This window comes from Aquitalea sp. FG25 (genome assembly GCF_057809375.1).
This window is the reverse complement of sequence record NZ_JBMDJV010000001.1, coordinates 1-115,343: the sequence shown is the minus strand read 5'-3', so window position 1 is coordinate 115,343 and position 115,343 is coordinate 1. Positions and strand designations below refer to the sequence as shown.

98 protein-coding genes, 1 tRNA gene and 2 pseudogenes (1 of these 101 running past the window's edge) are annotated in these 115,343 nt (G+C 59.8%); 43 read left to right on the top strand and 58 right to left on the bottom strand.

Annotation, left to right across the window (positions count from 1 at the left end):
* Positions 1-373: the 5' portion of a riboflavin synthase subunit alpha gene (locus ACODR9_RS00505; protein WP_488807044.1), read on the bottom strand. Its footprint begins 248 nt before the window's first position; only the first 373 of its 621 coding nucleotides appear in the window; the start codon lies at positions 371-373; its stop codon lies off the left edge, out of view.
* 244 nt (positions 374-617) lie between these two features.
* Between ACODR9_RS00505 and ACODR9_RS00500 the strand changes: the two genes are divergently transcribed.
* The 3 genes from ACODR9_RS00500 to ACODR9_RS00490 all read left to right on the top strand — a co-directional run bounded on the left by ACODR9_RS00500 (position 618) and on the right by ACODR9_RS00490 (position 3,819).
* Positions 618-2,228: a peptide chain release factor 3 gene (locus ACODR9_RS00500; protein WP_488807043.1), complete on the top strand. Its 1,611-nt coding sequence runs from the start codon at positions 618-620 to the stop codon at positions 2,226-2,228.
* A 13-nt stretch (positions 2,229-2,241) separates the two neighbouring features.
* The gene (locus ACODR9_RS00495) at positions 2,242-3,099 is read left to right on the top strand and encodes a mechanosensitive ion channel domain-containing protein (protein WP_488807042.1); all 858 of its coding nucleotides are present in this window, start codon (positions 2,242-2,244) and stop codon (positions 3,097-3,099) included.
* A gap of 75 nt (positions 3,100-3,174) precedes the next feature.
* Positions 3,175-3,819 (top strand): TetR/AcrR family transcriptional regulator, encoded by a 645-nt coding sequence (locus tag ACODR9_RS00490; RefSeq protein ID WP_488807041.1) that lies wholly within the window; start codon positions 3,175-3,177, stop codon positions 3,817-3,819.
* A 74-nt stretch (positions 3,820-3,893) separates the two neighbouring features.
* Here the strand turns inward: ACODR9_RS00490 and ACODR9_RS00485 are convergent, their stop codons facing one another.
* The 8 genes from ACODR9_RS00485 to ACODR9_RS00450 form a co-directional block, all read right to left on the bottom strand.
* Positions 3,894-5,045, bottom strand: a complete 1,152-nt coding sequence (locus ACODR9_RS00485; RefSeq protein WP_488807040.1) for an ABC transporter permease — start codon at positions 5,043-5,045, stop codon at positions 3,894-3,896.
* Positions 5,042-6,196, bottom strand: coding sequence for an ABC transporter permease (locus tag ACODR9_RS00480; RefSeq protein ID WP_488807039.1), 1,155 nt, complete (start codon positions 6,194-6,196; stop codon positions 5,042-5,044). Before ACODR9_RS00480 ends, ACODR9_RS00485 begins: the two co-directional genes overlap by 4 nt.
* Positions 6,193-8,130: an ATP-binding cassette domain-containing protein gene (locus ACODR9_RS00475; RefSeq protein WP_488807038.1), complete on the bottom strand. Its 1,938-nt coding sequence runs from the start codon at positions 8,128-8,130 to the stop codon at positions 6,193-6,195. The genes ACODR9_RS00480 and ACODR9_RS00475 overlap by 4 nt, the downstream gene beginning before the upstream one ends.
* Before the next feature lie 2 nt (positions 8,131-8,132).
* The gene (locus ACODR9_RS00470; protein ID WP_488807037.1) at positions 8,133-9,044 is read right to left on the bottom strand and encodes an HlyD family secretion protein; all 912 of its coding nucleotides are present in this window, start codon (positions 9,042-9,044) and stop codon (positions 8,133-8,135) included.
* A gap of 1 nt (position 9,045) precedes the next feature.
* Positions 9,046-10,368 carry a TolC family protein gene (locus ACODR9_RS00465; protein WP_488807036.1) on the bottom strand — a complete coding sequence of 441 codons (1,323 nt, stop codon included), beginning with the start codon at positions 10,366-10,368 and terminating at the stop codon, positions 9,046-9,048.
* A gap of 163 nt (positions 10,369-10,531) precedes the next feature.
* The gene (locus ACODR9_RS00460) at positions 10,532-12,136 is read right to left on the bottom strand and encodes a GMC family oxidoreductase (RefSeq protein ID WP_488807035.1); all 1,605 of its coding nucleotides are present in this window, start codon (positions 12,134-12,136) and stop codon (positions 10,532-10,534) included.
* A complete protein-coding gene (locus ACODR9_RS00455) occupies positions 12,133-12,657 on the bottom strand; it encodes a hypothetical protein (RefSeq protein ID WP_488807034.1) in 525 nt (174 codons plus the stop codon). Before ACODR9_RS00455 ends, ACODR9_RS00460 begins: the two co-directional genes overlap by 4 nt.
* A 1-nt stretch (position 12,658) precedes the next feature.
* Positions 12,659-14,089: a coniferyl aldehyde dehydrogenase gene (locus ACODR9_RS00450; RefSeq protein ID WP_488807033.1), complete on the bottom strand. Its 1,431-nt coding sequence runs from the start codon at positions 14,087-14,089 to the stop codon at positions 12,659-12,661.
* A 106-nt stretch (positions 14,090-14,195) separates the two neighbouring features.
* Between ACODR9_RS00450 and ACODR9_RS00445 the strand changes: the two genes are divergently transcribed.
* Positions 14,196-15,401, top strand: coding sequence for a vWA domain-containing protein (locus ACODR9_RS00445; RefSeq protein ID WP_488807032.1), 1,206 nt, complete (start codon positions 14,196-14,198; stop codon positions 15,399-15,401).
* Here the strand turns inward: ACODR9_RS00445 and ACODR9_RS00440 are convergent.
* Positions 15,398-18,277, bottom strand: a complete 2,880-nt coding sequence (locus ACODR9_RS00440; protein ID WP_488807031.1) for a PAS domain S-box protein — start codon at positions 18,275-18,277, stop codon at positions 15,398-15,400. The two genes, ACODR9_RS00445 and ACODR9_RS00440, sit on opposite strands and share 4 nt — an antisense overlap.
* Positions 18,278-18,484: 207 nt before the next feature.
* Here ACODR9_RS00440 and ACODR9_RS00435 point away from each other — a divergent pair, with 207 nt between their 5' ends.
* Positions 18,485-18,631: a hypothetical protein gene (locus ACODR9_RS00435; RefSeq protein ID WP_488807030.1), complete on the top strand. Its 147-nt coding sequence runs from the start codon at positions 18,485-18,487 to the stop codon at positions 18,629-18,631.
* 85 nt (positions 18,632-18,716) lie between these two features.
* Here the strand turns inward: ACODR9_RS00435 and ACODR9_RS00430 are convergent, their stop codons facing one another.
* The gene (locus ACODR9_RS00430) at positions 18,717-21,953 is read right to left on the bottom strand and encodes a DNA translocase FtsK (RefSeq protein ID WP_488807029.1); all 3,237 of its coding nucleotides are present in this window, start codon (positions 21,951-21,953) and stop codon (positions 18,717-18,719) included.
* Positions 21,954-22,153: 200 nt separating this feature from the next.
* Positions 22,154-24,748, bottom strand: a complete 2,595-nt coding sequence (acnB, locus tag ACODR9_RS00425) for a bifunctional aconitate hydratase 2/2-methylisocitrate dehydratase (protein WP_488807028.1) — start codon at positions 24,746-24,748, stop codon at positions 22,154-22,156.
* Positions 24,749-24,928: 180 nt separating this feature from the next.
* Here acnB and gcvA point away from each other — a divergent pair, with 180 nt between their 5' ends.
* Positions 24,929-25,873, top strand: coding sequence for a transcriptional regulator GcvA (gene gcvA / locus ACODR9_RS00420; protein ID WP_488807027.1), 945 nt, complete (start codon positions 24,929-24,931; stop codon positions 25,871-25,873).
* A 28-nt stretch (positions 25,874-25,901) separates the two neighbouring features.
* On the opposite strand, the gene ACODR9_RS00415 is transcribed toward gcvA, so the two are convergent.
* Complete coding sequence (locus ACODR9_RS00415; protein ID WP_488807026.1) at positions 25,902-26,618, bottom strand: substrate-binding periplasmic protein; 717 nt, start codon at positions 26,616-26,618, stop codon at positions 25,902-25,904.
* Between the two features lie 194 nt (positions 26,619-26,812).
* Here ACODR9_RS00415 and ACODR9_RS00410 point away from each other — a divergent pair, with 194 nt between their 5' ends.
* Together ACODR9_RS00410 and ACODR9_RS00405 are read left to right on the top strand one after the other, a co-directional pair.
* Entirely contained in the window at positions 26,813-27,817 is a 1,005-nt protein-coding gene (locus ACODR9_RS00410) for a class 1 fructose-bisphosphatase (protein ID WP_488807025.1), read from the top strand.
* A gap of 107 nt (positions 27,818-27,924) precedes the next feature.
* Positions 27,925-28,722, top strand: a complete 798-nt coding sequence (locus ACODR9_RS00405) for a response regulator (RefSeq protein WP_488807024.1) — start codon at positions 27,925-27,927, stop codon at positions 28,720-28,722.
* Between the two features lies 1 nt (position 28,723).
* On the opposite strand, the gene ACODR9_RS00400 is transcribed toward ACODR9_RS00405, so the two are convergent.
* The gene (locus ACODR9_RS00400; RefSeq protein WP_488807023.1) at positions 28,724-29,554 is read right to left on the bottom strand and encodes a hypothetical protein; all 831 of its coding nucleotides are present in this window, start codon (positions 29,552-29,554) and stop codon (positions 28,724-28,726) included.
* 100 nt (positions 29,555-29,654) lie between these two features.
* On the bottom strand, positions 29,655-30,089 hold the full coding sequence (locus ACODR9_RS00395; protein ID WP_488807022.1) for a GNAT family N-acetyltransferase: 435 nt from the start codon (positions 30,087-30,089) through the stop codon (positions 29,655-29,657).
* A 119-nt stretch (positions 30,090-30,208) separates the two neighbouring features.
* Between ACODR9_RS00395 and ACODR9_RS00390 the strand changes: the two genes are divergently transcribed.
* Complete coding sequence (locus ACODR9_RS00390; protein WP_488807021.1) at positions 30,209-30,847, top strand: LysE family translocator; 639 nt, start codon at positions 30,209-30,211, stop codon at positions 30,845-30,847.
* A gap of 51 nt (positions 30,848-30,898) precedes the next feature.
* Here ACODR9_RS00390 and ACODR9_RS00385 read toward each other — a convergent pair whose 3' ends face one another.
* The 15 genes and pseudogenes from ACODR9_RS00385 to ssuE form a co-directional block, all read right to left on the bottom strand.
* Entirely contained in the window at positions 30,899-31,552 is a 654-nt protein-coding gene (locus ACODR9_RS00385) for an aminotransferase class V-fold PLP-dependent enzyme (RefSeq protein WP_488807020.1), read from the bottom strand.
* A gap of 64 nt (positions 31,553-31,616) precedes the next feature.
* A pseudogene (locus ACODR9_RS00380) lies at positions 31,617-32,708 on the bottom strand (aminotransferase class V-fold PLP-dependent enzyme); the annotation flags it as partial.
* Entirely contained in the window at positions 32,683-33,615 is a 933-nt protein-coding gene (locus ACODR9_RS00375; RefSeq protein WP_045844953.1) for a family 2A encapsulin nanocompartment shell protein, read from the bottom strand. The gene ACODR9_RS00375 and the pseudogene ACODR9_RS00380, both read right to left, overlap by 26 nt.
* A 271-nt stretch (positions 33,616-33,886) precedes the next feature.
* Positions 33,887-34,831, bottom strand: a complete 945-nt coding sequence (epsC, locus tag ACODR9_RS00370) for a serine O-acetyltransferase EpsC (RefSeq protein ID WP_488807019.1) — start codon at positions 34,829-34,831, stop codon at positions 33,887-33,889.
* A 41-nt stretch (positions 34,832-34,872) separates the two neighbouring features.
* On the bottom strand, positions 34,873-35,400 hold the full coding sequence (locus tag ACODR9_RS00365) for a rhodanese-like domain-containing protein (protein WP_488807018.1): 528 nt from the start codon (positions 35,398-35,400) through the stop codon (positions 34,873-34,875).
* Between the two features lie 270 nt (positions 35,401-35,670).
* The gene (locus ACODR9_RS00360; protein WP_488807017.1) at positions 35,671-36,459 is read right to left on the bottom strand and encodes a MetQ/NlpA family ABC transporter substrate-binding protein; all 789 of its coding nucleotides are present in this window, start codon (positions 36,457-36,459) and stop codon (positions 35,671-35,673) included.
* 104 nt (positions 36,460-36,563) lie between these two features.
* Complete coding sequence (locus ACODR9_RS00355; RefSeq protein ID WP_488807016.1) at positions 36,564-37,241, bottom strand: methionine ABC transporter permease; 678 nt, start codon at positions 37,239-37,241, stop codon at positions 36,564-36,566.
* A complete protein-coding gene (locus tag ACODR9_RS00350) occupies positions 37,238-37,468 on the bottom strand; it encodes an NIL domain-containing protein (RefSeq protein WP_374556928.1) in 231 nt (76 codons plus the stop codon). Before ACODR9_RS00350 ends, ACODR9_RS00355 begins: the two co-directional genes overlap by 4 nt.
* A 51-nt stretch (positions 37,469-37,519) precedes the next feature.
* Positions 37,520-38,251 (bottom strand): annotated as a pseudogene (locus ACODR9_RS00345) (methionine ABC transporter ATP-binding protein); the annotation flags it as partial.
* A gap of 221 nt (positions 38,252-38,472) precedes the next feature.
* Positions 38,473-38,691, bottom strand: coding sequence for a TOBE domain-containing protein (locus ACODR9_RS00340; RefSeq protein WP_045844948.1), 219 nt, complete (start codon positions 38,689-38,691; stop codon positions 38,473-38,475).
* A 23-nt stretch (positions 38,692-38,714) separates the two neighbouring features.
* Positions 38,715-39,506, bottom strand: coding sequence for an ATP-binding cassette domain-containing protein (locus tag ACODR9_RS00335; RefSeq protein WP_488807015.1), 792 nt, complete (start codon positions 39,504-39,506; stop codon positions 38,715-38,717).
* A gap of 10 nt (positions 39,507-39,516) precedes the next feature.
* The gene (gene ssuC, locus ACODR9_RS00330; RefSeq protein ID WP_488807014.1) at positions 39,517-40,308 is read right to left on the bottom strand and encodes an aliphatic sulfonate ABC transporter permease SsuC; all 792 of its coding nucleotides are present in this window, start codon (positions 40,306-40,308) and stop codon (positions 39,517-39,519) included.
* Between the two features lie 11 nt (positions 40,309-40,319).
* Positions 40,320-41,459, bottom strand: coding sequence for an FMNH2-dependent alkanesulfonate monooxygenase (gene ssuD / locus ACODR9_RS00325; protein ID WP_488807013.1), 1,140 nt, complete (start codon positions 41,457-41,459; stop codon positions 40,320-40,322).
* A 54-nt stretch (positions 41,460-41,513) separates the two neighbouring features.
* A complete protein-coding gene (locus tag ACODR9_RS00320) occupies positions 41,514-42,449 on the bottom strand; it encodes a sulfonate ABC transporter substrate-binding protein (protein WP_488807012.1) in 936 nt (311 codons plus the stop codon).
* 14 nt (positions 42,450-42,463) lie between these two features.
* On the bottom strand, positions 42,464-43,054 hold the full coding sequence (ssuE, locus tag ACODR9_RS00315) for an NADPH-dependent FMN reductase (protein ID WP_488807011.1): 591 nt from the start codon (positions 43,052-43,054) through the stop codon (positions 42,464-42,466).
* 195 nt (positions 43,055-43,249) lie between these two features.
* Here ssuE and ACODR9_RS00310 point away from each other — a divergent pair, with 195 nt between their 5' ends.
* Positions 43,250-44,026, top strand: coding sequence for a cysteine hydrolase family protein (locus ACODR9_RS00310; protein WP_488807010.1), 777 nt, complete (start codon positions 43,250-43,252; stop codon positions 44,024-44,026).
* 81 nt (positions 44,027-44,107) lie between these two features.
* Here ACODR9_RS00310 and ACODR9_RS00305 read toward each other — a convergent pair whose 3' ends face one another.
* Positions 44,108-45,505 carry an amino acid permease gene (locus ACODR9_RS00305; protein WP_488807009.1) on the bottom strand — a complete coding sequence of 466 codons (1,398 nt, stop codon included), beginning with the start codon at positions 45,503-45,505 and terminating at the stop codon, positions 44,108-44,110.
* A 566-nt stretch (positions 45,506-46,071) separates the two neighbouring features.
* Here ACODR9_RS00305 and ACODR9_RS00300 point away from each other — a divergent pair.
* The 3 genes from ACODR9_RS00300 (at position 46,072) to ACODR9_RS00290 (ending at position 50,667) form a co-directional block, all read left to right on the top strand.
* The gene (locus ACODR9_RS00300) at positions 46,072-47,853 is read left to right on the top strand and encodes a PAS domain S-box protein (RefSeq protein WP_488807008.1); all 1,782 of its coding nucleotides are present in this window, start codon (positions 46,072-46,074) and stop codon (positions 47,851-47,853) included.
* Between the two features lie 4 nt (positions 47,854-47,857).
* Entirely contained in the window at positions 47,858-50,296 is a 2,439-nt protein-coding gene (locus tag ACODR9_RS00295; RefSeq protein ID WP_488807007.1) for a two-component system response regulator, read from the top strand.
* A 173-nt stretch (positions 50,297-50,469) separates the two neighbouring features.
* Positions 50,470-50,667, top strand: coding sequence for a hypothetical protein (locus ACODR9_RS00290; protein WP_488807006.1), 198 nt, complete (start codon positions 50,470-50,472; stop codon positions 50,665-50,667).
* Positions 50,668-50,777: 110 nt separating this feature from the next.
* Here the strand turns inward: ACODR9_RS00290 and ACODR9_RS00285 are convergent, their stop codons facing one another.
* Positions 50,778-51,515 (bottom strand): siderophore-interacting protein, encoded by a 738-nt coding sequence (locus tag ACODR9_RS00285; protein ID WP_488807005.1) that lies wholly within the window; start codon positions 51,513-51,515, stop codon positions 50,778-50,780.
* Between the two features lie 33 nt (positions 51,516-51,548).
* Here ACODR9_RS00285 and ACODR9_RS00280 point away from each other — a divergent pair, with 33 nt between their 5' ends.
* Together ACODR9_RS00280 and ACODR9_RS00275 are read left to right on the top strand one after the other, a co-directional pair.
* Positions 51,549-52,025 carry a MarR family winged helix-turn-helix transcriptional regulator gene (locus tag ACODR9_RS00280; RefSeq protein ID WP_488807004.1) on the top strand — a complete coding sequence of 159 codons (477 nt, stop codon included), beginning with the start codon at positions 51,549-51,551 and terminating at the stop codon, positions 52,023-52,025.
* A 129-nt stretch (positions 52,026-52,154) separates the two neighbouring features.
* The gene (locus ACODR9_RS00275; protein WP_488807003.1) at positions 52,155-52,550 is read left to right on the top strand and encodes a VOC family protein; all 396 of its coding nucleotides are present in this window, start codon (positions 52,155-52,157) and stop codon (positions 52,548-52,550) included.
* 78 nt (positions 52,551-52,628) lie between these two features.
* Here ACODR9_RS00275 and ACODR9_RS00270 read toward each other — a convergent pair whose 3' ends face one another.
* Positions 52,629-54,566, bottom strand: coding sequence for a putative bifunctional diguanylate cyclase/phosphodiesterase (locus tag ACODR9_RS00270; protein WP_488807002.1), 1,938 nt, complete (start codon positions 54,564-54,566; stop codon positions 52,629-52,631).
* Positions 54,567-54,898: 332 nt separating this feature from the next.
* Positions 54,899-55,852, bottom strand: a complete 954-nt coding sequence (locus ACODR9_RS00265; RefSeq protein WP_488807001.1) for a LysR substrate-binding domain-containing protein — start codon at positions 55,850-55,852, stop codon at positions 54,899-54,901.
* Positions 55,853-55,997: 145 nt separating this feature from the next.
* Here ACODR9_RS00265 and ACODR9_RS00260 point away from each other — a divergent pair, with 145 nt between their 5' ends.
* From ACODR9_RS00260 to ACODR9_RS00250, 3 genes are all read left to right on the top strand, one after another.
* On the top strand, positions 55,998-58,295 hold the full coding sequence (locus ACODR9_RS00260) for an NADP-dependent malic enzyme (RefSeq protein ID WP_488807000.1): 2,298 nt from the start codon (positions 55,998-56,000) through the stop codon (positions 58,293-58,295).
* A 303-nt stretch (positions 58,296-58,598) separates the two neighbouring features.
* Positions 58,599-58,979, top strand: a complete 381-nt coding sequence (locus ACODR9_RS00255; protein WP_488806999.1) for a hypothetical protein — start codon at positions 58,599-58,601, stop codon at positions 58,977-58,979.
* 44 nt (positions 58,980-59,023) lie between these two features.
* A tRNA-Thr gene (locus ACODR9_RS00250) sits at positions 59,024-59,099 on the top strand.
* A 221-nt stretch (positions 59,100-59,320) separates the two neighbouring features.
* Here the strand turns inward: ACODR9_RS00250 and ACODR9_RS00245 are convergent.
* Together ACODR9_RS00245 and ACODR9_RS00240 are read right to left on the bottom strand one after the other, a co-directional pair.
* Positions 59,321-59,536, bottom strand: coding sequence for a tyrosine-type recombinase/integrase (locus ACODR9_RS00245; RefSeq protein ID WP_488807281.1), 216 nt, complete (start codon positions 59,534-59,536; stop codon positions 59,321-59,323).
* A 249-nt stretch (positions 59,537-59,785) separates the two neighbouring features.
* Positions 59,786-60,682, bottom strand: coding sequence for a LysR family transcriptional regulator (locus ACODR9_RS00240; protein ID WP_488806998.1), 897 nt, complete (start codon positions 60,680-60,682; stop codon positions 59,786-59,788).
* 231 nt (positions 60,683-60,913) lie between these two features.
* Between ACODR9_RS00240 and ACODR9_RS00235 the strand changes: the two genes are divergently transcribed.
* Positions 60,914-61,696: an SDR family oxidoreductase gene (locus ACODR9_RS00235; RefSeq protein ID WP_488806997.1), complete on the top strand. Its 783-nt coding sequence runs from the start codon at positions 60,914-60,916 to the stop codon at positions 61,694-61,696.
* A 260-nt stretch (positions 61,697-61,956) separates the two neighbouring features.
* On the opposite strand, the gene ACODR9_RS00230 is transcribed toward ACODR9_RS00235, so the two are convergent.
* Positions 61,957-62,976 (bottom strand): LysR family transcriptional regulator, encoded by a 1,020-nt coding sequence (locus tag ACODR9_RS00230; protein WP_488806995.1) that lies wholly within the window; start codon positions 62,974-62,976, stop codon positions 61,957-61,959.
* A gap of 122 nt (positions 62,977-63,098) precedes the next feature.
* Here ACODR9_RS00230 and ACODR9_RS00225 point away from each other — a divergent pair, with 122 nt between their 5' ends.
* The 6 genes from ACODR9_RS00225 to ACODR9_RS00200 all read left to right on the top strand — a co-directional run bounded on the left by ACODR9_RS00225 (position 63,099) and on the right by ACODR9_RS00200 (position 73,244).
* Entirely contained in the window at positions 63,099-64,331 is a 1,233-nt protein-coding gene (locus tag ACODR9_RS00225) for an MFS transporter (protein WP_488806994.1), read from the top strand.
* Positions 64,332-64,839: 508 nt separating this feature from the next.
* Positions 64,840-66,051: a GGDEF domain-containing protein gene (locus ACODR9_RS00220; protein WP_488806993.1), complete on the top strand. Its 1,212-nt coding sequence runs from the start codon at positions 64,840-64,842 to the stop codon at positions 66,049-66,051.
* A 237-nt stretch (positions 66,052-66,288) separates the two neighbouring features.
* Complete coding sequence (locus ACODR9_RS00215) at positions 66,289-69,390, top strand: response regulator (RefSeq protein ID WP_488806992.1); 3,102 nt, start codon at positions 66,289-66,291, stop codon at positions 69,388-69,390.
* Between the two features lie 13 nt (positions 69,391-69,403).
* Positions 69,404-70,528 carry an HD domain-containing phosphohydrolase gene (locus tag ACODR9_RS00210; RefSeq protein ID WP_488806991.1) on the top strand — a complete coding sequence of 375 codons (1,125 nt, stop codon included), beginning with the start codon at positions 69,404-69,406 and terminating at the stop codon, positions 70,526-70,528.
* A gap of 193 nt (positions 70,529-70,721) precedes the next feature.
* The gene (locus tag ACODR9_RS00205) at positions 70,722-71,150 is read left to right on the top strand and encodes a TOBE domain-containing protein (protein WP_488806990.1); all 429 of its coding nucleotides are present in this window, start codon (positions 70,722-70,724) and stop codon (positions 71,148-71,150) included.
* A gap of 357 nt (positions 71,151-71,507) precedes the next feature.
* Positions 71,508-73,244, top strand: a complete 1,737-nt coding sequence (locus tag ACODR9_RS00200) for a PHA/PHB synthase family protein (protein WP_488806989.1) — start codon at positions 71,508-71,510, stop codon at positions 73,242-73,244.
* Between the two features lie 60 nt (positions 73,245-73,304).
* On the opposite strand, the gene ACODR9_RS00195 is transcribed toward ACODR9_RS00200, so the two are convergent.
* Positions 73,305-73,760 (bottom strand): hypothetical protein, encoded by a 456-nt coding sequence (locus tag ACODR9_RS00195; RefSeq protein WP_488806988.1) that lies wholly within the window; start codon positions 73,758-73,760, stop codon positions 73,305-73,307.
* A gap of 134 nt (positions 73,761-73,894) precedes the next feature.
* On the opposite strand from ACODR9_RS00195, the gene ACODR9_RS00190 reads away from it, so the two are divergent.
* From ACODR9_RS00190 to ACODR9_RS00180, 3 genes are all read left to right on the top strand, one after another.
* Positions 73,895-74,176 carry a DUF3761 domain-containing protein gene (locus tag ACODR9_RS00190; RefSeq protein WP_488806987.1) on the top strand — a complete coding sequence of 94 codons (282 nt, stop codon included), beginning with the start codon at positions 73,895-73,897 and terminating at the stop codon, positions 74,174-74,176.
* 522 nt (positions 74,177-74,698) lie between these two features.
* Entirely contained in the window at positions 74,699-75,208 is a 510-nt protein-coding gene (locus tag ACODR9_RS00185) for a hypothetical protein (protein WP_488806986.1), read from the top strand.
* A gap of 408 nt (positions 75,209-75,616) precedes the next feature.
* Positions 75,617-77,011: a B12-binding domain-containing radical SAM protein gene (locus ACODR9_RS00180; protein WP_488806985.1), complete on the top strand. Its 1,395-nt coding sequence runs from the start codon at positions 75,617-75,619 to the stop codon at positions 77,009-77,011.
* A gap of 117 nt (positions 77,012-77,128) precedes the next feature.
* Here the strand turns inward: ACODR9_RS00180 and ACODR9_RS00175 are convergent, their stop codons facing one another.
* Positions 77,129-77,551, bottom strand: a complete 423-nt coding sequence (locus ACODR9_RS00175) for a hypothetical protein (RefSeq protein WP_488806984.1) — start codon at positions 77,549-77,551, stop codon at positions 77,129-77,131.
* Positions 77,552-78,125: 574 nt separating this feature from the next.
* Between ACODR9_RS00175 and ACODR9_RS00170 the strand changes: the two genes are divergently transcribed.
* Together ACODR9_RS00170 and ACODR9_RS00165 are read left to right on the top strand one after the other, a co-directional pair.
* Complete coding sequence (locus tag ACODR9_RS00170; RefSeq protein ID WP_488806983.1) at positions 78,126-80,234, top strand: TonB-dependent siderophore receptor; 2,109 nt, start codon at positions 78,126-78,128, stop codon at positions 80,232-80,234.
* Between the two features lie 31 nt (positions 80,235-80,265).
* Positions 80,266-81,360, top strand: coding sequence for a PepSY-associated TM helix domain-containing protein (locus tag ACODR9_RS00165; protein WP_488806982.1), 1,095 nt, complete (start codon positions 80,266-80,268; stop codon positions 81,358-81,360).
* 134 nt (positions 81,361-81,494) lie between these two features.
* Here ACODR9_RS00165 and ACODR9_RS00160 read toward each other — a convergent pair whose 3' ends face one another.
* From ACODR9_RS00160 to ACODR9_RS00135, 6 genes are all read right to left on the bottom strand, one after another.
* Complete coding sequence (locus ACODR9_RS00160) at positions 81,495-81,791, bottom strand: hypothetical protein (protein ID WP_488806980.1); 297 nt, start codon at positions 81,789-81,791, stop codon at positions 81,495-81,497.
* A 495-nt stretch (positions 81,792-82,286) separates the two neighbouring features.
* Entirely contained in the window at positions 82,287-82,922 is a 636-nt protein-coding gene (locus tag ACODR9_RS00155) for a peroxiredoxin (protein WP_488806979.1), read from the bottom strand.
* A 199-nt stretch (positions 82,923-83,121) separates the two neighbouring features.
* Positions 83,122-84,057 carry a TauD/TfdA dioxygenase family protein gene (locus tag ACODR9_RS00150; RefSeq protein ID WP_488806978.1) on the bottom strand — a complete coding sequence of 312 codons (936 nt, stop codon included), beginning with the start codon at positions 84,055-84,057 and terminating at the stop codon, positions 83,122-83,124.
* A gap of 154 nt (positions 84,058-84,211) precedes the next feature.
* Positions 84,212-85,141: an AEC family transporter gene (locus ACODR9_RS00145; RefSeq protein ID WP_488806977.1), complete on the bottom strand. Its 930-nt coding sequence runs from the start codon at positions 85,139-85,141 to the stop codon at positions 84,212-84,214.
* 136 nt (positions 85,142-85,277) lie between these two features.
* Complete coding sequence (locus ACODR9_RS00140) at positions 85,278-86,183, bottom strand: LysR substrate-binding domain-containing protein (RefSeq protein WP_488806976.1); 906 nt, start codon at positions 86,181-86,183, stop codon at positions 85,278-85,280.
* A gap of 414 nt (positions 86,184-86,597) precedes the next feature.
* Positions 86,598-87,713 (bottom strand): porin, encoded by a 1,116-nt coding sequence (locus ACODR9_RS00135; protein ID WP_488806975.1) that lies wholly within the window; start codon positions 87,711-87,713, stop codon positions 86,598-86,600.
* A 199-nt stretch (positions 87,714-87,912) separates the two neighbouring features.
* Between ACODR9_RS00135 and ACODR9_RS00130 the strand changes: the two genes are divergently transcribed.
* Positions 87,913-88,578 carry a TetR family transcriptional regulator gene (locus tag ACODR9_RS00130; protein ID WP_488806974.1) on the top strand — a complete coding sequence of 222 codons (666 nt, stop codon included), beginning with the start codon at positions 87,913-87,915 and terminating at the stop codon, positions 88,576-88,578.
* A 23-nt stretch (positions 88,579-88,601) separates the two neighbouring features.
* On the opposite strand, the gene ACODR9_RS00125 is transcribed toward ACODR9_RS00130, so the two are convergent.
* Positions 88,602-89,972, bottom strand: coding sequence for an MFS transporter (locus ACODR9_RS00125; protein WP_488806973.1), 1,371 nt, complete (start codon positions 89,970-89,972; stop codon positions 88,602-88,604).
* A gap of 248 nt (positions 89,973-90,220) precedes the next feature.
* Between ACODR9_RS00125 and ACODR9_RS00120 the strand changes: the two genes are divergently transcribed.
* The 6 genes from ACODR9_RS00120 (at position 90,221) to ACODR9_RS00095 (ending at position 96,585) form a co-directional block, all read left to right on the top strand.
* Positions 90,221-90,430: a hypothetical protein gene (locus tag ACODR9_RS00120; protein ID WP_488806972.1), complete on the top strand. Its 210-nt coding sequence runs from the start codon at positions 90,221-90,223 to the stop codon at positions 90,428-90,430.
* A gap of 262 nt (positions 90,431-90,692) precedes the next feature.
* Positions 90,693-91,532, top strand: a complete 840-nt coding sequence (locus ACODR9_RS00115) for a sugar phosphate isomerase/epimerase family protein (RefSeq protein ID WP_488806971.1) — start codon at positions 90,693-90,695, stop codon at positions 91,530-91,532.
* Between the two features lie 92 nt (positions 91,533-91,624).
* Positions 91,625-93,376, top strand: coding sequence for an FAD-dependent oxidoreductase (locus tag ACODR9_RS00110; protein WP_488806970.1), 1,752 nt, complete (start codon positions 91,625-91,627; stop codon positions 93,374-93,376).
* A gap of 12 nt (positions 93,377-93,388) precedes the next feature.
* A complete protein-coding gene (locus ACODR9_RS00105) occupies positions 93,389-94,204 on the top strand; it encodes a shikimate dehydrogenase family protein (RefSeq protein ID WP_488806969.1) in 816 nt (271 codons plus the stop codon).
* An 8-nt stretch (positions 94,205-94,212) separates the two neighbouring features.
* Complete coding sequence (locus ACODR9_RS00100) at positions 94,213-95,937, top strand: FAD-dependent oxidoreductase (RefSeq protein ID WP_488806968.1); 1,725 nt, start codon at positions 94,213-94,215, stop codon at positions 95,935-95,937.
* 21 nt (positions 95,938-95,958) lie between these two features.
* Complete coding sequence (locus tag ACODR9_RS00095) at positions 95,959-96,585, top strand: NIPSNAP family protein (RefSeq protein WP_488806967.1); 627 nt, start codon at positions 95,959-95,961, stop codon at positions 96,583-96,585.
* 284 nt (positions 96,586-96,869) lie between these two features.
* Here ACODR9_RS00095 and ACODR9_RS00090 read toward each other — a convergent pair whose 3' ends face one another.
* Positions 96,870-98,795: a bifunctional sugar phosphate isomerase/epimerase/4-hydroxyphenylpyruvate dioxygenase family protein gene (locus ACODR9_RS00090; RefSeq protein ID WP_488806966.1), complete on the bottom strand. Its 1,926-nt coding sequence runs from the start codon at positions 98,793-98,795 to the stop codon at positions 96,870-96,872.
* A 235-nt stretch (positions 98,796-99,030) separates the two neighbouring features.
* On the opposite strand from ACODR9_RS00090, the gene ACODR9_RS00085 reads away from it, so the two are divergent.
* From ACODR9_RS00085 to ACODR9_RS00075, 3 genes are all read left to right on the top strand, one after another.
* On the top strand, positions 99,031-99,894 hold the full coding sequence (locus ACODR9_RS00085) for a shikimate dehydrogenase (protein WP_488806965.1): 864 nt from the start codon (positions 99,031-99,033) through the stop codon (positions 99,892-99,894).
* Between the two features lie 62 nt (positions 99,895-99,956).
* Positions 99,957-100,802, top strand: a complete 846-nt coding sequence (locus ACODR9_RS00080) for a 4-hydroxyphenylpyruvate dioxygenase family protein (protein ID WP_488806964.1) — start codon at positions 99,957-99,959, stop codon at positions 100,800-100,802.
* A gap of 1 nt (position 100,803) precedes the next feature.
* Entirely contained in the window at positions 100,804-101,667 is an 864-nt protein-coding gene (locus tag ACODR9_RS00075; RefSeq protein WP_488806963.1) for a sugar phosphate isomerase/epimerase family protein, read from the top strand.
* Positions 101,668-101,774: 107 nt separating this feature from the next.
* Here ACODR9_RS00075 and ACODR9_RS00070 read toward each other — a convergent pair whose 3' ends face one another.
* Positions 101,775-102,692, bottom strand: coding sequence for a LysR family transcriptional regulator (locus ACODR9_RS00070; RefSeq protein ID WP_488806962.1), 918 nt, complete (start codon positions 102,690-102,692; stop codon positions 101,775-101,777).
* Positions 102,693-102,777: 85 nt separating this feature from the next.
* Here ACODR9_RS00070 and ACODR9_RS00065 point away from each other — a divergent pair, with 85 nt between their 5' ends.
* Both ACODR9_RS00065 and ACODR9_RS00060 read left to right on the top strand, forming a co-directional pair.
* Positions 102,778-103,128 (top strand): protocatechuate 4,5-dioxygenase subunit alpha, encoded by a 351-nt coding sequence (locus ACODR9_RS00065; protein WP_199101922.1) that lies wholly within the window; start codon positions 102,778-102,780, stop codon positions 103,126-103,128.
* Between the two features lie 2 nt (positions 103,129-103,130).
* On the top strand, positions 103,131-103,973 hold the full coding sequence (locus ACODR9_RS00060) for a class III extradiol dioxygenase family protein (RefSeq protein WP_488806961.1): 843 nt from the start codon (positions 103,131-103,133) through the stop codon (positions 103,971-103,973).
* Between the two features lie 218 nt (positions 103,974-104,191).
* Here ACODR9_RS00060 and ACODR9_RS00055 read toward each other — a convergent pair whose 3' ends face one another.
* From ACODR9_RS00055 to ACODR9_RS00010, 10 genes are all read right to left on the bottom strand, one after another.
* Positions 104,192-105,190: an aldo/keto reductase gene (locus tag ACODR9_RS00055; RefSeq protein ID WP_488806960.1), complete on the bottom strand. Its 999-nt coding sequence runs from the start codon at positions 105,188-105,190 to the stop codon at positions 104,192-104,194.
* A gap of 171 nt (positions 105,191-105,361) precedes the next feature.
* Entirely contained in the window at positions 105,362-106,309 is a 948-nt protein-coding gene (locus ACODR9_RS00050; RefSeq protein WP_488806959.1) for a Gfo/Idh/MocA family oxidoreductase, read from the bottom strand.
* 12 nt (positions 106,310-106,321) lie between these two features.
* Complete coding sequence (locus ACODR9_RS00045) at positions 106,322-107,203, bottom strand: class III extradiol dioxygenase subunit beta (RefSeq protein WP_488806958.1); 882 nt, start codon at positions 107,201-107,203, stop codon at positions 106,322-106,324.
* A 1-nt stretch (position 107,204) separates the two neighbouring features.
* Positions 107,205-107,648: a protocatechuate 4,5-dioxygenase subunit alpha gene (gene ligA / locus ACODR9_RS00040; protein ID WP_488806957.1), complete on the bottom strand. Its 444-nt coding sequence runs from the start codon at positions 107,646-107,648 to the stop codon at positions 107,205-107,207.
* 9 nt (positions 107,649-107,657) lie between these two features.
* Positions 107,658-108,590 (bottom strand): amidohydrolase family protein, encoded by a 933-nt coding sequence (locus ACODR9_RS00035; RefSeq protein ID WP_488806956.1) that lies wholly within the window; start codon positions 108,588-108,590, stop codon positions 107,658-107,660.
* 10 nt (positions 108,591-108,600) lie between these two features.
* A complete protein-coding gene (gene ligK, locus ACODR9_RS00030; RefSeq protein ID WP_488806955.1) occupies positions 108,601-109,284 on the bottom strand; it encodes a 4-carboxy-4-hydroxy-2-oxoadipate aldolase/oxaloacetate decarboxylase in 684 nt (227 codons plus the stop codon).
* Between the two features lie 42 nt (positions 109,285-109,326).
* On the bottom strand, positions 109,327-110,352 hold the full coding sequence (locus ACODR9_RS00025) for an amidohydrolase family protein (protein ID WP_488806954.1): 1,026 nt from the start codon (positions 110,350-110,352) through the stop codon (positions 109,327-109,329).
* Positions 110,349-111,455, bottom strand: coding sequence for a 4-oxalomesaconate tautomerase (locus ACODR9_RS00020; RefSeq protein WP_488806953.1), 1,107 nt, complete (start codon positions 111,453-111,455; stop codon positions 110,349-110,351). Before ACODR9_RS00020 ends, ACODR9_RS00025 begins: the two co-directional genes overlap by 4 nt.
* A 134-nt stretch (positions 111,456-111,589) precedes the next feature.
* On the bottom strand, positions 111,590-112,369 hold the full coding sequence (locus ACODR9_RS00015; RefSeq protein ID WP_488806952.1) for an IclR family transcriptional regulator: 780 nt from the start codon (positions 112,367-112,369) through the stop codon (positions 111,590-111,592).
* A gap of 93 nt (positions 112,370-112,462) precedes the next feature.
* The gene (locus ACODR9_RS00010; RefSeq protein ID WP_488806951.1) at positions 112,463-114,076 is read right to left on the bottom strand and encodes a methyl-accepting chemotaxis protein; all 1,614 of its coding nucleotides are present in this window, start codon (positions 114,074-114,076) and stop codon (positions 112,463-112,465) included.
* A 178-nt stretch (positions 114,077-114,254) separates the two neighbouring features.
* On the opposite strand from ACODR9_RS00010, the gene ACODR9_RS00005 reads away from it, so the two are divergent.
* A complete protein-coding gene (locus ACODR9_RS00005) occupies positions 114,255-114,920 on the top strand; it encodes an HAD family hydrolase (RefSeq protein WP_488806950.1) in 666 nt (221 codons plus the stop codon).
* The last annotated feature ends 423 nt before the right edge of the window (positions 114,921-115,343 follow it).

Here is a 115,343-nt window from a genome sequence, read left to right as displayed (position 1 = left end):
GGCTGAACCATACCATGCAGTTATTGGGCGTACGGATGACTTCTTCCACCCGCGCCAGGCACATGATGTGGCCGGACATGGCATGGCCGCCAATTTCGTCGCCAAACTTGGCCGCGCGTTCCACATTGACCCGGTCGCCCACTTGCAACGCGCCCAGATTGGTCAGGCGCAGGGTTTCGGCCATCAGGTCGAAAGCCACCAGATCGCCCTTCACCTCGGTTACGGTCAGGCAGCAGCCGTTATGCGCAATGGACGCACCCAGTTCGATACCGCCGGTCAGTGCCTGCGGCAGCCTTACTACATGACGACGAAAATCCTGCTTTTCCTCGATGGCCACCACCTCGGCCATGCCCTGCACGATACCGGTAAACATGCCTGCTCCTGTTCTGTCCTGCCCGCCAGCCAATAGCGGCGGCGAAACCCTGATGATAACCAAATCACGCCACGCTGCCGACCCGCTTTCCCGCCCCGGCCAGCCCCCTTAAACAGCAAGCGGCGCTATCTTGCTGATGTCAAAAAGAAAAACCAGCGCAAACTATTTGCAGCGCCCGAGGTTTTGTTGTGCGCGGCTATCCTGTAAAATCACCGCCTTTCCAAGTCAAGCCTGTTCCTACTCCATGTCCGCAGAATTGTCCCGCATTGCCGAGGAAGTGGCGCATCGCCGCACCTTCGCCATCATTTCCCACCCTGACGCCGGTAAAACCACGCTGACAGAAAAACTGTTGCTGTTTTCAGGTGCCATTCAGATGGCCGGTACGGTAAAAGGCAAGAAGGGCGGCAAGTTTGCCACCTCGGACTGGATGGAAATCGAAAAGCAGCGTGGTATTTCGGTGGCATCCTCGGTGATGCAGTTCGACTACCGCGACCATACCGTTAACTTGCTGGACACACCGGGCCACCAGGACTTCTCGGAAGATACCTACCGCGTGCTCACCGCCGTGGACAGCGCGCTGATGGTGATTGACGCCGCCAAGGGCGTGGAAGAGCAAACCATCAAGCTGCTGAATGTCTGCCGTCTGCGCAATACCCCCATCGTCACCTTCATGAACAAGTACGACCGTGAAGTGCGCGATTCGCTGGAATTGCTGGACGAAGTGGAAAACGTGCTGAAGATCCGCTGCGCGCCGATCACCTGGCCTATCGGCATGGGCAAGACCTTCCGTGGCGTGTACAGCCTGCTGAACGACGAAGTGATCCTGTTTGAAGCCGGTAGCGAAAAGCTGATCAGCGATATCGAAGTGATCAAGGGCATCGACAACCCGCGCCTGGACGAGCTGTTTCCGCTGGAAATGGACAATCTGCGCATGGAAATCGAACTGGTCAAAGGCGCTTCCAACGAATGGAATCTGGAAGAATTCCTGGCCGGTGAACTCACCCCGGTATTCTTCGGCTCGGCCATCAACAACTTTGGCGTGCGCGAAATTCTGGATGCGCTGATCAACTGGGCCCCGGCCCCGCAAGACCGTGACGCCACCGTGCGCATGGTCAGCCCCACCGAAGGCAAGTTCTCTGGCTTTGTGTTCAAGATCCAGGCCAATATGGACCCCAAGCACCGCGACCGCATTGCCTTCTTGCGCGTGTGTTCCGGCCAGTTTGAGCGTGGCATGAAGATGAAGCATCTGCGCCTGAACCGTGAAATATCGGCATCCAGCGTGGTGACCTTTATGTCGCACGACCGCGAAATCGTGGAAGAAGCCTTTGCCGGTGACATCATCGGCATTCCCAACCACGGCAATATCCAGATTGGCGACAGTTTTTCCTCGGGCGAAGAGCTGGCCTTTACCGGCATTCCCTTCTTTGCACCAGAGCTGTTCCGTTCGGTACGCATCAAGAACCCGCTGAAACTCAAGCAGCTGCAAAAGGGCCTGCAACAGCTGGGTGAAGAAGGCGCGGTACAAGTGTTCAAGCCACACAGCGGCGGCGACCTGATTCTGGGTGCCGTGGGCGTGCTGCAGTACGAAGTAGTGGCCAGCCGCCTGGCTGCCGAGTACAGCGTGGATGCCGTGTTTGAATCGGCCAGCATCTGGTCGGCGCGCTGGTTTACCTGCGATGACCGCAAAAAGCTGGATGAATTCATCAAGACCTTGCAGATGAATATTGCCACCGATGCGGGCGGCAACCTGGCTTACCTGGCCCCCAACCGCGTCAACCTGCAACTGACGCAGGAACGCTGGCCGGACATCGTGTTCCACGAAACCCGTGAACACGCCGTCAAGCTGAACGACTGAGCCGGATAACGCCATGTCAGACCTGATCCACCTGCTCTACCAGCTGCGCAGCGACTATGCGCACGAAATCGTGCGTTCGCTGGTGCTGGTGGCGGTGCTGGTGCTGATTCGCGTGGTGGTGGGCCGGATACTGGCCAGCAATGTCAGCGTGCCGGTAGAGGTACGCCGCCGCTGGTCGGTTTCCACCCGCAATTTCCTGTTTGTCACCGGTCTGGCCGGCATCGGCATGATCTGGGCCGAAGAACTGCAAACCATTGCCGTCTCCATGCTGGCCTTTGCCGCCGCACTGATTTTGGCCACCAAGGAGCTGATCCTGTGCGTATCGGGTTTTGTGGTGCGCCAGGCATCCAATAGCTACAGCCTGGGCGACCATATCGAAGTGGGCAATATCCGTGGCCGGGTGGTGGATATCGGCCTGCTGTCCACCACGGTGATGGAGATTGGCCCGCAGCACAATGCCCACCAGATGACCGGGCGCGCCCTCACCTTTCCCAACAGCTTGCTGCTGTCCAATGCGGTGATCCGGGAAAACTACATGGGGGACTATGTGATGCACATCATCAACCTCCCCGTGGCCTACGCCATCCCGCCGGCGCGGGCGCAGCGTCTGCTGCTGCAGGCGGCAGAAGAGCATTGCGCCATGCATGTGGAAGCGGCCCGCATTCACATGGTACATATGGCCAAGCACTATCTGGTGGACACACCATCGGTGGAACCACGCATCGGCATGCAGGCGGTGGACGAAAAGCGCTACCAATTGATTCTGCGCATTGCCATCCCGGCCAAGGAGCGGCAGCGCATCGAGCAGGCCATCATCTATCAGTTTCTGGCCACCTGTTATCCGGAGCCGCCAGCAGCAGACCCGGCCTGAGTTGCCCCAAATAATTAGAGCTTCAACTCCAAACAGCGGTTATAATCCGCGCTTGCCCCATTGCTTCGGTGCCTCATGAGCAAACCCCGCATCAAGACCTACGACCGCATCATTCTGGAAAGCCTGAAACTGTTCAACGAACAGGGCGAGCGCAATATCACCACCAACCACATTGCGGCGCATCTGGGCATCAGCCCGGGCAATCTGTACTACCACTTCCGCAACAAGGAAGAAATCGTCTACCAGATCTTCCTGATGTACCGCGATTTCATCAATGAACGTCTGGCGGTACCGGAAGCGCGCGACATGACGGTAGCCGACCTGGTCAACTACCTGGACACCGCCTTTCTGGCGATGTGGCAGTTTCGCTTCATGTTCTACGACCTGCCGGGCATGCTGGCACGCAGCCCGCAACTCCAGTCGGAATACCATCAGTTCGTCAACACCGAACTGAAAGGCATTCTGGGCGAGCACTTTCGCGAATTCATCCGCCTGGGCCTGCTGAAAATGGACGAAGAGGACATCGAGGCCGTCAGCATCAATATCTGGCTGGTGGTGAAGTTCTGGTTTGCCTTCGAGCAGACCTCCCGCCCCAAGTCGCCGATTACCGAGGCCTCCGGCCACCGTGGTGTGCGCCAGGTGATGGCGCTGCTCAAGCCTTATGTGCAGCCGGACTTCATGGCCGCCTTCCAGCAACTGCAGGCCCGCCACGCGGGCTGAATGCCAACGGGGTCAGACACAAGGCCGTTTCCGCATGGAAACGGCCTTGTTGCATCTCGCGCCGCCAGTCAGGCTTAATCAAACTGACGCCGAAACAGCAGCAAACCCGCCCCGAACACCAGCACACCAATGCCGCTCATACCCAGAATAGCTGGCTGCAAATCAGCCAGCCCCTGCCCCTTGAGCAAAATCCCGAAGGCAATATCCAGGTAGTAATGCAGCGGTGAGGCATACATCAGCCCGCGCAGCCACTGCGGCATGGCTTCGGGCGGGGTCCAGGCACCGGACAGAAACAACATCGGTGCCAGAATCAGGATGGACAACATGCCCGCCTGTGCCAGATTGCGCGCAATGGTGGCAGCAAACAGCCCCAATCCTGCCGTGGTGAATACATACAGGCCGGACAGGGCAAAAAACAGCAGCAGGCTGCCCTTTACCGGAATGGCAAATACCGGAATCAACACCAGAAACAGGCTGAGCGCCACGCCGCACAGGATCACCCCGGTCATCGACACCACTTTGGGAAACAGGATGCCAAACGGTGACAAAGGCGACACGATCAGTTGCTCCACCGTACCGCGCTCCTTCTCGCGCACCATGGCGGCAGCCGGCAGCAGCACGGCAAACACGGTGGCGATATTGAGCATTTCCGCTACCCCCATAAACCAGCTGTCTTCCTGATTGGGGTTGTACCAAACGCGAATGTCGTTTTGCACTTGCGGTAAGTCACGGGCCGTATTCGCCCCCATGCCCAGCCGCTGCATGGCCGACTCCAGCCCGTACTGGCTGACAATCTGCTGCGCGTGACTGGTGGCCAGAAAGCCCAGTACCGAGTTGGTGGTATCCACCTGCATGGCGATGCTAGTGGGCTGACCGGTGGCCAGCTGCTTGCCAAATTGCGGCGGCACCGACAACACCAGCATGGCGCGGCCCTGATCCAGCGCCGCCAGCGCGGCGGCATCCTGCCCCACTGCGCCATCCATGCGGAAGTAAGGCGACTGAAAGCGCGATAACAGTTCGCGCGATTGCGGGCTGTGGTCCATGTCCTGCACCAGCGTGGCCGCATGGTTGAGCGACAGCGACACCCCGGAGGCCGCCAGAAAAATATCGGCGCTAAAGGCATACACGATGAAGGCCAGCAATACCCGGTCGCGGCCCAGCTGCTTCAACTCTTTCACCAGCATGACGACAAAGCGCCGCCAGGCCAGTTGCCATTCTGCTTTCATGTGCTTGGCCTCTTGCTGAATAGTCGATAACCAATGGCAAACAGCAGGCAGGCATAAGCAGCCAGAATGGCCAGCGGTTGCCACAGCGACATCAAGCCCACGCCCTTGAGGAAACAGCCCACCACAATGTCGGTGTAATACATGGCGGGCATCAGTTGCGCCACCACGTGCGCCCCGGCCCCCAGCGACACAATGGGGATGATCAGCCCGGAATACAGCACCGCCGGAATCATGGTGACCACCATGGTGACAATCATCGCCGCCACCTGGGTGCGCACCAGCACCGACACCAACAAGCCGATGCCGGTGGTGCACAGCACATACACCAGCGTGGCAGGCAGGAAAAACAGCAGGCTGCCCTTGAACGGCACCTGATACAGCAGCACAGCCAGCAGCCACAGCAACAGGATGTTGACGCTGGAAATGGCCACATACGGCGCCAGCTTACCCACCAGAAACTCGCCACGACTGACATTGGAGGCGTAGATATTGAAGATGGAGCCATTCTCTTTTTCCCGCACCACCCCCAGTGCGGTAAGGAAGGGTGGCGACAGCATCAGGATGACCATGATCAGCTTGGGTGCCAGCGACCAGATACTGGACACGCTCTGGTTGTACAGATAGCGCGATTCCAGCGCGATGGGGGTCAGCTGTGCCAGCGCAGCTTGCTGTGATAATCCTGTCGCATGCGACACCGCCTGCGCCACCGCCGCCAGGCTGAAGGCGGCATTGATGGCGGTGACATAGCCCTTGGTGGTCATGGCGCGGCTGGGAAAGCTGCCGTCCACCAGGGTCTGGATGGCAGCCGGGCGGCCCTGTGCCAGCGTCTTGCCAAACTGCGGCGGAATCACCAGCACCACCCGCACCGCGCCAGAGCCTATCAGTGCACCGGCATCACGCTCATCACCGGCATAACCGCGAAACTGAAAATAGCGCGAGTCGATAAAACGGTAGGCATAGTCACGACTGGCAGCGCTGCGGTCGTGATCCACCACCGCAAACGGGATATTTTCCACATCCAGCGACAGGCCATAGCCGAACAGCAGCATCAACAGCGCTGGCACCACAAAGGCCAGTGAAAAAAATAGCCGGTCGCGCACGATTTCACGCCATTCCTTGCCAGCAATGGCCAACACACGCTGTAGATTCATGGCTTGCTCCCCGCCGCGCTCTTTTGTGCTTCCAGCTGGCTGACGCGCTGCACAAAGACATCCTCCATGGCGATGGGGCGCGCTTGCGGCGGCCGCTGCACACCCAGGCCGCGCAACACCTCCGCCAGTCGTGCAAGGTCTGGAGTCAGCACATGCAAAGCCGTGCCATAGGGCGATACATTGGCAAAGCCAGCCTCGCGTAGCGGCGCTACCAGCGCGGCGGCATTGTCGGCACGCACCTGATACACCTGCCCGGCCTCGGCCAGCACCTGTTGCTTCATCTGCTGCGGCGAGGCATCTGCCACCACCCGGCCCGCAAACATCAGCGCCAGATGGTCGCAATGCTCGGCCTCGCTCATATAGTGCGTGGTGACCAGCATGGCCACGCCATCCTGCCGCGACAGGCGGAACAGAATATCCCAGAAGGCGCGTCGGCCAATGGGATCAACGCCGCTGGTGGGCTCGTCCAGAAACAGCACCCGTGGCTGATGCACCAGCGCGCACCCCAGCGCCAGCCGCTGACGCAAGCCCATGGGCAGGGCGGCAGCCAGATCGTTTTCGTGACCATGCAGGCCGGCCATATCCAGAATCCATTGCAGGCGCACAGCGCGGGCTTTGCGGTCCAGGCCATAAATACCGGCATACAGGCGGATGTTTTCCACCACCGTCAAATCCAGATACAAGGAAAAAGCCTGCGACATATAGCCGATGCGCGACTTGATCAGCGCCCCGGCCTGCTTCATGTCCGCCCCAGCCACCCGGCCACTGCCGCTGGTGGGCGGCAGAATGCCGGTCAGCATCTTGATGGCCGTGGTTTTACCGGCACCATTGGCCCCCAACAGCCCAAAGATTTCACCCTGCCGCACCTGAAAGCTGACATCACCCACTGCGACAAAATCACCAAAGCGCTTGCCCAGCCCGCTGGCCTCTATCGCCAGCTCCTGCCCGGCTGGCGGCACCTGCTGCTGTGCACTCAGGGTTTGTGCGGCCGTGCCGCCACCCTGCTGGCCACCCAGCATGGCGACAAAGACATCTTCCAGCTCCGGCTCCAGCACATCCAGTTGCTGGCACTCCAGCCCATCCAGCAAGGCGGTCACCTGCTGCCGGGCGGCATTTGTGTCCGGTTCTGGTACAAACAGGCGAATATCCGGCCCCATGGCCTCGCACTGCGGCCAGGCGGCAGCCAGCCGCTGCATGGCGGTTAGCTGCGGCGCCACCCGGCATTGCACGATACTGCCCGGTGCTTGCTGCAGGATTTCCGCTGGCGTTCCCTCGGCCAGCTTGCGGCCCTGATGCAGCAGGCTCATGCGGTTGAAGCGGCTGGCCTCATCCATATAGGCGGTGGACACCAGCGCGGTCAGCCCCTGCCCGGCAATCAGTTCGGCCAGAATGGCCCAGAAGTCGCGGCGCGATACCGGATCCACCCCGGTGGTGGGTTCGTCCAGAATGATCAGCTGTGGCGCGTGAATCAGCGTACACACCAGGCCCAGCTTCTGTTTCATGCCGCCGGACAGTTGTTTCATCGGGCGCTGGCGAAACGCCGCCAGCCGGGTGATGGCCAGCAGTTGTTCCTTGCGCGCTGCGGCCACATCACGCGGCACCAGTCGCAGCCGGGCGAAGAAATCGACATTTTCCTCGATGGACAGATCGCCATACAGATTCTGCCCCAGGCCCTGCGGCATCAGGCCGATACGGTCCTTGATGGCTTCGGCACTGCGTTCGCTGTCCAGCAACTGGCCAAATACTTCCAGCGCGCCCTGCTCGTAGGACAACACCCCGGCCACCGCCTTCATCAGGCTGGATTTGCCAGCGCCATCCGGGCCGATCAGCCCGTACAGCTCGCCACGGCGCACCACCATGTCGAGGGTATCCACGGCAACATGGCCGGCATAGCGTTTGCCAAAACCGCTAGCCTTGATGAGGATGTCGTCCATGGCTACCAGCGCGGAGCCTGCCAGGCTACACCTGGCTTCCAGCGGATGACGGCATCGGCTGGCAAGCCGGGAGTGAGGCGCAAATCAGGGTTGCTGCTGAGTGTCAGCTTGACGGCATAGACCAGTTTTACCCGCTCGTCCGGGGTTTGCACTTCCTTGGGCGTAAATTCGGCGCGGGCGGCGATATGGCTGACCGTGGCGGCAAACGGATGCTGCGGGAAGGCATCGGTGCTGATTTGCGCCGGCAGGCCAAGGCGGATCTTGCCGATCTGGTTTTCGGGGACATACACCTTGAGATAGAGGTGGTTCAGATCAATGATTTCAACCACCGCACCGCCAGCGGCCAGCATTTCACCCGGTTCGCGCAGGCGATTGCTGACCATGCCGCCAGAAGGCGCTTTCAGTTGCAACTCCTGCAATACGGCACTGGCTTCGGCCACTGCAGCTTCGGCCTGATGGATTTGCTCTGCCGCCTGCAGGTTCTGGCTGCGGGCGCTCACTGCGGCCAATTGCATCTGCTCGGCATGCATGCGGTCTACCGAGCCGCGCGCCAGCAAATCGGCAAAGCGGGCTGCGTCCTTATCGGCCTGGTGCGCGGCGGCGGTAGCGCGCTGCTGCTGTGCCTGTGCCGCCGCCAATGCCGCACGGGCGGCGCGCAAACGGGCGCTGGCTTCATCCGAAGCCAGTGTGGCCAGCAACTGGCCACTGCTGACCATATCGCCCTCATGCACTTTTACCGTGTCCAGCCGCCCCGGGTACTTGGCCGCCACCAGCACGCTGTCACCTTCCAGCCGGCCATTGGCCTGAATCAACCCGTCCGGCAGGCCGCGATCCCGCGACTGCCAGATGCCATAGCCCAGTGCGGCACCCAATGCCAGCACCACGCCCACAATCAGTAGTTTGCCTTGTTTCATGTTACAGCTCACCGATGGCCCGCTGCAGACCGACCACCGCCAGCGCATGGTCGTAACGGGCATTAAAAAGATTACGCTGACCATCGGCGCGGCGTGCCTCTGCTGCCAGCACCTCGGTCTGATTGGCCAGGCCATTGCGATAGCGGTCGCGCTGAATGGCCAGGAATTCGTCAGCCGACAGCAAGGCCGCCTGTGCCACCTTGATGCGCTCAGCCGCCTCGATCTGCTGGCTGCTGGCACGCTCCACCTCCAGGGCAATCAGCGATTGCACCTCGCGCAGCTGGTCTTCAACCGCCATGGCCTGCTCGCTGGCGCTACCGGCACGGGCGCGAATCAGGCCGCTGTCGAATACCGTCCAACTAACCCCCAAGCCCACCGAGCCCACTCCCTTGTTCACCAGATAGGGATTGTTCAGATAGCTATAGCCGGCATACACTCCGACCTGGGGCTGGCTTTCTGCCCGCAGGCTACGCGCACTGGCCTGCAAGGATGCAGACCACTCGGCCAGACCGGCCAGCTCAGGTCGCTTCTGCAAGGCGCGGTTCTGCAGCTCGCTCAGGCTGCGCTTGTCTCCGGGCAGGCTGAGTTCATCCGGCTGGGCTGGCTGCCTGAAGTCACGCCCAAGCAGGCGGTTATAGGCGGATTGGCTGAGGCTTTCGGCCTGCCGGGCCGAAATTTGCTTTTGCTGCGCATCGGCAACCGCCAGTTCTGCCCCCAACACATCGCCACGCGCCACCACCCCCTTGCGGAAGAAATTGTTCACATCGCGCTGGTAGGACTGCAGGCTTTGCAGATACTGACCGGCCACACTGGCGGCATGGCGCGCGCGCAGCACATTGAAATAGGCTTCGGCCACTTGCAGGCGCAGCGTTTGCCTGGCCTGCTCCTCGGCATACTGGCTGGCGCTGGTGGCGGCGGCGGCGGCCTGCTGCATGGCGGCAAGCCGGCCTCCGGTATACAGCGGCAGGCTGAGACGGGCATTGGCGTAGCGCACATCCCGATTGCTCAGCGGCGCATCCACGGTAGCAGGCAGATGTGCGCCCAGCGCACCCAGCCCCTGGCTGAGCGGGCTGATATCCAGCCGCGCTGTCGGGGTGCTGTCCAGCTGGCTGACGCCGGCATCAACCGTAAGCGCCGGGCCGGCGGCGGCATGGCTGGCGGCCTCCTGCTGCCGCGCCCCTGCTACTTTGCGGGCTTCAGCGCGCAGGCTGTTGCTGGCCTGCTCCGCCTGCTGCCAGGCCTGCTGCAGTGATTCAGCCAATACCGGGTTGCCCAGGACGACAAGACCCAGCCACAAGGGGAAAAACTTGCCTGAAAATGCCATTGAAGTAATGAACACTCATTCATCAATAATGACTTCAGTATATTGCAACTGTACTGACTGTTGTTGCGCTTGGTCAGTCAAACCGCAGCAAAGTGGGATTTACAACAAGACAAAGCCCAAAAATGCCGGATATTCAGCATTTTCGGGCTTTTGCTCTAGCTTTTCATGTCTTCAATGCCTCGCGCAACTGGTGTGCCGCACGCAGGGCAAATGCATAGATGGATAGCTGCGGGTTGGCACCCACGCTGGTGGGAAACACCGAACCATCAATCACGCTAAGGTTGCGCAGCGTCCAGTGGCGGCCATACTCATCCACCACACCGTCTTCGGGACGGCTGCTCATGGCAGCACCGCCCATTACATGCGCGCTGACCAGCCGGGCCAGCAAGGGCTTGAGTGCCAGCTGGCCTATCAGCTCGCGGGCGGCCTTCCAGCTGGACTGCAATGGTGCCTGCTCATGAATTACCTGCACCTGACGCGCACCGGCGGCAAACTGCAGTTCGGCCATGGTCAGCCAGCTGCGCCGCACGCCATCCCACAGCACGTCATTCAGGGGGTAATCCAGCTCCGGCGAGCCATCGCTGCGCAAGCGCACCTGCCCGCCCTGGCTATCAGGATGAAAACCATCCCGCAGCAAGGCCAGTGTTACGTGCAGATTGGGCAGCTGCTGCATCAGCATAGCCATGTGCGGACCAAAACCAGGCAGTGTCACCCCCATCAGCAAAGGATGGACCGGCGGTACTTCCAGCTTGTAACCCAGCGGGCCATCCAGTGGCTGGGTATGCATGAAGTGGTCGGAATACACCGTCTGCGGCGCACCATTGTACGGCTCGATGCGCTGCGGCATGATGGCCCCACAAAGGCTGACCGGATGCAGAAAAGTACGCTTGCCCACATGCGCATCCCCCAGGCCGCTGCGCAGCAGGATGGCTGGCGTGCCTATTGCCCCGGCAGCCAGCACCACATGCCGGGCCTTGATCGTGAACTGGCGCGTGCTGGGGCTGTGATCATCCGCCTTCAGCAAGCTGCCAGCAGCCCCCTGCACCGACTTGCCATCCGCCGCCAGCAGCAAGCGCTCCACCCGCGCACGGGTCAACAAGCCAGCCTTATGTGCCAGCGCACCCGGAATGGTCGTGACCAACATGGACTGCTTGGCATTGGTGGCACACCCCATGCCGCAATACCCCAGATTCCAGCAGCCACGCACATTGCGCCGGATACGGCCATGCCTGAGCCCCAGCGCCTGGCAGCCTTGCTCCAACACGGTATTGTTGGGATTGGGATCTGTCAGCCAGTCGCTAATACCCAGCCGCTGTTCAGCCATGTCAAACCATGGTGCCATGCTCTGCTGGTCAAGGCCGTGCAGGCCATAACGCTCGCCCCACCAGGCCAGGGTATCTGGCGGGGTGCGAAAGGCGCTGGTCCAGTTGACGGTGGTGCTGCCGCCCACCGTGCGCCCCTGCAAAATCGTGATGGCCTTGTCTGCCGTCTTGCGACTGGCCGCTTCCTGGTACAGCTCCGGATAAGCCTTGGCTTCCAGCAGGCGGAAGTCTCGCGATGTGCGCAAAGCGCCTTCCTCCACCATCAGCACATCCAGCCCGGCGCTGGCCAGTACCTCCGCCGTCATGCCACCCCCGGCTCCGGTGCCAATGATGAGCACATCGCAGTGCATGTGCAGGTCTTGCTCCTGGGCGGCACCATCCCGCACGCGCCAGCCAGCAGCCACGCCCTGGGCAATCGGGTCTGGCAAGGTCATGTTCTGGCTCATGGCAGCAAGCTCATGATGTGTGGCGGTTGTTGATAGCCCAGCGCCCCCCAGCTGGCCGGGTTGCCAAACCAGGCTGCATTGATGAGCGCATGCAAGGCCTGATACGCCGAGCGCAGCAACAGCAAGGAACTGTTTTGCCAACGCTGCAGAAATCGGCTGAGTTCCCCCGCCTGCGCCATGGCCCATGGGCTGCGTACGCCAGCCAGCCACCAGCGTGCCCAGCGGTTGGCCAGCAAATCAAACAGCTGGCGCAACTCCTGCTGCACGGCTGGCATCAGCGCACCGATAGCGCGGTCCACCCCTTGCACCACTTCATCCAGTGGCAAGCCAGCAATACCCAGCATCACCGGCGCAATGCTGCGAATGATCTGCCCATCAGCCGCTTGCAGGAAACCCAGCCGCATGCCGGCTTCCGGCACGGGATAGTCATCCATAGGCGCTGCCAGCCAGGCTGCGGCCAGCAAGACCACACTGCCGGCCATGCCGGTCTTGATCAGTTGTCGTCGATTGATATTGATCATTTCACCCCCTCAGCATCAGTCGCAGCAGCCATTGCACTGCACGCCCATAAGGGGGGCGGGTCAGCCAGGTGCCAGCCCAGCGGCTTTGTGCAAATACCGGCTTGAGCTTGGAAAAAGTGAGAAAGCCTTCGTAGCCATGGTAATGGCCCATGCCCGAAGCCCCGACGCCGCCAAAGGGCATGGCATCCTGCACCACGTGCAATACGGTTTCGTTGATGCACACCCCGCCGGAGATGGTCTGCTGCAGTACCTTGTCGATGCGCACCGGGTCGCGGTCAAACAAATACAGCGCCAGTGGCCGTGGTCTGGCATTGATATGGGCAATAGCATCGTCGAAACGGTCGTAGTTGATTACCGGCAGGATGGGACCGAATATTTCCTCCTGCATCAGCGCGCAGTGCGGCGGGCAATCCAGTACCAGGGTCAGCGGGATCTTGCGCACGGCCTGCAAGTCCTCCCCAGCCGGATTAATCTGGCAGATTCTGGCACCGGCGGCAGCGGCCTCAGCCAGCCATTGCCGCAGACGTTGGTAATGGCGCGGGTGAATGATGCTGCTGTAGTCAGGGTTATGCGCCAGCGTGGGGTAGGCCCGGGTGGCGGCGGCGTCCAGCATGGCCAGCAGACGATCGCGATCCTTGGCATTGACCAGCACATAGTCCGGCGCCACGCAGGTCTGGCCTGCATTAAACATCTTGCCGGCCACAATGGATTCTGCGGCATAGGCAAAGTCCGCATCGCGCGCCACAATGGCCGGCGACTTGCCACCCAGCTCCAGCGTCACCGGCGTCAGATTGTCCGCAGCGGCGCGCATTACATGCCGCCCCACGGCGGTGGAGCCGGTAAACAGCAGGTGGTCGAATGGCAGACGGGTAAAGGCCTGCGACAGCTCAGGGCCGCCATTGAGCACACAAACCAAACCAGGCTCGAAATAGCGTGCCACCAGCTCGGCCAGCAGCTGGCCGGTAGCCGGGCTCAGTTCAGACATCTTGATCATCACCCGGTTGCCAGCTGCCAACGCACCAACCAGCGGCCCCAGCGCCAGAAACAGCGGGTAGTTCCACGGTACGACAATGCCCACCACGCCTAATGGTTGCGGCAACAGCCGATTGCGCGCGGGACGGAACCAAATGGAAACCGGCCGCCGCTGCGGCTGCATCCAGCCAGCCAGCTTGCGCCGCGCACGGCGTAGCTCCTCCAGGCTGGGAAACAACTCCCCCAACTGGGTTTCCACACTGCTGCGCTGGCCGAAATCGGCATTGACGGCGGCAATCAGCGCCGGACGATTTTGCTGGATCAGCTGTTCCAGTGCATCCAGCCAGCCCTGACGACGGGCCAGACCAGGAAAGCGCTCGCGCTCGGCAGCAGTACGCAGTGCTGCATAGCCCTGCTGTAAGTTTGCTTCGGTGTCAGGCATCATCGGCATGACATTCATTGTGCTATCCTCGTGTTGTTCCATCCGGCAAACGGTCGTTTAGAGCCACGACTCTAAAGCCAGAATAGCATCTGGATTTTTCCCTGTCACGCTGCACGAAGCCACCATGCTGATCGATTTCTTTTATACATTGCGCAACGCCGGCCTGCCGGTATCGCTCAAGGAATTTCTCACCCTGCTTGAAGCGCTGAAACAGCATGTCGCTTTTGGCAGCCTGGACGCCTTTTATTTCCTGGCACGCACCACGCTGATCAAGGACGAAAAGCACTACGACCGCTTTGATCAGGCATTCAGCCACTACTTCCGTGGCACCAGCTTGCAGCTGGACGATCTGCAAACTGCCATTCCGGAAGACTGGCTGCGCAAGCAAGTGGAAAAATTTCTCAGCCCAGAAGAACAGCAGCAACTGCAGGCCATGGGCTGGGACACGCTGATGGACACCCTGCGTCAGCGACTGGAGGAACAAAAAGAGCGGCATCAAGGCGGTAACAAGTGGATAGGCACCGGTGGCACCAGCCCGTTTGGTGCCTATGGCTACAACCCGGCGGGCATCCGCATCGGCCAGAATGAATCGCGCCATCGCCGTGCGGTAAAGGTGTGGGACAAACGGGAATTCCGCAATTTCGACAACGCGGCGGAACTGGGCAGCCGCAATATCAAGCTGGCCTTGCGCCGGCTGCGTGAATTCGCCCGCGAAGGGGCCGAGGAAGTACTGGACCTGGATGCCACCATTGCCGCCACCGCCCGCAATGCAGGTTTGCTGAAGCTGCAAATGGTGCGCGCGCTGCGCAATACGGTGAAGGTATTGGTGTTGTTTGACGTGGGCGGCTCAATGGACGACCACATCAAGGCCGTGGAAGAGCTGTTCTCTGCCGTGAAGAGCGAGTTCAAACACCTGGAATATTACTACTTCCACAACTGCGTCTACGAAACGGTCTGGAAGGATAACCGGCGTCGCCAGAGCAGCAGTCTGTCTACCTGGGACCTGATCCACACCTTTGGCAAAGACTACAAGCTGATTCTGGTTGGTGACGCCACCATGAGCCCATATGAAATCAGCTATCCGGGCGGCAGCGTGGAACACATGAATCCAGAGTCCGGCGAAGCATGGATGCAGCGCCTGCTGGCGCAGTTTCGCCATGCGGCATGGCTCAACCCGGTGGCGGAACAATACTGGGACTACACCCCATCCCTGCAGATGATGCGCACCCTGCTGCAGCAACGCATGTTTCCGTTGACGCTGGAGGGCGTAGACCGCGCCATGCGCAGCCTGAAACAGACTGCACCGGCAGTCAGCCAGCCCGCCGCCTAACCCCCTGGCGGCGCAATGGGCGGAAAATGCTGACCATTGCCATCAAAAGCCTTCACCTGATCGCGTCCGGCCAGCTTAGCCTCATACAAGGCCTGGTCGGCCAGCGCCAGCGCCACGGCGGCATCCTGCTGCTGGCGTGAAAAGCAACTCACACCAATGCTGGTGCGGATTTGCAGCGCCGCCTCGCCCACCTTGATTTCATGGCCGCGCACCGCCTCGCGCAGGCGTTCTGCCAGCGCCAGCGCCCCCGCCATGCCACTACCCGGCAGAATGACGGCAAATTCTTCTCCACCCAACCGGCCCAGCACATCCACCTTGCGCACTTCCTGCTGGCAGATGGCAGCAAATTCGTGCAGCACCTTGTCACCTACCGCATGCCCCCAGGTATCGTTGACCTGCTTGAAGTGATCGATATCCAGCATCAGCACCGCCACCGGATTGCTAAAGCGCATGAAGCGGGCAAATTCTTCACCCAGTTTTTCCATGAAGCTGCGCCGGTTGGCAATGCCGGTAAGCGCGTCGGTGGTGGCCAGCATGCGCAGGGCCTCTTCCTGCTTCTTGCGGTTGCTGATGTCACGGTATACCCACAACACACTGCGCAAGCGCCCCTCGATGAAAATGGGCACATGATCGCGCTCCAGGATCCGGCCATCAACCAGCTCCCATTCCTCTCCCAGCACCAGCTGGCGCGAGTGCTGCAACTCTTCCAGCCGCTGCATCAGCCGTTCCGGTTCGGTAAAGCAACTAGCCGCTGCGGCAGCCACATGCAAGCGACTGTCATTCTTGATCTGCTCCGGGCTGCGCTCAGGCATAAACATTTCGCAATACTGATGGTTAACCAGCACCACGGCACCATGCTGGTCCTCCAGCAGCATGGCACCATGGAAGTTCTCGATAATGGCCAGCAATTGGCGCTGCAAGGTGGAGAGCGCATCCTCGGCCTGTCGGCGCGCGGTAATGTCATGAATGATGGAAAACAGCAAGGTGCGGCCACCGGAATCCACCGGTGAGGAATGCACATCCACCGTGCGCAACTCGCCGCTGGCCAGCCGGTGGGTAAAGGTGAAATGGTTATGCGCCTGCAACAAGGCCACCCCCATGGTGCCGCGTATCCGCTCATCTTCCATCTGATTGATCAGGCTCAATGGCATGCCCACCAGCTCGGCACGGCGATAGCCATAAAAGCGCTCGGCAGACGAATTGGCATCCACAATCTGGCCACTGGCAGGGTCAATCAGAATCATCACTGCGCCATGGTTCTGGAACAGCATGCGAAAGTGGGCCTCGCTGTTTTCCAGCAGTTTCTGGGCCTGTTTATGGGTGGTGATGTCCTGCACGGTGCCGACAATACGGCAGACATTGCCGTTGCTATCCAGCTCGGTCGCGTGGCCCTTGTCCAGGATCCACATGATTTCGCCATTGCGCTTGAGCAGCCGGTATTCGATCCGGTACTGCTGCGCCTCGCGCTTGAGCAGCACACGGATATTGTGCCGCACGGTGGACCGATCATCCGGATGCACCAATGTCTGCCACTGCGCCGGATTATTGTGCAGGGTGTGATAGTCGTAACCCAGCATATTCACCAGCTGCTGGTTGAAATCCAGACGCCCCAGCGCCACGTGCCAGTCCCACAGGCCGATATTGGCACCGCGCATGGCCATGTCCAGCCGCTCCTGGCTTTCGCGCAGTGCCTCTTCGGTACGCTTACGCTGGGTGATTTCCGAGATCAGGCCATGCCAGCCCACTGACTGGTCGTCCTGCAACTCCGGCGTGGCCCGCCCCTCCACCCAGATCAGCCGTCCATCCGGCAGACAGATGCGAAACTCGCATATCCATGGCAAGTGATAGCGCAGCGCAGATTCGCCCTCTTCGCACACCCGCTGCAGATCATCCGGAAAAACCCGCTGTGCCACCAGTTCTGCGTTTTCCCGCGCCTGCTGGGGCGAGATGCCAAAAATATTGCGCACCCCTTCACTCACATAGACAAAGTGGCCTTTGCCGCGCGCATCGATGGTGTACTTGAACAGCATGCCGGGAATGTTGCTGGCAATCTTGGCCAGCCGGTCCTCACCCTCCACCTGCTTGCTGACATCAATCCAGTAGCCCTGCACCACGTCGCCGGGCAGCAGCTGCACATGCTCCTCCAGCCAGCACCAGCGCCCGCTACCATGCAAAAAACGATAACGCCGGGTAACAAAGCCCTCCCCCTGCAGCAGACGCCAACGGCCATCAACCAGGGCTGGCCTGTCGTCCGGATGCAGCCGCTGCTTCCACCACGCAGGATCCAGCAGGATATCCTCAGGAAAACAACCCAGGATGTCCGCCACGTTGGGGCTGACTTCAGCCACCACATCCGGGCGCTCCGGGTGGCAGGAAAAAGCCACCATCGGCCCGGAGGCAAACAATGCATGCTGGCGACTCATCAACTGCTGCATGCGTTTGAGTTCGGTAATGTCCTGCAAAACCAGCATGAAGCCGCCATCCACATCCGGGGTGGCAATGGTGGTTACCGACAGACGTACCGTATGCTCCCGTCCCTGCTTATCCAGCAATGGCCATTCGCGCTGCAGGCTGCGCCCAGCTTGGGCCTCTGCCGTAAATACCTCTGCGCTTGCAACACTACGCCCCAGCCGTAACGCCAGTTGGCGGCATTCCTGATCCAGCCGATCCGGAGCCAGCAGACAGCTTGGGCTTTGGCCACGCAACGCATCTGCCGGGTAGCCCAGCAGCTTTTCTGCCGCCGGATTGCACAAGGTGATGATGCCTGCGGCATCCAGCACCAGCAAAGCCGCATCTGCCGCGTTGAACATGGCTTGCAACACTATTGCCGACGATTGTGCTGCTGAGGTGGAATCAGCATGGAATGGCGCGGTCAAAACCTTCTCCAGCGCAATGCGTATTGGTTCATGCCTTACTTTATAGATGATGTTTGGATTGCTACCTGCATCACTATGAAATTACGCAGGTTTGCTTGAAAAAAACCACAATTGCCGCATATTTAACTTGAGCAATCAGCCAGTTGTGCCGACAATGAATTTAAGGTTCAACCAGTCAGAACCATACTTAGCCAAGGGAGATCAGCCATGGAAACCGTATTGATGATCGTACTGATCGCCGCCTTTGCCGTTGTGCTGGGCATGATGCTTGCCCCGCTGGAGAAAAAACGCGAGCTGATCCCCATCCGCATCCGTAACGACGAGCAGCCGCCGCGTCGCCAGCGTCGTTACTGAGATTGTCCATCACAGGAAAAGGCAGCCAAAGCTGCCTTTTTTGTTTTCCTCTGCCCTGCGCGGGCACACATCAGGCCTATATCGATCAGAACTCCCGCTGCGGCACCAGCACGGTGCGGTTGCCATTGCTTTCCATGGCACTGACAATGCCGGCGGCCTCCATCTGCTCAATCAGCCGCGCCGCCCGGTTATAGCCAATACGCAAATGACGCTGCACTGCGGAAATCGACGGCTTGCGGGTTTTCAACACAATTTCCACCGCTTCGTCGTAGAGCGGATCGCTCTCGGTTGCTGCCTGCGTCTTGGCGGTGGCTGCGGTCGACTCCTCGTCCGCTTCGCTCTCGCCGGTGAGCAAGCCTTCCACATAGTCAGGCTCACCCCATTGCTTAAGGAAATCCACCACCGCATGCACTTCGTCATCAGTGACAAAAGCGCCATGCACCCGTTGCGGATACCCGCTGCCAGGCGGCAGGAACAACATATCACCCTGACCCAGCAGGCTTTCCGCACCCATCTGGTCCAGAATGGTACGGCTGTCGATCTTGCTGGACACCTGGAAGGCAATCCGCGTTGGAATATTGGCCTTGATCAGGCCGGTAATCACATCCACTGACGGGCGCTGGGTGGCCAGAATCAAATGAATGCCCGCCGCACGGGCTTTCTGTGCCAGCCGGGCAATCAGTTCTTCAATCTTCTTGCCAGCCACCATCATCAGGTCGGCAAATTCATCCACTACCACCACGATGAAGGGCAGATTATTCAGCGGCTCCGGCGTTTCCGGCGTCAGGCTGAAGGGGTTGGTCAAACGCCGACCAGCCGCCTCGGCTTCGCGCACCTTGTCGTTGTAACCGGCCAGATTACGCACACCCAGTGCGCTCATCAGCCGGTAACGGCGTTCCATTTCGCCCACGCACCAGTTAAGCGCATTGGCAGCCAGTTTCATGTCGGTCACCACCGGGGCCAGCAAGTGCGGAATGTCGTTATATACCGACAACTCCAGCATCTTCGGGTCGATCATGATGAAGCGCACTTCGTCTGGCGTGGCCTTGTACAGCATGGACAGAATCATGGCGTTGACGCCCACTGACTTGCCCGAGCCGGTAGTACCTGCCACCAATAGGTGCGGGGCTTTGGCCAGATCGATAGCCACCGGCTGGCCGGTAATGTCCTTGCCCAGCGCCATCGTCAGACGCGAGGCTGGCTGCTGGAACACATCGGCAGAGAAGATTTCCGACAGGCGAATCATCTGGCGCTTGGCATTGGGCAGCTCCAGGCCCATGCAGGTCTTGCCGGGGATGGTTTCCACCACCCGGATGGAGGCCAGCCCCAGCGCCCGCGACAGGTCTTTCATCAGGTTGACCACCTGATTGCCACGCACGCCGACGGCCGGTTCCACTTCGTAGCGGGTAATCACCGGCCCGGCATAGGCATCCACCACGCTGACCTTGACCTTGAATTCGGCCAGCTTTTCTTCAATCAGAATGCCGCGCTCCAGCAATTCGTCTTCAGACACGATGGTGGTGGCCTCTTCGGCCGGTCGCAGCAAATCCAGTCCCGGCAAGCAGTCGTCGCCGTAGATCACCGGCAGCTTGGCCCGGTGCACGGCGGCAGGGGCTGGCAAGCTCCACGGCAGGGCGGCGTCTGGCGTCATACCCGGCGGCACCGCACTTACCGGGGCGGGTGGCGCGGAATCTGTCGCCTCGGTCTCCATTAGCACAGATTGCACGGTGGAGGCGCCGGGGGCTGCGGTATCTGCCAAGTCACCCGCTGCTTCCACGGCATCGGCTGCCAGGCTGGCAGAAGGCTGGGCATCATCCAGCAAATGCCAAACCAGCGGGCTATCGCTTGCAGCGGCGGCTTCGGCCTGTGGCTGTCGTTCTACAATTGTTGACCAGCGCAATACATCCTGCGCCTGCCCAGCCTGGGCCACCGGTGTTGCGGGCACTACCGGCGGCTGCACCTGCTGGTGCTGCGCTGGCCAGCGCCAGGGCTGACGTTCCTCTACGCTTGGCGTAAAGCTGTTTTCATCATCAGGAAGCGCCGCTGCAGGCTGCGCCTGCGGGCTGGCGACAACACTGTCAGGTACAGCCATGGGTTCTGCAGAGGCGTTCAGGTTTAGCGGCGCATCTTGCAGCACGGCCTGACTGTCAGCCCTTGCAAGCGGCGCAGCGGCAACCGTTTCAGCTACTGCAGGCTCGGCCTCTTCGTGGACTGTATGCACCAATTGGGCAAGTAATGGCTCATCCCCAGCGGCTTGATCGGCCACTTTCGGCACGTGGCCAGCGGTGGCTGGCACAGGCGCAACTACGCTGCCAATCGTGGTTGTGACCGGCCCTGCCGCCACAGGCAGGCCAGTTGTCGGCGCATCCGGGATGTCAGCCAGTGACAAGCCTGGTGCATGCACAGGGCTTGGCTGCGGGGCGGGCGCGACGGGTTTGGCTTGCGTCGCACGATTTTCCGGCGGACGGATCCAGCCTTCATAGGCCTTGCTGCGGGGTTGCTGTTCGTGACGAACAATGGCGGGCTCTTCCGGGGCCTGCTCACGACGCGGCGTCGGCGTCGCTGGCATGATCTTGAGGGGAGCCACGCGCACCGGCTGCAGAACCACAGCGGGTTTTTCGACCTGCACTTCGCTGCTGCGGCGCTTGCTATGCAAGGCATTAACCTGCGCGCGCACTTCGTGCGGGTCGATCAACGGCAGAGGTTTCTGTTCTGGCTGTCCGGCCTGTGGCTGACGCTGCGCCTGACGGCGGCGTGCACCGTGGTGCATATTGTCTTGCAACTCGTCCAGACCGATGACCGGCAAATTACCGGCAACCGGTGCGGCTGCCGATTTGGGCTGAGGCTTGCTTCTGCGGTAACTGCGTGCCAACTCCACATGCGGCAGATCTGCCGGCGGCGCAGTACGGGCGGCGGCTTGACGCTTGGCAGGTACTGCATCAGCCACAGCCGCGACAGCAGGCCCTGCCCTGTCGGTATGAAAGGGGGAGACCCCCGGCTGACGGGATTCGGCGCTTGCCGGGGCAGATACGACGGACGGCTGTACTTTATTTTCAGTCAGCGGGGCAGTCGGTTCAGGCGGGTTGCGTTCTTCATCCACATCGAAGCGAATGGCAACGGGTTCGCGCCGACGCTCACGAAAAGCTGCCGGAGTGACATCCAGCGCCTCGTCGTGGCCGGCACCCAGCATCTGGTCCAGCTTTTTCAGCAGGCGTACGCGCTGTTCCGGCAAGCCCTTGACCCAGGACTGCCCTCCTCCCAGCTTCCGCCAGGCCACACCACCAGCCACACCCAAACCAATCAGTGCAAACACAAACCACACGATCCGCAACCTCTTTCATCATTCAAACCGCTGCTTGCATCCGGTCGCTGGCCCACCAGCAAACCGACACAGCGCTACAGGACAACAAGACTGCCGATTGTACCTGTTTTTTGCTAGCAGACCGCACTAGCTGGCTGCAGCCAATTGCAGAAGACAAAAAACCCCGCACCAGGCGGGGTTCTTGTTGATCGCAGGTGAGATCAGTTCACGGCCACGGTAGCGGCAACGTCCTGATAGTCCTTGATCTGGTCGAAGTTCAGATACTGATAAACCTCAGCACTCTTCTCGTTGATGATACCGATATTGGCCTTGTACTCTTCCACGGTCGGAATCTTGCCCAGCTTGGAGCAGATGGCGGCCAGTTCGGCCGAGCCCAGGAACACATTGGTGTTCTTGCCCAGACGGTTGGGGAAGTTACGGGTGGACGTGGACATCACGGTGGCACCTTCACGCACCTGCGCCTGGTTACCCATGCACAGCGAGCAGCCCGGCATTTCGGTACGGGCACCGGCCATGCCGAACACGCCGTAGTGACCTTCGTCGGTCAGCTGTTGCGCATCCATCTTGGTCGGCGGAGCCAGCCACAGCTTGACCGGCAGGTCGCGCTTGCCTTCCAGCAGCTTCGACGCAGCACGGAAGTGACCGATGTTGGTCATGCAGGAACCGATGAACACTTCGTCAATCGGGGTACCGGCCACTTCGGACATGAACTTCACGTCGTCCGGGTCGTTCGGGCAGGCCACGATCGGCTCTTTCACGTCGGCCAGATCGATTTCGATCACGGCGGCGTACTCGGCGTCGGCATCACCCTTCAGCAGTTCGCCATTGGCAATCCACTCTTCCATCTTCTTGATGCGGCGTTCCAGCGTGCGCGGGTCGGCATAGCCATCGGCAATCATGGTCTTCATCAGGGTGATGTTGGAGCGCATGTATTCGGCGATCGGCTCTTTGTTCAGATGCACGGTGCAACCGGCAGCGGAACGTTCGGCAGAAGCGTCGGACAGCTCGAATGCCTGTTCAACCTTCAGGTTGGGCAGACCTTCGATTTCCAGTACGCGACCGGAGAAGATGTTCTTCTTGCCAGCCTTGGCCACGGTCAGCAAACCTTGCTTGATGGCGTACAGCGGGATGGCATTCACCAGGTCACGCAGGGTAACGCCCGGCTGCAGTTCGCCCTTGAAGCGCACCAGTACGGATTCCGGCATGTCCAGCGGCATCACGCCGGTAGCCGCAGCAAACGCCACCAGACCGGAACCGGCCGGGAAGGAAATGCCGATCGGGAAACGGGTGTGGGAGTCACCACCGGTACCAACGGTATCCGGCAGCAGCAGGCGGTTCAGCCAGCTGTGGATCACGCCATCGCCCGGACGCAGCGCAACACCGCCACGGGTGGAGATGAAGGCCGGCAGTTCCTTGTGCATTTTCACGTCCACCGGCTTCGGATAAGCGGCGGTGTGGCAGAAGGACTGCATCACCAGGTCGGCGGAGAAGCCCAGACAGGCCAGGTCTTTCAGCTCGTCGCGGGTCATCGGGCCGGTAGTGTCTTGCGAACCCACGGTGGTCATCTTCGGTTCGCAGTAGGTACCCGGACGCACGCCCTGGCCTTCCGGCAGACCACAGGCGCGGCCAACCATCTTCTGCGCCAGCGAGAAGCCCTTGCCGGAATTGACCGGATCTTTCGGCAGACGAAAGGCAGTGGATGCAGCCAGACCCAGCGCTTCGCGGGCCTTGGCAGTCAGACCACGGCCAATGATCAGGTTGATACGGCCGCCTGCGCGCACTTCGTCCAGCAGCACGTCGGACTTCAGCTGGAAGCTGGCAACGGTGGCACCGTTCTTTTCAATTTTGCCGTCGTACGGGTAGATGTCGATCACATCGCCCATTTCCAGCGCGGATACGTCCACTTCGATCGGCAGCGAGCCGGAGTCTTCCTGGGTATTAAAGAAGATAGGTGCAATCTTGCCGCCCAGGGTGACACCGCCAAAGCGCTTGTTCGGTACAAACGGGATGTCCTGACCGGTCGCCCATACCACGGAGTTGGTGGCGGATTTGCGGGAAGAACCAGTCCCCACCACGTCGCCCACGTAGGCAACCAGGTGGCCTTTTTTCTTCAGGTCTTCAATAAACTGCATCGGACCGCGCTTGCCATCTTCTTCCGGCACGAAGGCAGCACCCGGACGGGTGTTCTTCAGCATGGCCAGATAGTGCAGCGGGATGTCCGGGCGGCTCCAGGCGTCCGGTGCCGGCGACAGGTCGTCGGTATTGGTTTCGCCCGGCACCTTGAATACGGTAACGGTGATTTTCTTTTCCACTTCCGGACGGCTGGTGAACCATTCGGCATCGGCCCAGCTTTGCAGCACGCCCTTGGCGTTGGCGTTGCCGCCTTCGGCCAGTACTTGCACGTCGTGGAAGAAGTCGAATACCAGCAGGGTCTTTTTCAGACCTTCGGCGGCAATGCCACCCACTTCGGCATCAGCCAGCAGGTCGATCAGCGGCTTGACGTTGTAACCGCCCAGCATGGTGCCCAGCAGTTCGGTCGCCTTGGCACGGGAAACCAGCGGCGAAGCCACGCTGCCTTCGGCCACGGCGGCCAGGAAGGATGCCTTGACCTTGGCGGCATCATCCACGCCCGGCGGCACGCGGAAGGTGATCAGCTCGACCAGCAGATCTTCCTCGCCCTTGGGCGGGTTTTTCAGGAGTTCGACCAGTTGTTCGGTTTGCTTGGCGTTCAGCGGCAGGGGCGGAATGCCCAGTGCAGCGCGCTCTGCAACATGCTGACGGTAGGCTTCGAGCATAGCTTGGGACCTTTTTGCTTGGGTTGTTTGCAATGAGTCAGCCGCCAGCGGGGGATCAACTGGCGGCAACCGTCCGGGGAGATTTTGTTCTACCCCGTTTTGATTGCTGGAAGATTACGCTCTCTGTATGCCAGTTACAAACGAGTAATCGAAACATCGTCTGTGAGTTATACTCACACCATGAGTACTTACCCCCCTCTCAACGCGCTGCGGATATTTGAAGCCGCAGCAAGGCTGGAAAGCTTTTCCTCGGCAGCTGACGAGCTGTTCGTTACCCACGGTGCTGTGAGCAAGCAGATCAAGCAGCTGGAAGAATGGCTGGGCGTGCGCCTGTTCGAGCGCGCCGGCGGGCGCGTAAAGCTGACTGACACCGGCTGGCGCTACCTGATCCAAGTGCAGGACGGCCTGGACCTGATCGCCAATGCCACCTCGCAGTTGCTGCAACCGGACAATCAGCGCCGGCTCACCATCAACTCCACCCCCACCATGGCCATGCACTGGCTGATGCCCAGACTGCACGTATTCCGCGAAAGCTACCCGGATGTGGAGCTGCATCTGGTGACATCCGACCGCGACATCAGCCGACTGGACAGCCCGTTTGATATTGCCATCCGCCGTGGCCCTGGCGACTGGCCCGGCCATATCGCCAAGCCGTTTCTGGAAGAGTGCGAGCTGCCCTTGTGTTCGCCCGCACTGCTAAAACGCTTTCCGATTGAAAGCCCGGCCGACCTGGCCCAACACACCCTGCTATATGCCGATACCCGCCCCACCGCCTGGCAGCGCTGGCTTACCCTGGCAGGCGTACCGGAACTAAAACCAGCCTGCGGCTTGCACTTCGACCGTTTCTCGCTGGCCTTGCAAGCGGCAATGGATGGCCTGGGCGTGGCACTGGGCCCCCTGCCCATGGCGCAGTCACTGGTGGATTCCGGCCAACTGGTCGCACCGCTATCCAGCCCGGTGGTGCCGGTACGCGATTACTGCTGGATTGTGCCGCGCACCGCATCGGGCGATTCAACCGTGGCGTCATTCTGTCGCTGGCTAGAACAGGAAGCAGGCCAGATGCGGCCCTTCCCGGCTGCCGGGCTGAATGCCAACATGATTGCCCACGCCTTCCCGGCAGACTGACTCCACCTGCCGCACAGGCTGCCGCCCATCAGGGCAAAGGCGGCAGCCCGATTTCTCTCACGTCCATGGGCACAATCTCGTGCGGCAGCCATTTGTTGTAGATATGCCGAAACGTGCCATCTTTCTTGATTGCCGCCAGCCCCTCATACCAGCGGCGGATGATCTTGCCCGACGTGCCGCGCGAAAACGCCAGGTACAGCTCTAGCGATTCCAGCACCCGCACCACTTCCACAGCCTCAGCCGGCTGGTGGATATCCTTGAGCACAGCAGCGACAACAAAGCTGCCTTCCACCCACAAGTCATAGCGCCCGCCCAGCAATTTCTGTGCGCTGATCTGCGGGGTAGGTGCCAGATCAAGCTCGGTAAAACCAGCGGCCACCGCAGCATCAGCAAAGATACTGCCCCGGTAGGCGCCCACCGGTCGGTTATAAATGGCGCTACCCAGCGCCAGCAAACCAGCCGACTCGCCCTTGCGGCACAGCAGCACCGTTTGCGACACCGCAATCGGCCCCACCAGCGTCATCAGCTTTTCACGTGCCTCACTGCGCCCTACGGTAAACAGCATGACATTGGGCGTGCTTTCCAGCTCGCGATAGCCCCGCGCCCACGGCACCACCTCCACCGTACTATTGTCATGGATTCTGGCCTGGATTTCCCTTACCACTTCCACGGCCATGCCATCGGCCATGCCGCCACGCTGAAAAGTAATCGGCGGCCATTCTTCGGTATAAATGCTCAGTGCCATTGCAGCAGGCAACCATGACAAAAGAAGCAGCGCCAGAAATATCCGCATTACAAGGCTCTCGCTAGAATCACCGTTTATTGATAGCTGTTAGCACATGACGATGCAGGCATATTCGTTATAATGACCGCCTGACATTAGATTCGCTGTGCCAGAACCAGACACGTTTTGCACACCCACCGCACGCAAGGAATGACATGAGCCGCATCACCCTTTCCCGCTTTCTGATCGAACAACAGCGCAAGGCCGGCACCCTGCCCCCAGAGCTGCGCCTGTTGATCGAAACCGTTGGCCGCGCCTGCAAGGCCATCAGCTACTCCGTCAACAAGGGTGCGCTGGCCGGCATTCTGGGTGAAGCCGGTACCGGCAACATCCAGGGCGAGGCACAGAAGAAGCTGGATGTGATCGCCAACGATTTCCTGCTGGATGCCAATGAATGGGGTGGCAGCCTGGCCGCCATGGCGTCGGAAGAAATGGAACTGCCCTATCATATTCCGGGCGAGTACCCGAAGGGCGATTACCTGCTGATGTTCGACCCGCTGGACGGCTCGTCCAACATCGATGTCAATATTTCCGTTGGCACCATCTTCTCCATCCTGCGCTGCCCGGCAGGCATTGACCACCCCACCCAGGAAGCCTTCCTGCAGCCAGGCACCAAACAGGTTGCTGCCGGTTATACCGTATACGGCCCGCAAACCATGCTGGTGCTGACTTTCGGCAGTGGCGTGCACGGCTTCACACTGGACCGCGAACACGGCTCTTTTGTCCTGACACACTCAGACATGCAAGTGCCTGAAACCACCCAGGAATTTGCCATCAACATGTCCAATATGCGCCACTGGGAAGCCCCGGTAAAACGCTATGTCGACGAAATGCTGGCTGGCAAAACCGGCCCGCTGGGCAAGGACTACAATATGCGCTGGGTTGCCTCCATGGTGGCCGAAGTGCATCGCATCATCACCCGTGGCGGCATCTTCATGTATCCGAAAGATGCCCGCGATCCGGACAAGGCCGGCAAGCTGCGCATCATGTATGAAGGTAATCCGATGGCCTTCATCATCGAACAGGCTGGCGGCGCTGCCACCAATGGCTATCAGCGCATCATGGAAATCCAGCCGCAAGGCCTGCACGAGCGCATCGCCGTGTTCCTGGGTTCCAAGGAAGAAGTTGAGCGGATTACCCGCTACCATCAAGAACAGTAATCAACCCGACCCTGCCGCTTGCGGCGGGGTTTTTTCATTGGCAATACTGACAGTTGCGCCAAGCGGCCTATAGTGAATCAACGTTTATCAGATAACGGATACCACGCATGCTGTCTACCCAACACCTGATTGTCGCGCTGGCAGAAAGCTCATCGGTACAGGCGCAGATCATCCGCCATGCGCTGGCAGAACTTGGCATCACGCGCATGGAAGTATTCGAAACCGGCGAATCACTGCTGGAATACATTGGCAAATACAAGCCGGATGTGGTGATGAGTGCCTTTCACCTGCCGGACATGACTGCCGGGGAGTTGATTTTCCAGATGCGCGGCCACCCGGAATTGCGTGACCTGCCCTTCATCCTGATTTCCAGCGAAACCAACCCAGAGCTGATTGACCCCATGCGCCAGGCCGGGCTGATGGGCATTTTGCCCAAACCCTTCGACCTGCCCCAGCTGCGCAAGGTCATCAACGACACCATGGATTTCCTGGCCGTCAACCAGAACGATACCGACAGCGATATCGACTATGCCGACCTCAACATCCTGATCGTGGATGACAGCGTGATGGCACGCCGCCACATCCGCACCGTACTGGAAAGACTGGGCTTCGAGAAAATTACCGAATCCTGGAGTGGCAAGGATGCGGTGCCGCTGATCGACAGCACTCTGTTTGACCTGGTGCTGACCGATTACAACATGCCGCTGATGGACGGCTGCGAGCTGGCCAGCTATATCCGCACCAGCAGCATGCAGTGCTCGGTTCCCATCATCATGATTTCCAGCGAGGAAAACATGGAAAAACTGGCGGCCGCCGAAGCTGCCGGCGTATCGGCCATCATGGGCAAACCCATTGAAACCTCGGCGGTGCGCCAGATCCTGCGCACCCAGCTGGCACAGCGCTGAGTCAGCGCGGCATCACCCACACCAAGCGGGAGCCGCCTTGTGCATCGCTCACCGCCTGGCGTCGCCAGTAGCCCTGGCTGGCATACGCCGTATCCGAGCCTGCCACCCCAGCCATGCGGCAATAGCTGACCTCCTGAAAACCTGCCTGCAGCAGCTGGCTGCGCCCTTTCTTGCGCGACTTCACGCAACTGGGGTGGCTGGCCAGTGCGACCACATCCGCAGGTGCCGCCTGTTCCCAGCCACGCACCATTTCCAGCTTGGGTTGCGTCATGACAGCCAACCCACTCAATACCGTGCTCAACAACGCATGCCACTGTGGCTCCACCGAGGCCATCGGCGCGGCCAGTTCGCCGGGGTAATTCACCAGCAAGGCCAGGCTTTGCTCGGTGTCCGCCAGCCAGTCACAGCCAGCTGCCGAAAAATCAGCACCAACCAGTAACAGGGCAACAGCATTGCTGGCAGGCAGATGCATGACAAACGCACCGCCCTGCTCGCCCGCATGCAGATAAAAGGCATCGGCAGGCAGCGTGAGCCTCTCCGGCATATTGGCAGGCAGACGGGTATGCGCCAGCGCCTGCAACAGGCCATTTTCCAGCTGTGCCATCACCCGGCCATGGCGACAAAACTGGCCATAGGCATCGGCCAGACGCTGTTCGGTGGCAATCCGCGCGGTGGCAGCCGGATACACCAGGGCGGCGCGTTCCAGTTCGCGCGCCACCAGCGCCATGCCTTCCTGTTGAACGGCTTCGGCTTGCACTGCCTGAGTGTAGAGTTGCCCGACACGTCTGGCCCATGGCCGCGTGGCGGCATAACGTTGCACAGCGTAAAGCATTTCGATGACAGCCCCCGGACGAGAAAAAAGGGCCGCATTGTAAGCGCAAGCCGTGGCTTACCGCCAGCCTGAGCAGCAAGAACCACTTGCAGGCGGTGGCTCAGGCCTGGCTATTACCGCTGGAAATGAAGGAGTAGCGGCAGATATCCTCGCGCCGCTGCCAGCCTTGCCGGTCCCAGAAACTAAGCGCAGCAGTATTGCTGCGAAATACATCAAGATGGGTCTTGGCGATGCCCTGCCGGGCCAGTTCGGCAATGCAGCACTCCACCAGGCGACACGCCAGACCCTGGCGACGGTAGGCGGGCAACACCAAGAGATGCTGCAGATAACCACGCCGACCATCATGACCGGACATCACGCAGCCCACGATGCAGCCGTCTACCTCGGCGACAAAACTCAAACCCGGATTGCGCGCCAGATAACGCGCGGTGGCGTCTTCAGAATCAGCATCGCGGATGGAAATACCGGGGGTTTGCTGCATCAGCTGCAGCACTGTGGGGTAATCATCCAGCTGCATCAGACGAATGGAAGGCATGGCAACACTTTCATAAAGGGCAAGCGCATGATGTTATGCTGCCAATGACCGCCCGCAAAGTCCGGGCAGGCAGACAGCGGCGGCGCCCCCGCCCCCACCCTTAGCCCAGAGAGCCATTCATGAGTTCTTCAACTGCCTTCATTGCCATTGTGCTTGCCATCCTGCTGGGAGCCATCAGCCCCGGCCCCAGCTTTGTGGTGGTGGCCCGTACCGCCATCAGCCAGTCGCGCCGCCATGGCCTGGCCACTGCGCTGGGCATGGGCGCTGGCGGTGCTATTTTCAGCATACTGGCCTTGCTGGGCCTGTACTCCCTGCTGGCGGCAGTGGGCTGGCTGTATGGCGGCCTTAAACTGGCTGGCGGGCTATACCTGCTATGGCTGGCCCTGCGCATATGGCGTGGTGCCACAACACCCCTGACCGTTGATACCGCCCATACCAAACAGCATGGCCCGCTATTGCGTGCCTTCTGGCTGGGGCTGTCCACCCAATTGAGCAACCCCAAGACAGCCATTGTCTATGGCAGCATTTTTGCCGCCCTGCTGCCAAGGCAACCGGCAGCATGGTGCAGCCTGGCCTTGCCGCCCGCCGTGCTGCTGGTAGAGGCAGGCTGGTATGCATTAGTGGCCTTCGGCTTTTCCAGCAGCAAACCGCAAGCGGTCTATCTTCGCGCCAAACAGCATATCGACCGCCTGGCCGCATCCGCCATCGGCCTGCTGGGGCTACGCCTGATTCTGAGCGCACCGCGCGCCGGGCTGTAAAGCAGCAAGGGCCAATGCATGGCATTGGCCCTTGTCCCGCAACACCAAGCGCTAACGGCGTCGTGCCAGCCGCTGCACTACCGCCACCAGGGTATCGACTTCCTCGCAGGTGTTATAGAACGCCAGCGAAGGACGTACCGTGGCTTCCAGCCCGAAGCGCCGCAGAATCGGTTGGGCGCAGTGGTGGCCTGAGCGCACCGCAATACCTTCCTGATTCAGCGCCTTGCCCACTTCCTCGGTACGGTAGCCCGGCAGCACGAAGGACAGCACGCTGGCCTTGTTGGCTGCCGTGCCGACCAGGCGCAAACCCGGTACCGATTGCAGGCCGTGGGTGGCATACACCAGCAGGTCGTGCTCGTAATGGGCAATGGCTTCCAGCCCGATACGCTCGACATAGTCGATGGCTGCACCCAGACCCACCGCGTCCGCGATATTGCCGGTGCCTGCCTCGAACTTGTTGGGCGCTGGCTGATACAGCGTTTTTTCGAAGGTGACATCGGCAATCATATTGCCACCCCCTTGCCACGGCGGCATGCTGTCCAGCAATTCCCGCTTGCCATACACCACGCCGATGCCGGTGGGTGCAAACACCTTGTGTCCGGAGAACACAAAGAAGTCTGCATCCAGTGCCTGCACGTTCACCCGCATGTGCGATACCGACTGCGCCCCATCCACCAGCACCCGCGCTCCGGCGGCATGCGCCATGCGCCACAATTTCCTGTACCGGCGTCACCGTGCCCAGGGCATTGGAAACCTGGGTGATGGCCACCAGCCTGGTGCGGCTGTTCAGCAGCTTGCGGTACTCGTCCAGCAGGATCTGGCCGCTGTCATCCACCGGAATCACCCGGATTTTGGCCCCGCTAGCCGCTGCCAGCATTTGCCAGGGCACAATGTTGGCGTGGTGCTCCAGCTGCGACACCACGATTTCATCGCCCGCGCCGATGTTCTGCCGACCCCAGGTATTGGCCACCAGGTTGATGGCCTCAGTGGCACCGCGTACGAAAATCACCTGATCCGGGCTGGGAGAGCCGATGAAGCGCGCCACCTTGTTACGGGCCGCTTCATAGGCATCCGTCGCCCGCGCCGCCAGTTCATGCGCGGCACGGTGGATGTTGGAGTTTTCGTGCTGGTAGAAATAGGCCAGCCGGTCGATCACCGCTTGCGGCTTGTGCGTGGTGGCAGCGTTGTCCAGCCAGATCAAGGGCTTGCCATTGACCCGTTCGGCCAGAATGGGGAAGTCACGTCGCACGGCATTGACATCAAAGCCATGGCCGCGACTGGCCACCTTGCGGTCGAAATCCGGTGCCTTGCCATGCTGCGGCCACTCCTCGACAAAGTAATAGCCATGGCTATTGCCCTGTGCGGGTGTTGCCACCACCGGCTGGCGGCTGTCACCGGCCAGCAAGACGCGCAGCTCATCCGCACCGGGCAGGCCGAAGGACTGCGCCGTCACCCGGTCATCCACCGGCAAACTGCTGGACGATGCCGGGTATGCCGAGGACTCACCGATGAAGTAATACGGCGAGGACGGCACGGCGGAACCCGCAGCTGACGGGGCCGAAGGCTGGGCGGCAGCCAGTTGCGGAATGGCCGCACCATAGCCCTCAGGCACGGCATAGGCATGCGGGCCACCACGGCCAAAGCCATCCAGCGCAGCCGGTTCCGGCGTGTGCGCGGCGGCCGCTGCTGGCTGCGGCGACAACTGCGGACCGGCCACGTCCAGATTCAGCCCATTGGCCGCTGCTGGCGCACTGCCCGGTAGCTGTCCCGGCAAGGCGCTGAAGAAGGCATTGGCCAGACTCGCCAGCTGGGCGATGTCCGGTAAACCCTCCGGCTTACTTATAGGTATCTGGGTAGTCATGATATTTGCCAATCTCCACGTCTTCGAGCACGGCCAGCGCATCTTCGGTCAGCACGGCCAGCGAGCAATACAGCGAAATCAGGTAGGACGCGATGGCGTTGCGGTTGATCCCCATGAAACGCACCGACAGGCCCGGACTCTGCTCGCCAGCCACACCCGGCTGATACAGGCCGATCACGCCCTGGCGCTTTTCACCCACGCGCAGCAGCAGGATTTTGGTTTTGCCGTCTTCGTCGATAGGCAGCTTGTCCGACGGGATGATGGGCACACCGCGCCAGGTGATGAACTGCGAGCCGAACAGGCTGACGGTCGGCGGCGGTACGCCACGACGGGTGCATTCACGACCGAAGGCGGCAATAGCCAGCGGGTGGGCCAGGAAGAAGCCCGGTTCTTTCCATACCTTGGTCAGCAGCTCGTCCAGATCGTCCGGGGTGGGTGCGCCGGTCAGGGTGGAGATGCGCTGGGTATCGTCCACATTGGCCAGCAAGCCGTATTCCGGGTTGTTGATCAGCTCGGATTCCTGGCGTTCCTTGATGGTTTCAATGGTCAGGCGCAGCTGTTCCTTGATCTGGTCGTGCGGGCTGCTGTACAGGTCGGACACGCGGGTATGCACGTCCAGCACGGTGGTGACCGCATTGAGGAACAATTCGCGCGGCTGTTCTTCGTAATCGACAAAGGTTTGCGGCAGTTCGGATTCGTCGCGTTGCGAGCAGGCCACCTGCACTCCAGCCGCGTTTTTCACCCGGTTCAGCCGGAAAATGCCCGCTTCTACCGGCGACCATTGCAGCAGGTGCACCAGCCAGCGCGGGCTGATGGTGGACAACTGCGGTACGGTTTTGGTGGCATTGGCCAGCTGGCGCGCGGCGTTGTCGCCCAGTGCCTGTTTGACGTCCTGATGTTGAGACATGTCTGCTCCATAAGGGATGGTGGAAGAAACAAATTGCAGGCAACACAGCCCCCTTGCCGGCGGCCTGCAGGCAAAGCTCCGCCCTGCCCGCTGCCCATGCAGCGCGACGAGGTGGTCAATCAGTGATTGGTAGTGGTGAGGTTTAAGAGCGGCTAACAAATCGCGTAGCGTCCCTGGGGCAAGGCGGGCCGCCACAGACAGTACAAGTAGTACGGCAAGGCGGCGCAACGCAGCAGCAGGGGTTTTGTTAGCTGCTCATTTGTTAGTTTCTTTAGGGAGGGGCTGCTTGCAAGCTGGCCTGGGTGATCTGACTGCCCGGCGGCACGCTGCGGGTGAGCCAGACATTGCCGCCAATGCTGGAACCGCGCCCGATGGTGATGCGCCCCAGCACGGTGGCCCCGGCATAAATCACCACATCGTCCTCCACAATGGGGTGGCGCGGCTGGCCCTTGAGCAGGCTGCCATCCTCGCCCTGCTCGAAGCGTTTGGCCCCCAGGGTGACGGCCTGATATAGCCGCACGTTTGCACCGATAACGGCGGTTTCACCAATCACCACGCCGGTGCCGTGATCGATGAAGAAACCAGCACCGATCTGCGCACCGGGGTGGATGTCGATACCGGTTTCACCATGGGCGATTTCGGCGATGATGCGGGCAATCAAGGGCAAGCCAGCGCGATACAGCAGATGGGCCAGGCGGTGATGCAAAATGGCGTTGATACCCGGATAGCACAGCAGCACTTCATCCACACTGCGCGCTGCCGGGTCGCCTTGCCAGGCGGCGGTGATGTCTGCGTCCAGCAGGCGGCGCTGGTCAGGCAAGGCAGCAGCAAACTGCTGGACGATGGTCACCGCCTGCACCTCTCCATCATGTGGTGCAAGGCCATGCAGCCGCGCACCGTAGCGCAATTCCAGCTGCACTTGTTCCACCAGCGCATCCAGCGCCACCGCCAGGCTGTGACCGACGAAAAAGTCCTCGCTGCTATCACGCAGGCCCGGTGGCCCCAGGCGCATGGGAAACAGCGCAGCCGCCAAGGCAGCCACAATGTCACGCAAGGCGGTGCGGGACGGAAACTCGCGGGTGCTGAAATCCCGCAGTCGGCCCTGGCTTTGCCGCCAGTCAGCACGCGCCGCATGCAGGGCGCTGACTACGCTGTCCAGATGCCAGTCGTGCACCACTGGCTGGGCGGGATTAAAGGGACGGACCAGATCATTCATGGCGGTACTCGCTATAGCATGGTGCGCGGAGAAGGAAACAGTCAGTCCTGCTGCCAGGGTAGATTCCAGTAACGCCAGCCACCTACGTCACCACGCTGGTTCTGGCTGTCCAGATCGCCTTCGAAACCTTCCAGCACGTTGTACACCTGGGTGAAGCCAGCCTTGGCAGCCGCTTCGGCAGCGGCGGCGGAGCGTTTGCCACTGCGGCACAGCAGCACCACCACGCTGTCCTTGCCACCCGCCTTGCTTTCCAGCTCACGCAGAAAGCGCGGATTCTTGATCAGCGCGGTGCCAGTCTGCCAGGCCACATGCAGCGAGCCCGGCACCTGGCCGACAAATTTGCGCTCCTCGGCAGTACGCACATCAACCAGCGTGGCGACACCAGCTTCCACCAGCGACCAGGCCTCCAGCGGGTAAAGCGCCCCGGTATATGCCAGGCCGCTGTCCGCCGCCCGCAGGCGGGCAATCTCCAGCAATTCGGCACTGGCCGTTACGGCATCGGTGGCACTAAGTTGATGGCCGCTTGGGCCGGCCTGGGTGGTGCTGGTGGTGGAATGCAGTTGGCTCATGCTGGTCTCCTTGGCTGCTGCCGTGTCTGTTGCCAATGAATATACGCGGCGACAAGCTGGCGACTAAGCAAGGAAAACTGCAGTCTTTATGAAGAAAATTGATAACAACACTGCTCTTATGGAATTTTCTGGCATAACAAAACGAATCGTCGTTTTCAGCCCTGAGAGTGCTTACCAGAACAGCAGAAAATAGCCGGGAGGGGGTGGAAAATGCAAAACGGGATGGCCGTAGCCATCCCGTTTGGTGCCATCAGATATGGTAAATCAGGCTTAGAAAGCCGGAATCACCGCACCTTGGTACTTGGTTTCGATGAACTTCTTGGCTTCCGGGCTGTTCAGCGCAGCAGCCAGCTTCTTGATGGCGACGCTGTTCTTGTTGTCCGGGCGGGCAACCAGCAGGTTGGCATACGGCGAAGTGGTTTCGGTAAACAGCGCGTCACGCTTCGGGTTCAGCTTGGCTTCCAGCGCATAGTTGGCGTTGATCAGCGCCACATCCACCTGGTTCAGCACGCGCGGCAGGGTGGCGGCTTCCAGTTCCTTGATCTTGATGTTCTTCGGATTCGACACGATGTCCTTGGTGGTGGGGTAGATGTTCTTGCGGTCCTTCAGCTTGATCACACCACCCTGATCCAGCAGCAGCAGCGCACGACCGGCATTGGTCGGGTCGTTCGGAATAGCCACGGTAGCACCCTGCGGCAGATCAGCCACTTTCTTGTACTTGCTGGAGTAGGCAGCAAACGGCTCGATGTGTACCGGCTTGGACGCCACCACCAGATGGGTGCCACGGTCCTTGTTGAACTTGTCCAGATACGGAATGTGCTGGAAGAAGTTGGCATCCAGCTGCTTTTCTTCTACCTGGGTATTGGGCAGCACGTAGTCGTTGAATACCTTGATTTGCAGATCCACGCCTTGCTTGGCCAGGGTCGGCTTCAGGGCTTCCAGGATTTCAGCGTGCGGTACCGGCGAGGCAGCCACGGTCAGTTTTACATTTTCAGCATGTACGGCCAGGGCGGCCACGCTCAGGCTCAGGGCAGCAAACAGCTTGGAAACGCGTTTCATCGTTTTTATCTCCAGATCAATGGGCAAAGGGGGTCCAACCAGCCGGTGCATACCGGCTGGACAGGGATTCACAACAGGGAAATTAAGTCAGGCGCGGGGCTGAATCAGCCGAAGCGACAGCGGCGTACCAGCGCATCACCGGCGGATTGCAGCGCCTGCACCAGCACCAGCAGCAAGGCCACGGTGACAATCATCACCTCGGTCTGGAAGCGCTGATAACCGTAGCGGATGGCCAGATCGCCCAGGCCGCCGCCACCAATCACCCCGGACATGGCGGTGTAACCCACCAGCGCCACGGCGGTAACGGTAGCCGCGCCAATCAAACCGGGCATGGCTTCGGGCAGCAGCACCTTGAACACGATCTGCGGCAGCTTGGCCCCCATGGACTGGCTGGCTTCAATCACGCCACGGTCGATTTCGCGCAGCACGTTTTCCACCAGACGGCCAAAGAAGGGAATCGCCCCCACCACCAGCGGCACAATGGCACCGGCCACGCCGATGGAGGTGCCCACCAGCAACAGGGTGAGCGGAATCAGCACAATCAGCAAAATCACAAACGGCAGCGAGCGCAGCACATTCACCAGGAAAGACAGCACCGCGTACAGGCGCGGGCGGGCACGCAGCTGGCCCGGTGCGCTGATGTACAGCAGCACGCCCAGCGGCAGGCCGAACACGATGGTAAACAGCAGGGACACGCCCAGCATGGTCAGGGTATCCAGGGTGGCACCGCCGATTTCCGGCCAATCCACCGTCAACAACAGGCTTGGGTCGAATCCGCTCATGCCAGCACCTCGCAACGTACACCCTCGCGGGCAAAAATCTCCGGCAAGGCCGGCAGTTCCACATCAGACGCCACCACCCCCACCAGCAGCTGGCCGCAGGGTGTGTCACGGATTTCGCTCAAAGTGCCACTGAGCAGGTTGACGCGCAGGCCGGTTTCGCGGCCCACCTTGTCCAGCACCGGGCTGAGTGTGGGTTCACCCACAAAGGTGAGCTTGAGCAGCGGCACGCCAATGCGCGCACGCCAGGCATCGACACGCTCACCCTGACCAAAGCCGGTTTCCGCCAGCAGGCTACGGGTAACCGCATGCTGCGGCTGCAGGAACACATCCAGCACACTGCCCTTTTCCACCACCTTGCCGTGATCCATTACCGACACGTGGTCGCACAATTGGCGAATCACCCGCATATCGTGGGTAATCAGCACGATGGTGAGATTGAGCTGGCGGTTGATGTCGGCCAGCAGGGCCAAAATGGAATCGGTGGTTTCCGGGTCCAGTGCGGACGTTGCTTCGTCACACAGCAGCAGGTCCGGGTGATTGGCCAGCGCACGGGCAATGCCGACGCGCTGCTTTTGTCCGCCGGACAATTGCGACGGGCGCTTGTCCTTGTGATCGGCCAGGCCCACCAGTTGCAGCAACTCGTCCACGCGGGCGTCCATTTGCGCCGGGCTCAGGCTACCCGCCAGCTCCAACGGAAAGCGCACATTGCCGCCCACGGTGCGTGAGCGCAGCAGATTGAAATGCTGGAACACCATGCCGATGCGCTGACGGCGTTGCTGCAACGCGGCTTCCGGCAGGGCGGTGAGTTCCTGCTCGCCCAGTGTCACGGTGCCGCTATCCGGACGTTCCAACAGGTTGAGGCAACGAATCAGGGTGCTTTTGCCAGCGCCAGAGCGGCCGATGATGCCGTAGATTTCGCCGGCGGCTACTTGCAGGCTGACATCGTCCAGCGCGGCAATGCGGCGGCCTTCATGGCTGAAATGTTTGCTGAGATTGCGTACTTCTATCATACCGTCTGCGTTCTATCCCCTGCCCTGATCAGGCAGAAAGCGGGTGAAGGACGGGGGTGACCCGTCAGGAGTGGCAAGTCTAGCGGCTGTTTATGCAAACCAAAAATAATAAAAATTTTGTTGTATATCGTTTTGGAGAATATTGGATACAGAAGACTGCATGCAGCAGGCTCCCGCCACGCACCTGGACTACCGGCTTGCAACGGGACTCAACAGCCCACTCAGGCCAGGGTGGCGATGGACACTTCAGTGGATTTGACGAAGGCCACCACCGGCGAGCCCACCTTCAGCTGCAATTCACGCACCGAACGGGTGGTGATCACCGAGGTGACAATGCCAGAGGCGGTTTCCACGTCCACCTCGGACAATACCGGCCCTTCGATGATTTCCTTGATTACGCCCTTGAACTGGTTGCGGACATTAATGGATTGAATGCTCATGATCGGTTTCCTGTGTGTTGGTGTTACAAGGCCCAGTGCAACTGCGAAAAGTGCAGCGACGCGAGCGGTGTTTCATTGATTAATGGCGCATTGAAAGAAGGCCCTTGCAGCACCCGCTGCAGAATGTGCTGCTCCAGTGTCACAAAGCGGCTATCGGCCGGGTTGCGGCTGCGTGGCAGCTCAACCGGCAAATCCAGTGCTACCCGGCCCTCTTCCAACAGGACTACGCGGTCGGCCAGCGTTACCGCCTCGCTGACATCGTGCGTTACCAGCACCGTGGTGCAGCCATGCTGCTGCCACAGGCGTTCGATCAGACCCTGCATTTCCAGCCGGGTGAGTGCATCCAGCGCACCCAAGGGTTCGTCCAGCAACAGCAGCGAGGGCTGATGCACCAGCGCCCGCGCCAGTGCCACCCGCTGGCGCTGACCGCCGGACAAGCGCGCCGGCCATTCGTCGGCACGCTCGGCCAGCCCTACTTCGGCCAAAGCCTGTTCGGCTTCGCCACGACGACTGGCGGGCAAGCCCAGCGCCACATTGTCCAGCACGCTTTTCCACGGCAGCAGGCGCGCTTCCTGAAACATCACCCGCACGCTTTGCCCGGCAGGTTGTTGCAACAGGCCGCCATCAGGTTGATCCAGCCCGGCCAGCAGGCGCAGCAGGGTGCTTTTACCGCAACCGGAGCGGCCGACAATGGCCAGAAACTGACCCTGCGGAATGATCAGGTCCAGCTGATCCAGCACCAGGCGCTCGCCAAAGCGCCGGCTCAGGCCTTGCAGATGGATGGGGCTGACGGTATTGAGATCATCCAGTTTCATCATGCTCTCCTCAGGCGGCCTTGAAGTAGGAGGGATGCCAGCGCAGCCAGCGCCTTTCCAGTACGCGTGCGGCTACGTCCACCGCCTTGCCCAGCGCGGCATACAGCAGAATGGACAGCACCACGATGTCGGTTTGCAGGAATTCCCGCGCATTGGCCGCCAGATAGCCGATGCCGCTGGTGGCGGACAGGGTTTCCGCCACGATCAGGATGATCCAGGCAATGCCCAGTGCGTAGCGGATGCCCACCAGAATCGACGGCAGCGCCCCCGGCAGCACCACCTGACGGAACAAGGCCTTGCCACTGAGGCCATAGCTGCGCGCCATTTCCAGCAGTTGCGGGTCCAGCGAGCGGATGCCGTGATAGGTGTTGAGATACACCGGAAACAGCACGGCAAACGCCACCAGAAACACCTTGGCCGATTCATCAATGCCAAACCACAAAATCACCAGCGGCAGAATGGCCAGCGGCGGAATATTGCGCAGCATCTGCAAGGTGGTATCCAACAGCGTCTCGCCCAGCCGCGACACGCCAGTCAACAGGCCTAACAGCAGGCCAAGGCCGGCTCCGATGACAAAGCCCGCAGCCACTCGGGCAAAACTGACCGCCAGATGACGGAACAGATCGCCACTGCTGAGCAATTGCCAGAAGGCCACCAGCACTTCGGTGGGTGCGGGCAGAACCCGGTGGTTCAGCCAGCCAGCCACCGAGGCCAGCTGCCAGCACAGCAGCAACAGGATGGGCACCAGCCAGGGCAGCAGGCGTTGCCACAGGCCTTGTGCCAATGCAATAGAACGTGACATGGTCAGGCTCCTCAGGAAGCCGCCGCCAGGCGGGTTTCATTGGGCAACAGCTGATTGGCCATCACCTCACCGGCAGGCTGCTGGCCAAGACTGGCCTTGAGGCGATCCGGCAGATGCGGGAACAGCAGCTCGGCCACGCGGTAGGCTTCGTCCAGATGCGGGTAACCGGAGAACACGAAGGTTTCGATGCCCAGCTCGGCGTATTCCTGCATGCGCGCTGCCACGGTGGGGCCATCGCCCACCAGCGCCGTGCCTGCACCGCCGCGCACCAGACCGATGCCCGCCCACAGGTTGGGCGAGATTTCCAGCTTGTCACGGCTGCCGCCATGCAGCGCAGCCATGCGGCGCTGGCCTTCCGAGTCCGCCCGTGCCAGGGTTTTCTGTGCATTGGCGATGGTGGCGTCGTCCAGCCGGCTGATCAGCCGGTCGGCTGCGGCCCAGGCTTCTGCATTGGTTTCACGTACGATGATGTGCAGACGGATGCCAAAACGCACCGTACGGCCCAGTTTTGCTGCCCGCGCCCGTACATCGGCAATCTTTTTGGCCACTTCGACAGGCGGCTCGCCCCAGCTGAGGTAGACATCGACATGCTCGGCGGCCAGATCATGCGCAGCGTCCGATGACCCGCCGAAATACAGCGGCGGATACGGCTTGCTCACCGGCGGGTACAGCAACTGGGCGTCACTTACCTTGATGTGCTTGCCATCCAGATTCACCTTGTCACCGGCCAGCACACCCTTCCAGATATGCAGGAATTCACTGGCAGCTTCGTAGCGTTCGTCGTGGCTCAGCCAGCTGCCATCACCGGCCAGCTCCACCGGGTCGCCCCCGGCCACCACATTCACCAGCAGGCGGCCTTGCGACAGGCGGTCGAAACTGGAGGCCATGCGCGCCGCCACCGTGGGCGACATGATGCCGGGACGTACCGCCACCAGGAACTTCAGCTTTTTGGTGGCCGGAATCAGCGTGGCGGCAGTCACCCACGGGTCTTCGCACGAACGGCCGGTGGGAATCAGCGCGCCGTCAAAACCCAGGCTGTCTGCCGCGCGGGCAATCTGGGTGAGGTAGTCCAGGTCCACCGTGCGCGCCCCTTCCGGGCTGCCCAGATAACGTCCGTCACCATGAGTGGGGAAAAACCAGAAAATCTGCATGTCTGTATTCCTGTCTTGATTTTGTCTTGTTCTTGATTTGTTCTTGAGTCGCGCTCAGGGCTTCCACACCGCGTCCTGCACCTTGATGGCCTTGGGAATCAGGCCCAGCGCGTGGAAGGTGTCGGCCACCTGTTGTTGCTGCTGAATGGTTTTGGCGTTGACGTAGCTGACGCTGTAGTCCGGGTGGCGGCTGAGCATGGCGGCATAGGTGTCCGCCTCCAGCCCGGTGTAGCCGGACAGGGTTTTGGCCACGTGCTGCACATCACCACGCAGCTGCTTGTTGTTGTCGGTGAGGGCTTTGAAGACGATGGCAATCACCTTGGGATTGGCTTTGGCAAAATCGCGTGCCGCCAGATAAAAGGTGTTGTTGGCGCTCAGCCCCTTGCCGCTGGACAGCACCCGCACGCCACCGGCCCGACTGGCCGCAGCGTAGTACGGGTCCCAGATGCTCCAGGCATCCACGCTGCCACGCTCAAAGGCGGCACGTGCTTCGGACGGGGTCAGGTATACCGGGGTGATGTCGCTGTATTGCAGCCCGGCCTTCTTCAGCGCCGCCACGGTCAGATAGTGTGCGCTGGAGCCTTTGGTAAAGGCCACGCGCTTGCCCTTGAGGTCGGCCAGCTTTTTGATGGCAGAACCGGCTGGCACCAGGATGGCGGAGGATTCCGGCTTGGAAGGTTCCTGGCCGATGTAGACGATATTGGCCCCGGCAGCCTGGGCGAATACCGGCGGCGAATCGCCGGTCATGCCAATGCTGACACTGCCCGCATTCATGGCTTCCAGAATCGGCGGGCCAGCCTGGAACTCATACCATTTCACCGTCACGCCCAGCGGGGCCAGCTGCTTTTCCAGCGTGCCTTGCGCCTTGAGCGAAACCAGATTGATGGCGCTTTTCTGATAGCCCACGTTCAGGTCCAGCGCCTGGGCCGCCAACGACCAGCCAGCCAGCACCGCAAGGCCCAGTGTTTTTTTCAGGAGGGATGCAGTCATGATGGTGTCCGGTATTACAGGCTGATCAGCCGGGAGATAAAGTCGTTGGCATAACGCGGTGCATGCGGGGCTGGGGCATTCACCCCCAGCAGGGCAGCAAACTCATGCACGGCGGTTTGCAGGCGCTGTTCCAGTTCCTCGGCCAGTTCGGCCTCGCCATTGGCATTGGCGCCGATTTGCGACTCCACCGCATACACGCCCTGGTGGATGGCACTGGCCTTGAGCGCCGCCAGCACCGGCTTGATGGAGTAATCCACCGCCAGCAAATGGCCGGGGCTGCCGCCGCTGACCAGCGGCAACACTGGCTTGCCCGCCAGGCCGCCTTCGGGAATCAGATCCAGCAGCACCTTGAGCGCACCGGCATAGGCCGCCTTGTACACCGGCGTGGCGATGATCAGGCCGCTGGCCGCGCTGACCCGCTGCTGGAAGTCCTGGATTTGCGGATGGGAAAACTGGCCGTGCAATAGTGCATCGGCCGGAAAGTCGTGAATGCTGATGGTGTGCAGCTCGATATCCAGTGCGGCCAGCGCAACACGGCTGCGCTCGATCAGGCGGGCAGTGCGCGAGGTTTTGCTGGGGCTGCCGAGAATGGCAAGAACAGTCATGGGTGGGGGTTTCCGCAGTGCGTCATGGCAATGGACTGCACCTTAGCAGAGCCGCTTTATATCCATAAGCAAGAAAAACTGATCTTGTTATCAATAAAAATGCTTAGGATAAACCATGGCTCGAAATGCCGATCCGACTACCCAAATCACCCCGCTGCTTGCAAAATGGCGGCCTGTCATCTGGAAACCACCACCATGAGCCAGCATCTGCTGATCATTGATCCGCAAAACGACTTTTGCGACCACCCCACCGCCGCCCTGCCGGTAACCGGTGCCTGCCGCGATATGGAGCGGCTGGCCAAGCTGATTGAACAGCATGGCCCGGCCCTGGATGCCATCACCGTTACCCTGGACAGCCACCACCGCTATGACATTGCCCACCCGGCGTTCTGGTACGGCCCGGCGGGTGAACAGCCGCTGCTCTGCCCCATCACCCTGGCCGATGTGGATGCCGGGCGCTGGTTACCAGCCGATCCGGCCCTGTTGCCTGCGGTGCGTCATTACCTGCAACACTGCGCGCTGTTTGTCTGGCCGCCGCACTGCCTGGTGGGCAGCTGGGGCCACAATATTCACGACGGCCTCAACCAGGCACTACAGCAATGGGAATGCCAGCGCCTGCGCCCGGTGCAGTACCTGTTCAAGGGCCTGAACCCGCTGACCGAACATTTCTCCGCGTTCGAGGCCGACCTGCCGCTGGCGGATGACCCGACCACCTGCTTTAACCCGCCGCAGGTGGCTGCGCTGGTAGCGGCCCAGCGCGTCATCGTGGCGGGCGAAGCCCTGTCACACTGCGTGGCCAGTTCGGTACGCAGCCTGCTGCGCCATCTGGGGGCCGACTTTGCCCGCAAGCTGGTGCTGCTGGAAGACTGCAGCAGCCCGGTGCCAGGGTTTGAAGCACAGGCTGCAGACTTTGTCGCGCAAATCCGCCAACTGGGTGCGCAGATCCTCCCCAGCACGGCCCTGTTCGCCTAAGCCGTCAGGCAAACGAAAAGGGCGTGCCATCTGGCACGCCCTTTTTGCATTCCGGGGGCAAGCGCACCCCGGAAAAATCACTTAGTCACGCTCTACCGCAGCCAGTGCAGGCTGGTGGTGGCGACCCAGATTGAACATCTTGTACACCAGCGACACCGCAAGCAGCAGGCCACTGCCGACAAACAGCGATACGCGGGTATCCGGGTTTACCAGCATGCCAAACAGCACGCACACCAGGAAGGCAATGGTCAGCCAGTTGGTGAAGGGAAACAGGATGGACTTGAAAGGATGAGTGGCCATCTTGTCGCTATGCGCCAGACGGAAACGGGCCTGGCACACCAGCACCACAAACCAGGGCACCATGCCCGGCAGCACACTGGCGCTATACACATACACAAACACGCGTTCCGGATTCGGAATGATGTAGTTGAGTGCCGAACCCAGGCCGATGCAGGCAATGGTCACCCAGATGGCATTGACCGGCACGCCACCCTTGGACACCTTGGCCAGAAAGGACGGCAGTTGCTTGTTCTGCGCCAGGGTATACAGCATGCGGCCGCAGCTGTAGATGCCGCTATTGCAGCCGGACAGCGCTGCAGTCAGTACCACAAAGTTGATGACGCCAGCCGCTGCGGCAATGCCCACCTTGGCAAAGGTCAGCACAAAGGGGCTACCGCTGCTGCCAATCTGGTTCCACGGGTAAATGGCAACGATGACGAAGATGGCACCAACATAAAAAATCAGGATGCGCCAGATGATGTTGTTGATGGCACGCTTGAGGGTAACCTGCGGGTTCTTGGCTTCACCGGCGGTAATGCCCACCAGCTCTACACCCTGATAGGCCGCCACCACCAGGCACAGGGCAAACAAGAAGCCCTGCCAGCCACCGGCAAAGAAGCCGCTGTGCGCGGTAAGGTTGGCAAACCCGATGGCCGGCATATCGGCACCGCCCATCAGGATGAGCTTGAGGCCAACCAGAATCATCACCACGATGGTGGAAATCTTGATCAGGCCAAACCAGAACTCGAACTCGCCGTACAGGCGCACCGCCAGCAGGTTGGAGGCAGCCAGAATGGCGACAAAGGCAATGGCAGGCACCCACTGCGGCATGGTGGGAAACCAGTACTGCACATACACCCCGGCCGCAGTAATTTCGGAAATACCTACGGCAATCCACATCAGCCAGTAAGCCCAGGCTGTCAGGTAACCCCAGTAAGGGCTGAGGTATTTGTAAGCATAATGGGCAAAAGACCCTGCCACCGGTTCGGTATGCAGCATTTCACCCATGGTGCGCATGATGAAGAAAATAAAGACCCCGGCAATGGCATACGCCAGCAATACCGAAGGCCCCGTCCATTTCAGCGTGCTGGCCGAGCCCATGAACAGACCGACACCGATTGTCCCACCCAGGGCAATCAGCTCGATATGTCGTGCCTCAAGCCCGCGCTGCAGCTTTTTGTCACCTTGATTTTCTGACACGATTTATTTCCCGTTGGTTTCACATGTTTATAGCGACAGTCAAATACTGGCTCATATTCTGCCAAGGCCGGCATTGATCATCTTTGATCTGACTACGCATCCATGCTAACCACTTCACTGCAAGCACGCAATGAAATGCAGGTCATTGAAAACAATGGAAAACCACGCATTCGGAAACCCGAACGCACGCAATATTGATTATTCGAAAAACCGAATGATCCGGTATTTTATGCCTGCTTAAATAACAATTTTCATTCAAAAAAAGTCGCAAAAACATAAAAACAATTCACGCAACACCATACTCAATTCTTTTACTTTTATTTTGTTTTCCAATATCTGCACCACAACTGGCAATTGGTAAACCATACTTTCCCTGCCCGCTGCAACTGCCCGCAATCCTGGCGTCCACCCGCACCGATAGTCAGCTGATGTTGCTGGTTGGCAGGCTTTGCATCTTGTCCACCCGGTGAGATTGCGCAAACAGGCCAAGCAATACTTTCAATACGCATTTTCATTACCCATAATGGGTATTCAATCGCCCCCTCACCACAAGACGGTACAGGCGCATGGAAAAACTGCTCGCGGACCTGCTGCAAACCTCTCCCATCGGCATTGCCGTACTGGACAGCGAGCTGCGCTATGTCCACATCAACCATCAGTTGGCCAACTCCAACGGTTTGTCTCCTGAAGCGCACATCGGCCGCACACCGCGTGACGTGCTGCCAGAGGTCGGCCCCGGACTGGAAGCCATCATGCACAAGGTCATGGCCAGTGGCGTGGCCGAGTGCAATTTCGAGGCCAGCGCCGAGATTCCACCCGGGTCTGGCTGCATCACCTACTGGAATGCCAGCTACCACCCGCGCATTGACAAGCAGGGCCAGTCCTGCGGAATCATCGCCATGGTGGAGGATGTCTCGCTGAAAAAGCAGGCCGAACAAGCCATCCGCGCCAGCAGCGAACGCATACGCAAGGTGCTGGACGCCCTGTTTACCTTTGTCGGTGTGCTGGGTATCGACGGCACCTTGCTGGAAGCCAACCGCGCCCCGCTGGAACAGGCCGGGCTGGAACTGCCCCAGGTACAGGGCAAGCTGTTCTGGGAGTGCTATTGGTGGAACCACGACCCCGCCATTCAGCAGGCGCTGCAACAGGCCATCGCCAGTGCAGCCAGCGGCCAGACCGTGCGCTACGACGTGGTGGTACGCATGAAGAACGACAGCCGCATGACCATAGACTTCATGCTCAGGCCCTTGAGGGACGAAGATGGCCGCATCAGCAACCTGATTGCCTCCGGCATCGACATTACCGCGCGCAAGCAAAACGAACTGGCCTTGCAGATTAGCGAAACCTATTTCCGCGAAGTGGTGGAATCCACCCCGGACGGCCTGATGATGGTGGACCAGCATGGCGTCATCCGCCTGATCAACACCCGTATGGAGCAGCTGTTTGGCTACAGTCGGCGCGAGCTGGTGGGCGAAAAGCTGGATCATCTGCTGCCGGAAGGGTTTCGCAGCCAGCATGGCAGCTATGTCAGCGGCTTTTTCAGCCAGCCCGAAGCGCGTGGCATGGCCAATCGCAAGCCCTTGTTTGCCCAGCACCGCAATGGCACGCAGTTTCCCTGCGAAATCGGCCTCAACCCGCTGCATGTCGGTGGCGAGCTGCTTACCCTGGCCTGTATTTCCGATGTATCCGAGCGCTATTACGCCAAGCTGGACCTGGAAAAGGCCCTGCAAGAAAAAACCGTGCTGCTGGGTGAGGTACACCACCGGGTGAAGAACAATCTGCAGGTGATTTCCAGCCTGCTGAACCTGCAGGCCAGAACCGCCACGCCGGAAGTGAATAAGGCCTTGCTGGACAGCCAGAACCACGTCCGCTCGATGGCGCTGATCCACCAGCTGTTGTACGAGCGCAATGATTTCTCGCGCATTCCGATGTCGGTTTACATAGAAAGACTGACCCATCTGCTGCGCGATGTCAGCACCGGTTATGGCAATCACATTGTCTTCGGGTTTGAACGCAACGGGCCGGAAGCCTTTCTGGAGCTGCACAACAGCATTCCTTTCGGGCTGATCCTGAATGAAATCGTGGTCAATGCCTGCAAGCATGCGTTTGCACCAGGCCAGCCGGGCAAGGTGGAAATCCTGCTGCATTCAACCGAGCAGGTTCAACTGCAGATTCGCGACAACGGCAAGGGCTGCCCCGATGGCGTGCAGCTGGGCAGTACGACCACGCTGGGCTTCCAACTGCTGCCCATGCTGACCGAACAGCTCAGGGCGACGCTGACGCTGGACACGGCACCGGGCCAGGGCTGCTGCTTCACCCTGACCATTCCAGACCTTATCCGGGAGTAGATGCATGGCCAACCGCATCCAGATCGTCGAAGACGAGCGCATCGTGGCACTGGATCTGAAAATCGCGCTGCAAAGCCTGGGTTTCGACGTGGTGGCCAGTTGCGCAAGCGGCGAGGAAGCCATTGCCGCTGCCGGCAGCTTACGGCCAGATCTCATCCTGATGGACATCCACCTGGAAGGCGGCATGCCCGGCACCGAAGCCGCACTCATCATCCGCCAGACACTGGATATTCCGGTGGTGTACCTGACGGCCTTTGCCGAAGAAAACATCCTGCAACAGGCCGAGAAAAGCGCACCCTACGGCTATCTGCTCAAACCGTTTGAACTACGCGAACTGAACGCCACCATCCGCATGGCGCTAGCCTGCCGCACTGCCGAGCTGGAAGTCCACAAACAGCAAAAGCTGCTGATGCTGGCGGTGGAAACCGCCCAGCTGGGCATCTGGGAATGGGACCAGCAGCAATCTACATTTACCGGCCAGGGCTATTTCGGCAAGATCACCGGCCTGGACATGGCCCCGCGTCAGGAAACGGTTCCGCCCTTTCTGCGCCTGCTGGAACTGGCCGACCAGAGCCGGCTCAACCAGTTGCTGAAAGACCGTGGCCGGGTGGACATGATTACCACCATCACCCCGGACGATGGCGACGCGGTATGGGTGGAAATGTCGGTACAGGAATACGAACCGCAATGGCAGGAAAGCGCCAAGCAGATTGGCGTATTGCGTGACATCACCGAACGCATCAAGTCCGAACAATTGCTGCAGCAGGCTGGCGCGGTATTCCAGTCCACCGCCGAGGGCATTGTGGTGATAGACAGCGATAGGCTGGTGAAATCGGCCAACCCGGCTTTCCTGCGCATGACCGGCTACGCGCTGATGGAAATTCTGGGGCAGGATATCGACGATCTGCTGCACGTGAAAAAACACACGCCAGAGTTCTACAGCCAGCTCAACATGCTTGGCGATGTGGGCTGGCATGGCGAACTGATGTGCCAGCGCAAGAACGGCGAGCACTTTCCCGCCTGGGAGCACATCTGCCTGGTGTCCTACGACATGGACCTGCCGGCGCACTACATCATCGGCTGCACGGATGTCAGCTCCATCAAGAAAGCCGAAATCGAACTCAACCGCATGGCCTTTCATGACGCCCTCACCGACCTGGGCAACCGCTACCTGCTAAACGAGCAGCTGGCCATCGAACTAGAGCGCGCCGAAACCAGCGGCGGGCAGATGGGGCTGGTATTCATTGATCTGGACGGATTCAAACTGATCAACGACGGCATGGGCCATGCCATGGGCGACCAGTTTCTGAAGGTGGTGGCACAGCGCATCCGCGAAACCATCCGCCGCGCCGATATTCCAGTGCGCTTTGGCGGTGACGAATTTTTCATCATCTGCCCGCACAGTAACGAGCAGGACTGCACCACCATGGCCGACCGCCTGCTGGAAAAACTGGAACAGCCAATGCAGGCCGGCACGGAAAGCATTGTGGTGACCTGCAGCATCGGCATTGCCCTGTACCCGCAACATGGCACCAGCGCTGAAAAGCTGCTGAGTGCTGCCGACAGCGCCATGTACCAGGCCAAGCAGGCTGGCAAACGCCGCTATTGCACCTTCAACGAATCGATGGCTGAAAAAGTGCACGAGCGGCTGCGGCTGGAGCAAAGGCTGCGCCATGCAGTGAAAACCCGCAGCTTTACCCTGCACTACCAGCCGCTGATCCGGGTGGAGGACAACGTGCTGATTGGCTTTGAAGCCCTGCTACGCTGGCAGGACGAGGGGGTGAACATCCCGCCGGACGTGTTCATCCCGGTGGTCGAAGAGTGCGGATTGATTCAGGAGCTGGGCAGCTGGGTATTGCAGCAGGCCTGTATCGAGGCCAAACGCTGGAATGCTGATTACCACTACCCACTCAAGGTGGCGGTCAATGTGTCGGTCATGCAGTTTATCGAGCCGGATTTCCGCCAGCGTGTGGCTCGGGAGCTGAGCGACAGCGGTCTGGCCCCGCATCTGCTGGAGCTGGAAATCACCGAAAGCGTGCTGCAATCGCTGGAAAACAGCAAACGCATCCTGAAAGACCTCAAACAGATCGGCGTATCGGTCGCCATTGATGACTTTGGCACCGGCTATTCATCCATGGCCGTGCTGAAGGATCTGGCGGTGGACCGGCTGAAAATAGACCGCTCCTTTATCTGCAACACACCAGCACAAAGCCAGGACGCTGCCGTGTGCAAGGCCATCATCATGCTGGCCAAAAGCCTGATGCTGGGGATTACCGCCGAAGGAGTGGAGGAAATCACCCAGGTGGAATTTCTACGTGAAAACGGTTGCGACACCTTCCAGGGCTATTACTATTCACGCCCGCTGGATGCCCTCGCCATGGAGCAATACCTGCGTCACTACTTCAACAACGGCCCGGCGGCCACCGCCAGCACCCACCATTGAAGCAAGGGCTGGCGGCTTAACACACGCCCGCCCCAGGCCACGGCCATCCCAATCCCGCACGGCGGCAAGGTAAGTACCACGGCGGACCTCAGCCGATGTAAATCTGGGTAAAGCAACTCAAGCAGGCCGGGATTTCACCGATAGTTCTTATAAATGCAATAAGGAATCCAACCATGTTTCTGGGCGCAGTCGGTTCATTCATCAGCACCTCAGGTGGAGCCTTGCTCAAGGCGGGTTCATCCGTGGTAACCGAAGCCGCTTCCATTGTGGAAGCCCACCCGCTGCTGGCCGCTGCCGCCATCGGTGTCGGCATTTACGAATATGTCAGCAACCCCAGCCACCTGGGCAATTCGGTTGATACCACGGCCTGATACCGGCCCTGAAACCTGTTCCGCCCTGCCTCCATACCGGGGTGCTTTTGCTGCCAATCGCCAGGCGCCATAGCGGAAAGTCCATTTCCGGCAGGGTTTTGTCAGCCGCGCTAAGCCAGTCGTTCGTGAAAATCCGCCTCGCCCAGCCGCCAGTAGGCAGCCACCTTCACGCCTTCGCGCGGCAGCTGTTTTTCTTCCAGCAATACCGTGCGCGCCTGGCGCATCAAGCCCCCCTCGCCCGCGCACCAGGCAAAGCCATGGCCATCCGGCACTTGCCAGCTGTGCAACGCAGCCAGCAAGGCACCGCCATCGGTCAGTTGGGTGACCTCCCAGTGCGCCTGCAACGGCAGGTGCCAGCGCGCTGTGCTGTCGCCGCGCAGCAAAATCACCTCGACATGGGCACTGGGCGGTAGCTCGGCCAGACGGCGGCGAATGGCGGGCAAGGACGAGGCATCGCCCACCAGCAAATGCCAGTCCTGCTGCGCCGGGATAATCATCGAGCCCTTGGGCCCGGCAATGATGGCGCTCATGCCCTCCTCGGCCTGTTGCGCCCAAGTGGCCGCAGCGCCATGGCCGTGCAGGGCAAACTCCAGCGTCAGCTCGCCATCTTCCGCTGTTGCCGACAAGGGCGTGTAATCCCGCATCACGGTATTGCCCTGCTCATCCTGAAAAATAAATTTGATGTGGTCGTCAAAAGACTGTGACTGAAACCCTGCCAGGGCCTCTCCGGCAAAGGTAATGCGGGCAAAGCCGTCGTCGCTGCGCGCAACCTTGCGGACGGTGACATTGCGCTTGGCCAGCTCATATCTGACCCGTTCGATGCGGTGTTGCGGCAAAATGGTAGTCATGGCGACTCCAATTGATTGATAATATCACCTAATATGCAAAATAAAGTTGACCTTGTCAACAATGTTGACGACACCGCCGAGCAGATTTTCGAGGCCATCCACACCTTGATGCATCAATACCGCTCGCAGCAGTTTGCTGCGATCCGTGACGATGCACTGGGGTTGACCCATATGGAAGGCAAGGTGCTGGGCTATTTCTGCCGCTATCCGGGCAATACCCAGAGCGATCTCGCCCAGCACTCGGGGCGTGACAAAGCCCAGCTCACCCGGTTGATTGCCCGCCTGAAAGAAGCTGGCTTGCTGGAGGCCAAGGCCGACGAACGCGACCGCCGCAATATGCGGCTGTACCTGACTGCTGCCGGGCAAACACTGCACACCACCTTGCACCAGCACGGGCGTCAGTTGGCGGCACGTGCCATGCAGGGCGTCCCGACAGAACAGGCCGCCAGCCTGCTGCAAGCGCTGCTGCAAATCCGCCACAACCTGGAGCAGGAAGCAGGCAAATCCTGAACACCATGCAAACGGCCCCAAGGGGCCTGGTGTTGCGGCAGGCAGTCACCCGCTGGTCAGAAAGAAATTGCCCGTGCGACGGGAGAGCAAGGAAAATGAACAGCCAAGCCATCTATGGAGACATGTTGCATGATCAGCCATCTTGACCACCTGGTTCTGACCACCGCCCGCTTGGATGCCTGCCTGGCGTTTTATTGCGATGGCCTGGGCATGGCGCTGGAAAAATTCATTGGCGGCACCCCGCCGGTGGAGCGGCTGGCGCTGAAATTTGGCACCCAGAAAATCAATATCCACGTGCAAGGCAAGGAGTTCGAACCCAAAGCTGCCCTGCCCACCCCCGGCGCACTGGATCTGTGTTTCATCGCTGACATCCCGCTGGAGCAGGTAATCGCCCGCTTGCAAGAAAAACAACTGCTCATCATTGAAGGGCCGGTGGCGCGTACCGGTGCCAGCGGCAAAATCCGCTCCGTTTACCTGCGCGACCCGGACCAAAACCTGATCGAGATTTCCGAATACACGGCATGAACCGGCCATCAGCAGAATCACCTGCTGCAGCGCAGGATGACCGTGCTGTCAGCCTTCCGCATGCGTGCCGGCTAGCTTTTATTCAGGGGCAAGCGCTGGCGGCTGCGGCTTGCCAAAGTAGTAGCCCTGCAATTCGTTTACCCCCAGCGCCTGCATTTTTTCTGCCTGCTGCAGGGTTTCAATGCCTTCGGCAATAACCCTGATCTTCAGCCGCTGGGCAATAAACACCACGGCTTCGATGATGGCGATGTTTCTTTCATCAGCCGACTGAATAAAGGCCTTGTCGATCTTGATGGCGTCAATGGGCAGTTCGCTGATACGGGAGAACGATGAATAACCGGTACCGAAATCATCAATGTGGATTTCCGCCCCCAGCTGCTTGATGCGGAACAGCACCTGCTTGACCATTTCAATCTCGTTTTCGTGAAACACGCTTTCAGTCAGCTCGATAATCAGGTTGGCGGCACTAAAACCCTGGCTGGTAGCCCGTAATAGCTTGTCGACAAAATCATCCTGCAACAGCTGGTGCAGCGATACATTTACCGCCACTTTCACCGCCTCGTCATCGCCAGGAGGCAACAGGCTGGCTGCGGCAATGGCCTGCGCAATCACCCAGTCACCCAGCTCTACAATAGTGCCGCTTTCCTCGGCCACCGGGATGAACTCCACCGGGGAAACCAGCCCCAGCTCCGGATGCATCCAGCGCATCAGTACTTCAAAAGAGACTGGCCGGTGATCCCTAGCCGATACGATGGGCTGGGTGACAATGAACAGCTGCCGGTTGGCAATCGCCATGCGCAAGTCTTGCGTCAGGATTGACTTGCGCGTCAGCTGCGCCCGGATACCGGGATTGAAAAACACCACGCAGCCGGTACGTTTGGCTTCGCCAGCGGCAATGTCGGCGTACTGGAACAAGTTGTTGGGGTTATCGCAATCCTTTTCGGAAACCGCACCAATACTGGCATTGATGCAAACCATCTTGCCAGCAACTTCTAAGCGCTCATTGATTGCACTGCGGATCAGCTGACCCACTTCTCCCGGCGTCAGGGAATCCTCTCCCAGCTGCAACAGATAGAACACAAACTCGTCGCCACCCCAACGCCCCACCTGACAATCGACATTACTGAAGATGTCGTGGCTTAGCCGGGAGGCCAGCGCCTCCAGCCGCTGGGCCACCTGGCGCAGCACATCGTCGCCAGCCTCATGCCCCATGCCGTCGTTGATCTGCTTGAAACGATCCAGATTAACGAGAAAAACCGTGACATTGCCTGGCGTAATGCCGAAATACTTCACCAGATTGGACACGCCATGGCGGTTGAGCAGGCCGGTCAGCTCGTCGTGATAGGCCAGCCGCAGCAAATCCTTGCTTCTCTCGGCCACCCGTGTTTCCAGCGTATCGTTTTCGTATTGCAGCTTGGCCGCCAGCAAGGACACTTCATCCAGTAATTCCTTGTTGGACAAGGCCAGCCCCACGCTGCGGCGGATCAGCTTGTAATTGTTTTCGTGGCTGAACAGCATGACGCCGGAGAAAACAAACCCCAACGCCGCCAGGGCGATATAAGAAGGGATGCCGGTCAGGAGTAGCCGCACACAAACAGGCAGCAGCATCAGCAGGATATAGGCCTTGCCGGCAACTCTCAGGGAGGACAGGGTACCGGTGGCCCCGCCTGCCATCGAAGACAGGATGACGATAATGGCAAACTGCTGCCCCCCCTGATAATGGGCAATGCCCCACCAGCCCAGCCAGGCCCAGAGCCCACCGGCACTCAGCAAGCCCAGGCTCAGGTAGAACTTGTCGGCAATGAAAAAGGTTCTGGTGCGCCGGTAGCGCCGGGCCGCGTGCAGAAACTGCAGAAACCGCGCCAGCGTCAATGCCAGCGCGCCACCGGTCCACAACGGGACAAAACGGGATGCATCCTCAGACAGGATGTAGCTAATGATCAGCGTTGCCGCCAGATTAACCATCAAGCCCAGCGCGTAGTTCTTCAAGGACTCGCGCCATATTCTTTCCATCATTCCCTGCTGCATACACGGCCTTATGAATGGTAGTGCACTGTTTTTATTGTGGCCTTGAAATACCAGCACCCTGCCAGGCGGCCAGTCACAACCCACAGCAATACCGCCCCTCGCGCTGTAGGTTTATCTGCTGATTATAGGCATGAAGTCGCATGGGGCAGAACGGCGCTGCCCCACATTGACGCCACACGCCGCCAGCCCGCGCGATGCGGGCGGTTATATTCATCATCAGCCAGCTGTCCCGCGTGGCAGCCACCGCGTGATCCAGTGGTCCAGGCCACCGTGTGCCCCGGCAAGGGCATCCGTGTGCTTGACAAGACCATGCCGGGATTTCAGCCCTCCCGGCTAAGCTCCAGCAGGGCCTGGGCAAACCGGGCCAGCGGACGCGAATGGGTCGTGGCGCGGGTAAACATGGCAATGGGCGGCAACGTCCAGTCAAACGAATACGGCACGATGGCCAGCCCGGTTGTGCGCACCAGCTCTTCGGCAATATCTGCCGGCACAATGGAAACCGCCCGCTCGCTGGCCACAATCATCTCGCCAATCAGCTTGGAAGAATAACTCTCGACAATGGGCGCAGGCGGCGTAATGCCAGCCGCCAGAAAGATATCGGCCACCTGCTCCCGCATCGGCGTGTGGGGTGCGCCAAGAATCCAGTCCAGCGTCACCAGTTGCCCCCAATCCAGCCTTACCCGGCCCAGCTGCGCAGCCAAACGGCGGCTGGCAATCAGCCGTGGCTGCTGTCGGTACAGCAGGCTGAATTCCACACCACTCAAATCCACGGTGGATGAAGCCCGACCAATCACGATATCCAGAGTGTGATCCTGCAATTGCGGCAGCAGTTGATCGCTGGTGCCTTCGTGGATGGTAACGGTCAGCCCCTTGCTGTCCTCTGGCATGGCACGGCGGATGGCGGCCGACAGCAAGCGGCCAGAGATGAAGGGAATCACCCCCACGTGCAGGTGCGCATCAAAACCGGCCACCGTGCTTTCCATATCGCGCACCAAGTGGCCCAGATCGTGAATCATCGCCTGGGCACGGGCCAGCACCAGCTTACCCAGCGCAGTTGGGGCCATGCCGCGCACCGAGCGATCAAACAGCACCCCGCCAAACATACCTTCCAGTTCGGCCAGCGCACTGGTGATGGCGGGCTGGCTGCTGGCCATCTGTTCAGCTACCCGCGTTAGCGAGCCATGCTGCTGGATATTGAGCAGCAGGATCAAGTGGCGCATTTTCAGCCGCGCACTCAGGCGGCGCAACACCTCCTCGGCATTGATTGTGGTCATTCAGCCAGCTTCTCATAAGGTAAATGATATGGCTTGATAGTAATTCAAAATAAACAGCTTATGTTTACCGACTAGAATCACCTGCATCAACACAGGCAAGCCCGCACGGCACACCTGCCACCATAAACCACAGACAGAGAGCGACATGGACACCACCGATCGTCAGGCAGCACTGGATTACCACGAATTTCCCACCCCGGGCAAAATCGCCGTCAACGCCAGCAAGCCGCTGGTGACCCAGCGCGATCTGGCGCTGGCCTACACCCCCGGCGTGGCCGCTGCCTGCGAAGAAATCGTGGCCGACCCGCTCAATGCCAGCCGCTTTACCGCCCGCTCCAATCTGGTGGGCGTCATCACCAACGGCACCGCCGTGCTGGGCCTGGGCAATATCGGCGCACTGGCCTCCAAGCCGGTGATGGAAGGAAAGGCGGTACTGTTCAAGAAATTTGCCGGTGTTGATGTGTTCGACATCGAAATCAACGAAACCGACCCGGACAAGCTGGTGGACATTATTGCCAGCCTGGAATCCACCTTTGGCGGCATCAATCTGGAAGACATCAAGGCCCCGGAATGCTTTGAAGTGGAACGCAAGCTGCGCGAACGGATGAAGATTCCCGTCTTCCATGACGACCAGCACGGCACCGCCATTACTGTGGCCGCCGCCTTCATCAACGGCCTCAAGGTGGTGGGCAAGGATATCCGCCAGGTGAAGGTTGTCACCTCTGGTGCCGGTGCCGCCGCCCTCACCTGCCTGGACCTGATGGTGCACCTGGGCCTGCCACTGGAAAACGTCTGGGTCACCGATATCGAAGGCGTGGTCTACCAGGGCCGCACCGTACTGATGGACCCGGCCAAGGCCCGCTTTGCCCAGCCCACCGACGCCCGCACCCTGCACGAAGTGATTGACGGTGCCGACGTATTCCTCGGCCTGTCCGCTGGTGGCGTACTCAAGGGCGAGATGGTGGCGCAGATGGCCGCCCGCCCGCTGATTCTGGCACTGGCCAACCCGGCCCCGGAAATCCTGCCGGAAGTGGCGCATGCGGTACGCGACGACGTAGTAATGGCCACGGGCCGCTCCGACTACCCCAACCAGGTCAACAACGTCCTGTGCTTCCCCTATATCTTCCGTGGCGCGCTGGATGTGGGTGCCACCACCATCACCCGCGAAATGGAAGTGGCAGCGGTGTACGCCATTGCCGGCCTGGCTGAAGAAGAGCAGAACGAAGTGGTGGCCGCCGCCTATGGCAGTTACGACCTGTCCTTCGGCCCGCAATACCTGATTCCCAAACCGTTTGACCCGCGCCTGATCGTGCGCATTGCCCCGGCGGTAGCCAAGGCAGCCATGGACAGCGGCGTCGCCACCCGGCCAATTGCCAACCTGGACGCCTACACCGAACAGCTGCAGCAATTTGTTTACCACTCCGGCAGCTTCATGAAACCGCTGTTTGCCGCCGCCAAGAAACAGGTACGCGATGGCGGTAAAACCCGCATCGTATTTACCGAAGGCGAAGACGAGCGCGTGCTGCGCGCGGTACAGGTGATCGTGGATGAAAAACTGGCACGGCCGATTCTGGTAGGCCGCCCGGAAGTGCTGCTGGCGCGCATCGAAAAATTTGGCCTGCGCCTGCGCTTGGGCGAGGACGTGGAAGTCACCAACCCGGAATACGACGAACGCTTCCACCAGTACTGGACCAGCTACTGGGAGCTGATGTGCCGCAGCGGCGTTACCAAGGAAATGGCGCGCGTGGAAATGCGCCGCCGCCTCACGCTGATTGGCGCCATGATGGTGCGCCTGGGCGACGCCGACGGCATGATCTGCGGCACCGTGGGCAGCTATCACGACCACCTGCGCTATATCGACCAGGTGATCGGTAAAAAGACCGGCTCGGACACCTACGCCGCCATGAACATCCTGCTACTGGACAAGCAGACCGTGGCGCTGGTGGATACCCACGTCAACGACAATCCCACTGCCGAGCAGATTGCCGAATTCACCATCGCCGCCGCCGAGGAAATGACGCTGCTGCACATGAAGCCCAAGGCGGCCCTGCTGTCGCGCTCCAACTTCGGCTCTGGCAGCTCCGCCTCCGGCAGCAAAATGCGCCAGGCCCTGGAACTGATCCGCCAACGCGCACCAGGATTGGAAGTGGACGGCGAAATGCACGGCGACTGCGCGCTGGACGAAGCCCTGCGCATGGATATCCTGCCGATGTCGCGCCTGAAAGGTGCGGCCAATCTGCTGGTCTGCCCCAATGTTGACGCCGGCAATATCGCCTACAACCTGCTGAAAACCGCCGCTGGCAGCAATGTCGCCGTCGGCCCCTTCCTGCTAGGCGTTAACGCACCAATCAACATCCTCACCTCCAGCTCCACCGTGCGCCGCATCATTAATATGGCAGCACTCACCGTGATGGAAGCCAATCGCCAGACCGAACAGGACTAAACCACACCCGGCGGCATCCTCAGCCTTGCACGCCAGCAGGCAAGCCGGGCCACGCCATCAACATCAGCGTGGCCCGCCTGCTACCAACCGGCCGAAGCAGGACATATCTGCAACACCACCCCTCCCTGCCTCAACACCCCGCAGTAGCAAGGCCGCGCTGCAATACCAAGCCATCAGGGTAGGGCCTCCCCCGCAGCAGGACAAGTCACAGCGACATCCACCAACCCTGACCATGCTAGTATTAGCCTCTTGTATCCACGACCCTCAAGCCAAATGGCAAACCATAAGGGCCCCGACTTCACCATGAACCACTTTATTATTGGCCGCGCCCTGCTACTGGGCGCTCTGCTGCTGGGCGGCATCGCCCATGCCGAAACCGAAGACATTCCGCTGCCTGGCGATGTGCAAAACACCCCGCTCAAGAGCGCCAAAAAACCAGCGCATCACAGCAGCACCACAGCCAGCCAGGGCGCACGCAAACACGCCAGCAAGCCAGGCCGCCAGCATCACGCAAGCACCCGCCATGGCAAACACCACGGCAAGAAAGCCATCGCCCGCAAACCTGGCAAACATTCCCCGGCAGCCAGCAATAAAGCATCTGCCAAAAAATCCATTTCACATAAATCAAGTAAAAACAACAAGCTAAAGAAAAAGGCCGGCAAAAAGCACAAGAAATTACACTAAGACGCTTGCCAAGCACCCGGCGAAACGCTATATTGCAGCCCTTCGCCGGTGTAGCTCAGTTGGTAGAGCACCTGACTTGTAATCAGGGGGTCGCGAGTTCGATTCCTGCCGCCGGCACCAGAATTTTGCAGTTAGATCAAGGGGTTAGACGCCACAATCGTCTAACCCCTTTTTCTTTCCACCTCCAGCGTGGGGGATTTTGTACCGCAAATCCTCCCCGCATACTCCGCCAGATGCTCCCTTGATAAGTGAGCATACCGCCTCAGCATCTGCGGTGACTCCCACCCTCCCAGCTCCAGCAAAACATGCATCGGTGTTCCAGCCTGTGCCATCCAGCTTGCCTAGGTATGCCGCAGATCGTACCAGCGAAAATTCTCAATACCCGCCTTAACCAGTGCCGCGCGCCACGCCTTGGTGTTGGTCTGCTCGATAGGCTGACCCCGGTACGTGAACACATGCGTGTGATGCTTGCCAATCTGTGACCTGATCGCTTCGACTGCAGCATCATTCAGCGGAATGGCATGATCATTGCCCTTCTTGAAATCCTCCCCGTCGATGTTCAGCAGTCACGGTCCCAATCGATCTGCGACCACTGCAAACCAGTCACACTCGATTTACGTAGCCCAGGGTGTAGGCTGAACCGGACCGTTACCACCCTAAGACAGTCCACCAGAAGGTGGACCTTCAAATGCGGAGCAGACGAACGGTTGGTTTCGACCCGATCAATGAAGTGGCTGCCAGGAAGTCTCAACTTCTGGGTTGTCTGCCCCCCCCTTCGACCCTAGCCGCGTTGCAGTAGCAAGCCCCTAGCGCTCGGAGGGGGTGAGGCGCTGAGCCAGGGCCATTGAGAAGAAGTCGGTCACCTGCCTTACGCGCGCCGGGATGAATTTTCGGTTCGGCCAGATCAAACTCACGTCCCGGCTTTCACCAATGAACGCGTCGAGCACGGTCACGATCTGCGCGTTGCGAAGGTCACCCTCAAGGCTTGCTCGATAGAACATGCCAATACCCAGGCCCGCCTGTACCGCGTAAAGGATGGTCTCGATGGTGTTCGACGACAAGTTTCCGCTGACCCGTACCGAGTACTTGCCCTGAGGTCCCTCAAAGGCCCAGTCGTTCATGCCATTGAAGATGAGGCAGTTGTGCTGTTTCAGGTCTTCGGGCGTCAGCGGTATCCCATGCCTTTCCAAATAATCGCGCGCGCCAACGCATACCAACGAGGTGTTGATCACGCGCTTGACCACTGCATCGGGGCTGTAGACGGGGCTGATGCGGATGGCCAGGTCGATACCTTCGGCCAGCAGATCTTGCACGTGATCGGACAGCTGGATGTCCAGTGTCAGCTTGGGGTGACGTGCCATCAACTCTGGGACGAGCGGCAGTACATGCATCCGTCCAAAGGTCGACGCAGCTGCGATCCTGACGCGCCCAGAGATCTCTTGCGTGCTGCTCGCAATTTCACCAGTCACCTGAGCCATCTCCTCGAGCAGAGGCTTCATGCGCTTGTAGTACTGGTGTCCAACATCGGTCACCGTGACGACACGTGTGCTGCGTTGAAGCAGTTGGACTCCTAGCCGCCGCTCCAGGGCGCTTACCGACTTGCTGACGCTGGACTGTGACTCCCCTAGGCGTCGGGCCGCAGCAGAGAAGCCCTCTGTCTCGACCACAGCGAAGAAGGCGGTCAGCTCCTGAAATTGATCCATCGACGTGCCCTCAATACGAATTGGCGATAGTGACTGCTCGGACGGCGTATCTGGCCGTTGATTAATTCCATTTTGGAATTAGTGATATTAAAATACAAGATATTATCAACGATGTGAGATCAATCTAGGATGACTTCCATGCCTCTGGACCAGCCCTACCAAATTGGCCACGCAGCGAAGCAAGAAGACCGACGTCTTCACCACCCCGATTAACTCACTGGAGCGAGCACCATGACCGCCAGCAACGTAGCACAACAACAAACCATCACTCCTTCGACACCAGACCAATCCCTTTTCAACAAGACGGTCGTGGTGGTCGGGGGCAAGACAGGTATCGGCCTGGGCGTAGCCCAGGCGGCACACGCTGCGGGCGCTAAGGTAATCGTCGCCAGCCGTCGTCATTCGACTGCCGAGGAGCGGCCCGATTTGGCCGAGTACATCCAGGTCAGCCTGGACATGCGTGATGAATCGTCCGTTCGTGCAGCGTTCGACCACATCGGCGCGGTTGATCACCTCGTGGTCACCGCAGCGCCCGACCTGGGCAGCTGGGGTGGTTTGATGGATGAGGACATGCATGGCGTACGCAGCTACCTGGAAGGCAAGTTTCTGGGCAGCTGGGCCTGCGCACGCCACGCGGCTCCGCACCTCCAGACGGGCGGCTCGATCGTCTTTCTGACGGGGGGGATGGCCACAAGACCCAAGATCGGCTTTGCAGCCGTGACCTCGGCGTTTGCTGCGGTGGAAGCCTTGTCGGGCTCGTTGGCATTAGAGCTTGCACCGACCCGCGTGAATGTCATCCGTCCTGGATTCATCAACACGGACATGTGGAGCTTTCTGCCTGCAGAGCACCGCGACAGCCTGCGCCAAAAGGTGGCGGAGACATTTCCTGCCAGGCGTGCCGGACAGGTTGCCGACATCGGCCATGCGGCGGTATTTCTGATGACCAATCCCTACGTGACCGGCACCGTGCTTGAAGTTTCCGGTGGCGAGAACCTGGTTCCCAGCGTCTCCTAAATACCCGCCGTGAGCAAAACATGCTGCATCCACTCATCCCGCCAAGGCTAGTGCCGATGCTCATCAGAAGGCCGGTCGTCACTTCCTCACCCAAGCACCACTCCGGGTCGGGAGGGTGAGATAGGCAGGTACGAAGCGGCCGTTCAACTCATTTCCTATCCGAGCGGCCGCTAATTGTCATCTTGCAGACCGTGGCAGCCGACCAGTTGCATGGCTGCTGTAGCCAACTCCCAGCCACCTGAAGAGAATAGGACTGATCGCTAGTCAGTTGTGCGATTGCGCGTATCAGATAGCGCAATATCAATCTCATTACTCTGCATTCCGAAGATTGCAGGTGCCTCAGCACGGATGATGTCGATGAAACGTCGCAGCCGTGCCGGGTAAAAACGGGCATAGGGGTAGACCAGGCTGACCGGCAGCGCTGCTGCCTGCCACTTGGGTGCCAGCTGTATCAGCTGCCCTTGCGCCAGATATGCCTCCATCACCCAACGCGAACCTATGCCCACCCCTACGCCTTGCAGTGCGGCACTGCGCAAGGCATACAGGCTGTCGGTGCTGAAACGCGGCCTGATCTGGAATTGCTTGCTCTTCCCCGTCTCACAGTGGGTCAATACCACGTCATTACGGTAAAAAGTTCGCAGTGCAAGCCAGGGAAGCTCCGCCAGCTCAGATACATCTTGTGGAATGGACTGGCCATTGAGTAGCAAGGGTGAGGCCACCACAATACGTGGTACCTGTGCCAGCGGAATGGCAACCAGGCCTGGGTCTGTCACCTCACCCACCTGAATTGCACAGTCGATACCGGCCGCGATGTAATCCTGGATGGCACGGTCATCATGCAACAGCCACTCCACCGCCATGCCCGCATGTTGTTGCAGATAGCGGGATAGTGGACCGATCAGCCTTTCCTGCCCAAAAGCATGCGGCACAATCACGCGCAGCACCCCCTCCGGCTCTTCCCGTGCGCCCTTGAGTTCCGACTCAAAGCGGGCCCAGCCTGCCAGCAGCGCCTTGGCACCTTCATAACAACGTTCACCGTCCTGGGTTAAACGCATGGTATGGGTGGTTCGCTGGAGCAGCCTCAAGCCCAATGTCCGCTCCAGCATTTGCAGCCGGCGGCTGACGGTAGGCTGGGTTGTGCCCAGTTGCACTGCTGCAGCAGACAGGCTGCCAGCCTCGACAATCCGGAGAAAGGTCAGCATCAATTCAATACGCTCGCCCGTACCTGCTTGCAAAGGCAGGGCAGTACGCAAGGCGTGGTTCGGTTTCTCATCATCCATTGCCAATGCCTCAACACTTGTCATACATATAATGTATAACAAATCTTCCAAATGCGCGCCTACACATGCACTCCACGTACATTCATGATGTGGCCGTCATCTCCACATTAACGAGGCCGCATATGCCATCGACCAAACTCTTTCCCGATTCCACGGTAGCCATGCCAGCCCCGGCTAGCGCACCATCCCTGTCAGGCTTCCGGGTACTGCTGATGGCAGCAGGTGCCGGGCTGTCCGTTGCCTCCCTGTATTACAGCCAGCCCATGCTGGGCGTGCTGGCAGGCGATATCGGCACATCCGGCCAGGCTGCCGGCATGGTGCCCACCCTGACACAACTGGGATACGCACTGGGCATTCTGCTGTTGGCACCACTGGGCGACAGGCATGACAGACGCAGCATCATGCTGGTGAAGGCTGCCTTGCTGGTACTCGCTTTGCTGCTGGCCGGGCTGTCACCTTCGTTGACAGTCCTGCTACCCGCATCACTGTTGATTGGCGTGAGTGCCACGCTGGCGCAAGATATTGTGCCGGCAGCGGCCACCCTGGCACCGGAGGCCCAGCGCGGCAAAGTGGTGGGCACCGTGATGACCGGCTTGTTAACCGGCATCCTGCTGTCGCGGGTGGTCAGCGGCGTGGTCGCTGAACAGTATGGCTGGCGTGCCATGTTTTTCATTGCCGCAGGCAGCATCCTGCTGACCGGGCTGGCAATCCGCCGCTTTCTGCCACGTTTTCAGCCCAGTACCGTTTTGCCATACCATGCCCTGCTGGGGTCTTTGCTTACCTTATGGCGTAATCACACGGACTTGCGCCGTGCCGCCATCGCGCAAGGCTTGCTGTCCGTGGGTTTCAGTGCATTCTGGTCCACGCTGGCCATCATGTTGCACAACAGCCCCTTCCACATGGGTAGCGCTGCCGCCGGCGCATTTGGTCTAGCCGGTGCTGCTGGGGCACTGGCCGCACCGCTGGCAGGCCATATTGCAGATCGCAGAGGGCCTGAAGTGGTGACGCGCGCTGGTGCTGGCCTTGCCGCATTCGCCTTTGTGATGCTGAGCTTGGCCCCTTTAGCGTCGATGCAAGTGCAACTCATACTGCTGGCGGCAGGGGCCGTGCTGTTCGACCTTGGCGTACAAGCCAGCCTGATTGCCCACCAAGCGGTGATTTACCGGATCGACCCTGCTGCACGTAGCAGACTGAATGCCATCTTGTTTGTCTGCATGTTTATTGGTATGTCGCTGGGCTCGGTGCTTGCCAGTGCTCTGCTTGCACGTTACGGATGGTGTGCGGTCACCGTTTTTGCAGCATTTGCCTCGTTGCTAGCCCTGGCAGTGAGATCTTTTAACAACATCCTCCCCTGAATTTTGACATGTTGCCGGATCGACCACCCATGGATGGGGACTATGAGCTCTCAATCAAACCATCCCGCATGCTACAGCCAGGCAGATAGCTAGGCGGACGCTGTTCTCATGGAATTTCGTGCATACGAAAGGGATGACTGCATGCGAGGTTTTTGCCGAAACGGGCAATAACCCCCTCGGCGGCAGGCCCGGCAAGGATGTCATGACTGCGCTGGCCATGTAGCGATGGTGGCGCGCAACGACAAGGGCAAGCAGGCGCGGCCAAAACCTTGCTGAAGATTGCCAAGGCACGCCCGGCGATACTGCTGGGGCTGCAGGTGGGCTAAGTTTGGCTGGTTCAGGATGGGAAGAGAAGGCGCTGCACTGGCAGCGCCTTTTTTGCGTCCGGAGGGCATGATCCACACTCAGCGCTCGCGTTTACAAGACGCTGGATGCGACAGCGTTGGCCCAGCAACATTGGATGATTAATGATAAATTACCAGCACAATAAAATAATCAGGCTATTAGCATGCAGGTGGGCATCCAATATACGGAATCGGTGACAACGCTGGGCTTGTTTCTTGTGTTTTCCACTGCCCTGACCTTGCTGCTGAACCGCAGGAAATCCAGTCGATCCCATCAGCTTGCCAGCTTGGCACACGGAGCCATGCTGCTGGGTGCATGGCCCATCTATCTGCGCGACCAGTTACCCGAGCAGTGGGTGTTTATTCTGTACAACCTCGCTTTCCAGGCTAGTTTGTTCTCCAGTTGGCTCAGCATGATGTATTTCCATCAGCTTCAGCACAGCCACCGCCACTTGCGTTATCTGGCATGGGGAGCATGGCTGGCAGGCTTGGCTGTAATGGTGATTTATCCGCAGATTCTGTTCCAGTATCGCTTTCGCATGCTGGTCGCTCTGCCTCTATTCCTGTTTCTTTTCGGCATGATGGCATGGGTAAGCAAACGTATTCACAGCGACCACCGGCCACTCTCGCAGACAATCTGCCTTTATCTGTGTTGGATAGGATTTGCCGTCACCTCGCTGCGGTTGATCAATGCTCTGCATATCCGTACCCCTTTTCCGCTGGAACAGGACATGGCACTGCAATCCATCCTGATGACGGTGATGGCAATCTGCATGTTCAGCCTTGCCTTGGCTCTGGTGTTTTGGCAGTACGAAAATGGCACGCAGCAATTGCAGCGACTCGCGGATATGGACGGACTCACCAGCCTGCCCAACCGTCGCAGCTTTGTGGAACTGGCAAACAGCGTATTGAGCAGGCAGCCGGTTTACAGTTTGCTGGTGATCGACATCGATCATTTCAAGCAGGTGAATGACAGGCATGGCCACCAGGCGGGGGATCAGGTGCTGCGCCAATTGGGCGAGCAGTTACGCTTGCTGGCTCGTCAGAATGATTTGCTGTGCCGCTATGGCGGTGAAGAATTTTGCTTGCTGTTACCGGAAACCAAACCCGCCCAAGCGCTGGCACTGGCTGAGCGTTTGCGGCTGCATGTCAGCCAGCAGGTATTCGATGTCGGTAATGGCGTGCAGCTGGCCATAACCCTGAGCATTGGCGTGAGTAGCAGCCCGCGTGCGCAGCAGGCATTGGCGCTGGATACCATGTTTGCGCTGGCTGACGAGGCGCTTTACCTTGCCAAGCAGCAGGGACGCAATCAGGTGGTGGCTGCGGCGGAGCCAGTCGCGGAGCCGGTGCTGGTTCCAAGCAAGCTTCACCGTTGAGCGTTCTTTACTTAGGGCAAGAACCAACCCTCGGCACTGCTTGCGCAGCGCCTTTTTCATTTCCCCACCCTGTCTGCACCAACCCCTCCCTCTCCGCATGGCGCGCAGACATAACCCTACACTCAATCCGGATATGTTGTTGTGCTAGACGATGGACTTTTGTCTATGCTCCAAATGTAAATGCACGAACCCGGCAAACGGGCATATCGATTCAATTCTGGTCGGAGCGTGTGACCTATGCGGCAATCCAGTTGGCCGGAGACTGATGATTTCGAACTATTGGTCACCTCCTCTCCCACCACTTCCCAGCGCAGAGCCATGCTGTACCTGTTTGCCGGCTCGGCGGTGCTGCTTGGCGTGGCCATTCCCTTTGCACAGCTGGCGCTGGGCAAGGTATGGGCCTTCATCCCGATTTACCAGTCGGCACTGGTGGTCAACGATCTGATTACTGCCGTGCTGTTATTTGGGCAGTTTTATATTCTGGGCTCGCGGGCAATTCAGATGCTGGCCACGGCTTATCTGTTTACCGCTTGCATGGCAATAGCACATGCATTGACCTTTCCCGGCCTGTTTTCCACCGGTGGTCTGCTTGGAGCGGGACCACAATCCACTGCATGGCTGTATATGTTCTGGCATGGCGGTTTTCCCCTGCTGTTAGTTGCCTACATGCACCAGGCGAAAAAATCATCATCCCCGCCTGAGGTAAAAGTAAAGCCCGGTCGAGAAATTGTCCTGGCCATCATGGCCGCAGTCTGCCTGACGGTATTGTTTACCCTGCTGGCCACCCGTTTGCATGGCAGCTTGCCAAGCATCATGCGCGGCAATCACTACACCCCGGCCATGCGCGTGGTGGTGGGAAGTGTATGGGGGCTCAGCCTGCTGGCATTCCTGCAACTCTTGCGCCGCAGCAAACATACCGTGCTGGATTTGTGCCTGAGCATGGTGATGTTTTCCTGGCTGTGTGATATCGCTTTGTCCGCCATGCTGAACGCTGGCCGCTTTGATTTGGGATTTTATGTCGGCCGGATTTATGGCCTGCTGGCGGCCAGCTTTGTACTGATCATGCTGCTGATGGAAAACAGCTTGTTGTATGCACGAATGCTGAAAACGGCAACCATGCTGCGAGAGGCAAAACTGGTGGCGGAAGACGCCACGCAGGCCAAATCCATGTTTCTGGCCAATATGAGCCATGAAATCCGCACCCCGATGAATGCCATCATCGGCCTGTCCTACCTCGCACTAAAAACCGAGCTGGCACCCCAGCAACGCAGTTATGTCAGCAAAATCCATAATGCCGGCACCTCGCTGCTGGGTGTGGTCAACGATATTCTCGATCTGTCCAAAGCAGAAGCAGACCGTATAGAACTGGAGAACGTCAGCTTCTGCCTGGACGATATTCTCGAGCATGTCTCCTTGTTCCTGGCCCAGAGCGCCGCCGACAAAAACCTGGAGCTGCTGTTCGAATACAACCAGACAGTGCCGCAAGGGCTGGTGGGGGATCCGCTCCGGCTGGGTCAGATCCTGACCAATCTGGTTGGCAATGCCATCAAGTTTACCGATAGCGGGCAAGTCAACATCAGCATCGGCGTGCTGGAGCAAGTGGGCGACAAGCTAAAAATACATTTTTGCGTTCGCGACACCGGCATCGGGATGGATGAGGCCCAGCGCGCCAGCTTGTTCCAGCCCTTCCAGCAGGCGGATGGCTCGACCACCCGCAGGTTTGGCGGTACCGGACTGGGCCTGGTCATTGCCAAACGGCTTATCGAACTGATGGGAGGGGAAATTCAGCTGGAATCCCGTCCGGGCCATGGCAGCGCCTTTATGTTCAGCATCTGGCTGGGCATGAATGCGCGGGCCGTAAAATGCCTGCAGGACTTGCCAACCAGCCTGAAAGGCAAGCGGGTACTGGTTGTAGACGACAACGCTTCTGCCCGCGACATCCTGTCCGAGCAGTTACGATCGATGGACTTTTCCGTCAGCGCCAGCAACTCCGGCCACGATGCGCTGCAATGTTTGCAACAAGCCAGTGCGGACCACCCCTTTGACATGGTTTTTATCGACTGGATGATGCCGAAAATGGACGGTATTGAAGTCAGCCGGATCATTCGCAGCCGCCATCCTGACATATGCGTCGTCATGGTAACGGCCTTTGGTCATCACGATATCCGTGCACAAGCCGAGGCCATCGGGATCCAAGCCTTTCTGGTCAAACCGGTAAACCAGTCATCGCTGCTCAATGTCATGCTGCAGCTTGCCGGCATGGATGCTCAGCAGGATGTCAGCCAGAAAACCGCTGATGCCAAGCTGCCCAGGCTAAATGGCATGCGGGTTCTGCTGGTTGAAGACAACAAGATCAACCAGCAGATTACGCTTGAGCTGCTCGACTGGGCCGGTGCCAGCGCCACGCTGGCAGAAAACGGCCAGCAGGCAATCGATCTGTTACAGCGACATGGCCCGTCCAGATTCGATATCGTATTGATGGACGTACAGATGCCGATTCTGGATGGCATGGAGGCCACGCGCCGCATCAAGCAAGACGCGCGTTTCGCGCACCTGCCCATCATTGCCCTGACCGCAGATGCGGCAAACCGGGAAAGGGAGCACTGCGCCAGGGCCGGCATGGTGGACCACATCATCAAGCCCATCGACCCGCATCTGATGTTTGAAACCATGCTGCGCTGGGGGCAGGCTGCCATGCACGATGCAAACAGCACACCATTAACCATGGCAGCAGAGGATAAACACGATGCCATCCCGGAGCTGGCTGGCGTCGCGGGGCTGGACCAGGCGCTGGGGCTGGTTCATGTTGCAGGCAACCAGGCCTTGTATCTGCATTTGCTGCAGCAGTTCATCGCCGAGGAATCCACTGCGGTCACCAGGCTCACCGCCGCACTGCAACAGGGGGACGCCAGCACCGCCGGGCGCATCGTCCACAGCCTGAAGGGTATTGCCGGCAGCATCGGTTTGTCACGTCTGCAGGCCGTGTGCGTTGATTTACAGGAAATAATCCGGCAGGGACAGGATACAGCCCCCCTGCTGTCGCTGCTGGATCAGCAACTGACCGAAACCATCACCGCCATGCGCGCTTCTCTGCAGGCACTGCCACACGCCACACACACCGCTACCGGCCAGCCCGAAACCATATTGCCGACACTGGCAGCGCTGCTGGCTAACGGTGACGGAGAGGCACTCAGCTATTTTCTGGAAATGGCGGACGCCATCAAGCGCATACTGCCAAGCAATGACTTTCACGCGCTTGAACAGGCGATTCGCCAGTTCGACTTTGTTGTCGCCTTGCATATCGTGACCACGGCGCAAGGCCATCTCGACCCAGGATGAAAGCGTTTCAACCATGATTTCCATTGCTGAATCCACGTCCCGGCAAACCGTGCTGATCGTCGACGACACCCCGGAAAACCTTACCCTGCTTTACAGTCTGCTGAAAGACACATACCGGGTGTTGGTAGCAAACAGCGGCGAGCGGGCCTTGCAGTTACTGGCAGCAGAAGCCCTGCCCGACTTGGTATTGCTGGATGTGTTAATGCCAGGAATCGGCGGTATTGAGGTGTGCCGGCAATTGAAGAGCACCGCACGCACTGCGCATATCCCTGTCATTTTCCTGACCGCCATGGTTGAGCGTGAAGCAGAGCAGGCCGGGTTTGACGCCGGTGCCGTGGATTACATCGTCAAGCCATTCTCACCACTGGTGGTACTTGCTCGTGTCAGAACACACCTGAAGCTAAAAGCCGCCGCTGACTTTCTGCAGGATCAGGCGGCTTTTTTACAAAAAGAGGTAGAAAAACGCACCCAGGAAGTCCAGGTGATTCAGGACGTCACCATCATGGCCATGGCCTCGCTGGCCGAAACCCGTGACCATGAAACCGGCAATCACATCCGCAGGACACAAAACTATGTCCGCATCCTGGCCGTGCAACTACGTTCACATCCCCGATTCCAGCATTTTCTGGACGAACAGACTATCGAATTGCTGTATAAATCCGCGCCCTTGCACGATATAGGCAAGGTAGGCATCCCGGATTACATCCTGCTAAAACCGGGGGCCCTGAGCGTAGAAGAGTTTGAAATCATGAAAACCCACACCATCCTGGGGCGGGACGCCATTGCCGTGGCAGAAAAGCTGCTTGATGCCCCCAGCAGCTTTTTGCGGCTGGCACGTGAAATTGCCAACTACCACCAGGAAAAGTGGGATGGCAGCGGTTACCCGGAGGGATTGGCTGGCGATGCCATTCCAATCTCGGCACGCCTGATGGCCGTTGCCGATGTTTATGATGTGCTGATTTCACGCCGCGTCTATAAGCCGCCATTTCCGCATGCAACTGCCGTAGAGATGATTCAGGCAGGCCGTGGTCAGCATTTTGACCCGGACATCGTTGATGCCTTCTTGCATGTGGCAGAGGACTTTCACCAGATTGCCTTGCAATTTGCGGACAAGCACGAGCAGGACGAACCGGGTTAAGCCGTATCTGCACGGCAAAACCCGCCACCCTGTTGCTGCGGCCAACTCCCCAAGCGACAGCAATCGCACTAGCCAGCTGGAAATGGCAGGATCTGGCAGGCTAATTCCAATGGCGTACAGGCAGCACCCGTGCTTCTGCATATACTGCCAGCCTCTAGTTTGGTGATTTACCCACGCGATAAAAGGAAATCAGATGCTGACCAGTGCACGTAACCAATTTACCGGCAAAATAAGCGCCATCGAATCCGGCGCAGTGAATGACGAAATCGACATCACCCTTTCCGGCGGCGACATCATCACGGCAATCATCACCAGCCGCAGTACCGCGAGTCTTGGCTTAAGTATTGGCAGCGAAGCCGTGGCCATTATCAAGGCACCATGGATCATTCTGGCCAACCCCGAATCGGGCGTCAGACTATCCACACGCAATCACCTGCAGGGCCTGGTAGCTGCCATCAACCAAGGTGCCGTGAATACCGAAGTGGAAATCAAGCTGCCCGGTGGAGACAAGCTGGTGGCCATCATCACCCAAGAAAGCGCCACGGCACTTGGGCTGGATATTGGCAAGCCGGTCAGTGCATTTTTCAAGGCATCCCACGTCATTGTTGGGGTAAGCAGCTAAGCTGCCGTCACGGTGCTGGCCAGCCAGTGGGCAGCACCGGCTCCTTCCGTTTGTGACTTTCAACTCCGGTCAGCGCAAGCTGCCCGCGCCGGGCTTAAGGGAGTCAATGCAGCTCCCCATGCAGACAGAACAAGACCACAAAAAGCAGGCCTTGAAATAAGTACCGATAGGCATACACGTCGCGCCTGACGCAAACAGTCAAGCTCAGCCGCAAGCAGCCACTTGCTGCTGCAATGCGGCATGGCCCGCCAAAAAGTCAGCCTTGCATCAAACAAAGCCGGTAAAGACCAATTCTTGCAGACAGTGTGCGCTATGCTTGAGACATTCATTTCAGATGCATGTCTTCGGGAGATCTTCATGACAAAACCGGCAGCAGAGCAGTCTTGGTTTATCGATACTTTTGAGAATGCACAGCATTTTGGCAATATGCTGGAAAACATCTGTGACCCATTTGGTATTGGCAAATCCGCCATCCACACCCAGTTGGCCTGGCTATGCCATCCCGGCAAGCTTGCCGAATCCAATGTATTGCTGACGCAGAAGCTGTTTGACCTGCAACAGTATGCCGCCCGCCACTGCTGGGGCATTCAGGGGCCGGAGGTAGAAGAAGCCCATCCTGAAGACACCCGTTTTGCAGAGCCGGAATGGTCGGACAGTGTGTCGTTCGACGTTGCCAAACAGTGGTATCTGATTCTCACCCACCACATTCAGGACATGCTGTACGACACCCCTGGACAGTCGGTGCAGGCCAAACGACAGGCTGCTTTCTGGTGTCGTAACTGGCTGAATGCGCTCTCCCCCAGCAATTTTTTCTGGACCAATCCAGTTGCCATGCGTCGCGCCGTGGAAAGCAATGGCGAAAGCATAAAGCTGGGCTGGCAGAACTTTTTGGAAGACGCCAAGCTGGGCACGGTACGCATGAGTAGTACCGAGGAATTCAAGGTAGGGGAAAACCTGGGCATCACCCCAGGCAAGGTCGTGTTCCGCAATGAGCTGTTCGAGCTGATTCATTACACCCCCACCGCCAAGGCCGTGCATCAGGTCCCGGTGGTGATTGTGCCGCCCTGCATCAACAAGTTTTACGTACTGGACCTGACCCCCAAAAAGAGCTTGATCCGCTATCTGCTGGAGCAAGGGCTGGATACCTACATCATCAGTTGGCGCAACCCCGGAGCCGAACAGGCCAGCACCACGTTTGACCAATATCTGCAAGACGGGCTGGATCAGGCATTCCGGGTAGCTCGTGCGTTGTCCGGCCAGTCCCAGGTCAATGCCGTAGGCTACTGCATAGGCGGAGCCATGCTGGCCACATGGCTGGCATGGAGCAGCCAGGAGTACGCAGCCAGCATCAACCCCGTCGCCAGCGCCACCTTTTTTGCCACCCTGGTGGACTACCACAGCCCTGGTGATATCGAAGTATTCATCGACCCGGCCACGCTGGATTGGCTGGATGGAAAAATGGCCGAAACCGGCTATCTGGATGGCAAGGACATGGCCATGTCCTTCCGCATGCTGCGCCCCAATAGTCTGATCTGGAATTACGTGGTTCACGGCTGGCTCTACGGCGAGAAACTGTCGGCCTTTGATGTGCTGTACTGGAATATGGACACAACCCGCATGCCCGCTACCATGCACTCCTGGTATCTGCGCCAGTTTTACTTGCACAACAATCTGATCAAACCCAATGCGCTGAACATTGCCGGGCATGATATCAATCTGGAAAACATCACCCAGCCGGTGTATGAGGTTGCCGCCGTGGATGACCATATCGCACCATGGAAGCAGTCCTTCCGGCTCAATCACCTGATCAGCGGTGACAAGCGCTTCGTGCTGTCTACTTCTGGTCACATCCTCGGCATTGTCAACCCGCCGGTCAGTCCACCCAAACGGGCATTCTGGGTGGGCCCGGTAGAACGTCACCAAAGCCCGGAACACTGGAAACAAACCGCAGAACACCATGCTGGCAGTTGGTGGGAGGACTGGATGCAATGGCTGAAACCACAATCGGGCGCACTGGCCAAAGCCCCTGCGGTCAGCAGCCGCCAGTACCCGGCACTGGCCGACGCACCGGGCAGCTACGTGCTGGAGCCATAAGCCAGCCCCATTGCTGTTGCTGCTGTATCGCCTGAACCGGTGGCAAAGCCCTGCCGGCCTTCACAGCCTTTGCTGCCGGGCCGGCACCTTGCCCTGCCATGGTGGCGGTACCAGTGTCCGTACGTTCCAGCAGGCCAGTACGCCCCACAGCACCGCCAGTCCATTCCCCAAGGTAAACAGCACATGAAAAACCTTGGGCGCGGCAAGCCAGCCTTCCAGATGATTTTCCCCCAGCAGCAATGACAAGCCACAGAGCAGCAAGGTGACATTGCGCTTGATGCGCAGATCCGGCTGCCGGGCTGTCCAGCCGAAGACACTGGCGATAAACAGGTCGAAAAAGGCAATTTCGCGCTGCCAGTGTGCAGACATGGCCCAGCTTGTTCCTGCAGCAGTCCACTCAGGCAGGACAATATGTGACACGGCAGCACACAGCGCCGCCACCGCCCACAGTTTCAGCAAAATATCAAAACCGGTGCATGCCGACGGGCTTGTTACCTTTGCTTTCTGGATTGACATCAACACACGCCTTCTGCAGATAAAGTGTGGATTGCCCTTCTTGCCGGACAATGAGCGGCAACCTTTTTTTAAGCACCGCTGGAACATGATATTACTTACATGTCATACTTGGCCATTACCAAGAAAGTGTCATCATGCAACGTGCCGCCCTGTTCCTGCTCGCCACTCTCAGCTGGCAACCCCTGTTTGCCAAAACCCCAGCCCAAGTCAATGACCAGCCGGCAGAAGCCCAGTTAATCGAACATGGCAGCTATACCAACAAGGACGGCAACACCGTACACCGCCCGGCTCACAGCAAATCTGGCCAAACCCCACGCGGCGCTACCGCAAAATGCCGCGATGGCAGCTACAGTTTCAGCCAACACCATCGCGGTACCTGCTCTCGCCATGGCGGGGTCAGCGCATGGTTAAGCTAGCCATCGGCCAAGCAACACCAGCGCCTCACACATCGTCTGGCCAGCTCGGACATTGTTAAATCTGCTGACAAAACCCATGCCTCAACGTTGCGCCGCCTTGGCGCGGCTTCACTTCAAGGCGGTGTGCATCGCTCGTCAAGCCCCACACCACGCCCTCGCCACTGTCTGCGCTTTAACGCGCATTGCATGGATGGACATAGTTAATTCACCCCGGCCAGGTTATTTCTCCACACAAACAGGTGTCTGGCATTTATAAAGAAAACAAAAGAGATTGCCGCCGCAAAGGAGCACCACCTCATGGCTGCCCTGCCATACAGACTGTTATCAATACTGCTGTTGATGCCATGCCTTGCGCACGCATCAGAACCCGACAGGATCATCGATCTTGAATGTGACTATCTGCCCAATATCTGCAACCGGCCAGGCGACCCAACACCGGGCATGATGATTGAAATTGGCAGCGAAGCCATACGCCGGGCAGGTTATATTCCGCGAACGAAAATTCGCCCGTGGAATCGCGCCATGCGCGAAGTCATTGACCACCCCAATGCGGTCATCATCTACTTTGCCCGCACACCAGAACGCGAGGCTTTATTCCGCTGGATTGCCATCACCAACACCACGGATTTCAAATTCTTCAGCAAAGACGGGGCCCCGCCCTACCACTCCGTGCAGCAGGCCGCTGCCGCAGGGCGGATTGGTGTGCGCAGTGGCTCCAGCATCATCAGTTGGCTGACCCGGCAAGGCATCACCCCGCAACAGATGGAACAAAGCCAGTTGGCTGAAATGGCCAAAATGCTCAAAGCCGGGCGTATCGGCAGTTTCCTTGGCGCATCCATCACCTTCAAATCCATCTATCTGCAACAAACCGGAGCACTACCGGTAGAAGGTGATGTGGTTTACAGCAGCCAAAGCTGGATTGCATCCGGGCCACGATTTCCGGCAGAAACCGCCGCCAAGATTGCTGCCGCATTCAGCCGCATGAAACAAGATGGCGTTGTCGAACAGCTCATGCACAAATATGGCAGATAACAAAGCGTAGCATCACCGCCACCAGTGAAATATCCGCCATACTTGTCATCAAAAATTCATCTTCATCAAAAATCAAGTCATTACAAGGACGAGATAAGCATGGCAGCAACAGGTCACGCGCATTTCATAAAACGCTGATTAATATATACATGGCAAACCCAGTACCGTGCATTGCACCAGTAGTGCATGCCATGAATTTCAATTTTCACCAAGCTCGCCATTTAATATATCCTTACAAAGATTGACATCGTCGCACTCAACGCTTGCAAACCGGCCGTCGCCATCAATTTTGCCGAGCCGGTGACAATAGGCGCAGCTACCCATGCCGCCGAACCGATGTACTTTGCATAAATCCGGCGCAACCGGATACTTTGACACACCGACAAGAATTCAGATGGGAGAGCACTTTTGAAAGTACTGCTGATCTGCCCCTACCTTGATGACCCTAGCATCAAGCGTAACGACTTTCTTCCATCTGCAGCCCTGCTAAGCCTGGCATCGGTGCTGCGCGCAGCCGGACACGAACCGGTATTGCTGGATCTCAACAGCAAACGGACCCACCAGCAGCCCGAACCGACCCGTTACTGTCATGAGCGCATCATCGAGACAATCCAGCGGGAAAAACCCGGCTTTGTCGGCATATCCTTTCTGTTTTCCGGTTTCATGCAAACTGCCATGGATTATGCCCGGACAGTAAAGCAGACCGATCCCAGCCTGAAAATCATGACCGGCGGTATTCACGCCACCACCTACCCCAAGGAAATCCTCAGTTTCTGCCATGACTTCGACTACATCGCACTTGGCGAAGGCGAACCGCAAATGGTGGAAATGGCCAAGCGTATTGCCAGCGGTACGCTGGGAAATTTGCGCGAGATTAAATCATTTGCCTTCCGCGACCAGGATGGCGCGGTGCATGTAAACCAGGAACGGGAATGGATCAACTACGAAGATCTCCCCATGCAAGCCTGGGACATGGTGGATTTCACCGAATTTGAAATGGACCTTGGCAACTACTCCAACTTCAAGAACCATGACATCAAGAATGTGGTCCCCGTCATATCAGAACGCGGCTGTCCATTCAAATGTACCTTCTGCGACATGTATATTGTGCAGGGAAGAAAGTTAAGACGCCGTTCGCCGCAGCGATTTGTTGATGAGCTGGAGTTTCTTGTCAATGAAAAAGGGCAGCGTTTTTTTACCTTCATGGATGACAACCTGACCGTAGACAATAAACATATTCTTGGCATCTGCAATGAAATTCTCCGTCGCGGGCTGGATATCCAGTTCACCACCGCCGGGGGATTAGGGATGAACAGCCTGAAAGCAGAAGTCATCGATGCCATGGTGGCCGCCGGGATGACATCTGCACTGCTGGCACCCGAACACGGTTCGGAATATATCCGCAATACGGTCATCAAGAAGGGGCTGAAGCGGGATACCATTTATCAGGTTGTGGAGGACCTGAAAAAACATCGTGTCAGCCTGGCAGGGAACTGGATCATGGGCTTCCCGGAAGACACCAACGAGACGCTGCAGGAAACCATGGACATGATTGATGAGCTACAACTGGATAGAAACTGGGTTGGCGCGCTCATTCCCTTTCCCGGAACACCAATATTTGATCAATGCGTTCGGGACAATCTATTTATTGATGGCATTGACACCAGCAATTTATGGCGCGAACCCGTGCGCGCCCATCAGGAAGGCTGTGTCATCAAGCCCTACAATATGACACTGGAAGATCTATTCAACTGGCGCCGCAAGTTCATTGATATCCGCTTCAAATACATGCGCCAGCTATAAATACGGGCAGACAATCTGCCGCCGATGGCGGCAGATTGATCCCTGAACAATGCTTGATTTAAACACCCCCGCCGCAAACCTTTACCACCAGACATCCCGGCCCGTCATTGGCAATGACTACATCACGCGCACCGGCTGCATTTCACCGACCCAGGCGGGACTTACCAGCAGCGCGATAACAACGCCGGTTCGGTCCATATTGAACGCGACGCCATACCGCATGGGGCTGGCATGCACACCATCACCGGGCCTGAGCTGTTTCACCTCGGCGCTTGTTACCGGCAGCGTCAGCTCAATACAGGGTGCTGCGCATGCCAGAACCATGCGGTATTGCCCCGCCCCCTGATAGGCAATGTCCTTTACCTGATAATGTCCAGCATAGTATGGATGGCCAGCGCCCATGCTGGAGGTGTAGATACTCAGCCCGGACGCATCAACGGAAAACATGCTGCTATCACCAAGAAAGGTCGATGCGCAGAGTAAGGGGCTGGCAGCCAGCAGCAAAGCCAATACAACGGCACAGATCGGATTTTGCTTCATGTATCCGCCAAGGCAGTGATGAATGCACCATACTAGCTTCACTGCTTAGACCGGCTTGATTACTTGCACAATTTTACCCACCAGGGATAGCTGCCGCAGCCAAGCAATGATGGCGACTTACCGGTATCTTGAATAAGCTGATTGATACATCTTTACTGCACCCACCATTTATTTTAAATAATTAAAACCCAATGGCAATGCCATAAGAATAAATAGAAATCTTGATCTACCCCGCTCGAAAAATTGCAGTCATCGGGGCGATGTCCAGGTAAATAATTGTCAGTGATTACACCAAAAATCATGTCCTTGTTATCAATAAAGCCCCGCAAGAAAACATATAAATTTTCTCACCAAATATTTCAATAAAATCAAAGCTCTACACCCACCCCCTTCTGCGCTTCCCGACCAAGCCTGCCGATGCCAAGCCAGGCTTCTGACAGTACTAGCCGTCTCTTGGCAAGGTTTATCCCTGCTGCCGTAACCAGCTTGGCCTGATGACTCTGAGGAATACACACTACCCCGCTTTTGCAAAAGCATGTATGATAATGATTATCATTTATAATAATATTTAGTCATGAAACCTGCACATCTACTCTCCACCTCTCTGCTCATCCTGATTCCACTTACCGCCAAAGCCGACGACACCGTCACACTAGAAACGGTATCCGTCAGCGCCACCACCGACAGCCAGCCGGCACACAGTTACCAAACCCGCTCCACCAGCGTGGCAGGTTACGCCCAAAGCACACTGGATACCCCGCAAGCCGTACAAAGCGTCACGCCGCAAACCATCGCCGACAAACAGGTAAAAACACTAGCCGAGGCAGTCAGCACGATTAGCGGCGTGGTGGAAAGCAATACGCTGGCAGGTATCCAGGACAGCTTTATCCGCCGTGGCTTTGGCGAACGCAATGACGGAAGCATTCTGCGTGACGGGGTGCGCTCCTACTTGATGAGCAATTTCGATGCAACAACGGAAAGCGTAGAAGTGCTGAAAGGCCCGGCCTCCTTGCTGTATGGCATTCAGGAGCCAGGCGGCGTGATCAATGTCATCAGCAAAAAACCGGAAAACTCCCCCAAAACCACGCTCAGTGCGCAAAGCTCCAGCTTTGGCGGCGGCTCTGCCACACTGGATACCACCGGCCCGGTGGGGGATTCCAACTTTGCCTACCGCCTGATTGCCGACAAGCAGGACACCGACTACTGGCGTAACTTTGGCAGCACCAAGCGCAGCATGATTGCGCCATCCCTGGCCTGGAGTGATGACCGCAGCAAGCTGTTGCTGAGTTACCAGTACACCGACTTTTCTACGCCGTGGGACAGAGGCGCAGTGTTTTACAATGGCAAGCCGCTGAATATCGCGCGCGAAACACGGCTGGGCGATACGCTGGACGTTGCCCAGGGCCACACCCAGGCTGCAAACATCAGCTATAGCAGGGTGCTGAGTAGTCAGTGGAGCCTGGACACCCGGCTGGCCTGGAATGAAATCAGCTACAGCAACTACGAAACCCGTGCCACGGCCTACAATGCCCGCACCGGCATTCTCACCCGTCGCCTGGATGGCAATGTGGTGAACAACAGCACGCTGGCCTTCTCCGGCAAGCTGCAGGGCGATCTGACCATCCTGGGCCAGAACCACAAGCCCGTTATCGGCCTGGATGTTACCCAGTTGCGCGAGCTGCGGGCAGCCACCTTCCGTGGCAGTGCCAGCAGCGCCACCCAGCTCAATGTAAATAATCCGGTTTATGGCGTACTAAGCGCGGCCAATACCACGCTAAGCGCCGCCCAAAGCGACAGCCGCAGCAACATCAACACCCAATCCCTGCTGCTGATGGACAACTGGGAACTGTCGCCGCAATGGCGCACTACCTATGGCTTGCGCTACCAGCATTACCGTCAGGAAGACGGCGTGGGCCGTCCGTATGTGGTGAGCGATCGCAGCGACGGCTACACCGCTCTGCCCCAGTTTGGCCTGATCTACAAGCTGGACCCGCACTGGTCACTGTATGGCAGCTATAGCGAGTCCTTTGTCCCTAACGCCGCCAGCGATGGCCAGAGCTTCGCGCCGGAACGCGGCGTGTCGCATGAAGCCGGCCTCAAGCTGGAGCAAAGCGGCATCACCGCCACCGCAGCGGTGTTTCATATCGAAAAAACCAATGTCGTGGCCACCGATACCGATGGCATTGACAAGGCCATGGGCAAGGTGCGCTCGCAAGGGGTGGAACTGGACGTCAGCGGTGAACTCACCCGCAGGCTGTCACTGACCCTGGCCTGGGCCTACACCAATGCCGTGGTGACCGACGACCCGGTCTATGCCGGCAAGCAGCTGTTCAACGTGCCCAAGCACAGCGGTAGCGTCAACCTGGCTTACGATCTGGGTAAGGATATGTTTGGCAATAACTGGCGCATCGGCGGTGGCACCCGCTATGTGGGGGAACGTCAGGGCGATGCAGCCAACTCCTTCCAGCTGCCGTCCTATTACGTGACCGATGCCTTCATCGCCTGGCAAACCCGTCTGCGCGGCCAAAAGCTGGAAATCCAGGCCAACCTGAAAAACGTGTTCGACAAAACCTATTACGCATCCAGCACCGGCACCACGACAAGCAGCAGCAGCGGCAGCGTGTCCACGGTGCGCTTTGGCGATCCGCGTGAACTGCTGGTCAAGGCCAGCCTGACGTTCTGACACGGCATACAGACAGCATCGGAATACCATCTTGAAACGCTTCATCATCTTGCTGCACCGCTATCTGGGCCTGGGTGCAGCCTTGCTGGCCATCACCCTGGGCATCAGCGGCAGCTTGCTGGTTTTTCGGGCGGAACTGCAAACAGATGTTTCCCCCTCTGGCATGCCCACCCTGACAACACCAATCAGCTACCAGGCAGGCTATGCGGCAGCCAGGGCCAGCTACCCGCATACCGACATCAGCCTGCGCCTACCAGAAAACAGCCGGGACAGTATTCAAGCCCGCCTGCGCAGCAAGGGCCGTGATGATGTCATGCTGTGGCTGGACCCGGTCAGCGGTCGCATCCTGCGGCAACAGGATGGCAGCGCGGATGGCTGGCGCTGGCTGCACGACTTGCACGCCCGGCTGCTGCTGACAGATGGCAAGGTCTGGGTGGGTGTGGCTGGTTTGCTGATTACGCTGGTTTTGGCAAGCGGCATCATTCACTGGTGGCCCAAAAACTGGAGCAAGGCCTGGCGCGTGCGTCGTGACAAGGGCCTGGCCATTCTGGTAGCGGACCTGCACCGCACATGCGGTGCCGCCATCTTGCTGCTGCTCTTGCTCAGCACGCTAAGCGGCATGGTCCTTGCCTTCAATCAGCCCTTGCGCAACTGGCTGGCTCCCGCCAAACACGGCAGGCCCGGCCAGGACAAGCTCATTCAGGTATCCGGGGAGCGCCTGTCGCTGGATGCCCTGGTTCAGCTTGTCCGAACCCGGCTACCCGCAGGCAGGATAAGCAGCATCAACATCAGCGCCAGATCAGACAAGGCCGTGGAAATGCGCCTGAAAATGCCCGGGGAGATGCACCCAAATGGCAGTACGCTGGTACTGACCGACCCCTATCAGGGCAAGCTGTTGCGTATCGAGCACACGGAAACCAGCAATCCGTGGAGGCGCATCAGCAGTTGGGCACTGGTGCTGCATGATGGCAGCTTTGCCGGTAACACCCAGCGCGTGATAACCGCTGTTGGCGGCCTGCTGCTGACACTGCTGGGGGGCTCGGGCGTTTACCAGTGGCTGGCACGCCGCAGGAAACAGGCCTCGGCACGCACCGCCCAGGTAGCTGTCGGCACTGCCGGACCATAACCATGCGCTAATGGGGGCCATCTGTCAGGAATCACGAGACCAAAAGATCGGCCCCTGCCGCACAAGCTGCAGGGGCCGGGCATTAGGAAATAACTGAGCAGAAACGCAAGCAGGGAAATACCGCCAGCGTGGGACTAAAAATCGTCCAGCCCGCAGATCTGCGTATCCTGCTCCATTTCCTTTAGCAGCAGGATTTTGATCGGCACCACCATTTCACGGATGTCTTGCTTGGCGCGATAGACATCCGCCTCCAGCTGACACAACACCAGTTGGTATGCCAGATCCAGCATTGCTTCAATATTGGGAGATTCAGCGTCCAACGCTTGTTCCTGCTTCAGTAAAAGTCCGGCATTCAAGAAAACAACCAGCGGGTTTGCAACGTGCAGCCTCGAGATATCAAAGTATCGGCCATTCGACTTGGCCGCGTCCACTCCATATCAAACAAAACGGTACAAGTTTTTTAACATATTCCGCAATGTATGATGATTTAGACAGGTATCAGACTACTTAATACAGGGAATTTTCTATTAACCATGACGGAATCAACATCCGTCACATGGCCTTAAACCTGTCGGACTAAGGCAAAAGCATTAGATCCACCAGAGTTTTCCTGCCTAAATCCATTCAGTCAATTGATGAAAATGCTTAGCACATATTGACTGCCCCTCCGCCACAGCTGGCAGGTCAAGCCAAATACGCAGCATTCAGCCCAGGGGAGCTGAGACAGGCACCCGCCTCATGCCAACATGCAAGCAAGGCATGCCGCTGCCACCGCGCCTGCTGCCCAGCATCATTTTCCGATATTTACCCCCCGTTCCGACCCTGACTGCATTCTGCAGATAAAAAAATGCCGGATCGCGAGACCCGGCAAGAAGAAGAGACATGCAAGAAGGAGAAACAGAGACAACGGTACAACGGACAACACATCAAACCGGCTGCGCTGTCAGGCGCAGATAGGGCCGTAGCGCACGGTAACCCTGGGGAAATTTTTCACGGATCAGCGCTTCATCCTGCAATGACGGCACGATCACCACTTCTTCACCCTGCTGCCAGTTGGCCGGCGTGGCCACGCTGTGGTGATCGGTCAGTTGCAGGGAATCAATCACCCGCAGGATTTCAGCAAAATTGCGACCGGTACTGGCCGGGTAGGTAATGATCAGCCGCACCTTGTGCGCCGGGTCGATGATGAACAAGGAGCGCACGGTGTGGGTGCTGCTGGCATTGGGGTGAATCAGGTCGTAGGCCTCGGATACCTTGCGGTCGGCATCGGCCACGATGGGGAAATTCACTTGGGTTTGCTGGGTGTCGTTGATGTCGGCAATCCAGCCATGATGGGCGTCTACCGGGTCTACCGACAAGGCCAGCACCTTGACATTGCGGCGGGCAAATTCCTGCTGCAATTTGGCGGTGGCACCCAGTTCGGTGGTGCACACCGGGGTGTAATCCGCCGGATGGGAAAACAGCACGGCCCAGCTGTCGCCCTGCCACTGATGAAAATGCAGCTCGCCAATGGTGGATTGCTGACTGAAGTCCGGAGCGATATCGCCAAGTCGCAGAGTCATGCCGGTTTCCTTTATGGAGTGATTGCGTGATGGGCTTACTGTAAGCAGCGTCAGGCCCGCCGTGAACCAAGTAAAACTGCATTACTTATCAAGCCAGGACCAGATAAGCCGCGACCGAACCAACCAAACCGGCCGCCCATAAAAACAGGGCAGCCGGTGATGTGCTGCCCTTCTACTGCCCGCAATCAATCTGCGGTGCTTACTGCTGGCTGATGATGGTGCCAGCAGGCTGCGGGCCGTGCTCCAGATAGGCCGACACGCGCTCGCCCCAGCGCTCGAAAGGGTAGTAATCCCAGATGGCGTGGTGCTGGGTGGCCCAGTTGTCCCACAGCAGCAGCATGTCCGGCTGCCAGTGAATACGCGCCTGGAAGGACTGCTGCTTTTCGATATGGCGATATAGCAGCTGCAATAGCGCAGCGCTTTCGGCGCGGCTCAGTTGCACGATATGCGAGGTAAACGCTTCATTCACAAACAGGAAGGGGCGGCCACTGTGCGGATGCCGTGCCACCACCGGGTGTTCGCTGGCATTGAACACCTGACCCGGTTTCGGTTCGGCACCATAGCCATTACTCCAACCTTCCCGTCCGTCATGGATGGCAGTCAGCCCCTGCAGCAGTTGCTTGATGGGTTCGGACAGGGATTCGTAGGCCAGATACAGGTTGGCAAACGCTGTGTCGCCACCGCCCACTTCCGGCAGGCGGGTAACGCGCAACAAGGAAGCCCAAATGGGGTGCGGATCGCAAGAAACATCGTTATGCCAGGCATCGCCAGCGGTATAACGGGTGGTGCGGCCGGTTTTCCAGCCCAGGATTTCCGCATCGCCACTACGTGCGGTCAGCTGGGTGCTGTCGCCCAGCACATGCTGGTGCAGTCGGCCAAACAAACGGCCAAACGCCTTGTGTTGCTCGGCATTAATGGCCTGGCCGGGAAAGGTCAGCACCAGATGTTCGGTCAAGGCCTGACGGATTTCTGCCAGTTGCGCGGGCGGTAGTGGCTGGCTGAGATCGACACCCCGGATTTCCGCCCCCAGTGCCGGGGACAGGCGTTTGAGGTCGAAAGTCTGATACTGCTGTAGTGGGCGGGTGTTCCAGCCCTCAATGGCCAGCTTGTCGTTGTAATCCTGATAAAAGCTCATCCTGGCAGCCTCTCAAAGCAAGGGGAATAAAAACACGGCCTGTCATGACAGGACATAACCATGCGCATGGGATGGATATTAAAAAGCCATGCCCGTATTCCCAACCAAGAAAAACCGGATTGCTTATTCCCTCCAGCGCAAGGGCGGTATTAGCTCAGCCCTGTAACCAAAGCATGCTGCTGATGGAAAAAAATGAAGTCACCGTGGCTGCCAGCAAGGTGGCCGCGCACAAGCCTTCGTGGCCATATTTCTGCCCCATGATGGGGTAGATGCTCATCATCGGCGCGCAGGCAAACAGCACCGCCGCCACCTGCAACCAGGGCGGTACCGGCAGCAAAAAATGCAGCAGCAGGAAGATCAGCAAGGGATGCATAAACAGCTTGCCCACCACGATGGGGGAGATCCTGCGCACAATGCCGCGTGTCTTCAAGCCCACCAGCGAGCCGCCGATGACAAACAGTGACAGGGCCACCGACGCCTGTGCCAGCAACTCCAGCACCTTGCTGAACACCAGCGGCAGCTGCAAACCTGCCAGCGAACACAACACCCCGGCGCTGATGGAAATCACCAAGGGAGAGCGCAGCAGCCGCCCGCCCACCTGGCGCAGCAGATGGCCCCAGCCCTTGCCGCTGGCATCGTGGCTTTCCAGCAGAATCAGCGCCAGCGGAAACACCACGGCGTTTTCCACCAGCATGGTCATGGCCAGTGCAATACCCGCCTTGGCCCCCAATAGCTGCGACACGATGGGAAAACCGATAAAGCCGCTGTTGGACATGGACATGCCCAGCCCGAACAGGGCGCTAAGGCGCATATCGTGACCGGCCACCACGCGGGCAAACAACATGCCCAGGCCCAGTGCCAGCAAGGACCCCAGGCCGTAGGCCAGCAGGTAGTGCAGATCCACCACCTCGACAAAAGACTGCCGGGTCAGCGCGCGGAATATCATCGCAGGCAAGGCAAAGGTGATGACAAACTGCCCCAGCGCGCGAATGCTGGCTTGGGCAAACCACTGCCGCCAGGTCACCCAGTAACCCAGGGCGATCAGAATGAAGATGGGTCCGGTGATGCTTGCAATAGCCAGCACAATGCTACTTTCCGCCCTAAGCGCTGCTAACAAAAACCCTGCTGCGTTGCGCCGCCTTGCCCTACCGATTGTACTGTCGGCATCGGCGCGCCTTGCCCCAGGGGGTTACGCTATGTTGTTAGCCGCGCTAAGGCATTCAGGTTTCGGAGGAATACCCCAGCCACGCGCGGATATGTTCGCGTATCAGTTCGATGAACAGCTGCTGGGTGAGTGTTGAGGGGTGACGCAGGCTGATGGCCATGGCCAGCTTACTGGACAATACCGGCTCGACAATCTTGCGCACGGTAAAGCGCGAGGCATCCGCCAGCGACGCCACCGCGCTGCGGGTGAGCACTGCCGAGCCATAGCCATCGGCCACCAGCTCCAGAATGGCGGACACGCCGTCGATTTCCAGTTCGATGTGCGGACGGCAGCCGATATTGGCCAGTTCCGACTCCACCAGCATGCGGATGGAATTGGGGCGACTGGGGATAATCAGCGGTGTGCTGGCGACGTCACGCAGGGTGATGCTGTCCGGCGCATTGTCAAAGCGGGCCGTCATCAGGAACAGCTCCTCCTCCAGCAAGGGGAAGGTTTCCACTTCGGCAGACGGAATCACGTTGTACAGCAGCGCCACATCCAGCCGCCCGGCCACCAGCGCCTCGTGCATGGTGACCGACAAGCCTTCGCAGATGGACAGCGAGGCACTGGGCAGCCGGGCGCGGAAGGTTTTGGTCAGCGGCACCGCCAGCACCTTGAGCAGGCTGGGCGGCAAACCCACCACCACATGCCCGGCCATGGCACCACGCACCTTGCCCAGCTCCTCCTTCACCCTTTCCACCTGATGCAAAATGCCCAGGCTGTGCTCCAGCAGCACCTTGCCCGCCTCGGTCATCGACACACCTCTGCCGTTGCGGATCAGCAGGTTTTGCCGCAGCTCCACTTCCAGCATGCGAATCTGGCGGCTGAGCGCGGGCTGGGCAATGTTCAGCGTATTGGACGCGCGGGTAAAGCTGCCCAGCTCTGCCACACAGGTAAAGTACTGCAACTGTTTCAAATCCATAAACCCAACCTTCTTGTCGTTATGCCTGCCCGCCCCTCAGGCGGTGCCTGTTCTGCTGTCCTGGCCCGGCGACCAAGACAGAAGCATGGCATTGCCCTTGCTGTCTGTCCAAACAGATATTGGCAGCCGCAATGGCGCGGCACCGGTAACTGACTTAACAGCGGCCCGGCAGTTACCACACATTGCACTGCGCCAGCAGGCTAAGGGTAAGCAGATAGGCCGTGATGCCGCTATTGAGGCTAACCGGCTGCCGCCATGGGCATCAAGATTTTCCATGCAGAACGCGCCAGCCAGCAGCAAGGCGATCCGCGCAGGCGGAGCAGAAAAACGGCGCAACAAGTACATGGGCAGCTACAGGGCAAAACCACGGATCTGGCCGAAGCCAAATCCGTGGTCGGGCGCGTCAGAACGGGATCAGAAGTTTTTCCACATGCCCACTGCCAGCGAATGCTGCTTGGCAGCACCGGCGGCAGTAGCGCTGGGGTTGCCGCCCAGCACGTAAGTGGCGTTGGCTTCATTGTGCAGCTCGGTAAACAGCACATACACCTGGGTGGTTTTGCTCAATACCCGGTTGTAAGCCAGCGAAGCCATCTTGGCACCGCTGTCCTGCACCGCTGCCGCACCCTTCCACGACGCTGCCTGACCATACTGGGCGGAGAAGATATTGGCACCGTTGGTATACGTGCCGATCAGGCTGCCGTAATTGCGGCTGCGGCTGTGGCCGGTCAGGTTGATATTGTCCAGGATGTCATGCTCCACCAGGCCGCCAACATAGATGCTGCCAAAGTTGTAGCCTGCGGCCAGCATATGCATCAGGCCATTCTGGTAGAAGTTGCTGGACATCTGCTGCATGGCGCGGTTTTGCTGGAAGCCGTAACCCACACGCAGCTGGCCGTCGTCGTAAGTCAGATTGGCCGACACCAGGCTGGCGCCATGGGTGGCGGTTTCCGAGCCGCCGCTACCGCTGGTGAGCGAGTACTGGATGCGCGCAGTGACATTATTGAACTTGGGCGTCTGGTAGCTTACCGAGTTACCGGCGCGCACATCGAAACCGCCGCTGGCCAGGCTGCCGCCATTGGCCCACAGCGTGGCATCGTTGGAAATGCCGGTGGCGTACTGGAAGTTGTTGCCGGCAATGTAGTGCAAGTCGTCAATGGCCACCAGGAAGTTACCCGCCTTTACGGTACCCAGTTGGCTGGAGCTCAGACCGATAAAGCTTTCACGGCCAGCCCAGGTATTGGAACCGGTGCCGGAGCCATCGTCGATTGCCACGCCGGACTCCACCTGCCAGATGGCTTTCAGGCCATTGCCCAGGTCTTCGGTCCCCTTGAAGCCGATGCGCGAGGTGTCGTTTTGCACCTTATTGGTGGTAAAGGCTGCCGACGAGCCCGTTGCCGCACCGGATTTGGTATTTTCAAAGTCAGCATGGATACGGCCATAAATAGTGACCGTGGAGTCATCCGCCAGCGCCAGATTAGCCAGCAGTGGTGAGAGAGAAGCCAGCAGCATCAATTGGGTCTTGTGTTTCACAGTTATCTCCTATCTGTTTATTCACAGATTAATATTTATTTAAAATAAACATACATAGCGGGCCTGGCATACAGGGGGCTATCCCACCCGGCCCAAACCAGCACGCCCTTGCCGGCGACTGCCGCCTGATTGACACCTGTCATCAAAAGCGGTCAGATTCTGCTTTTATTGCCACGTCTCCTTTCATTGGTATCCGGTTTTGACCTCAGCAGACTGCCCCACCACACCACCGCCCACCCGGCGCAAGAACGATCCGGAAGGCATGCGCCAGCGCATACTCGATGCGGCGCAGAACGAATTTGTCCAGCATGGTTTCAGCGGTGCCCGGCTGGACAACATCGCCGAACAGGCCAACACCAACAAGCGCATGGTGGTGTATCACTTCCACAGCAAGAAGGAGCTGTACATTGCCGTGCTGGAGCGGGTGTACGGTGAAATCCGCGATATCGAAAAACAGCTGCAGCTAGAAGGCTTGCCACCGCGTGAAGCCATGGCCTTGCTCACCGGCTTCACCTTCGACTACCACCACAATCACCCGGACTTCTGCCGGTTGGTGAGCATAGAAAACATCCACCAGGCGCGGCATATTGCCGACTCCGACATCATCCGCCAGCGCAACCGCAGCGTGATTGAGGTGGTGGAAGGCATTCTGGCGCGCGGCATTGCCGACAAGGTATTTCACAACCGGGCGGACGCTATCGACGTGCACATGCTGATCAGCTCGCTGTGTTTTTACCGCGTATCCAACCGCCACACCTTTGCCAGCCTGTTCGGGCGGGATCTCACCCAGCCCGAACACGCCAGCCTTCACCGGCAAATCGTGATTGATACGGTATTGGCCTATCTGGCGCGGGCAGCAGACTGAGTCTGCCACCCGTCAGGCGGTAATCAATGGTGCATGGCCTTGCTGGCTGCACTGACCGGCTGCACCGGCAAGCCCTTGCTGGCCAGGTTCTTCAACAGCAAGGACAGCACGATGATGCCGGCCGGTACGGCCAGGGCGGCAAACACCTGGGAGAAATCCCAGCCCCAGGCCAGCATCTGGCCACCGGCAAAGGCGCTGAGCACCGCACCGATACGGCCCACACCATGCATCCAGCTGGAGCCGGTGGCACGTGCTGCCGTGGGGTAGAAACCGGCGGACAGGGCGTTCATGCCGGTATTGGCACCGTTAAAGCAGAAGCCTACGGCAAAGGTCAGTGCACACAGCATTGGCAGGTGGTGGGCTACCGAGGTAAAGCCGAACAGCAGCAGTGCACCCAGACCGTAAGTGATGGCCAGCACCTTGTGCGGGTTGGCACGGTCCATGCACCAGCCCATGAACAGGGAACCAGCCGGGCCGCCAAACTGGAAGAAAGCAGCAATGAAGGCGGCATCAGCCAGGGTATAACCGGACTCTTTCACCAGGGTTGGCATCCAGCTGCCCATCAGGTACACCACAAACAGCGCCATGAAATAACCCAGCCACAGCATGAATGAGCCAAAGCGGTACTGGGCGGACAGCACGGTGCGGATGGAATTGCCCTTGGCTGGCGCATCGGCATTGCCCATGGTGAAGCTGGCGTTGAGCATGGACAGGTCCGGTGCCAGGTGCTTCACGATCTTGGCAATACGGGCGGCCGGGGCATTGCGCACCACCAGGAAACGTACGGATTCCGGCAGGAACAACAACAGTGCAATGGAGACGGCAATGGGCAGCACGCCGCCAAAAATCAGCACGCTTTGCCAGCCAAAGTGCGGAATCATCCAGGCCGACAGGAAACCACCACCGGCTGCGCCCACGGTAAAGCCGCAGAACACCACGGTAACCAGGAAGGAGCGACGGCGCTCCGGGGCAAATTCCGACACCAGCGTGCCCACATTAGGCATGGCAGCGCCAAGGCCCAGGCCGGTGAGGAAGCGGAAGATCACCAGATGGGTAATGTCGGTTGAGGTGGCGGTAACCAGAGTCCAGAAACCGAAGAAGAATACCGACAACACCAGCACGACCTTGCGACCCAGATAATCTGCCAGCGGGCCAGCAAACAGCGCGCCCAGCGTCAGGCCGGCCAGCGCAGCGCTAAGCACCGGTGCCAGCTGCGGGTTGCTCACATGCCACAGGCGTTTGAGTTCCGGGGCGATGAAACCCATGATGGCCACGTCAAAACCGTCTGCCGCGATAATGCAAAATCCAAAGAACACCACCAGCCACTGAAAGCGGTTGATGGGACGATCGTCGATCAATGACCGAACATTGATGACATTGCTGGCGTTACTCATCTGTTTGTCTCCTGTTGCAGCGCTGCATTCGATCGCTGCCTTGTTGTTCTTACTGGCCGTTCTGGCCTTGCCAGTCACCAGCAGGCTGGCGTCCCTGCTGCTGTCCCTTGCGAGCTTCCACCTGATAACAGAGAAGCATTGCGCGTTGTGACTGGCCACTTCGGTAGTGCACCCTTAGTCGCCTGGTGCAGCCCTTGGCGTACATGCTTGTTCATGCGCCATAGGCATGGATTGCATTCTGACTTGGCATGAATCCTGAAAACATACCGCAAAAAATCTATCAGTTATACCGATTTACGATAACAGCGCCCCAGCCATGTGCAGACATCCACACCCTGCTTTTGACAGTATTTCTTGTAGTTTTATTACGTAAAATCATGACATTAAAAAAATACAACAGCCGTTTCCAGCGGGATAAAGCTGGCGCCATGCCCCGTTTCAGTGCGGGAAATCCCTGAGTACTGCCACGCCACAAATCCAGGCCTGGCCTGTATTTTCAGCGTCGTTCAGCAGCCCCTGCCCCATCGTCCACGCTCGGCACTCCTGCTTTGACAGCCGTCGGATAAAATCTCAATTTTCAAAACGTAGTTATTTTTTTGAATTGCATTCCACTTTTTGCAATTGCATACTTCAGCACCATCAGCCACCACCACACAGCTTGGCCAACGGCGGAAGCACAGCCATGCAAACCCGCCAGCGCCAGCCATACAGGAGACACTCATGCCACCACGCCAGCTCGCCCTTGCCGCCCTCAGCATGCTGGAGCTATCCCCACCCGATATGGTCAGCTGCGCCGCCGCCGCTGGCTTCAGCCATGTCGGCCTGCGCCTGTTGCCCGCCACCGCCGAAGAACCGCAACACGACATGCTGGGCAACAGCCCGCTGCTGCGCGAAACCTTGCAGCGCCTGCAGGACACCGGCCTGCAAGTGTCTGATGTGGAAATACTTCGGCTCAAACCCGAGGTGGACGTAGCCAGCTATCTGCCCATGCTGGAAAGCGCCGCCCGGCTGGGCGCACACGAGGTACTGGTGGCGGGCAACGACCCGGACTTTGCCCGCTGCGTGGACAGTTTTGCCCGGCTATGCCAGCTGGGCGCACCGCTGGGCCTGAGCATGAATATCGAGCCCATGCCCTGGACCGACATCCGCAACACCGCCATGGCACTGCAGTTGCTGGAGCAAGCAGGCCAGGACAATGCCGCCCTCTTGGTGGATGCCATCCACTTCGACCGCGCCGGGGACACCCCGGCCATGCTGGCCAGCGTGCCGCGCCAGCGCCTGCACTATATGCAGCTGTGCGATGCGCCAGCCGCCAAGCCTGACAGCATGGAAGAGCTGCTGTACCAGGCCCGTGCCGAGCGCATGCCACCGGGCCAGGGCGGACTGCCGCTGGCCGAACTGCTGCTGGCCTTGCCACCAGACCTGCCGATTGGGCTGGAAGTGCCGATGCACAGCAAGGCCCAGCTCAGTGCAGTGGAGCGGGCCAAGCTGCTACGCAGCGCCGCCGAACAGGTATTGCAGCGCACTTATGGCGCAGCGCTGGAGTCGGCTGGCGCGTAACAATCTTCCCTCAAAAAAAAATCAAAAACGTACCGACTGGTTGCTTTTATGCAACACAAACAGGTGTAAAGCAGAACAACGGAGAGACTGACATGTTGTTGCAACTGGAAAACCTGCCCGCACAAGGCAGTGAATTTGATGTGGTGGTGATCGGTGCCGGTGGCGCCGGGCTGGCCGCCGCGCTGTTTACCAGCCTGGCAGGCCAGAGCGTGTTACTGGTGGAACATACCGAGTACGTGGGCGGCACCACCGCCCTGTCCGGTGGCACCACCTGGATACCCGGCACCCTGCATAGCGCGCGGGTGAATCCGCAGGACACCCTCACCGAAGCCGCCCGCTATCTGGATAACGCCATTGGCGAGCGGGCCGACCCGGCGCTGCGTCAGGCTTTTCTACAGGCTGGCCCGGCGGTAGTGGCCGCCCTGGAAGCCGCCACCGAGGTGAAGTTCCGCCCCTATCCCAAGCACCCGGACTATATCTCCGACCTGCCCGGCTCCACCCTCAATGGCCGGGCGCTGGAACCACTGCCGTTTGATGGCCGCCGGCTAGGCCCGCTATTTGCCGTGCTACGCCCGCCGATTCCCGAATTTACCGTGCTGGGCGGCATGATGGTGGACCGCACCGACATCAACCACCTGCTGAAGCTCAAATACTCGCTGCCCTCGTTCAGGCACTCGCTCAAGCTGCTGCTGCGCCATGCCAGCGACCGCCTGCGCTATCCGCGCGGCACCCGGCTGGTGATGGGCAATGCGCTGGTGGGCCGCCTGCTGTATTCGCTGTCGCAACAGGACAATGTGCAACTGGCGCTGCGCTGTCAGGCCAGCGATATCCGCCACGATGCGGGCGGCGTGCAGGGCCTCACCCTGCGCCAGGGCAAGGCCAGCCGCAGCATCACGGTAAAACAGGGAGTGATTCTGGCCAGCGGCGGTTTTAACCGCGACCCGGAACAACGCGCCCGCCTGCTGCCGGACATAGCCATGGACTGGTGCCCCGGTGCGCCCGGCCATACCGGGCAGGCGCAGCAACTGGCGCGCAGCCTGGGGGCAAAACTGGCCGAAGGCAGCCTCAGCCCGGCGTTCTGGGCGCCGGTTTCGCTGCGCCGTCGTGCCGATGGCAGCCAGGCGGTGTTTCCACACTTCATGCTGGATAGGGCCAAGCCCGGCATGATGACCGTCAATGCCAAGGGGGCGCGCTTTGTTAACGAAAGCACCTCCTACCACCTGTTTGGCCTGGCCATGCAGGAGGCCAACCGCAGCACGCCCAGCATTCCGGCTTACCTGATTTGCGATGCCGCCGCCTTGCGCCAGTACGGCATCGGCATGGTGCGCCCCGGCGGCAAGAACCTGGAACCCTACCTGTCCGATGGCTACCTGACCGCAGGCAACACACTGGCCGAACTGGCCGCCAAACTGGGCATGGATGCGGCCACGCTGGCCGACAGCGTGGCGCGCAACAACCGCTATGCCGCCAGCGGCGTGGACACCGACTTCCACCGTGGTGAAACCGCCTACCAGCAAAACATGGGCGACCCGTCACGCGGTCAGCCCAACCCCAATATCGGCGCGCTCGCCGAAGCCCCGTACTACGCCGTGCGGCTGTACCCCGGCGACATCGGTGCCGCCACCGGCCTGCAAACCGACCCCCAGGCGCGCGTACTGGGCCGCGATGGCCAGCCCATTGCCGGGCTGTATGCAGTGGGCAATGACATGCATTCCATCATGGGCGGGGTGTATACCGCGCCCGGCATCACCATCGGCCCGGCACTGGTATTTGCCAGCATTGCCGCCACCCACGCCAGCCAACGCACCAGCCGCGCCCAGACGCGCGACAGCGTTACCCAATAAGGAGAGCACAGCATGACCCAAACCCTGCAACTGGATGGTGCCACCCGCGTCCTCGCCATCGTGGGCGACCCGATCGCCCAGGTGAAATCCCCGGCGGGCGTCAGCGCCGCCCTGCAACAGCAAGGCCGTAATGCCATTCTGGTGCCCAGCCATATCAGCCCGGCTAATCTGGATGCCTACGTCAAGGGCATCAGCCTGGCGGGCAATCTGGACGGCATCATCGTCACCGTGCCGCACAAATTCGCCATGTTTGCCCACTGCGGCAGCACCAGCGACCGCGCCCGCCGCCTGGGTGCGGTCAACGTGATGCGCCGCAATGCCGACGGCAGCTGGCATGGCGATATGTGTGACGGGGCCGGTTATGTATCAGCCATGCGCGCGGCGGGTTGCCAGCCGGAAGGCAAGCGCGCACTGCTGGTGGGTGCCGGTGGCGCAGGCTCGGCCATTGCGCTAGCCCTGCTGGAAAACGGTGTCAGCGAACTGGCTATCCACGATGCCGACACCAGCCGCCGCGACCAGCTGATTGCCCGCCTTAACGCCAACTTCCCCGGCCAGCTGCGCATAGGCAGCAACGACCCCAGCGGCTTTGCCATTGCCATCAACGCCTCGCCCACCGGCATGCAGGCCAGCGACCCGCTGCCGATTGATGCCAGCAAGCTGCATGGCGACATGTTTGTTGGCGATGTAATTACCGCCCCGGCAGTCACCCCGCTGATTGAAAGCGCCCGCGCGCTGGGCTGCCACACCGTGGTGGGTGGCGAGATGTTTGCCGCCGTGTGTGAACTGATGCTGGACTTCCTGCTGGCGCAGGGTCCGCTGGCGCGCTGAGGTTGGCCGTGGACAAGCAAGCACAAGCCAACACTCTGCATTGCGACCTGCTGGTAGTGGGCAGCGGCGCAGGCGGGCTGGCCACCGCCGTTACCGCCGCCAAGCTGGGGCTGAAGGTGGTGCTGGCCGAAAAAGAAGCCTGCTTCGGCGGCACCACCGCCTGGTCTGGCGGCTGGCTGTGGGTGCCACGCAACCCGCTGGCCATCGCCGCCGGGATAGACGAAGACCCGGCCCTGCCACGCCAGTATCTGCAAAGCGAACTGGGAGAGGACTTCGACCCCGCACTGGCAGATGCTTACCTGACGCACGCGCCGCGCATGGTGGACTTTTTCCAGCGCCACAGCCTGCTGCGCTTTATCGACGGTAACCTGATTCCGGACTTCCACGGCCACAGCGCCGGGGCCGCCACCGGCGGGCGTTCGGTCTGTGCCGCACCGTTTGATGGCCGCCTGCTGGGCAAGCACATCCATCAGCTGAAAAAGCCGCTGGACGTGATTTCGCTATGGGGCATGGGCATTGCCTCCGGCGTGGAGCTGCGCCATTTTCTCAATGCCAGCCGCTCGCTCACCTCCTTGGCCTATGTCACCCGACGGGTGCTGGCCTACTGGCGCGACTGCTTGCTGCATGGCCGTGGCATGCGGCTGGTGAATGGCAATGCGCTGGCCGCCGCACTGGCGGCCTCGGCACTGCAAGCCGGAGTGGCGCTGCGCCTGTCCACCCCGGTGCGCCAGCTACTGCGCGAGCAGGGCACCGTCACCGGCGCGCTGCTGGACACACCAAACGGCCCGCTCGCCGTGCACGCCAGCCGTGGCGTGGTACTGGCCTGCGGCGGCTTTCCGCACGATGTCGCCCGCAAACGCCAGCTGCTGGCGCATGCGCCCACCGGGCAGGAACACTGGTCGGCCGCCCCGGCCAGCAATAGCGGCGACGGGCTGCGGCTGGGCGAAGCGGTGGGTGGCGTAATGGGCGAGATGGCGTCCCCCATGGCACTGGCACCGGTATCGCTGGCCCCGCGTGCTGATGGCAGCACGGCGCACTTTCCACACCTGATCGAGCGCGCCAAGCCAGGGCTGATTGCCGTCACTGCCAATGGCCAGCGCTTTTGCAACGAGGCCGATTCCTACCACGACTTTGTCTGCGCCCTGTTACGCGCCCCCCCGACAGGTCAACAGCCACAAGCCTGGCTGGTGGCCGACCACCGCTTCATCCGCCGCTACGGGCTGGGCGCAGTCAAGCCCGCCCCCATGCCGCTGGGCCGCTGGCTGCGCAATGGCTATCTGCAACGCGGCACTACGTTGCAAGAGCTGGCCAGCCGTTGCGGCATAGACCCCGCAGCCCTTGAACAGCAGGTGGCGCGCTTTAACCAGCAAGCTACAGCCGGACAAGACGACGACTTTGCCAAGGGCGACACCCCCTACAACCGCGTGCAGGGTGACAAGGACAATGCCTGGCCCAACCCCTGCCTGGCCCCGCTGCAATACGGGCCGTTTTACGCGGTGAAGATCGTCCCCGGCAGCCTGGGCAGCTTTGCCGGGCTGGCCACCAATGCCAGTGCGCAAGTGCTGGATGAACAGCATCAGCCCATCTCCGGCCTGTACGCAGTGGGCAACGACATGCACAGCATGATGGGCGGCCACTATCCCAGCGGCGGCATCACGCTGGGCCCGGCCATGACTTTCGGCTATCTGGCGGCCCACCACGCCGCCGGGTGCCAACCCGACTCAACATTCTGAACACCAACGCAAGGACACCCCATGTACTACGAACTCGCCACCCTCACCCTGCCCTTTGGCACCACCGCCCAGGCCGTGCAAAGCGTGCAGGCCTATACCAGCGACGCTGCCGCCGGCGGCGAACTGCTGGGCTGCTGGTATAGCGATATCGGCCAGCTCAACCAGCTGCTGATTTTGCGCGGTTTTGCCAGCCTGGCCGCACTGGAAGCCGAGCAGCAACGCACCCGTCTGAGCGCCGACCCCTATGGCTGCGGCAGCCTCGCCACCAATATCGAGCGCCAGGCCTACCAAGCCTTCCCGTGGATGGCCCCGCTGCGCCCCAGCAGCGAAAGCGGTATCAAGGGCCCGGTGTATGAAATCCGTACCTACGGTATCAAGACCGGCGGCCTGCAACACACCATGGACCTGTGGCAGGAATACCTGCCGCCGCGCAGTGCGCTGTCGCCCTGCCTGGTGGCCATGTTTGCCCTGCAAGGCCCGCTGCGCTTTACCAATATCTGGGCCTACGCCAGCGTGGACGAACGCAGCCGCATCCGTGGCGAAGCCGTGGCTGCCGGAATCTGGCCGCCCAAGGGTGGCCCGGCCTGGCTCACCACCGACATGCACGCCACCATTGCCCTGCCCACCGCCGTATCGCCGCTGAAGTAAGAAGCTGGCAATAAAAAAAGGGACACGTATTACGTGTCCCTCAGACGGCTGACAGACCCCCTCTCGCTTTCTGAAAAGAAAGCGAGGCTCTCTTCTTCAATTGGCAGGGCAAGGGCGGGGGGATTGGGAATAGATGGGAAGGCTGCGGAATCTAAGAGTTAGTTGAAAGGCCCGGCTGTGCCGGGTCCAGTACAAGCGCACCAAATAACTTTGTCGGCAGCCTGAAAAGGGACACCTGGTCGGTGTCCCTTTTTACTGGCGGGTAAGTTATAGATCAGCCCGCGTCAGTCATACCAGTTGCTGCGCGCCTGCTGCCGCGCCCGCGACTGGGCCTGCGCGGCCAGGCGCACTGCTACATTGGCCGCACCGTATTGCTGGTAGCCCGCACGCCGTTGCAGCAGTTCAAAGAAGAAGCGGTCTTCAAACTGGGCGGTGTACACATGCAGCATTTCACCGCCTTGGGCATCGCGGTCGTACAGGATGTTGGCCGCCGCCAGGCGGGCGATAAATTCAGCCGGCAGATCAAAGCGTGCGGCCAGGTCGTCGTAGTAATTGCGTGGAATCTCCAGCAGCGGCACGCCGCTTTCCCGCGCTGCCGCCACCGCGGCAAAGATGTCGTCAGTGGCAAAGGCAATGTGCTGCACACCGGAGCCGCGATAGGTGGATACCGAACGGGCAATGGCGGTGTTGCGGTTTTCCGAGATATTGAGCGGAATGCGGATGCTGCCATCCGGGCTGTGCAGCACGCGGCTTTTCACCAGTCCGTAGGGGTCGGGCAACACGTGTTCGTTCTCGGCTTTGAAACCATACACGGCGCGGAAAAACAGCATCCAGGCGTCCATGGTTTCGGCTGGCAGGCCGAGGGCAAAGTGGTCGATGCTGGTGAGCAGGCCTTGCCTGTCTGCGGCCCCCGGCAGCATGTCGAAGTCGGACTGATAAATGCTGCTGCCATTGCTGCCCGGGTCCACCAGGTATTGCAGGCTGCCATCCGGCGCGCGCACGGCGGGAATCTGCCGCTCGTTGGGGCCGACGCGGCTTTCAAACGAGCGGGCGCGATACTGCTTGGCACGCTGCACGGCCTGGGCGCTGTCATTCACCCGGAAGGCCGAGGCGCACAAGGACGGGCCATGCGCCACAAAGAAGGCATTGGCAAAGGAATCCGGCTCGGAATTGAGAATCAGGTTGATGTCCCCCTGACGGTACAGATTGACGCTCTTGGACTTGTGCTGACCGGCGTGGGCAAAGCCCAGCTTATCGAACCAGCGCGCCAGGCGGCTGGCAGCGGCCTCGTCCACGGCGAATTCCAGAAACTCCACCCCGTCGTATTGCGGTTGCGGTGCCGGGACGAACAGCTGCGGCAACACGGCGGAGGCACTGGCTTCGCTACTGGCGGTCAGCTGCGCACGGGTGGTTTCTTCCAGATACAGCAGGCCACGGCGGCCATCGGCAGCGGTACCACCAGTGGGGGCGGCGCGGAAGCCGTCGTTGAAGATTTCCAGGCTCAGCGGCCCCTGATAACCGCTTTGCAGGATGGGGCCGAGGAAAGCCGCCAGATCGAACTCGCCCTGACCGGGGAAGCAGCGGAAATGACGGCTCCACTCCAGCACATCCATATTCAGGATGGGCGCATCAGCCAGTTGCAGGAATACGATTTTGTCGCCCGGAATCTCCGGCAGGCGCGATAGGTCGTCCTTGATCGACAGGGTGTGGAAGCTGTCCAGAATCACGCCCAGATTGGGGTGGTCCACGGTTTTGACGATGTCCCACACCTGACGATAGGAGTTGACATGCTGGCCCCAGGCCAGTGCCTCGTAACCCACCAGCACTTCATGCCTGGCGGCCAGCTCGGCCAGCTGGTGCAGGTCGTCGGCAAGCACTGCGTTGTCGCGAATCACATCCGGCTGCACATTGCTGCACACCAGAATGCGGTCGGTTCCCAGGGCATGCATCAGCTCGAACTTGCGTTCGGCCCGTTCCAGATTGTGTTGCAGGCGGTCGCGGCGGCAGCCTTCAAAATCGCGGAAGGGCTGGAACAGCATGATCTGCAAGCCCAGATCCTGACACAGGCGGCGTACATCTTGCGGCGAGCCATCAAAATACAGCAGGTCGTTTTCAAAGATTTCTACGCCCTGAAAGCCGGCAGCGGCAATCGCCTCCAGTTTCTCGGGTAAGGTTCCGCTCAGAGAAACGGTGGCAATACAGTGTTGCATGGTGGTCATCCTCAATGGGGAAACTGGCGCTGGCGGCGCACCGCCCTGGGCCTGAGCCTGGGGTTGGCGATGCTGCCGGTTTACATATTTCGTACCAACAGGTACATTTCAATCTTAGCGTGAAAATTTTCACGGCACCAGTGCGTTTCCCTATTCCCGCCATCCCGCATGCGGTCCATCCAGTGTGCGGGGTGCAGGCCGCCAGCGGCGGCACACAAACCAAAAAGTACCGCTTATGTCCGCCACCACCACGCCTGCCAATACCCTGCTGCTGGGCCTGATCGGCCAAAGCATCCAGGGCTCGCGCTCGCCACAGCTGCACGAAGAAGAAGCCCGCCAGCTGGGCCTGCGCTGCCTGTATCAATTACACGACTTGCCGCTGGATACCAGCGCAGCGCAGCTGGACGCCCTGCTGGCTGCCATGCAGGCCGTGGGCTATGCCGGCTGCAATATCACCCATCCGTTCAAGCAAACGGTAATGGCCTGTCTGGACAGCCTGTCCGACGACGCCGCCGCCATCGGCGCGGTAAACACCGTGTTGTTGCGCGACGGCAAACGCATCGGTCACAACACCGACTGGTGGGGCTTTGCCCAGTCCTTCCAGCAGCAATGGCCGCAAGCCCCGCTGGCCAAGGTGGTGCAACTGGGTGCCGGTGGGGCCGGTGCTGCGGTGGCGCATGCCATCCTCACCCTGGGTTGCCAGCAACTGACCCTGCACGATGCCGACCACGACCGCGCCAGCGCACTGGCTGCCCGGCTAAACCAGCGCTTTGGTGACAATCGGGTGGTGCTGACCACGGATGTGGCCGCTGCACTGGCGGCGGCAGACGGCCTGATTCAGGCCACGCCCATCGGCATGCAGGGCCACCCCGGCCTGCCGCTACCGGCAGAATGGCTGCACCCGGCCTTGTGGGTGGCCGATGTGATTTATTTCCCGCGCGAAACCGCGCTGCTCAAGGCCGCAAACGCGCTGGGCTGCGCTACCATGAATGGCGGCGGCATGGTGGTGTATCAGGCCGCAGGCGCATTCCGCCTGTTTAGCGGCCTGAACCCGGATACCCAGCGCATGACCCGGCATTTTGCCAGCCTGACTGACTGAAGCTGACAGATTGAACCGGCCAGCCCTTATTGAACCCGCAGCCCTCACCAGACAGGTTCCCCATGTCCGACACCCTTCCCTTTAGCCCCCTGCCCAACCCCATGGGTACGGACGGCATCGAGTTCGTCGAATTTGCCACCACCGACCCGGCCGCCCTGGGCCAGCTGCTACTGGCCATGGGCTTTCGCTGTACCGCGCGGCACCGTGCCAAACAGGTACTGCTGTACCGCCAGGGCGATATCAACTTCATCGTCAATGCCGAACCGGACAGTCTTGCCCAGCACTACGCCCAGCAGCGTGGCCACAGCATTTGCGCCATTGCGCTGCGGGTGAAGGACGCACGTGCTGCCACCTTGCGCGCGCGCGAACTGGGGGCGTGGGAAGTGGACACCGGCACCGGGGTGATGGAATTGCACATTCCGGCCTTTCAGGGCGTGGGTGGTTCGCTGCTGTATCTGGTGGACCGCTATGGCGAGCACTCCATCTACGATGTGGATTTTCTGCCGCTGGCCGCCGACAACAGCGCGACCGATGCCGGGCTCAGCCACATCAGCCTGCTGACCCAGAGCGTACCGTTTGAGCGCATTGGTGACTGGCAGGACTTCTACCAACACCTGTTTGACTTTACTGTCAGCGCCGCTGGCGACAGCCACCTGCTGCAGAGCCCCTGCGGCAAAATCCGCCTCTGCCTGCAAGCTGCCACGCTGGGCAATGGCATCAGCGAAGGCATGACCGGCGTCACACTGGGCAGCCCGGATATGGCCGCCAGCCTGCACACCCTGCAGGCACACGGCCTGCACACCACCAGTAGTGCAGCAGGCAGTAGCGCAGCAGGCCAGCACATTGCCCACACGCTGGACAATGCCGCGCTGCTGCAGTTTGCCATCAGCCACGCGCAGGGAAACTGATATGGACGCCAGCCGTTTTGCCATTGATACCGCGCCCTTGCAGGGCAGCTTGCAACACAAATTACAGGCGATGTCGGATGCGGGCTTCTCCCGCCTCACGCTATGGGCGCAGGACTTGATGAGCGAGCAGGAAGGCGGCCTGGCGCAAACCGTGCGCACCGTGCGCCATAGCGGCATGAAGGTGATTGGCTTTGAGGCGCTGCGCGACTTTGAAGGCATGAGCGGCCGTTTTCTGGAATACAAGATCGACCTGGCCAAAACCATGATGCGCATGATGCAGCAAGTGGGGGCCGAGCTGCTGGTGGTATCGGCCACCACCTCGCCCAATGCACTGGGCGACCTGGAAACCACCGCTGCCCATCTACGCCTGCTGTCCACGCTGGCCACGCCCCTGGGCATCCGCATCGGCTTTGAGCCCTTGGCCTGGGGCCGCTATGTGCACGACTACCACGCCGCCTGGCAGGTGGTGGAAATGGTGAACCGACAGAACGTGGGCCTGGTGCTGGACAGCTTCCACCTGTTTGCCCGTGGCATTCCGCTGGACGACCTGTACCGCATGCCCATGCACAAGCTGTTTCTGGTGCAATTGTCCGATGCCATGAGCGACTATCTGCCGCTGCTGGAAGAAATGGTGCATATCTCGCGCCACCAGCGCTCCTTCCCCGGCGAGGGCGTGCACAGCATGGCGGTGGTGGACATGCTGGTACGGCTGGAGATGGCCGGTTATCAGGGCAATTACGCCTTTGAAGTAGCCAATGACGAATTCCTGACACAAGATGCTGCCAGCGTAGCCAACCGCGCCGCCCGCTCGGTGGACTGGCTGTGCCGCACCGTCAGTCAGCGCCGGCAGGACAGCGGCTGCTAAGCGCTGCTGACAAAACCCCTGCTGCTACGTTGCGCCTTCTTGCCCTACTTTGACGCGCCTCGCTACGCTATTGCGTTAGCCGCTCTAAGCACTTCCAGGAAGAAGTATCAGCCCGGCAGCTGCGCTGCCAGCGCCTGCTGCGTCACCTGATCCAGCCGCTGGCGCAGCCAGATGTGCAGCGGGTCGTGCCGATGGCGCTGATGCCATACCAGATACATCGGCATCTCCGGGCAAGAGAGCGGCGGCGGGCAACTGGCCAGCCCCGCCAGCAAATTGCTGGCCAGCAAACCGGGCAAGGTGGCCAGCCGGGACGAACCCAGCACAAAGGGCGCAATACCGGCAAAACCGGGCAGCCAGGCGGCAATGCGCCGCCTCACCCCCTGCCCGGCCAGAAAATCATCAATATCCAGCATGCGCGGCGGGGTGTAGCCCACCGTGACATGCTCGGCGGCCAGATAGTCGTCCAGCCCCACCGGCGCCGCCCGGCAACGCGCGTCGTAAAACACCCGGTACTGATCGGCAAACAGCCGCTTTTGCACGATGTCGCTGCCATCAGGCGGGCGCGGGGTGATCACCAGATCGCACTCCTCGCTGCGCAGCATCTCCACCGTGGGAATGCCGGAGGGCAGCACCCGCAATGACACTCCCGGTGCCTCGGCCTGCAACAGGTTCAGCAGGCGCGGCAATAGCAAATCCCGTTGCAAATCGTTGGCGGCAATAGTGATGGTGCGGCTTAGCCGCGCCGGGTCAAAACTGGCAGCGCTGACAAAGCGACGCATATCGTCCAGCAGGCTGCGCGCATGCTGGGCCAGCGCCTCAGCCCGCACCGTGGGCGAGATACCCCGGCCGGACTTCACAAACAGCGGGTCGTCCACAATCAGCCGCAGCTTGTCCAGCGCATGGCTGACAGCCGATTGGGTCATGTCCAGCCGCTCTGCCGCACGGGTGACCGAGCGCTCTTCCATCACGGTCAGCAGCAATTGCAGCAGCCGTCCGTCCAGCTGCAAATGATCGAAATTTTTCATCTATGCCATCCGGTTTACTGCATTTATTTCCACATTATAAAAATGGACACTGCCTGACACCACGATACCAACAAGGGAGAAAGTGATGGCGGAGCAACAACGCGTGTCCATTCCGGGCACCACCCTGTTTGACGACATTCAGGCGCAGAAGGGCTATGCCCTCAACAAGATGTGCTTTTCCTTCAACGACAAGGCCAACCGCGACGCCTTCAAGGCCGACGAAGCCGCCTACTGCGCCCGCTTTGGCCTGACTGCGCCGCAACTGGCGGCGGTGCAAAGCCGCAATGTGCTGCAACTGCTGGCCGCTGGCGGCAATGTGTACTACCTGGCCAAGTTTGCCGGCATTTTCGGCCTGGACGTGCAAGACATCGGCGCCCAGCAAACCGGCATGAGCAAAGACGAATTCAAACAAAAACTGCTGAACGCGGGGCAATAATCATGGCAAAAATCGTTGGCAGCATCGTTACCTCCCACGTTCCGGCCATTGGCCGCGCCATTGCTGGCAATCTGCAGAACGAACCGTACTGGAAGCCGTTTTTTGACGCCTTCCCGCCCATCCATCGCTGGCTGGACGAAGTAAAACCCGATGTCGCCGTGGTGGTGTACAACGACCATGGCCTGAATTTCTTCCTGGACAAAATGCCCACCTTCTCGGTGGGTGCCGCGCCGCACTACCACAATGCCGACGAAGGCTGGGGCATTCCCACCCTGCCGCCGTTTACTGGTGACACCGAGCTGTCCTGGCACCTGATCAAGCAGCTGGTGAACCAGGAATTCGACCTCACCACCTGCCAGGAAATGCTGGTGGACCATGCCTTTACCCTGCCCCTGAAACTGCTGTGGCCGCAAGAAGGTGCTTGCCCGATCAAGGTGGTGCCAGTGTGTATCAACACCGTGCAGTTTCCCATTCCGTCCGCCAGCCGCTGTTACAAGCTGGGCGAGGCGATTGGCGACGCCATAGCCAGCTGGGATTCCGACGCGCGCGTGGTGGTGATTGGCACCGGCGGCCTGTCGCACCAGCTGGATGGCGAACGCGCCGGTTTCATCAACAAACCCTTCGATCTGCAATTCATGCAAAGCCTGCTGGACAACCCCAAGTGGGCCACCCAGTACACGGTGGAGCAACTGGTGGAACATACCGGCTCGCAAGGCATCGAGCTGCTGATGTGGCTGGCTGCCCGCGCCACCATCAAGGGTGAAGTGCGTGCGCTGCAAAACACCTACCACCTGCCCATCTCCAATACCGCAGCCGGTGTGATGCTGCTGGAGCCGCTTGCCTGAGTCACTGCGCAGTTGCAGTAAACCCATACACTGTTGTCAGCATTTTTCCTCCTTCGCTGAGCACCCGGCCCTAAGCCGGGTCTTTTTTTATCTGCCGCAGCCAGCAGCACGGTCCGCTTTTACAGACAAAAAAAGGCCGACAGGAAAGCCCTGTCGGCACGGGTTTACACCCCAGATGGAAGCAATAGTGCGGTCATCTCCCGCCGGGCCAAGCTGGCTCAGGCAGAAACGCCAAATTCCTCGGTATCGATTTCCTGCTGGGTGGTGGCGTTGTAACGCGCACCGCTCACCGTGTGTTCATTGACGATGGTATCCAAGCGGGTCAGCACCTCCATGCTCAGTTCCACCGTGTCGGCGGACAGGTTTTCCTGCAGATGGCTGATATTGCTGGTGCCCGGAATCGCAATCACCTGCTCGCTTTGCGCCAGCAGCCAGCCCATGGCCAGTTGCGCCAGGGTGAAGCCGGTTTCGGTGGCCAGCCCTTGCAGCGCATCCAGCAGGCGCAGGTTGCGGGCAAAGTGCTCGGCCTGAAAGCGCGGCATGGCACGGCGGATATCGTTGGCGGCAAAGCCGGACGGGTCGCGCACGCCACCGGCCAGAAAGCCACGGCCCAGCGGGCTGAAGGCCACCAGCGCCACGTTCTGGGCGCGGCAGGCATCCAGCAGCGCAATTTCCGGATTGCGCGTCCACAGCGAGTATTCGCTTTGCACGGCGGCAATCGGATGTACTGTTTGCGCACGCGCCAGCGTGGCAGCGGATACCTCGGACAGGCCGATGCTGCGGATTTTGCCTGCCGCCAGCAGATCAGCCAGCGCGCCAACCGAATCCTCGATCGGCACTTGTTGGTCCCAGCGGTGCAGGTAGTAGAGGTCGATGACATCGGTTTGCAGACGGCGCAGGCTGTCTTCGCAAGTCTGGCGCAGGGTTTCCGGCCTGCCGTCGATTACCCGTTTGCCCTCCACCCCGGTCATGCCGCATTTGCTGGTGAGCACAATCTGCTGCCGGTGGGGCTTGAGCACCTTGCCCACCAGCTCCTCATTGGCCCCAAAGCCATACAAGGCAGCGGTATCAAACAGGGTGACGCCCGCGTCCAGCGCCGCCAGCAATACCTGGCCACCCTGCTCGGCAGACGGAGGCACACCGTAGGCATGGCTGAGATTCATGCAGCCAAGGCCAATGGCAGAAACGGTAAACGGGCCAAGCTGTCGCTGTTTCATGGAACTGTCCTTGCACTGTTTCTGCGGCCCCGGCATGAAAAAGACAAGGTCAGCCGGTTTAGGTGAACCGGACTGCCTTGTTCAGGAGGGTCGCTTACAAAAGGGATTACAAAAGAAACGCATCAACGCAAGCGCTGCTAAAAGCACGCAGCACCAGGTTTTTCAGCGGCTCTAAACCAGCTGCTGCTCCAGTACATGCAGCACCTGATAGCACGGCAGAACCTGACGCAGGCTGGAGTTGGGCTCACGGCCTTCGCGGATGGCGGCAAAGAATTCGCGGTCTTGCAGCTCGATGCCGTTCATCGACACGGCCACATGCGATACGTCGATCTTCTCTTCCTTGCCGTTGAACAGGTCGTCGTAACGGGCAATATAAGTGCCGCTGTCGCCGATATAGCGGAAGAAAGTACCCAGCGGGCCGTCATTGTTGAACGACAGGCTGAGCGTGCAGATGGCACCGTTGGCGGCCTTCAGCTGGATGGACATGTCCATGGCGATGCCCAGTTGCGGGTGAATCGGCCCCTGGATGGCATTGGCCTTCACGATGGGGCTGCCAGCCTGATAGGCAAACAGGTCCACGGTGTGGGCGGCATGGTGCCACAGCAGGTGGTCGGTCCAGCTGCGCGGCTGGCCCAGCGCGTTCATATTGGTACGGCGGAAGAAGTAGGTTTGCACATCCATCTGCTGGATGTTGAACTCGCCAGCCGTAATCTTGTTGTGTACCCACTGATGGCTGGGGTTGAAGCGGCGGGTATGACCGCACATGGCCACCAGGCCCGTCTCTGCTTGCAGCGCGGCGGCGGCTTCGGTACCCGCCAGGGTATCGGCCAGCGGAATTTCCACCTGCACGTGCTTGCCCGCCTCAAGGCAGGCGGCGGTCTGGCCAGCATGCATCTGGGTGGGCGTACACAGGATGACGGCGTCCACTTCCTTGATGGCCAGGGTTTCGTTCAGGTCATTGGTGACATGGGCCACGCCGTATTTGTCCGCCACTTCGCGGGTTTTGGCCAGGTCGCGGCCAATCAGCGATACCACTTCCACATCGGAAATATTCTTGATGCCGTCCAGATGCTTGATACCGAAGGCACCTGCGCCAGCCAGTGCTACTTTGATTGTCATGACAGGGATTCCTTATTCTTTGTTTTCCAGAATGGCGTGACCCACGGCGGTATTGGATGCCGGGACATGGTAGAAGCGGTGTGCCACCTGCGGCAGCGGGCCGCTGCGCTGGCCATCGTTCACATCGGCCATGGCACCACGGGCAATCAGCCACATCACCAGTTCGATGCCTTCGCTACCCGCTTCGCGCACATAGTCGATATGCGGCACTTTGGCGCAGGCCACCGGGTCGTTGATCATCAAATCCAGCCAGTTGTTGTCCCACTCGCGGTTGATCAGCCCGGCACGTGCACCTTGCAGCTGGTGGCTCATACCGCCGGTGCCCCAGATATGCACGTTCAGGTCTTCGTCAAAGCTTTCCACCGCCTTGCGGATGGCCTGGCCCAGCGCAAAACAGCGCTGGCCGGACGGCACCGGGTATTGCACCACATTGACGGCAAACGGAATCACCGGGCAGGGCCAGGCGTCCTTCACCGGGTCCAACTCGCCGCACATCAGCGACAGCGGCACGGTGAGGCCGTGGTCCACGTCCATCTTGTTGACGATGGTGAGGTCGAAATCCTGCTGGATGACGCTTTGCGCAATATGGCTGGCCAGTTGCGGATGGCCCTTCACCACCGGTACCGGGCGTGCGCCCCAGCCTTCATCCGCCGGTTTGTACTCGGCTGCGGTGCCGATGGCGAAGGTGGGAATCATGTCCAGGCTGAAGGCGGTGGCGTGGTCGTTGTACACCAGGAAAATCACGTCCGGCTTGTTGTCCTTCATCCATTGTCTGGAGAAGTCATAACCGGCAAACAGCGGCTGCCAGTAGTCTTCCTGCGTTTTGTGCAGGTCCATCGCCACGCCGATGGCCGGTACGTGGGAGGTGTAAACGGATGCGGTGATGCGTGCCATATCAGTTGCCTTCTTTCTTGCTGCCCGCACCTTGCGGCTGACGGTGCGCCTGGGCGTCGCCATCTTCACCGATGCGACGATTGCCTTCCACCGAGCGGCCACCGGCCACCATCATGTTGCGGTATTCCTCTTCGCTCATGCCGGTCATGGAGCCAGCCATTTGCTGGAAGCTCTTGCCGTCAGTGGCACCAATGCGCGCCAGGAAGTAGATATTGCCGCCAAGCGCCATGCACCAGTTGAGGTCGCGCGCCATCACCGCCTGCTTCTGCTCTTCCGTCATCGGCCATTCGTCCAGATACGCGCGTTCGTCGGCCAGAAAGCGGGCGCGGTTTTCTGCCTTCATCAGGCTGGTGCAAAACTGGTTCAGCCAGTAGCCCAGGCGGCTTTGCTCGGCATCAAAAATGATGGTGCCAGGCACATCTTTATACGGTTTGTCCAAAGCCATGGCGGCTCCTCAGCATTCTTCCGGCCAGTACAGGCGCATGGGATTGGTGACCAGCAGCTGTTGCTGCAGTGCGGCGGTTGGCGCGATATGGGGGATGAAATCCACCAAGAGGCCATCGTCCGGCATATGGTCTTTCAGATTGGGGTGCGGCCAGTCAGTGCCCCACAGCACGCGCTCGGGGAAGGTTTCCACCAGTTTGCGGGCAAACGGAATCACGTCGTGATAGGCGTGGCGCTCACCATCCAGCGCCTTGGGGCCGCTCACGCTCAGGCGTTCCGGGCAGCTGACCTTGGACCAGATATTGTCATGTTCGCGCATCAGTTTCACGAACAATTCAAACTGCGGCCCGTCCACCGGAAGGCTGACATCCGGCCTACCCATGTGGTCCACCACCACGGTGGTGGGCAGGTTGGTGAAGAAGTCCCACAGCTCGGGCAGGTCCTGCGCTTCAAAATACACCACGATATGCCAGCCCAGTTTGGCGATGCGGCTGGCAATTTCCAGCAGCTCGTCCTTGGGGGTGAAGTCCACCAGCCGCTTGACGAAGTTGAAGCGCACGCCGCGCACACCGGCATCGTGCAGGCTTTGCAGTTCTTCATCGGTCACCGCCCGTTTGACGGTGGCCACACCACGCGCCCTGCCATTGCTGGCGCGGCAGGCATCCACCATGGCGCGGTTGTCGGCACCATGGCAGGTGGCCTGCACAATCACATTGCGTTTAAAGCCCAAATGGTCGCGCAGGGCAAACAGCTGCGCCTTGCTGGCATCGCAGGGGGTGTATTTGCGTTCCGGCGCATAGGGGAACTCCGCCCCCGGGCCGAATACGTGACAGTGGGCATCCACCGCGCCCGCTGGCAGGGTGAAGGCCGGTTTGGCCGGGCCGTCAAACCAGTCCAGCCAGCCTGCGGTTTTGCTGAAGTCGCCACTTACGGGTTTGCTCATGCTGTCGTCCTCAGTCGATATAGCGCAGGCCAGCCTTGGCCAGCGGCTCGCGCATTGCATACATGTCCAGGCCCAGCACACCGGAGGCCAGCTTGGCGCGTTTTTCGCCTTCGAACGATTCGCGCTTTTGTGCCGCTGCCAGGGTTTCTGCTGCACGGGCGGCGGGCACACACACTACGCCGTCGTCGTCGGCAACGATGACATCGCCCGGATGTACCAGCATGCCGGCGCACACCACCGGAATGTTGACCGAGCCCAGCGTGGCCTTGATGGTGCCTTTGCTGCTGATGGCGCGGCTCCACACCGGGAAGTCCATTTCCTGCAGGGTTTTCACGTCGCGCACGCCAGCGTCGATGATCAGCGCGCGGGCACCACGGGCCTGGAAGCTGGTGGCCAGCAGGTCGCCAAAGTAGCCGTCGGTGCATTCCGAGGTAACACCTGCCACTACGATGTCTCCCGGCTGTATCTGTTCTGCCGCCACGTGCAGCATCCAGTTGTCACCCGGTTGCAGCAGCACGGTGACGGCGGTGCCGGACACCTGCTTGCCTGAGTAGATGGGGCGCATATAAGGCTTGAGCAGGCCGACGCGGCCCATGGCTTCGTGCACGGTGGCGGAACCCAGCGCGGCCAGTGCATCGGCGGCGGCGCGGTCGGCGCGGGTGATGTTGCGGTAAACGACTCCGAGTTGGTACATGGTGCGGTCTTCCTTCTTGATCTGTTCTCTAGGCGGACTGGCTTACAAACCTTTGGCTTTCAAAGCGGCATCCAGTCGCGGATACACCCGGCGGGCATTGCCCTCGAAGATTTGCTGCCGTTCGGCATCGCTCAGTGCCGCCGCTTCGATGTAGCGTTTGGTGTCGTCGTAGTAGTGGCCGGTTTCCGGGTCGATACCGCGTACCGCGCCGATCATCTCGCTGGCAAACAGCACGTTGTCCACCGGGATAACACGGGTCAGCAGGTCGATGCCCGGCTGGTGGTAGACGCAGGTGTCAAAGAAGATGTTGTTCAGCAGGTGGTCTTTGAGCAGCGGCTTTTTCATTTCCTGCGCCAGCCCACGGAAGCGGCCCCAGTGGTAAGGCACCGCGCCGCCGCCGTGCGGAATGACAAAGCGCAGCGTGGGGAAATCAGTAAACAAATCCGAGGTCAGGCATTGCATGAAGGCGGTGGTGTCCGCGTTCAGGTAGTGCGCGCCGGTGGTGTGGAAGGCGCAGTTGCAGCTGGTAGACACATGCACCATGGCCGGGATGTCGTACTCCACCATTTTTTCGTAGATGGGGTACCAGTGGCGGTCGGACAGCGGCGGGCTGGTCCAGTGGCCGCCGGACGGATCCGGGTTGAGGTTGATGCCGACAAAGCCGTAGTCCTGGATGCAGCGTTCCAGCTCCGGGATGGAGGTGGCCGGATCGACGCCGGGCGACTGCGGCAGCATGGCCGCGCCGATGAAGTTGTCCGGGAACAACTGGCTGACGCGGTAGCACAGCTCGTTACAGATGGCCGCCCAGGTGGAGGAGGTGTTGAAGTCGCCGATGTGGTGGGCCATGAAGCTGGCGCGCGGGCTGAAGATGGTGAGGTCGGAGCCGCGCTGCTTCATCAGCCGCAGCTGGTTGCTTTCGATGGTGTCGCGCAGCTCGTCGTCGGAGATTTTCAGCTCGGAGGCTTTGGGGCCCAGCGCCGGGGTGGCGAGGTTGTCGATCTGGCGTTTGCGCCAGTCTTCCAGCGCCTTGGGGGCGGTGGTGTAGTGGCCGTGGATGTCGATGATCATGCTTGCTGTCCTTTCCAGATGGCGGAGGGAATCATGACCTCTCCGCGCATGATGAGCCGTGCGGTGCGCAGCAGTGCGGCGCGGATGACGTTTTGCGGATTGGCCGGGTCCAGCTCCAGATCCACCGAGAATTCGCCGGTCGGGTGTTCCACCGAGACCAGATGGCGCAGGCCAGACTGCATCTGCGCGATGCCGTCGGTAACCGAGCCTTCCAGCACGCAGGCGGTGCCCACCGTCACCGCCGCCAGCACGCCGATGGCGTCGTGGCAGACGTGCGGAATAAAGCAACGGGTGCTGATGCTGCCGCCGTCACGCGGCGCGGCAATCAGGCACATCTTGGGATAGGTTTTGTTGCTGACATCGCCCAGGCCCATCAGCTGGCCGCATTGCAGGCGCAGCGCTTCCAGCCGGGTTTTCAGCTCGGTGTCGGCGTTCAGCTCGGCCACGCTTTCGTAGCCAGTGCGGCCCAGGTCGGCGGCACGCAGCATCACCAGCGGCATGCCGTTGTCGATGCAGGTGATGTCCAGCGCGCCCACGCCTTCCAGCTGCACCACGTCTTTTACCTTGCCGGTGGGCAGCAGGCCGGAACACACCGAACCGGCGGTATCCAGAAAGTTAATGGTGATGGGCGAGGCGCTGCCGGGCACGCCGTCGATGCGGGCGTCGCCGTCGTAGCGCATCTGGCCGCCCGGCGTCTGCACCGTCACGTCGCACTGCATGCCGGTATTGAGGGTGAGCACGCGGAAGGTGCTGGTTTCGCCCTGCGCCGTTACCAGGCCGCGCTCCAGTGCAAACGGCACCACCGCCGCCAGCATATTGCCGCAATTGGGGGTGGTATCCACCGTGTCCTTGTCCGGCTGCAGCTGGGCAAACAGGAAGTCCAGGTCCACACCGGGCTGGCTGCCGCGCGAGATGATGCCAACCTTGCTGGTCAGCGGGTGTGCTCCACCCAGTCCGTCAATCTGGCGGCGGTCGGGAGAGCCCATGACAGCGAGCAGCACACGGTCGCGCAATGCCTGATCCTGCGGCAGGTCGTCTGCCAGGAAGAAGGGCCCGCGTGAGGTACCGCCACGCATGAACAGAGTTGGGATAGAGGTTTGCATGCGAGGATTGTGTTCCCGCGCCATGCATTAAAAAAGAGCACGATCGCTCTAGCAGATATAGCAGTTTGCTATACATCGAGTGCATCAATGGCAATGGCCCGACTGGCGGGCCATCTATGAAATAACAGGGGAAATCAGGACTTGAAGTACAGCGAGCCCAGTGAGGCTTCACCCAGCTCGCGTGCGGCATCCTGCAACAGGCTGCCCAGCTCCGGCAGGCGTTCGGCTTGAAGGCGGCTGGTGGGGCCAGCCAGCGTCACCACTCCCACCACCTGCTGGTTAAGCGGGTGAATGATGGGCGCGGCCAGCGAGGTCATGCCCGGTTCGTAACTGTCCACCGCCACCGCATGGCCACGCTTGCGGGTGGCGTGCAGCACTTCCAGAAAGGCGGCAATGGTACGCGGGGCATTGGGGCCGTAGTCGTGGCCATTGCCAAAGCCTTGGCGGGCGACAATCTGCAAGGCCTCCTCATCACTCAGCCGTGACAGCCAGGCCGGGCCGCTGGCGGTACAAAACAGCGGCGGATTGCTGCCCATGTCAGGGTCGTAACGCAGGCCGGAGCGTGCGCCCTGCGCCTTGGCCACAAAGGTGATCAGCGCGTTTTCGATGATGCCCAGCCGCGCCAGCTCCCCGGAGCTGCGCGCCAGGTTTTCCAGAATCGGCTGCGATACATCGGCCACGCCGCTAGTGGACAGGTAGATCAGCCCCAGCGACACCAGCTTGAGCGACAGCTGATACTCGCCCTTATCCGCATGCTGGCGCACATAGCCCTGTTCGATCAGCATGGCCAGCAGCCGGTGCGCACCACTGCGCGGCATATTGAGGGTGTCGGCAATGACATGCAGCGGCAGTTGCCCGCCGTTACGGGCCAGCAATTCCAGAATTGCCAGCGAACGCTCCATGCTGCCTGCCATTGTGCTTCTCCTTGCCGAGTGGTTCCGGATTTGAACACAGTTCAATTTAAGCAGCAAGCCGCCCTGCCCCCTCCTCTTATGCCGTTACTGGCCTCATACCTGAAAGCGGGCTACCGACTGGCGCAGGGTTTCGGTCAGCTGCTCCAGCTCGGCCACATGGGCGCAGGCTTCATCTACCGAACGGTTGGATTCTTCCACCCGGCCGGATATCTGCTCGATATTGCGTGCCACGCTGTTACTGGCCTGGCTTTGCTCGGTGGTGGCGCTGGCAATGCGGCGCACCTGGTCCAGCGCCTGCGCCGAGGCGGTGTTGATCTGCAGCAGGGCATCGCCCGCCTGGGCCGCCATGTCCACACCCATGGCCACCTGCGGTGCCATCGCCTGCATGCCCTGCACCACGGCGGCGGTATCGGCATGCACCGCCTGCACCGTGCTGGCAATCTGTGCGGTAGCGGTGCTGGTGCGTTCGGCCAGCTTGCGCACCTCATCCGCCACCACGGCAAAGCCACGGCCCTGCTCGCCCGCGCGGGCGGCCTCGATGGCGGCATTCAGCGCCAACAGATTGGTTTGGTCGGCAATATCACGGATCACATTGGCAATATCGCCAATCTGGTCGGTACGCTGCTCCAGCGAGCCGATCAGCCGCGAGGCATCGCTCACCTGCCCGGCTGCCCGGCTGATTTCCTCCCCCGCATGCACCACCAGCGCAGACCCACGCGCGGCCAGCTCTGCCGCACGGGTGGAGTTGGCCTCGGTTTCGCGCGCGCCCATGGAGATGTGATCCACACTGACAGCCAATTGCTCAATCACCGCCGCACTGGAAGAGATGGCCGCCGAAGTCAGGCGCGAGGCGTCATGGATCTGCGCCATCTGGCCCGCCAGATTATGTGACAGTTGACCAACCTGGCGCGCATTGTCCTGAATGCCGCCAATCAGGCCGCGCAGATTAGCCTGCATTACCGCGATGGAGGCCATCAGGCTGCCCGCCGGGGCGCGTGCATCCAGTTGCCGGTCAAGCTTGCCCGCCGCAATCTCGCCTGCCAGCTGCGCAGCCAGCTCCGGCTCGCCGCCCAGTGACCGGTAGATATTGCGGGCCATCCACACCGCCACCCCGCCAATGGCGGCAAACAGCAGCAGACCGGTTGCCATATAGCGCAGCGCCACTTGCCAGAAAGCCGCCTGGATGTCGTCAGTCCAGGCACCAAAGCCAATCACCCAATCCCAGCCGTCTATACGGGTAACGCCGTTGATTTTCAGCACTTCCTCACTGCTGCCGGGCTTGACCACCATCAGCTCGACAAAGCCGATGTTCTGCGTGGCCAGCACATCCAGATAGCGGTTGAAGTCATGGCGGCCATCGGCCAGCAGCTTGCCGAAATCCACCTGCCCCACCCCCTTGTCACCCGGCAACACCAGGCCCAGCGCGCCAGTGGTGCGCGCCCACAGATACAGGCTTTTCTCGTAGCGCATGCTGCGCAGGGCCTCGATGGCACGGCGCTGGGCCTCGGTACGACTCAGTTGGCCACTTTGCTCCAGTTGCTGGAAGTACCTGACCTGCTGCCCCGCCAGCGTCAGCACGGTGCGGATGGATTCCTTGCGTTGTTCCAGCATCGTGCTGCGCAGGGAGCTCAGGCCCATGACCGCCAGCAGCAAACCGCCCAGCGCCGCCAGCCCCACAATCAGCCCCAGCCGTGTTGAAAGTTTCATCTTTTGTCTCCTCTTGTTTTGTATGCAGTGCCACCCAGGCTGTGCCATCATCAGTTCCCCATTTGCAGGGCATGAGGTGGGGCACCATTCTGGTGACTTGCAGCCAGCAGAAGTAGTCGGCACAAGCACTAACAGCTATAACCGTTTGCTATAACTGATAGTCATGGGAGTTAGGTAAGTGTTTAAGATCAAGGCGGTGATATTTGACTGCGATGGCACGCTGGTAGACAGTGAAAGCCTGTCGGCGCGCTTGCTGGGGCAGCTCCTGCAGCAACATGGTCATCTGCTGGATGAAGAAACCATCCTGCATTATTTCCGTGGCCGGCCCTATGCCCGCTTTCTGGACGACATCAGCCAGCACTTTCCGCAACTGGACCGCACATTATTCAGCCAGCAGTTTCGTCAGCAAAGCCTGCAGCTGCTGGCGAGCCAACTGGACACCATGCCCGGCGCGCATGATTTGCTGGCCGCACTGACCCTGCCACGCTGCATTGCCTCCAACGGCCCGCGCGAGAAGATAGAAACCAGCTTGCACAGCACCGGGCTGAAACCCTATTTTGGCGACGCCATCATCAGTGCCTACGAGGTAAATGCCTGGAAGCCGGACCCGGCGCTAATCCATCATGCCTTGCAACTATTGGGCGCAGATGCCGCCAACTGCCTGCTGGTGGAAGACAGCGCCTCCGGCATTGCCGCTGGCCTCGCTGCCGGAGTGGCCGTGGCCGGGGTACACCTGTCCACCGAAACCGCCGCCCAGTTTGCCGGGCAGATCAGCATCTTCCCCGGTCTGCCGCAGCTGGCGGCAGCGTTGGCTTTGCCTGTCGGCGGCAGTAGCGCCCGCTAGTACAACAAACATCTCCCGCGCGCCCTCAGGCCGTCCCCCACCCCGCAGCCATTGCCCGTCCGCTGATACCACTTACCAGCAGGGCCAGCGCTGTACATGCCTTCCCCTTGCCCGCCCTGCATTTGCCTGCCTTCATTGCGCGTCGATACCGACATCGACACCCCCATCACCATGAATATGTCTTTTGACTAGGCCGACCGGTAAAACTGGCTGAACAGACATTGCCGGTCACTGGCTCGCCCGGTGTAATGCCCGATTCATCTCCACCGGCACGAAGGGTCACCACGGCATGGCAACACCTGCAAACCAAAGACAACAACTCTTGTTACCACTCTGACAATGTCCCCCTTGTCAGGCCACGCGCAACACCATCTGACCCACCCCAGGCCCCTGTACATGCGCAATCCCTACCATCTCGCCTTC

Coding starts and splice junctions, on each gene's coding strand:
- ACODR9_RS00500 (WP_488807043.1), top strand. CDS start 618: ATGTCCGCAGAATTGTCCCGCATTGCCGAGGAAGTGGCGCATCGCCGC.
- ACODR9_RS00495 (WP_488807042.1), top strand. CDS start 2,242: ATGTCAGACCTGATCCACCTGCTCTACCAGCTGCGCAGCGACTATGCG.
- ACODR9_RS00490 (WP_488807041.1), top strand. CDS start 3,175: ATGAGCAAACCCCGCATCAAGACCTACGACCGCATCATTCTGGAAAGC.
- ACODR9_RS00485 (WP_488807040.1), bottom strand. CDS start 5,045: ATGAAAGCAGAATGGCAACTGGCCTGGCGGCGCTTTGTCGTCATGCTG.
- ACODR9_RS00480 (WP_488807039.1), bottom strand. CDS start 6,196: ATGAATCTACAGCGTGTGTTGGCCATTGCTGGCAAGGAATGGCGTGAA.
- ACODR9_RS00475 (WP_488807038.1), bottom strand. CDS start 8,130: ATGGACGACATCCTCATCAAGGCTAGCGGTTTTGGCAAACGCTATGCC.
- ACODR9_RS00470 (WP_488807037.1), bottom strand. CDS start 9,044: ATGAAACAAGGCAAACTACTGATTGTGGGCGTGGTGCTGGCATTGGGT.
- ACODR9_RS00465 (WP_488807036.1), bottom strand. CDS start 10,368: ATGGCATTTTCAGGCAAGTTTTTCCCCTTGTGGCTGGGTCTTGTCGTC.
- ACODR9_RS00460 (WP_488807035.1), bottom strand. CDS start 12,136: ATGAGCCAGAACATGACCTTGCCAGACCCGATTGCCCAGGGCGTGGCT.
- ACODR9_RS00455 (WP_488807034.1), bottom strand. CDS start 12,657: ATGATCAATATCAATCGACGACAACTGATCAAGACCGGCATGGCCGGC.
- ACODR9_RS00450 (WP_488807033.1), bottom strand. CDS start 14,089: ATGAATGTCATGCCGATGATGCCTGACACCGAAGCAAACTTACAGCAG.
- ACODR9_RS00445 (WP_488807032.1), top strand. CDS start 14,196: ATGCTGATCGATTTCTTTTATACATTGCGCAACGCCGGCCTGCCGGTA.
- ACODR9_RS00435 (WP_488807030.1), top strand. CDS start 18,485: ATGGAAACCGTATTGATGATCGTACTGATCGCCGCCTTTGCCGTTGTG.
- acnB (WP_488807028.1), bottom strand. CDS start 24,748: ATGCTCGAAGCCTACCGTCAGCATGTTGCAGAGCGCGCTGCACTGGGC.
- gcvA (WP_488807027.1), top strand. CDS start 24,929: ATGAGTACTTACCCCCCTCTCAACGCGCTGCGGATATTTGAAGCCGCA.
- ACODR9_RS00415 (WP_488807026.1), bottom strand. CDS start 26,618: ATGGCACTGAGCATTTATACCGAAGAATGGCCGCCGATTACTTTTCAG.
- ACODR9_RS00410 (WP_488807025.1), top strand. CDS start 26,813: ATGAGCCGCATCACCCTTTCCCGCTTTCTGATCGAACAACAGCGCAAG.
- ACODR9_RS00405 (WP_488807024.1), top strand. CDS start 27,925: ATGCTGTCTACCCAACACCTGATTGTCGCGCTGGCAGAAAGCTCATCG.
- ACODR9_RS00400 (WP_488807023.1), bottom strand. CDS start 29,554: ATGCTTTACGCTGTGCAACGTTATGCCGCCACGCGGCCATGGGCCAGA.
- ACODR9_RS00395 (WP_488807022.1), bottom strand. CDS start 30,089: ATGCCTTCCATTCGTCTGATGCAGCTGGATGATTACCCCACAGTGCTG.
- ACODR9_RS00390 (WP_488807021.1), top strand. CDS start 30,209: ATGAGTTCTTCAACTGCCTTCATTGCCATTGTGCTTGCCATCCTGCTG.
- ACODR9_RS00385 (WP_488807020.1), bottom strand. CDS start 31,552: ATGGCGCATGCCGCCGGAGCGCGGGTGCTGGTGGATGGGGCGCAGTCG.
- ACODR9_RS00375 (WP_045844953.1), bottom strand. CDS start 33,615: ATGTCTCAACATCAGGACGTCAAACAGGCACTGGGCGACAACGCCGCG.
- epsC (WP_488807019.1), bottom strand. CDS start 34,831: ATGAATGATCTGGTCCGTCCCTTTAATCCCGCCCAGCCAGTGGTGCAC.
- ACODR9_RS00365 (WP_488807018.1), bottom strand. CDS start 35,400: ATGAGCCAACTGCATTCCACCACCAGCACCACCCAGGCCGGCCCAAGC.
- ACODR9_RS00360 (WP_488807017.1), bottom strand. CDS start 36,459: ATGAAACGCGTTTCCAAGCTGTTTGCTGCCCTGAGCCTGAGCGTGGCC.
- ACODR9_RS00355 (WP_488807016.1), bottom strand. CDS start 37,241: ATGAGCGGATTCGACCCAAGCCTGTTGTTGACGGTGGATTGGCCGGAA.
- ACODR9_RS00340 (WP_045844948.1), bottom strand. CDS start 38,691: ATGAGCATTCAATCCATTAATGTCCGCAACCAGTTCAAGGGCGTAATC.
- ACODR9_RS00335 (WP_488807015.1), bottom strand. CDS start 39,506: ATGAAACTGGATGATCTCAATACCGTCAGCCCCATCCATCTGCAAGGC.
- ssuC (WP_488807014.1), bottom strand. CDS start 40,308: ATGTCACGTTCTATTGCATTGGCACAAGGCCTGTGGCAACGCCTGCTG.
- ssuD (WP_488807013.1), bottom strand. CDS start 41,459: ATGCAGATTTTCTGGTTTTTCCCCACTCATGGTGACGGACGTTATCTG.
- ACODR9_RS00320 (WP_488807012.1), bottom strand. CDS start 42,449: ATGACTGCATCCCTCCTGAAAAAAACACTGGGCCTTGCGGTGCTGGCT.
- ssuE (WP_488807011.1), bottom strand. CDS start 43,054: ATGACTGTTCTTGCCATTCTCGGCAGCCCCAGCAAAACCTCGCGCACT.
- ACODR9_RS00310 (WP_488807010.1), top strand. CDS start 43,250: ATGAGCCAGCATCTGCTGATCATTGATCCGCAAAACGACTTTTGCGAC.
- ACODR9_RS00300 (WP_488807008.1), top strand. CDS start 46,072: ATGGAAAAACTGCTCGCGGACCTGCTGCAAACCTCTCCCATCGGCATT.
- ACODR9_RS00295 (WP_488807007.1), top strand. CDS start 47,858: ATGGCCAACCGCATCCAGATCGTCGAAGACGAGCGCATCGTGGCACTG.
- ACODR9_RS00290 (WP_488807006.1), top strand. CDS start 50,470: ATGTTTCTGGGCGCAGTCGGTTCATTCATCAGCACCTCAGGTGGAGCC.
- ACODR9_RS00285 (WP_488807005.1), bottom strand. CDS start 51,515: ATGACTACCATTTTGCCGCAACACCGCATCGAACGGGTCAGATATGAG.
- ACODR9_RS00280 (WP_488807004.1), top strand. CDS start 51,549: ATGCAAAATAAAGTTGACCTTGTCAACAATGTTGACGACACCGCCGAG.
- ACODR9_RS00275 (WP_488807003.1), top strand. CDS start 52,155: ATGATCAGCCATCTTGACCACCTGGTTCTGACCACCGCCCGCTTGGAT.
- ACODR9_RS00270 (WP_488807002.1), bottom strand. CDS start 54,566: ATGATGGAAAGAATATGGCGCGAGTCCTTGAAGAACTACGCGCTGGGC.
- ACODR9_RS00265 (WP_488807001.1), bottom strand. CDS start 55,852: ATGACCACAATCAATGCCGAGGAGGTGTTGCGCCGCCTGAGTGCGCGG.
- ACODR9_RS00260 (WP_488807000.1), top strand. CDS start 55,998: ATGGACACCACCGATCGTCAGGCAGCACTGGATTACCACGAATTTCCC.
- ACODR9_RS00255 (WP_488806999.1), top strand. CDS start 58,599: ATGAACCACTTTATTATTGGCCGCGCCCTGCTACTGGGCGCTCTGCTG.
- ACODR9_RS00240 (WP_488806998.1), bottom strand. CDS start 60,682: ATGGATCAATTTCAGGAGCTGACCGCCTTCTTCGCTGTGGTCGAGACA.
- ACODR9_RS00235 (WP_488806997.1), top strand. CDS start 60,914: ATGACCGCCAGCAACGTAGCACAACAACAAACCATCACTCCTTCGACA.
- ACODR9_RS00230 (WP_488806995.1), bottom strand. CDS start 62,976: ATGGATGATGAGAAACCGAACCACGCCTTGCGTACTGCCCTGCCTTTG.
- ACODR9_RS00225 (WP_488806994.1), top strand. CDS start 63,099: ATGCCATCGACCAAACTCTTTCCCGATTCCACGGTAGCCATGCCAGCC.
- ACODR9_RS00220 (WP_488806993.1), top strand. CDS start 64,840: ATGCAGGTGGGCATCCAATATACGGAATCGGTGACAACGCTGGGCTTG.
- ACODR9_RS00215 (WP_488806992.1), top strand. CDS start 66,289: ATGCGGCAATCCAGTTGGCCGGAGACTGATGATTTCGAACTATTGGTC.
- ACODR9_RS00210 (WP_488806991.1), top strand. CDS start 69,404: ATGATTTCCATTGCTGAATCCACGTCCCGGCAAACCGTGCTGATCGTC.
- ACODR9_RS00205 (WP_488806990.1), top strand. CDS start 70,722: ATGCTGACCAGTGCACGTAACCAATTTACCGGCAAAATAAGCGCCATC.
- ACODR9_RS00200 (WP_488806989.1), top strand. CDS start 71,508: ATGACAAAACCGGCAGCAGAGCAGTCTTGGTTTATCGATACTTTTGAG.
- ACODR9_RS00195 (WP_488806988.1), bottom strand. CDS start 73,760: ATGTCAATCCAGAAAGCAAAGGTAACAAGCCCGTCGGCATGCACCGGT.
- ACODR9_RS00190 (WP_488806987.1), top strand. CDS start 73,895: ATGCAACGTGCCGCCCTGTTCCTGCTCGCCACTCTCAGCTGGCAACCC.
- ACODR9_RS00185 (WP_488806986.1), top strand. CDS start 74,699: ATGCGCGAAGTCATTGACCACCCCAATGCGGTCATCATCTACTTTGCC.
- ACODR9_RS00175 (WP_488806984.1), bottom strand. CDS start 77,551: ATGAAGCAAAATCCGATCTGTGCCGTTGTATTGGCTTTGCTGCTGGCT.
- ACODR9_RS00170 (WP_488806983.1), top strand. CDS start 78,126: ATGAAACCTGCACATCTACTCTCCACCTCTCTGCTCATCCTGATTCCA.
- ACODR9_RS00155 (WP_488806979.1), bottom strand. CDS start 82,922: ATGACTCTGCGACTTGGCGATATCGCTCCGGACTTCAGTCAGCAATCC.
- ACODR9_RS00150 (WP_488806978.1), bottom strand. CDS start 84,057: ATGAGCTTTTATCAGGATTACAACGACAAGCTGGCCATTGAGGGCTGG.
- ACODR9_RS00140 (WP_488806976.1), bottom strand. CDS start 86,183: ATGGATTTGAAACAGTTGCAGTACTTTACCTGTGTGGCAGAGCTGGGC.
- ACODR9_RS00125 (WP_488806973.1), bottom strand. CDS start 89,972: ATGAGTAACGCCAGCAATGTCATCAATGTTCGGTCATTGATCGACGAT.
- ACODR9_RS00120 (WP_488806972.1), top strand. CDS start 90,221: ATGAATCCTGAAAACATACCGCAAAAAATCTATCAGTTATACCGATTT.
- ACODR9_RS00115 (WP_488806971.1), top strand. CDS start 90,693: ATGCCACCACGCCAGCTCGCCCTTGCCGCCCTCAGCATGCTGGAGCTA.
- ACODR9_RS00110 (WP_488806970.1), top strand. CDS start 91,625: ATGTTGTTGCAACTGGAAAACCTGCCCGCACAAGGCAGTGAATTTGAT.
- ACODR9_RS00105 (WP_488806969.1), top strand. CDS start 93,389: ATGACCCAAACCCTGCAACTGGATGGTGCCACCCGCGTCCTCGCCATC.
- ACODR9_RS00095 (WP_488806967.1), top strand. CDS start 95,959: ATGTACTACGAACTCGCCACCCTCACCCTGCCCTTTGGCACCACCGCC.
- ACODR9_RS00090 (WP_488806966.1), bottom strand. CDS start 98,795: ATGCAACACTGTATTGCCACCGTTTCTCTGAGCGGAACCTTACCCGAG.
- ACODR9_RS00085 (WP_488806965.1), top strand. CDS start 99,031: ATGTCCGCCACCACCACGCCTGCCAATACCCTGCTGCTGGGCCTGATC.
- ACODR9_RS00080 (WP_488806964.1), top strand. CDS start 99,957: ATGTCCGACACCCTTCCCTTTAGCCCCCTGCCCAACCCCATGGGTACG.
- ACODR9_RS00075 (WP_488806963.1), top strand. CDS start 100,804: ATGGACGCCAGCCGTTTTGCCATTGATACCGCGCCCTTGCAGGGCAGC.
- ACODR9_RS00070 (WP_488806962.1), bottom strand. CDS start 102,692: ATGAAAAATTTCGATCATTTGCAGCTGGACGGACGGCTGCTGCAATTG.
- ACODR9_RS00065 (WP_199101922.1), top strand. CDS start 102,778: ATGGCGGAGCAACAACGCGTGTCCATTCCGGGCACCACCCTGTTTGAC.
- ACODR9_RS00060 (WP_488806961.1), top strand. CDS start 103,131: ATGGCAAAAATCGTTGGCAGCATCGTTACCTCCCACGTTCCGGCCATT.
- ACODR9_RS00055 (WP_488806960.1), bottom strand. CDS start 105,190: ATGAAACAGCGACAGCTTGGCCCGTTTACCGTTTCTGCCATTGGCCTT.
- ACODR9_RS00050 (WP_488806959.1), bottom strand. CDS start 106,309: ATGACAATCAAAGTAGCACTGGCTGGCGCAGGTGCCTTCGGTATCAAG.
- ACODR9_RS00045 (WP_488806958.1), bottom strand. CDS start 107,203: ATGGCACGCATCACCGCATCCGTTTACACCTCCCACGTACCGGCCATC.
- ligA (WP_488806957.1), bottom strand. CDS start 107,648: ATGGCTTTGGACAAACCGTATAAAGATGTGCCTGGCACCATCATTTTT.
- ACODR9_RS00035 (WP_488806956.1), bottom strand. CDS start 108,590: ATGAGCAAACCCGTAAGTGGCGACTTCAGCAAAACCGCAGGCTGGCTG.
- ligK (WP_488806955.1), bottom strand. CDS start 109,284: ATGTACCAACTCGGAGTCGTTTACCGCAACATCACCCGCGCCGACCGC.
- ACODR9_RS00025 (WP_488806954.1), bottom strand. CDS start 110,352: ATGATCATCGACATCCACGGCCACTACACCACCGCCCCCAAGGCGCTG.
- ACODR9_RS00020 (WP_488806953.1), bottom strand. CDS start 111,455: ATGCAAACCTCTATCCCAACTCTGTTCATGCGTGGCGGTACCTCACGC.
- ACODR9_RS00015 (WP_488806952.1), bottom strand. CDS start 112,369: ATGGCAGGCAGCATGGAGCGTTCGCTGGCAATTCTGGAATTGCTGGCC.
- ACODR9_RS00010 (WP_488806951.1), bottom strand. CDS start 114,076: ATGAAACTTTCAACACGGCTGGGGCTGATTGTGGGGCTGGCGGCGCTG.